Source organism: Escherichia sp. WS568 (assembly GCF_046486085.1).
Classification (GTDB): domain Bacteria; phylum Pseudomonadota; class Gammaproteobacteria; order Enterobacterales; family Enterobacteriaceae; genus Escherichia; species Escherichia coli.
In genome coordinates this window covers 229377-344250 of sequence record NZ_JBJQMC010000002.1, presented here as the reverse complement: position 1 = coordinate 344250, position 114874 = coordinate 229377, and the positions used below count along the sequence as shown (strand labels likewise).

The following is a 114874-nucleotide window of genomic DNA, read 5'->3' as shown; positions in this document are numbered from 1 at the left end:
GCTTGATCGACAGCGGTTGACCGGCAGCGATACGCAGCTGTTCTTTGATCAGGTCAACGCCGGTGATCATTTCAGTAACCGGGTGTTCTACCTGAATACGGGTGTTCATTTCGATGAAATAGAACTCGCCATTTTCGAACAGGAACTCGAAAGTACCTGCACCGCGATAGCCGATATCAACACATGCTTTAGCGCAACGTTCGCCGATGTAGCGACGCAGTTCCGGGGTAATGCCCGGTGCTGGTGCTTCTTCGACCACTTTCTGGTGGCGGCGCTGCATGGAGCAGTCACGTTCCGCCAGATAGATAGCGTTGCCCTGACCGTCAGCCAGTACCTGAATCTCGACGTGGCGAGGATTTTCCAGGTATTTCTCCATGTAAACCATATCGTTGCTGAAAGCAGCTTTCGCTTCCGCACGGGTCATGGAGATGGATTGTGCCAGTTCAGCGTCGCCGCGCACTACGCGCATACCGCGACCGCCGCCGCCGCCGGAGGCTTTGATAATTACCGGATAACCAATGCGTTTAGCAATGGCGCGGTTTTTATCCATATCGTCGCCCAGCGGGCCGTCAGAACCCGGTACGCAAGGAACGCCCGCTTTTTTCATCGCCGCGATTGCGGATACTTTGTCGCCCATCAGGCGAATGGTTTCTGCTTTCGGGCCGATGAAGATAAAGCCGGAGCGCTCAACCTGCTCGGCAAAGTTGGCGTTCTCGGAGAGGAAGCCGTAGCCCGGATGGATTGCTACTGCGCCGGTGATTTCAGCGGCGCTGATGATTGCCGGGATGTTCAGATAACTTTTTACTGACGGAGCAGGGCCGATACAGACCGTTTCATCTGCCAGTAATACGTGTTTTAGATCGCGATCCGCGCTGGAGTGCACAGCGACAGTCTTGATGCCCAGTTCTTTACAGGCACGAAGAATACGCAATGCAATCTCGCCGCGGTTGGCAATAACAATTTTATCCAGCATGTTCGCCTCGTTACTCGATGACGACCAGCGGCTCGTCAAATTCTACCGGTTGTCCACTTTCGACCAGAATTGCTTTCACGGTACCGGATTTGTCCGCTTCGATCTGGTTCATCATTTTCATGGCTTCAACGATGCACAGGGTATCGCCCACGTTGACTTTCTGACCCACTTCGATGAACGCTTTTGCGTCCGGGCTTGGGGTGCGGTAGAAAGTACCAACCATCGGGGAACGTACGATGTGACCACTGATTTCCGCTGCTGCTGGCGCTTCCATGGAAGGAACGGTCGCCGGAGCGGCTGCGTTAGATTGAGCTGGCTGCTGCATCATTGGTGCAGCGTAAGCTTGTTGCATCACAGGGAAACTTGCGGCAGGAGCTGCACGGCTAATGCGTACTGACTCTTCGCCTTCAGAAATTTCCAGTTCGGAGATGCCTGATTCTTCAACCAGCTCGATCAGTTTTTTAATCTTACGAATATCCATGAGTGGGTTCCGTACTCTTTGTTTAGTGTGATTGTGACAGGCGTTTCACCGCCGTCTGTAAAGCGTATGCCCCGACAGCTGTATGCATAGCGATAAATTCCAGCAGGCCGGGACGCCGGTCTATTTTGCCCCAGAGTGTCAATGTTAGACTTGACGGACATTGTGCAGCGATCTGCTGCTATCCTCCGGCAAAAAACAAAATATACCTTCGTTGCGCCAATGTCACCTTTTCCGCAGCGCAAAAACTGCGTCAGGGAGGACGAGGTCGCACATTATAACGATTTCGTAGCAATTGGCAGCTAAATACTGGTCTTATCAGGGAAGATAATCAACAGCTAACATGTAAATAACCTTCAACACCGTGTAATTTGCAACAAGCCGCACAATTCACGAAATTAGCGCCATCATCGACGGAACTTCTTATAACGTAAGGTGAAAAGCTGTAAAGCCAGCCCTGCGAAGATGAGGGGCTGCAATGAGATAATCTTCACAGACCACAAATAATGTAGGGATGCCAGGATCGCGACAAGATAGACGACATTACGCAGCGGTTGCTGGGGATTACCCAATTTTCACTGCATCGTCTGGATAGATGTGAATGCTAAAGCACGCAAAATCAACCGCCTGATAATGCTCAGCATGAAATAGGTTTAAGTGGTTAATTTGTAATCAAATAAAATCAGATTATTCCCCCCATTTTGCAGAAGGTAAACTGTTTTGTCAGGCGGCAGTGCGGCTATGTGATGCATTCAGAATTTGCCGCGTGACAATAAAAAAGCCGATTTGGTGGCAAAATCGGCTTCGGTGAGTTTGCAGCATTCATCACATACTCCGACAAGCTTTTTCAAGCATGACGGAGGTTGCGTTAATGCAAGGTTTCTACCCAGGGATAAAAGTGACCGTTACGGCGGATGAATATCTGTGTTGTCAGAGGATGGTCATCCTCACGGAAGCATTGTTCTGTTAACTGTCGTAATGCGCTGAGATTTGCTGGCTGATCATTGTAGGTGAAAAACAGTTTTCCTCTGGAGGGAACAGTCACTAACAGGTCGCCGCATTCAGGATCGGGTGATTGCACCCAAAGATCGTCAATGAGCATCAGACTGGGCTCATAAGTACCCCCTGCGGAGATAACGGCAACTTTTCCAGCGTTTGCGCCTGTATCAACGATTTCAGCCGAAACTTCCGGCAATATTTGCTTCAAATTATTGATGGCTTGTTCGCGGTCAATGGTCACTTCGTAGCGCATCAGATAGCGCATGGTTTCGCTACCATCTTCAGCAAACAAGATAATTAACTCATCGTTAAAGTCTTCCCAGGCAAAATCCAGCGAGGCGTTGAGGATCTCTGGATCAGATTCATACTGGCTAAGCTGTTGGCGAACGGTATCCAGCCAGGCTTTTTCTTTAATCACCGGAACAATACAGCGCCCGGTCGGCAGCATTTCTGCAAGCTGTTTCAGCATATCTGCAGCCACTTCTTCCAGCGGGTCTGGTGCGGCTTGATAACGTTTGTAGGCATCATCAAGAGTGATTTCCACCGTTTGGTGACCCGTATCAATGCGCATCAATTTATGGTCAGTCGAAATCATGACTTTCCAGTTTGGATGATGTTGTACAACTTCATGACCAAGATGTTCGACGAAAGCTGTCCGGCTAACCGCTTTTCCCGTTAACCGATTGAATAATGATTTCAAAATGAGTTCCCTCTCTTATTAATCCTTGCTAAATGGTTAGTTAACCTTCACCAGCGTGCGCCCCTGGATCTGGTTATTAATGATGGCCTCGGCAAACTTCGGTGCCTCTGCCAGAGATATCTCTTTTGCCGCCTGGGTATAGAATGATTCCGGTAAATCGGCGACCAATCGCTGCCAGGCTTGTGCGCGGCGTGCTGGTGGCGTCATTACTGAATCCACCCCCTGTAAACGGACATTACGCAGAATAAATGGCATGACCGTGGTTGGCAGAGTAAAACCACCCGCCAGACCACAGGCCGCCACGCAGCCGCCGTAATTCATTTGCGCCAGCACTTTTGCCAGCACTTTGTCGCCAACGGTGTCAATTGCCCCAGCCCAGACTTGTTTTTCCAGAGGACGGGATTCGGCAAACTCATCGCGAGGGAGAATACGGCTGGCACCTAAACTTTTCAGATATTCATGGGTACTTTCGCGACCGGAAACGGCAACGACCTGATAACCCAACTTATGCAGCAGCGCCACGGCGGTACTGCCGACGCCACCACTGGCACCCGTCACGACAATCTCCCCATCCTGCGGGCGAACACCGGCATCTTCCAGCGCCATCACACACAACATGGCGGTAAAACCGGCAGTACCGATAATCATTGCTTTACGCGCGTCCAGCCCTTGCGGCATGGCAACCAGCCAGTCACCTTTCACTCGCGCCTGTTCCGCCAGCCCACCCCAGTGGTTTTCACCAACGCCCCAGCCAGTGAGTAACACCTCCTGACCGGCATGAAAACGCGGATCTTCGCTGGTGCGTACAGTTCCGGCAAAATCGATCCCAGGAATCATCGGAAAATTACGGATGATTTTTCCCTTACCGGTAATTGCCAGCGCATCTTTGTAGTTCAGGCTCGACCAGTGAACATCAACCGTGACATCGCCCTCCGGCAGGCGACTTTCGTCCAGAGTCTGTACCGATGCGAGAGTTTTGCCGTCCTGCTGTTCTAAAAGTAACGCCTGCATAAGTGGTCCTCATGTGCATGATGGATTGGAAAATAATTTCTGAAGACTATACTCGCTAATGGAAAAGCAAAGCCGATGAAGCGCAATAAATTGCGAGATAAATCTGATTTGCTAGTATGCCCGCTTCCTCACTATCGGAGTTAACACAAGGATGAGATTAACGACGAAATTTTCGGCCTTTGTTACGCTGCTCACCGGGTTAACAATTTTTGTGACTTTGCTGGGCTGTTCGCTAAGTTTCTACAACGCCATTCAGTATAAGTTTAGTCATCGTGTTCAGGCGGTGGCGACGGCGATCGATACCCACCTGGTGTCGAATGACTTCAGCACATTAAGGCCACAAATTACCGAATTAATGATGTCGGCAGATATCGTTCGTGTAGACCTGCTCCATGGTGATAAGCAGGTTTATACCCTGGCCAGAAATGGTAGTTATCGTCCGGTTGGCACCAACGATCTATTTCGTGAACTGAGCGTTCCGTTGATAAAGCATCCGGGGATGTCGCTGCGTCTGGTTTATCAGGATCCGATGGGCAACTATTTCCATTCGTTGATGACCACCGCGCCGCTCACGGGGGCGATTGGCTTTATCATTCTTATGCTCTTCCTGGCGGTACGCTGGTTACAACGGCAACTTGCCGGGCAAGAATTGCTGGAAACCCGGGCTACTCGTATCTTAAACGGTGAGCGTGGCTCTAATGTGTTGGGAACCATCTATGAATGGCCGCCCAGAACCAGCAGTGCGCTGGATACGCTGCTTCGTGAAATTCAGAACGCACGCGAACAACACAGCCGTCTTGATACGCTGATCCGCTCTTATGCCGCCCAGGACATGAAAACCGGCCTCAATAACCGACTCTTCTTCGATAATCAGTTAGCAACGTTACTGGAAGATCAGGAGAAAGTAGGTACCCACGGGATCGTGATGATGATTCGTCTGCCGGATTTCAATATGTTGAGTGATACCTGGGGGCACAGCCAGGTTGAAGAACAGTTCTTCTCTCTGACGAATCTGCTGTCGACATTTATGATGCGCTACCCTGGCGCACTGCTGGCGCGTTACCACCGCAGTGATTTTGCTGCGCTGTTACCGCACCGAACGTTAAAAGAGGCAGAGAGCATCGCCAGTCAGTTAATCAAAGCCGTCGATACCTTGCCGAACAATAAAATGCTCGATCGCGACGATATGATCCACATTGGTATCTGTGCCTGGCGTAGTGGTCAGGATACCGAGCAGGTAATGGAACATGCAGAGTCTGCCACGCGTAATGCGGGATTGCAGGGCGGCAATAGCTGGGCTATTTACGATGACTCGTTGCCTGAAAAAGGACGCGGTAATGTTCGCTGGCGTACGCTTATCGAGCAAATGCTGAGTCGCGGCGGCCCGCGCCTTTATCAAAAACCGGCGGTTACTCGCGAAGGTCAGGTTCATCATCGCGAACTCATGTGCCGCATCTTCGATGGTAATGAAGAGGTTAGCTCGGCGGAGTATATGCCGATGGTCTTGCAGTTTGGCTTATCGGAAGAGTATGACCGCCTGCAAATCAGCCGTCTGATTCCACTATTGCGTTACTGGCCGGAGGAAAATCTGGCGATTCAGGTTACCGTTGAGTCGCTGATTCGCCCGCGTTTTCAGCGTTGGCTGCGCGATACGTTAATGCAATGTGAAAGATCGCAACGAAAACGCATAATTATTGAACTTGCAGAGGCCGATGTAGGTCAACATATCAGTCGCTTACAACCTGTTATTCGTTTAGTGAATGCTTTAGGGGTACGGGTAGCCGTCAACCAGGCTGGTTTGACGCTGGTAAGCACCAGTTGGATCAAAGAACTTAATGTTGAGTTACTCAAGCTCCATCCGGGGCTGGTCAGAAACATTGAGAAGCGAACGGAGAACCAGCTGCTGGTTCAAAGCCTGGTGGAAGCCTGCTCCGGGACCAGCACCCAGGTTTACGCCACCGGCGTGCGTTCGCGAAGCGAGTGGCAGACCCTGATTCAGCGCGGTGTTACAGGTGGGCAAGGGGATTTTTTCGCGTCCTCACAGCCACTTGATACTAACGTGAAAAAATATTCACAAAGATACTCGGTTTAACCTGCCGTTTAATCCGTTTTCACGTAGAATAACGCGCGCTGCGTCTCATGGGAGTGTGCTTGTCTGCTCGCCAGATTGTTGCAGCACATATGCAGATGAATGACCTTACGCGGTTGCAAACAGGCGAGGAATGCTGCTGATGCATTAAGCCTTTCTGGACTCAGGCAGAGATTTGTAACAAAGGAAACGAACTGCACTAATTTTCACCGTAGCAGATGATTTTTGCGCCTTGTCGCTGCTGCGTGTGGTTGGTAAAGTAAGCGGATTTTCTTTTCCGCCCCAGCTTTCAGGATTATCCCTTAGTATGTTGAAAAAATTTCGTGGCATGTTTTCCAATGACTTGTCCATTGACCTGGGTACTGCGAATACCCTCATTTATGTAAAAGGACAAGGCATCGTATTGAATGAGCCTTCCGTGGTGGCCATTCGTCAGGATCGTGCCGGTTCACCGAAAAGCGTAGCTGCAGTAGGTCATGACGCGAAGCAGATGCTGGGCCGTACGCCGGGCAATATTGCTGCCATTCGCCCAATGAAAGACGGCGTTATCGCCGACTTCTTCGTGACTGAAAAAATGCTCCAGCACTTCATCAAACAAGTGCACAGCAACAGCTTTATGCGTCCAAGCCCGCGCGTTCTGGTTTGTGTGCCGGTTGGCGCGACCCAGGTTGAACGCCGCGCAATTCGTGAATCCGCGCAGGGCGCTGGTGCCCGTGAAGTCTTCCTGATTGAAGAACCGATGGCTGCCGCAATTGGTGCTGGCCTGCCGGTTTCTGAAGCGACCGGTTCTATGGTGGTTGATATCGGTGGTGGTACTACTGAAGTTGCTGTTATCTCCTTGAACGGCGTGGTTTACTCCTCTTCCGTGCGCATTGGTGGTGACCGTTTCGACGAAGCTATCATCAACTATGTACGTCGTAATTACGGTTCTCTGATCGGTGAAGCCACCGCAGAACGTATCAAGCACGAAATCGGTTCGGCTTACCCGGGCGATGAAGTCCGTGAAATCGAAGTTCGTGGCCGTAACCTTGCAGAAGGTGTTCCACGCGGTTTTACCCTGAACTCCAACGAAATCCTCGAAGCACTGCAGGAACCGCTGACCGGTATTGTGAGCGCGGTAATGGTTGCACTGGAACAGTGCCCGCCGGAACTGGCTTCCGACATCTCCGAGCGCGGCATGGTGCTCACCGGTGGTGGCGCACTGCTGCGTAACCTTGACCGTTTGTTAATGGAAGAAACCGGCATTCCAGTCGTTGTTGCTGAAGACCCGCTGACCTGTGTGGCGCGCGGTGGCGGCAAAGCGCTGGAAATGATCGACATGCACGGCGGCGACCTGTTCAGCGAAGAGTAATCGGATGCAGGCAGGGGAAGCGTCTGTTTACCCTGCCTGGTCTGATACGAGAATACGCATAACTTATGAAGCCAATTTTTAGCCGTGGCCCGTCGCTACAGATTCGCCTTATTCTGGCGGTGCTGGTGGCGCTCGGCATTATTATTGCCGACAGCCGCCTGGGGACGTTCAGTCAAATCCGTACTTATATGGATACCGCCGTCAGCCCTTTCTACTTTGTTTCCAATGCTCCTCGTGAATTGCTGGATGGCGTATCGCAGACGCTGGCCTCGCGTGACCAACTAGAACTTGAAAACCGGGCGTTACGTCAGGAACTGTTGCTGAAAAACAGTGAACTGCTGATGCTTGGACAATACAAACAGGAGAACGCGCGTCTGCGCGAACTGCTGGGTTCCCCGCTGCGTCAGGATGAGCAGAAAATGGTGACTCAGGTTATCTCCACGGTTAACGACCCTTATAGCGATCAAGTTGTTATCGATAAAGGTAGCGTTAATGGCGTTTATGAAGGCCAGCCGGTCATCAGCGACAAAGGTGTTGTTGGTCAGGTGGTGGCCGTCGCTAAACTGACCAGTCGCGTGCTGCTGATTTGTGATGCGACCCACGCGCTGCCAATCCAGGTGCTGCGCAACGATATCCGCGTAATTGCAGCCGGTAACGGTTGTACGGATGATTTGCAGCTTGAGCATTTGCCAGCGAATACGGATATTCGTGTTGGTGATGTGCTGGTGACTTCCGGTCTGGGCGGTCGTTTCCCGGAAGGCTATCCGGTCGCGGTTGTCTCTTCCGTAAAACTCGATACCCAGCGCGCTTATACTGTGATTCAGGCGCGTCCGACTGCAGGGCTGCAACGTTTGCGTTATCTGCTGCTGCTGTGGGGCGCGGATCGTAACGGCGCTAACCCGATGACGCCGGAAGAGGTGCATCGTGTTGCTAATGAACGTCTGATGCAGATGATGCCGCAGGTATTGCCTTCACCAGACGCGATGGGGCCAAAGTTACCCGAACCGGCAACGGGGATCGCTCAGCCGACTCCGCAGCAACCGGCGACAGGAAATGCAGCTACTGCGCCTGCTGCGCCGACACAGCCCGCTGCTAATCGCTCTCCACAAAGGGCTACGCCGCCGCAAAGTGGTGCTCAACCGCCTGCGCGTGCGCCGGGAGGGCAATAGTGGCGAGCTATCGTAGCCAGGGACGCTGGGTAATCTGGCTCTCTTTCCTTATTGCGCTTTTGCTGCAAATCATGCCCTGGCCGGACAACCTGATAGTTTTCCGGCCAAACTGGGTGTTACTCATCTTGTTGTATTGGATCCTGGCCTTGCCTCATCGCGTAAATGTGGGCACAGGTTTTGTGATGGGTGCCATACTGGATCTGATCAGCGGCTCGACACTTGGCGTACGCGTATTGGCGATGAGCATCATTGCTTACCTGGTGGCGCTGAAATACCAGCTTTTCCGCAACCTCGCATTATGGCAGCAGGCGCTGGTCGTCATGTTGCTTTCGCTGGTGGTGGATATTATTGTTTTCTGGGCAGAGTTTTTAGTGATTAACGTCTCTTTCAGACCGGAAGTGTTCTGGAGTAGTGTAGTCAATGGAGTGCTCTGGCCGTGGATTTTCTTGCTGATGCGTAAAGTCCGTCAGCAGTTTGCAGTGCAATAAAGGTTTCTATGACTTCTCTGTATTTAGCTTCCGGTTCTCCGCGTCGTCAGGAGTTACTTGCGCAACTTGGCGTAACCTTTGAACGTATTGTTACGGGCATTGAGGAGCAGCGTCAGCCGCAGGAGAGCGCGCAGCAATATGTTGTGCGTCTGGCGCGCGAGAAAGCACAGGCGGGTGTCGCGCAAACGGCGCAGGATCTCCCGGTGCTGGGTGCGGATACTATCGTTATCCTGAATGGAGAAGTGCTGGAGAAACCGCGCGACGCAGAGCATGCGGTGCAGATGTTGCGCAAATTATCGGGTCAGACCCATCAGGTAATGACGGCAGTGGCGTTGGCCGACAGCCAGCACATTCTCGATTGCCTGGTGGTCACCGATGTGACTTTCAGAACGTTAACAGACGAAGACATCGCGGGCTATGTCGCCAGCGGTGAACCGTTAGATAAAGCAGGTGCATACGGTATTCAGGGGCTGGGTGGCTGTTTTGTCAGGAAGATAAATGGCAGCTATCACGCCGTAGTCGGCTTACCGCTGGTTGAAACGTATGAATTATTAAGTAATTTTAACGCACTGCGTGAGAAAAGGGATAAACATGACGGCTGAATTGTTAGTAAACGTAACGCCTTCGGAAACGCGAGTGGCGTATATTGATGGCGGTATTCTGCAGGAAATTCATATTGAACGTGAGGCGCGACGCGGAATAGTAGGCAATATCTACAAGGGTCGTGTAAGTCGTGTACTTCCGGGTATGCAGGCGGCTTTTGTAGATATTGGGCTGGATAAAGCCGCGTTTCTTCATGCATCCGACATCATGCCGCACACCGAATGTGTGGCGGGTGAAGAACAAAAGCAATTCACGGTGCGCGACATCTCGGAGCTGGTCCGTCAGGGGCAAGATCTGATGGTGCAGGTGGTGAAAGATCCGCTTGGCACTAAAGGTGCGCGCCTGACCACCGATATCACGCTGCCTTCTCGCTATCTGGTGTTTATGCCAGGTGCTTCTCACGTTGGGGTATCCCAACGTATTGAAAGCGAATCAGAACGTGAACGCCTGAAAAAAGTGGTCGCAGAGTATTGTGACGAGCAGGGCGGGTTTATCATCCGTACTGCAGCGGAAGGGGTTGGCGAGGCTGAACTGGCCTCCGATGCCGCTTATCTGAAACGCGTCTGGACCAAAGTTATGGAGCGTAAAAAGCGCCCACAGACCCGTTATCAGCTGTACGGCGAACTGGCGCTGGCGCAGCGTGTTCTGCGTGATTTCGCCGACGCCGAACTCGACCGCATTCGCGTTGACTCACGCCTGACTTACGAAGCATTGCTGGAGTTTACCTCGGAGTACATTCCCGAGATGACCAGCAAGCTGGAGCATTACACCGGACGCCAGCCGATTTTCGATCTCTTTGATGTCGAAAACGAAATTCAGCGAGCGCTGGAACGCAAAGTAGAACTGAAATCCGGTGGCTATCTGATTATCGACCAGACCGAAGCGATGACCACCGTGGACATCAATACCGGGGCGTTTGTCGGTCATCGCAATCTGGACGACACCATTTTCAATACCAATATTGAAGCGACGCAGGCTATCGCTCGCCAGTTACGGTTGCGCAATCTGGGCGGGATTATCATTATTGATTTCATCGACATGAATAATGAAGATCACCGTCGCCGCGTGTTGCATTCGCTGGAGCAGGCGTTGAGCAAAGACCGGGTGAAAACCAGCGTTAATGGTTTTTCGGCGCTGGGGCTGGTGGAGATGACGCGTAAACGCACCCGCGAAAGCATTGAGCACGTACTGTGTAACGAATGCCCAACCTGCCACGGTCGCGGAACGGTGAAAACCGTGGAAACGGTATGCTATGAAATCATGCGCGAGATTGTTCGTGTCCACCATGCTTACGACTCCGACCGTTTCCTGGTCTATGCTTCTCCGGCAGTAGCCGAAGCCTTGAAAGGCGAAGAGTCACACTCGCTGGCGGAAGTGGAAATTTTCGTTGGCAAACAGGTTAAAGTACAAATTGAACCGCTCTATAACCAGGAGCAGTTTGACGTCGTAATGATGTAAACAGATGCTGGGCCGCCATCCGGCAAAGGGTTTTTGAGTCACATTTTTAGCAGACAAGGAGTGACGGGTGAGGCGATTGCCGGGGATTTTACTGCTTACTGGAGCTGCGCTCGTTGTGATCGCTGCCCTGCTGGTTAGCGGCCTGCGTATTGCTTTACCGCATCTTGACGCCTGGCGTCCGGAAATCCTCAACAAAATAGAATCCGCGACTGGCATGCCGGTAGAAGCCAGTCAGCTCTCAGCCAGCTGGCAGAATTTTGGTCCGACGCTTGAAGCACACGACATCCGTGCAGAACTAAAAGATGGCGGCGAATTTTCGGTTAAACGCGTTACTCTTGCGCTAGATGTCTGGCAGAGCCTGTTACATATGCGCTGGCAGTTTCGCGACCTCACTTTCTGGCATCTGCGCTTTCGCACCAACACTCCTATCACCAGCGGCGGTGGTAATGATAGCCTGGAAGCCAGTCACATCAGCGATCTGTTTCTTCGTCAATTTGACCATTTCGATCTCCGCGACAGTGAAGTCAGTTTCCTGACGCCATCCGGTCAGCGCGCCGAGCTGGCGATCCCACAGCTCACCTGGCTGAACGATCCACGTCGACACCGTGCGGAAGGCCTGGTAAGCCTCTCCAGCCTTACCGGACAGCACGGCGTGATGCAGGTGCGTATGGATTTGCGCGATGATGAGGGGTTGTTAAGCAATGGTCGCGTCTGGCTCCAGGCGGATGACATCGACCTGAAGCCGTGGCTCGGTAAATGGATGCAGGACAATATTGCGCTGGAAACGGCACAGTTCTCCCTTGAAGGCTGGATGACGATCGACAAAGGCGATGTAACCGGCGGTGACGTCTGGCTGAAACAGGGCGGTGCCAGCTGGTTGGGCGAGAAGGAAACACATACGCTGTCGGTGGATAATCTGACTGCGCATATTACGCGTGAAAATCCGGGATGGCAGTTCTCTATTCCCGATACACGGATCACGATGGACGGCAAACCCTGGCCGAGCGGAGCATTGACGCTGGCCTGGATACCGGAACAGGACGTTGGCGGCAAAGACAATAAACGCAGTGACGAACTCCGGATTCGTGCCAGTAATCTGGAGCTGGCAGGCCTGGAGGGCGTACGCCCGTTGGCCGCGAAACTTTCACCTGCACTGGGTGATGTTTGGCGCTCCACACAACCGAGCGGCAAGATTAACACTCTGGCGCTGGATATCCCGCTTCAGGCGGCAGACAAGACCCGTTTTCAGGCATCGTGGAGCGATCTGGCCTGGAAGCAATGGAAATTATTACCGGGTGCGGAACACTTCTCCGGGACGCTTTCCGGCAGCGTAGAAAATGGTTTGCTTACTGCGTCGATGAAGCAGGCAAAGATGCCTTACGAAACGGTATTCCGCGCGCCACTGGAAATCGCCGACGGCCAGGCAACGATAAGCTGGCTGAACAATGACAAAGGTTTCCAGCTGGATGGACGTAATATTGACGTTAAAGCCAAAGCCGTCCATGCGCGCGGCGGTTTTCGTTACCTGCAACCTGCTAACGATGAACCCTGGCTGGGGATTCTGGCTGGCATCAGTACCGACGATGGTTCACAAGCCTGGCGCTATTTCCCGGAAAACTTGATGGGTAAAGACCTGGTTGATTACTTAAGTGGCGCGATTCAGGGCGGTGAAGCGGATAACGCGACGCTGGTTTATGGTGGCAATCCGCAACTCTTCCCCTATAAACACAACGAAGGTCAGTTTGAAGTGCTGGTGCCGCTGCGCAACGCGAAGTTTGCCTTCCAGCCGGACTGGCCTGCATTAACTAACCTTGATATTGAACTGGACTTTATTAACGACGGTTTATGGATGAAAACCGATGGCGTTAATCTGGGCGGCGTGCGTGCGAGTAATCTCACCGCAGTGATCCCTGACTACTCAAAAGAAAAACTGCTGATTGACGCTGACATTAAAGGCCCGGGTAAAGCCGTTGGCCCTTACTTTGATGAGACACCGCTGAAAGATTCTCTGGGGGCGACCCTGCAAGAACTCCAGCTCGACGGCGATGTGAATGCTCGCTTACATCTCGATATTCCGCTGAACGGCGAACTGGTAACCGCGAAAGGTGAAGTGACGCTGCGTAATAACAGTCTGTTTATCAAACCACTCGACAGCACCCTGAAAAATTTGAGCGGTAAATTCAGCTTTATCAATGGCGATCTGCAAAGTGAACCACTGACAGCAAGCTGGTTTAATCAGCCGTTGAACGTGGATTTTTCCACCAAAGAAGGGGCAAAAGCCTACCAGGTCGCGGTGAATCTCAACGGTAACTGGCAACCAGCGAAAACCGGCGTTCTGCCTGAAGCGGTGAACGAAGCATTAAGTGGCAGCGTGGCGTGGGATGGTAAAGTGGGCATTGAGCTGCCTTATCATGCTGGCGCGACGTATAACGTAGAGCTGAATGGCGATTTGAAGAATGTGAGCAGTCACTTACCTTCACCGTTAGCCAAACCTGCGGGTGAACCACTACCGGTAAACGTTAAGGTTGATGGCAATCTCAACAGCTTTGAATTAACCGGACAGGCTGGTGCGGATAACCATTTCAATAGCCGCTGGTTGCTCGGTCAAAAGCTGACGCTCGATCGTGCTATATGGGCGGCAGACAGTAAAACGCTCCCGCCGTTGCCGGAACAAAGTGGCGTTGAACTCAATATGCCGCCGATGAATGGTGCCGAGTGGCTGGCCCTGTTCCAGAAAGGCGCGGCGGAGAGTGTCGGTGGTGCAGCGAGTTTCCCACAACACATAACGTTACGTACGCCTATGTTGTCGCTGGGAAATCAGCAATGGAATAACCTGAGCATTGTTTCGCAACCGACGGCAAATGGCACCCAGGTTGAGGCGCAAGGGCGTGAAATCAACGCCACGCTGGCGATGCGTAATAACGCGCCGTGGCTGGCGAATATCAAATATCTTTATTACAACCCAAGCGTGCCGAAAACTCATGGTGACTCAACGAATTCATCACCTTTCCTGACAACGGAGCGCATTAGCTTCCGTGGCTGGCCGGACGCACAAATACGATGCGCAGAGTGCTGGTTCTGGGGGCAAAAATTCGGGCGCATTGACAGTGATATCACCATTTCTGGCAATACATTAACGCTGACTAATGGACTGATTGATACTGGTTTTTCGCGGCTCACTGCCGATGGTGAATGGGTTAACAATCCGGGAAATGAACGCACTTCGCTGAAAGGAAAACTGCGTGGGCAGAAAATTGATGCCGCCGCAGAATTTTTTGGTGTCACGACGCCCATACGGCAGTCGTCATTTAATGTGGATTACGATTTACACTGGCGCAAAGCACCCTGGCAACCAGATGAGGCGACGTTGAATGGCATCATTCATACTCAACTGGGCAAAGGCGAAATTACCGAAATCAATACCGGACATGCCGGGCAATTGCTGCGCTTATTGAGCGTTGATGCCCTGATGCGTAAGCTGCGTTTTGATTTCAGAGACACTTTTGGCGAAGGGTTCTATTTTGACTCCATTCGCAGCACCGCGTGGATTAAAGACGGCGTTATGCACACCGACGACACGCTGGTGGATGGCCTGGAAGCGGACATCGCTATGAAAGGGTCGGTAAATCTGGTACGTCGCGACCTGAATATGGAAGCGGTTGTCGCACCAGAGATTTCTGCGACGGTGGGTGTGGCTGCGGCCTTTGCGGTTAACCCCATTGTTGGCGCGGCAGTGTTTGCCGCCAGTAAAGTGCTGGGACCGCTGTGGAGCAAAGTCTCCATTTTGCGCTATCACATTTCGGGTCCGCTGGACGATCCGCAAATCAACGAAGTGTTGCGACAACCGCGTAAAGAAAAAGCGCAATGATTTGACGAGGGCGCGTAATTGCCCCAATCTCATAGGATAATCGTTGCCAAAGGCCAACGAGCCAGAACATAACCGTAGGCCGGATAGGGCGTTCACGCCGCATCCGGCAGCCGTAAAAAATCCTCTACTGCAGTAACTAACGAGTAGCAAAAACGATGAGTCTTAACCTGGTAAGTGAACAATTGCTAGCGGCGAACGGCCTGAAACATCAGGACTTGTTCGCGATCCTCGGTCAACTGGCCGAACGTCGCCTTGATTATGGCGATCTCTATTTTCAGTCGAGCTATCACGAATCCTGGGTTTTAGAAGACCGCATTATTAAAGATGGTTCTTACAACATCGATCAGGGCGTTGGTGTGCGTGCAATCAGCGGTGAAAAAACCGGATTTGCTTACGCTGACCAAATCAGCCTGCTGGCGCTGGAACAAAGTGCGCAAGCGGCGCGCACCATCGTCCGTGATAGTGGTGATGGCAAAGTACAGACGCTGGGCGCGGTAGAGCATAGCCCGTTGTATACCTCGGTAGATCCGCTGCAAAGCATGAGCCGTGAAGAGAAGCTGGATATCCTGCGTCGCGTCGATAAGGTTGCCCGCGAAGCGGACAAGCGCGTACAAGAAGTGACTGCCAGCCTCAGCGGCGTTTATGAATTAATTCTGGTTGCGGCCACCGACGGCACGCTGGCGGCGGATGTTCGTCCGCTGGTGCGTCTTTCCGTGAGCGTTCTGGTCGAAGAAGATGGCAAACGCGAACGCGGTGCCAGTGGCGGCGGCGGTCGTTTTGGTTATGAGTTCTTCCTTGCCGATCTCGACGGTGAAGTCCGTGCGGATGCATGGGCAAAAGAAGCTGTGCGTATGGCGCTGGTCAATCTTTCTGCCGTCGCCGCACCAGCAGGCACCATGCCGGTAGTACTTGGCGCAGGTTGGCCGGGCGTGCTGTTGCATGAAGCGGTGGGTCACGGTCTGGAAGGCGACTTCAACCGCCGTGGCACTTCAGTATTTAGTGGACAGGTCGGGGAGCTGGTGGCTTCAGAACTGTGTACCGTGGTTGATGACGGTACGATGGTCGATCGCCGTGGTTCGGTGGCGATTGATGACGAAGGTACGCCAGGCCAGTACAACGTGCTGATTGAGAACGGCATTCTGAAAGGCTACATGCAGGATAAACTCAACGCGCGTTTGATGGGGATGACGCTGACTGGCAACGGTCGCCGTGAATCCTACGCCCATCTGCCCATGCCGCGTATGACCAACACCTATATGCTGCCGGGTAAATCGACCCCGCAGGAAATTATTGAATCCGTTGAGTACGGTATCTATGCACCGAACTTTGGTGGCGGTCAGGTGGATATCACCTCCGGCAAATTCGTTTTCTCCACTTCAGAAGCGTATCTGATTGAAAACGGTAAAGTAACGAAGCCGGTGAAAGGCGCAACGTTGATTGGTTCCGGTATCGAAACCATGCAGCAGATTTCGATGGTTGGCAACGACCTGAAACTGGATAACGGCGTGGGTGTCTGCGGTAAAGAAGGGCAAAGTTTGCCGGTTGGCGTGGGCCAGCCAACGCTGAAAGTTGATAACCTGACTGTTGGCGGTACTGCGTAATAATTTCAGTATTTTCAGAAGGATAATTAATCCTTCTCCGTGTACGAACGGTCCCCTCGCCCCTCTGGGGTTAGGGTGAGGGGAACCCGTTGGCACAGGTTTGTACTACGTAACAGTACAATATTAATTACTTCTCTTTCCCGCGCCCGTGCATCTCCTGAAACAATTTACCGACCTCAACAAAATAATCCGTCAGCGAGTTGATCACGACCTGTACCTTCAGCGGTAGCTTATCTTTTTCGGTATACAACGCATAAACCGGGCGTGGATCTGACTGGTAACGCGGCAGCAGGATCTCCAGTTCCCCGCGATTGATCTCGTTGATCACCCACATCAGCGGCACGTAGGCGATCCCGGCACCCGCCGTCAGCCAGCGCACCAGCGTCATCGGATCATTAGTCACAAATCTTCCTTGTGGGATCAGGCGAGTCGAGATCCCTTCCGGTGCGATCAGTTCAAATTCATTGTCGGGCCGCACGCTGTATTCAAGCCATGAATGACTACTCAAATCGGCGGGTTTTTCCGGTATGCCGTATTGTGTGAGATAGCTTTTCGCGGCGCACACCACCATCGGCATCGCGCCCAGACGGCGGGAAAACAGGCTGGAATCCTGCAACGCGCCGACGCGGATCACCACATCCAGACCATCGGCAATCAGGTCGGGGGCAGGAATTCCGGTAACCAGATTGACGCTCAAACCTGGGTATTCTTTCAGCATTTTTGCTGTCAGCCCGGCGAGAACATTTTGTGCCATAGTTGAAGAACAGCCAATGCGCAGCGTCCCGATGGGGGTGTTATTGAAGGCATACAGTTGCTCATGAACATCCTGCACTTCATGGAGCATCCGACGGCAGCCCTGGTAGTAAATTCTACCGGCTTCGGTCAGGCCAATGCTGCGTGTGCTACGGTTTAACAGCTTTACCTGTAACTCATCTTCCAGTTTTGACACCGTCTGACTGATGGACGAAACGCTCATCTGTAGCTGTCTGGCGGCGGCGGTAAAAGAGCCAAATTCAACTACTTTGGCAAACACCGACATGCGTTTTAGTCGTTCCATTATTCACTCTGACTTAAAAGTGATTTAGATCACATAATATAGATAACAGCATAACAGTTACGCTAATATATTAAATATCAATCTACAGCAATGTTGCTCTCGCCCGGCTTTCCATGCCCTTCTCTGCGGCGACAGATGCTGAAAATAATAACGCCTGCTCTCTCTATACAACCAAGGTCAACATGAGTCTGTTTCCCGTTATCGTGGTGTTTGGGCTGTCCTTCCCACCGATATTTTTTGAATTGCTTTTATCACTGGCGATTTTCTGGCTGGTGCGCCGGGTACTTGTGCCAACAGGTATCTACGACTTTGTCTGGCATCCGGCGTTGTTCAACACCGCGCTCTATTGCTGCTTGTTTTATTTGATATCGCGACTGTTCGTTTGAGGTTGAAGTGAAAACACTAATAAGAAAATTCTCCCGTACGGCCATCACGGTCGTATTAGTCATTCTGGCCTTCATCGCAATTTTTAATGCCTGGGTCTATTACACCGAATCCCCGTGGACGCGTGACGCGCGCTTTAGCGCTGACGTCGTTGCGATCGCGCCGGACGTTTCTGGACTCATTACCCAGGTGAATGTTCATGATAACCAGCTGGTGAAAAAAGGACAGGTACTGTTCACCATCGACCAGCCGCGTTATCAAAAGGCGCTTGAGGAAGCGCAAGCCGATGTTGCTTATTATCAGGTACTGGCACAGGAGAAACGCCAGGAGGCCGGACGTCGTAACCGTCTCGGTGTGCAGGCGATGTCTCGCGAAGAGATCGACCAGGCCAACAACGTACTACAAACAGTTCTGCATCAGTTAGCGAAAGCGCAGGCGACCCGCGATCTGGCAAAACTGGATCTTGAACGTACAGTCATCCGCGCGCCAGCAGATGGCTGGGTGACCAACCTCAACGTCTATACCGGTGAGTTTATTACCCGTGGATCAACGGCGGTTGCGCTGGTGAAACAGAACTCCTTCTATGTACTGGCCTATATGGAAGAAACTAAGCTGGAAGGGGTGCGCCCTGGGTATCGTGCGGAGATCACGCCGCTTGGCAGTAACAAAGTGCTGAAAGGGACTGTTGATAGTGTTGCCGCTGGGGTCACCAACGCCAGCAGCACGCGTGACGACAAAGGGATGGCGACCATCGACTCTAACCTTGAATGGGTGCGTTTGGCGCAACGTGTTCCGGTTCGTATTCGTCTCGACAACCAGCAAGAGAACATCTGGCCTGCGGGCACCACTGCTACAGTGGTGGTCACTGGCAAACAAGATCGCGACGAAAGCCAGGATTCGTTCTTCCGTAAAATGGCCCATCGCCTGCGTGAGTTTGGTTAATCACGATGGGTATTTTCTCCATTGCTAACCAACATATTCGCTTTGCGGTAAAACTGGCGACCGCCATTGTACTGGCGCTGTTTGTTGGCTTTCACTTCCAGCTGGAAACGCCACGCTGGGCGGTACTGACAGCGGCGATTGTTGCCGCCGGTCCGGCCTTTGCTGCGGGAGGTGAACCGTATTCTGGCGCTATTCGCTATCGTGGCTTTTTGCGCATCATCGGCACATTTATTGGCTGTATTGCCGGACTGGTAATCATCATTGCGATGATCCGCGCACCATTATTGATGATTCTGGTGTGCTGTATCTGGGCCGGTTTTTGTACCTGGATATCCTCGCTGGTACGAATAGAAAACTCGTATGCGTGGGGGCTGGCCGGTTATACCGCGCTGATCATTGTGATCACTATTCAGCCGGAACCATTGCTTACGCCGCAGTTTGCCGTCGAACGTTGTAGCGAGATCGTTATCGGTATTGTGTGTGCAATTATGGCGGATTTGCTCTTTTCTCCGCGATCGATCAAACAAGAAGTGGATCGAGAGCTGGAAAGTTTGCTGGTCGCGCAATATCAATTAATGCAACTCTGTATCAAACATGGCGATGGTGAAGTTGTCGATAAAGCCTGGGGCGATCTGGTGCGACGTACTACGGCGTTACAAGGTATGCGCAGCAACCTGAATATGGAATCTTCCCGCTGGGCGCGGGCCAATCGACGTTTAAAAGCGATCAATACGCTATCGCTGACGCTGATTACACAATCCTGCGAAACTTATCTTATTCAGAATACGCGCCCGGAATTGATCACTGATACTTTCCGCGAATTTTTTGACACGCCGGTAGAAACCGCGCAGGACGTCCACAAGCAGCTCAAACGCCTGCGGAGAGTGATCGCCTGGACCGGGGAACGGGAAACGCCTGTTACCATTTATAGCTGGGTCGCGGCGGCAACGCGTTATCAGCTTCTCAAGCGCGGCGTTATCAGTAACACAAAAATCAACGCCACCGAAGAAGAGATCCTGCAAGGCGAACCGGAAGTCAAAGTAGAGTCAGCCGAACGTCATCATGCGATGGTTAACTTCTGGCGAACCACACTTTCCTGCATTCTGGGGACGCTTTTCTGGCTGTGGACGGGCTGGACTTCCGGCAGTGGTGCAATGGTGATGATTGCGGTAGTGACGTCACTGGCAATGCGTTTGCCAAATCCACGCATGGTGGCGATCGACTTTATCTACGGGACGCTGGCCGCGCTGCCGTTAGGGCTGCTCTACTTTTTGGTGATTATCCCTAATACTCAACAGAGCATGTTGCTGCTGTGTATTAGCCTGGCAGTGCTGGGATTTTTCCTCGGTATAGAAGTACAGAAACGGCGACTGGGCTCGATGGGGGCGCTGGCCAGCACCATAAATATTATCGTGCTGGATAACCCGATGACTTTCCATTTCAGTCAGTTTCTCGACAGCGCATTAGGGCAAATCGTCGGCTGTGTGCTCGCGTTCACCGTTATTTTGCTGGTGCGGGATAAATCGCGCGACAGGACTGGACGTGTACTGCTTAATCAGTTTGTTTCTGCCGCTGTTTCCGCGATGACTACCAATGTGGCACGTCGTAAAGAGAATCACCTCCCGGCACTTTATCAGCAGCTGTTTTTGCTGATGAATAAGTTCCCAGGGGATTTGCCGAAATTTCGCCTGGCGCTGACGATGATTATCGCGCACCAGCGCCTGCGTGATGCGCCGATCCCGGTTAACGAGGATTTATCGGCGTTTCACCGACAAATGCGCCGCACAGCAGACCATGTGATATCTGCCCGTAGCGATGATAAACGTCGTCGGTACTTTGGCCAGTTGCTGGAAGAACTTGAAATCTACCAGGAAAAGCTACGCATCTGGCAAGCGCCACCGCAGGTGACGGAACCAGTACATCGGCTTACGGGTATGCTCCATAAGTATCAACATGCGTTGACCGATAGTTAAGTCAAAACCGACGCCAAAAGCGTCGGTTTTTTCATGGCTATACTTAGCAATGAACGGCAGAACTCGCCGCGAAACGTGACGGTGGCAACAGATGAATATTTATACCTTTGATTTTGATGAGATTGAGAGTCAGGAGGATTTTTATCGCGACTTCAGCCAAGCCTTTGGTCTGGCGAAAGATAAGGTACGCGATCTCGACTCACTATGGGATGTGTTAATGAACGATGTCCTGCCGCTACCACTTGAGATTGAATTTGTTCATCTGGGAGAGAAAACGCGTCGCCGTTTTGGCGCGTTAATATTGCTGTTTGATGAGGCAGAGGAAGAGCTGGAAGGGCATTTGCGTTTTAATGTTCGTCATTAGCGCAAAAAAAAGCCCCCGAACCGGGGGCAATATCGTCGGACAAGACGATGAGGGTTTATTTGTACAGTTCAGCCGTAGCGTGCCAGGTGTCACCGCTACGAGCTTCCGTAATCTGGTAGGCCGTTGCGCCTTTCTCTTCTGCTTTTTTGTTCAGCATTTCACGCATATCCATTGGCGAAGACGCCACACCACTTACGGATACGGTCCCGATTGCTTCACGATTTTGTGCTTGTGCAGCATCAATGGAGTCGGCAGCGAATGCACCGAAAGAGAGAACAGAAAGTACGCTTAATGCAGCAACAGTGGTTTTGATTTTCATGATTTTTACCTCGACATAATCTTTTAGCTGGGCCTTTGTTTCGTGACCCATATCACAAAATCAAGTATACACTAATTATTGAACTAATTAATACCACGCTAACTGTTTCAGTTGATACTAAGTGTTAAAAATGTGAATTTTAATAACAAAAAAGTATTAAAAACACGGTTATTTATTATAAATACCATATTTTTCAATTAGATAATGGATTTTGCATAATGTGCTTTTTTTACCGTATGTATTCATTGTGTGAATGATATGTCGCAGTAAAACGCACTATTCGTTAAATTAATCGCAGGGGAAAGCAGGGGGTTGAGAGGGATAAGCAACATTTTCCCCGCCGCCAGAAGCGACGGGGCAGAGATTAAAGCTCCTGGTCGAACAGCTCTAAAATCGCTTCGTACAGGTCTTTGACGGTGAAACCGTTAGCAGGGGTGGTAAAGATGGTGTCATCGCCAGCGATGGTGCCCAGAATACCTTCTGCTTTGCCCAGTGAATCCAGCAGGCGAGCAATTAACTGCGCCGCGCCAGGGCTGGTATGAATCACGACAACTGCATCGTTGTAGTCGATATCCAGCACCAGATTTTTCAATGGACTGGAGGTGGTTGGTACACCCAGTTCAGCTGGCAGGCAGTAAACCATTTCCATTTTGGCATTGCGTGTACGTACAGCACCAAACTTGGTCAACATCCGCGAGACTTTAGACTGATTAATATTGTCAAAGCCTTGCTCCTGCAACGCGGCGACGATTTCGCCCTGGGAGCTAAATTTCTCTTCTTTAAGTAATGCTTTAAATGCTTTAACTAGTTCTTCTTGCTTAGCCGAGCTTCGCATAAGTCACCCGATATGGTGGTTGATACAACATTATTGTGCATACAGATGAATTTTTATGCAAACAGTCAGCCCTGAAGAAGGCTGAAATAATGTTATGAAAGAGCGGGATTTTATCAAATTTCGTTATTGAGAAACATGCCTGCGTCACGGCATGCAAATTCTGCTTAAAAGTAAATTAATTGTTATCAAATTGATGTTGTTTTGGCTGAACGGTAGGGTATATTGTCACCACCTGTTGGAATGTTGCGCTAATGCATAAGCGACTGTTAATTACGTAAGTTAGGTTCCTGATTACGGCAATTAAATGCATAAACGCTAAACTTGCGTGACTACACATTCTTGAGATGTGGTCATTGTAAACGGCAATTTTGTGGATTAAGGTCGCGGCAGCGGAGCAACATATCTTAGTTTATCAATATAATAAGGAGTTTAGGATGAAAGTCGCAGTCCTCGGCGCTGCTGGCGGTATTGGCCAGGCGCTTGCACTACTGTTAAAAACCCAACTGCCTTCAGGTTCAGAACTCTCTCTGTATGATATCGCTCCAGTGACTCCCGGTGTGGCTGTCGATCTGAGCCATATCCCTACTGCTGTGAAAATCAAAGGTTTTTCTGGTGAAGATGCGACTCCGGCGCTGGAAGGCGCAGATGTCGTTCTTATCTCTGCAGGCGTAGCGCGTAAACCGGGTATGGATCGTTCCGACCTGTTTAACGTTAACGCTGGCATCGTAAAAAACCTGGTACAGCAAGTTGCGAAAACTTGCCCGAAAGCGTGCATTGGTATTATCACTAACCCGGTTAACACTACAGTGGCGATTGCTGCTGAAGTGCTGAAAAAAGCCGGTGTTTATGACAAAAACAAACTGTTCGGCGTTACCACGCTGGATATCATTCGTTCCAACACCTTTGTTGCGGAACTGAAAGGCAAACAGCCAGGCGAAGTTGAAGTGCCGGTTATTGGCGGTCACTCTGGTGTTACCATTCTGCCGCTGCTGTCACAGGTTCCTGGCGTTAGTTTTACCGAGCAGGAAGTGGCTGATCTGACCAAACGTATCCAGAACGCGGGTACTGAGGTGGTTGAAGCGAAAGCCGGTGGCGGGTCTGCAACCCTGTCTATGGGTCAGGCAGCTGCACGTTTTGGTCTGTCTCTGGTACGCGCACTGCAGGGCGAACAAGGCGTTGTCGAATGTGCCTACGTTGAAGGTGACGGTCAGTACGCACGTTTCTTCTCTCAACCGCTGCTGCTGGGTAAAAACGGCGTGGAAGAGCGTAAATCTATCGGCACTCTGAGCGCATTTGAAAAGAACGCGCTGGAAGGTATGCTGGATACGCTGAAGAAAGATATCGCCCTGGGCGAAGAGTTCGTTAATAAGTAATTGATTAGCGGATAATAAAAAACCGGAGCACAGACTCCGGTTTTTTGTTTTGAGCGCACGACTTAATTGGTTGCCGGATATTCCTGAATGGTGACCTGCAGCGTTAACTGCTTATCATCACGCATCACTACAACCGGGATCACCGAGCCAGGGCGAATTTCCGCCACCTGATCCATCGTCTCCAGAGCAGAGATGGCCGGTTTGTTATCCACCGAAATAATCAAATCATTGACCTGAATACCCGCATTCGCCGCCGGGCCGTCAGGTGACACTTCATTAACCACGATCCCTTGCAGTTGATCTATACCACCGCCCTGCGCGTGCAGTGGTGCGATCTCACGTCCGCCGATACCAATGTAGCCGCGGATCACGCGACCATCGCGGATCAGTTTATCCATAATTTTGGTTGCTAACTGGAAAGGAATCGCAAAGCCGATACCTTCCGGCGTTTCGCCATCGTTACTCTTATCAAACGACAGCGTGTTAATGCCCATCAGTTCGCCCAGCGAGTTCACCAGCGCGCCGCCAGAGTTACCGTGGTTAATGGAAGCATCGGTTTGCAGGAAGTTTTGCCGCCCGGTCGGGTTCAGACCGATTCGACCCGTGGCACTAATAATCCCCTGGGTAATGGTCTGCCCGAGGTTGTACGGGTTACCGATCGCCAGTACCACGTCACCAATGTGCGGTACGCGACGTGCATTAATTGGAATGGTAGGTAAACCGCCAGTGGCATTAATTTTAAGTACCGCCAGATCGGTTAGAGAGTCAGATCCCACCAGCAATGCTTCAAATACACGTCCATCTTGTAAGGCGACGATGATCTGATCGGCGTCGTTGATGACGTGTTTATTGGTGATGATATAACCGCGTTGATCCATGATTACACCGGATCCCAGGGTGCGGATCTCAAGCTGGTTGTGAGAGTTGGTGTTCAAACCACGGTTGTAAACGTTAACCACCGCTGGCGCGGCGCGGCGAACCGCCAGATTATAGCTGGCAGGCGTCTCATCGGTACTGTCAAATTGCGGAGTGGAAAGCGGGTTAAGGCTGCGCAGCGAAGGCATGGCAACCAGCAGAATAGCGCCGACAATTAATCCAATCGCAACGGAACGTAAGAGCTTCACAAACATGATGGAGGCATCGTTAAAAAAGGGAACGGCAGCAGCATACCACGAGTTAACCGGACATCACACGTCAGCCTGATGCCCGGTTTACGACATTAACGCATCAGCAGATAGATGCTTTCATTGCCGCGTACAATTTGCAGGGCGATGATGGCCGGTTTTGCCGCCAGCACTTTACGCATTTCAGCAATCGAGTTCACCCGATCGCGGTTGACGCCAATGATCACATCGTCTTTTTGCAAGCCAGCCTGAGCAGCTGGGCTTCCTTTGACAACCTCATCGATCTTAATACCTTTGCCGCCATCTTTTAGCTGACCATCGCTCAACGTTGCACCTTCCAGCGCTGGCGTGATCATTTCAGCGCTGGCCGACGAAGAGGTGCTGGTATCAAGCGTCACTTCTACTTCCAGTGGTTTGCCGTTACGCAGCAGGCCAAGTTTCACTTTTGTGCCCGGCTCGGTGGTCGCGATACGAGAGCGCAACTCAGCAAAGCTATTCAGCGGTTTGCCGTTGAGGCTGGTAATAATATCGCCCGCTTTGATGCCCGCTTTTGCCGAGCCAGAACCTGGCAACACTTCGCTGACAAACGCGCCACGCTGCACGTCAAGGTTGAAGGCTTTGGCGATATCGGCACTCATCTCTGTGCCTTTGATGCCTAACAGACCGCGTTTGATTTCACCGAAGTCGATAAGCTGCTGCGCCAGTGTTCGCGCCATATTACTGGGGATGGCAAATCCAATCCCGACGCTCCCACCGCCAGGCGCAAGGATTGCAGTGTTGATGCCAATTAACTCACCGTTAAGGTTTAACAGTGCACCGCCGGAGTTACCGCGGTTAATGGAAGCATCTGTCTGGATAAAGTTTTCAAGACCTTCAAGATTCAACCCGCTGCGGCCTAATGCGGAAACAATGCCAGAGGTGGCGGTTTGCCCAAGGCCAAATGGGTTACCGACCGCCACGGCAAAATCACCGACGCGCAATTTATCGGAGTCGGCAATAGCGATTTGCGTTAATTTGCTCGGGTTTTGAATTTGCAACAGGGCGATATCGCTCTGGTCATCGCTACCAATCAGTTTTGCATCAAACTCGCGCCCATCATTGAGCTGAATACTGATTTTCTGTGCCTGATTAATCACATGGTTGTTGGTCAGCACATAGCCTTTACTGGCGTTGATGATGACACCGGAGCCTAAACCTTCGAAGGGTTGTGCAGGTTGATCCGGTAAATCATCACCAAAAAACTTTTTGAATTCTTCCGGGATTTTCTGTCCCTGACTGGCCGTTCCTTCCACCCGTACGCTCACCACTGCCGGAAGCACTTTTTCCAGCATTGGGGCCAGACTGGGGAGAGGGGCCTGATCGGCAACCTGGCCTGGAATCGACGCAACGGCCTGAAATGACGCCGAGAGAGTTAACCCGACACTTAACGCTAATGCACTCAACAGCTGGGTTTGTTTTTTCATTATTCCTGCTCTCGTACCTGAATGATAAGAAAAGAGATTCAAAACAGTTTGATGTTATTGAATTTTCAGACGGCTAACAATGAGACACCAGATTAAATGATAGTCGGGGAGGGAGAGAAGAGGAGGGCGCAATGGCTGCGCCCGAAAAATAAATTAGTCGCGCTTCGCGCCAGTACGCAGCAGGCCGGATGCGCCTTCAGAATAGTCGCGAGGCATTTGCACCGGTGCCTGATCGTTGCTGGCTTCAGACTCTGCCAGACGATTACGGAACGGGTTTGCTTCAGCAGACAGTTCCGGCAGCAGGCTGCTGGAGCTTTTCGCCATGTGTTGATACAGCTGGCGATAGTCGTGCGCCATGGTATCCAGTAATTCCGCGCTGCGGGCAAAGTGGCTAACCAGCTCTTCGCGATACTCGTCCAGTTCAGCTTTATTCTTTTCCAGTTCGTACTGCAACGCCTGTTGCTGGCGTAGTTTACGATTACCAAAACGCATGGCCACAGCACCAATAATGATGCCGACGACTAACCCAATTAGCGCATATTCCCAGGTCATGAACATCTCCCGTTGTCTTTTGTTTCCGTAGGGTGTTGGCTTCAGGCTCCATGCCTGCGGCTGATTATGCCACTATAACCGTTAATTCCACAGAAGTGGAATCCCGACTGCATATCGCGTAGTGTAGAACGGCCTTTTTTTCGTCAACCGTGAACAACGGCGCACCGATTATTCAAGGAATAACAATAAGATCATGCAAAGCGTTACCCCAACATCGCAATACCTGAAGGCGCTCAATGAAGGCAGCCATCAACCCGACGACGTTCAAAAAGAGGCCGTCAGCCGCCTGGAAATTATTTATCAGGAACTCATCAATAGCACGCCTCCAGCCCCTAGGACGAGTGGGCTAATGGCGCGGGTCGGTAAGCTGTGGAGTAAACGCGAAGACACAAAGCATACGCCAGTGCGTGGCTTATATATGTGGGGCGGTGTAGGACGCGGGAAAACCTGGCTGATGGACCTTTTCTATCAAAGCCTGCCGGGAGAGCGGAAACAGCGTCTGCACTTTCACCGTTTTATGCTGCGGGTGCACGAAGAGCTGACCGAATTACAAGGCCAAAGCGATCCGCTGGAAATTATTGCCGATCGCTTTAAAGCAGAAACTGACGTGCTCTGTTTTGACGAATTTTTTGTTTCTGATATTACCGATGCCATGCTACTTGGCGGTCTGATGAAAGCCCTGTTCGCCCGAGGTATTACCCTGGTAGCGACGTCAAATATTCCGCCGGACGAACTTTATCGAAATGGCCTACAACGTGCGCGTTTTTTGCCTGCAATCGATGCCATTAAACAGCATTGTGATGTAATGAACGTGGACGCTGGTGTTGATTATCGACTGCGTACACTCACTCAGGCGCATCTGTGGCTTTCGCCCCTCAACGATGAAACCCGGGCGCAAATGGATAAACTATGGTTGGCGCTGGCGGGGGCGAAACGAGAAAATTCACCGACATTAGAAATCAACCATCGGCCATTGGCGACAATGGGCGTCGAGAACCAGACGCTGGCGGTCTCTTTTACTACGCTGTGCGTCGACGCCCGCAGTCAGCATGACTATATTGCGCTCTCACGCCTCTTTCACACGGTCATGTTGTTTGATGTACCAGTTATGACGCGGTTGATGGAGAGCGAAGCGCGGCGCTTTATTGCGCTGGTGGATGAGTTTTACGAGCGCCATGTCAAATTAGTGGTGAGTGCAGAAGTGCCGCTATATGACATTTATCAGGGCGAGCGGCTGAAATTTGAGTTCCAGCGTTGCCTGTCACGTCTGCAAGAGATGCAAAGCGAAGAGTATCTGAAGCGCGAGCATTTAGCGGGTTAAAACCTGCCACAAATCACAAAAAGGGGTCGATCTTTGACCCCGACTTCTCTATAATCCTGCGACCCCACGTTACAAGAAAGTTTTTTTCCCAAAACTTTTTGTGTGCTGGCATAGGCTATTCGAAGGGGTAGGTTTGCCGGACTTTGTCGTGTGAACCTCAACAATTGAAGACGTTTGGGTGTTCACCAACGTGTAACTATTTATTGGGTAAGCTTTTAATGAAAACTTTTACAGCTAAACCAGAAACCGTAAAACGCGACTGGTATGTTGTTGACGCGACCGGTAAAACTCTGGGCCGTCTGGCTACTGAACTGGCTCGTCGCCTGCGCGGTAAGCACAAAGCGGAATACACTCCGCACGTAGATACCGGTGATTACATCATCGTTCTGAACGCTGACAAAGTTGCTGTAACCGGCAACAAGCGTACTGACAAAGTGTACTATCACCACACCGGCCACATCGGTGGTATCAAACAAGCGACCTTTGAAGAGATGATTGCTCGCCGTCCTGAGCGTGTGATTGAAATCGCGGTTAAAGGCATGTTGCCAAAAGGCCCGCTGGGTCGTGCTATGTTCCGTAAACTGAAAGTTTACGCGGGTAACGAGCACAACCACGCGGCACAGCAACCGCAAGTTCTTGACATCTAATCGGGATTATAGGCAATGGCTGAAAATCAATACTACGGCACTGGTCGCCGCAAAAGTTCCGCAGCTCGCGTTTTCATCAAACCGGGCAACGGTAAAATCGTAATCAACCAACGTTCTCTGGAACAGTACTTCGGTCGTGAAACTGCCCGCATGGTAGTTCGTCAGCCGCTGGAACTGGTCGACATGGTTGAGAAACTGGACCTGTACATCACCGTTAAAGGTGGTGGTATCTCTGGTCAGGCTGGTGCGATCCGTCACGGTATCACCCGCGCTCTGATGGAATACGACGAGTCCCTGCGTTCTGAACTGCGTAAAGCTGGCTTCGTTACTCGTGACGCTCGTCAGGTTGAACGTAAGAAAGTCGGTCTGCGTAAAGCACGTCGTCGTCCGCAGTTCTCCAAACGTTAATTGGCTTCTGCTCCGGCAGAAAACAATTTGCGAAAAAACCCGCTTCGGCGGGTTTTTTTATGGCTAAATTCTGAATCAGCGTAAAAAATGGAAAGTTGCTTTTTGCTGCCGTCTGACAACAGGCAAAACAAAAACCACATCGCCAATAAGGGACTAAGTCAACTATTTCAGACTAAAGCGCATCTCTTTTTCCCCATTTCCGGCATCGACTCACCACAAAGGTCGCAAAATCTGGTAAACTATCATCCAATTTTCTGCCCAAATGTCGGGTATTGCTCATTTTTTGTTTGATTTTCGAACAAAGAGAGTCGTTCCTTACTGGGTAACACAACTTCTGACTGGCCACCTGGTGGCTGGTAGCAGTAAAAATTCTGACTATACCTGGAGGTTTTCATGGCTGTCGCTGCCAACAAACGTTCGGTAATGACGCTGTTTTCCGGTCCTACTGACATCTATAGCCATCAGGTCCGCATTGTGCTGGCTGAGAAAGGTGTAAGTTTCGAGATCGAACACGTGGAAAAGGACAATCCGCCTCAGGATCTGATTGACCTCAACCCGAATCAGAGCGTTCCGACCCTGGTGGATCGTGAGCTGACCCTGTGGGAATCTCGCATCATTATGGAATATCTGGATGAGCGTTTCCCGCATCCGCCACTGATGCCTGTTTACCCGGTAGCTCGCGGTGAAAGCCGTCTGTACATGCATCGCATCGAAAAAGACTGGTACACGCTGATGAACACCATCATCAACGGTTCAGCTTCTGAAGCAGATGCCGCACGTAAGCAACTGCGCGAAGAACTGCTGGCGATTGCGCCGGTCTTCGGTCAGAAGCCGTACTTCCTGAGCGATGAGTTCAGCCTGGTCGATTGCTACCTTGCTCCGCTGCTGTGGCGTTTGCCGCAACTGGGCATCGAGTTCAGCGGCCCGGGGGCGAAAGAGCTGAAAGGCTATATGACCCGCGTCTTTGAGCGTGACTCTTTCCTTGCTTCTTTAACTGAAGCTGAACGTGAAATGCGTCTGGGCCGGAGTTAATCTGTATGGATTTGTCACAGCTAACACCACGTCGTCCCTATCTGCTGCGTGCATTCTATGAGTGGTTGCTGGATAACCAGCTCACGCCGCACCTGGTGGTGGATGTGACGCTCCCTGGCGTGCAGGTTCCTATGGAATATGCGCGTGACGGGCAAATCGTACTCAACATTGCGCCGCGAGCTGTCGGCAATCTGGAACTGTCGAATGATGAGGTGCGCTTTAACGCGCGCTTTGGTGGCATTCCGCGTCAGGTTTCTGTGCCGCTGGCTGCCGTGCTGGCTATCTACGCCCGTGAAAATGGCGCAGGCACGATGTTTGAGCCTGAAGCTGCCTACGATGAAGATGCCAGCATCATGAATGATGAAGAGGCATCGGCAGACAACGAAACCGTTATGTCGGTTATTGATGGCGACAAGCCAGATCACGATGATGACACTCATCCTGACGATGAACCACCGCAGCCACCACGCGGTGGTCGACCAGCATTACGCGTTGTGAAGTAATACTAAAACAGGCCCTGGCGGCCTGTTTTGTCTTTTTAATCGCTTAATAAAATAGCGTGATAGTGGCAATCATATTCACCACGAAACCGACTGCCATGGGGATCGCTGTCCGCTTCACTACCGCAAAAGGCGAAACGCCTGCAATTCCTGACGTAACGACCACCACCGCAGTAATCGGCGAAACAGCGCGCGCTAGCGTCGTGGCAAAATGCATTGGCATAATCATTACAACCGCTGGTACATGTAGTCCGGCTGCGATATTCGGAATAAGACTGGCAAATGACATAAACGGCGCATTGCCTGAGCCCATCACAATGGCACAAATGGCAATGACCAGCGCCATAATAATCATCACGCCAATACCGCCCAGACCAGAATGCTCCGCCCCCCTGATAACCGCATCGACAGTGCCAATCGTCGTTAAGCCTTTCGCAAATATTTCACCCGCGACCACCAGCGTTACCACGTTGGCAAACTGCGTACCCATGCCGTCAAAAAACGCCTGCACATCGTCCATTGTTTCGCGCAAGTTATGCTTGCGGAAGAACTCAACAAACATCGTCACCGTCAAACTCAGTAACATCACCACCACCAGATGCAGTTCTGACTGCATCAGCCCGACGTGGGCAAGGAACAGCGAGCCGAGCATCAGGATTAACGGCATCACCGGTAAAATGGCGTAATAGAGCGGCGGGACATTATCGAGAGCTTTTTGCTCTGCCTGTTCGTGATTGATATGTTTATCTTTTTTGTCGAAAGCGCGTTGCACGAAAAAGTGGGAGATCGCCACCGAGATAATGACGCAAGAGGCGACCGGAAGCTGGTAGTGGAAGAAGTAAGTGGCAATTTTCATTCCTGCGACCTGGGCAGCAAAAATGGAGTTCGTTTCCAGAATCCCCCACTCAATGGACATGGTGGTTGCGATAACCGCCACCGCAGAGAGACGACTTACTCCCAGACTCACCAGCGTCGGAAATAAGGTGACCATCAGCAACATACCCAGACCGGAGGCGCTGGTAATAAACTGCGCCATGATTTGGCCGATGACGTAAGTTGCCGACAGAATAATATACGGCGAGCGAATGAGTTTTAACGGGCGGCTTAACAAGCTCACCATCGCGCGACTTGCCCCTATGCGCTCCATATAGCGGGCATAACCGCCCACTGCCATAATCGACAGCCCCAATCCGGCAATGCGGTTGGACAGCATGCGCAGGATTTCATTATAAATATCGACGATCAAGTAGCCGCTGCTTTTGGCGGGATCGAGCACACCACCGAACCCTAACCAGACACCGCACATCATCAGGAAGATACCTGCGGCAGCCAGCACCACCTGAGGTTTGTAGTTTTTCAGGATCAAATAGCCCATCGTAATTAATACGATGACAGATATAATTATGCCGAACATTGTTGAACTCCGTGTCAAAAGAAAACGGTCAATCCCATAAACGGCAGATTGAAAACAATGATGTTATATTTTTTGCAAGGCTATTTATGGTGCGGATGTCGTGTTTTTAATTGTAGATGAGGTGATTTTTCATTAAAAAATATGCGCTTATGATTATTTTGTAAGAACACATTCATAATATTCATAATACTTGTTAATAGTCTTATGAATAATTCAATCGGGATGTTTTTATCTGCGTTACATTAATTTTTCGCAATAGTTAATTATTCAGTTAATTATAGTAATGATGAGGCACAAAGAGAAAACCCCGCCATTTCCCCCTACTTTCAATCCTGTGATAGGATGTCACTGATGATGTTAATCACACTGACCTTACAGAATGGGCCTTATGAACGCATTTGATTCGCAAACCGAAGATTCTTCACCTGTAATTGGCCGCAACTTACGCAGCCGCCCGCTGGCGCGTAAAAAACTCTCCGAAATGGTGGAAGAAGAGCTGGAACAGATGATCCGCCGTCGTGAATTTGGCGAAGGTGAACAATTACCGTCTGAACGCGAACTGATGGCGTTCTTTAACGTCGGGCGTCCTTCGGTGCGTGAAGCGCTGGCAGCGTTAAAACGCAAAGGTCTGGTGCAGATAAACAACGGCGAACGCGCTCGCGTCTCACGTCCTTCTGCGGACACCATCATCGGCGAGCTTTCCGGCATGGCGAAAGATTTCCTTTCTCATCCTGGCGGGATTGCCCATTTCGAACAATTACGTCTGTTCTTTGAATCCAGCCTGGTGCGCTATGCGGCTGAACACGCTACCGATGAGCAAATCGATTTGCTGGCAAAAGCACTGGAAATCAACAGTCAGTCGCTGGATAACAACGCGGCATTCATTCGTTCAGACGTTGATTTCCACCGCGTGCTGGCGGAGATCCCCGGTAACCCAATCTTCATGGCGATCCACGTTGCCCTGCTCGACTGGCTGATCGCCGCACGTCCAACCGTGGCTGATCAGGCTCTGCACGAGCATAACAACGTTAGCTATCAACAGCATATTGCGATCGTTGACGCGATCCGCCGCCACGATCCCGATGAAGCCGATCGCGCGTTGCAATCGCATCTCAACAGCGTCTCTGCTACCTGGCACGCCTTCGGTCAGACCACCAACAAAAAGAAATAATGCCACTTTAGTGAAGCAGATCGCATTATAAGCTTTCTGTATGGGGTGTTGCTTAATTGATCTGGTATAACAGGTATAAAGGTATATCGTTTATCAGACAAGCATCACTTCAGAGGTATTTATGGCAACGAATTTACGTGGCGTAATGGCCGCACTCCTGACTCCTTTTGATCAACAACAAGCACTGGATAAAGCGAGTCTGCGTCGCCTGGTTCAGTTCAATATTCAGCAGGGCATCGACGGTTTATACGTGGGTGGTTCTACCGGCGAAGCCTTTGTACAAAGCCTTTCCGAGCGTGAACAGGTACTGGAAATCGTCGCCGAAGAGGCGAAAGGCAAGATTAAACTCATCGCTCACGTAGGTTGCGTCAGCACCGCCGAAAGCCAACAACTTGCGGCATCGGCTAAACGTTATGGCTTCGATGCCGTCTCCGCCGTCACACCGTTCTACTATCCTTTCAGCTTTGAAGAACACTGCGATCACTATCGGGCAATTATTGATTCAGCGGATGGTTTGCCGATGGTGGTGTACAACATTCCGGCGTTAAGTGGCGTTAAACTGAGCCTGGATCAGATCAACACTCTGGTTACGTTGCCAGGTGTTGGCGCGCTGAAACAGACCTCTGGCGATCTCTATCAGATGGAGCAGATCCGTCGTGAACATCCGGATCTGGTGCTCTATAACGGTTACGACGAAATCTTCGCCTCTGGTCTTCTGGCGGGCGCTGATGGTGGTATCGGTAGTACCTACAACATCATGGGCTGGCGTTATCAGGGCATTGTTAAGGCGCTGAAAGAAGGCGATATCCAGACCGCGCAGAAGCTGCAAACCGAATGTAATAAAGTCATTGATTTACTGATCAAAACGGGCGTATTCCGCGGCCTGAAAACGGTCCTCCATTATATGGATGTCGTTTCTGTGCCGCTGTGCCGCAAACCGTTTGGTCCGGTAGATGAAAAATATCTGCCAGAACTGAAGGCGCTGGCCCAGCAGTTGATGCAAGAGCGCGGGTGAGTTTTTTCCCCTCGCTCGCCCCTACCGGGTGAGGGGAAATAAACGCATCTGTACCCTACAATTTTCATACCAAAGCGTGTGGGCATCGCCCACCGCGGGAGACTCACAATGAGTACTACAACCCAGAATATCCCGTGGTATCGCCATCTTAACCGCGCACAATGGCGGGCATTTTCCGCTGCCTGGTTGGGATATCTGCTTGACGGTTTTGATTTCGTTTTAATCGCCCTGGTACTCACCGAAGTACAGGGTGAATTCGGGCTGACGACGGTGCAGGCGGCAAGTCTGATCTCCGCAGCCTTTATCTCTCGCTGGTTCGGCGGCCTGATGCTCGGCGCTATGGGTGACCGCTACGGGCGTCGTCTGGCAATGGTCACCAGCATCGTTCTCTTCTCGGCCGGGACGCTGGCCTGCGGCTTTGCGCCAGGCTACATCACCATGTTTATCGCTCGTCTGGTCATCGGCATGGGGATGGCGGGTGAATACGGTTCCAGCGCCACCTATGTCATTGAAAGCTGGCCAAAGCATCTGCGTAACAAAGCCAGTGGTTTTCTGATTTCCGGCTTCTCAGTGGGGGCCGTCGTTGCCGCTCAGGTCTATAGCCTGGTGGTTCCGGTCTGGGGCTGGCGTGCGCTGTTCTTTATCGGCATTTTGCCAATCATCTTTGCTCTCTGGCTGCGTAAAAACATCCCGGAAGCGGAAGACTGGAAAGAGAAACACGGGGGTAAAGCACCGGTACGCACGATGGTAGACATTCTTTACCGTGGTGAACATCGCATTGCCAATATCGTAATGACACTGGCGGCGGCTACTGCGCTGTGGTTCTGCTTCGCCGGTAACCTGCAAAATGCCGCGATCGTCGCTGTTCTTGGGCTGTTATGCGCCGCAATCTTTATCAGCTTTATGGTGCAGAGTACGGGCAAACGCTGGCCAACGGGCGTAATGCTGATGGTGGTCGTGTTGTTTGCTTTCCTCTACTCATGGCCGATTCAGGCGCTGCTGCCAACGTATCTGAAAACCGATCTGGCTTATGACCCGCATACTGTCGCCAATGTGCTGTTCTTTAGTGGCTTTGGCGCGGCGGTGGGGTGCTGCGTCGGTGGCTTCCTCGGTGACTGGCTGGGAACCCGCAAAGCGTACGTTTGTAGTCTGCTGGCCTCGCAGCTGCTGATTATTCCGGTATTTGCGATTGGCGGCGCAAACGTCTGGGTGCTCGGTCTGTTACTGTTCTTCCAGCAAATGCTTGGACAAGGGATCGCCGGGATCTTACCGAAACTGATTGGCGGTTATTTCGATACCGACCAGCGTGCAGCGGGCCTGGGCTTTACCTACAACGTTGGCGCATTGGGCGGCGCACTGGCCCCAATCATCGGCGCGTTGATCGCTCAACGTCTGGATCTGGGTACTGCGCTGGCATCGCTCTCGTTCAGTTTGACGTTTGTGGTGATCCTGCTGATTGGTCTGGATATGCCTTCTCGCGTTCAGCGTTGGCTGCGCCCGGAAGCATTGCGTACTCATGACGCTATCGACGGCAAACCATTTAGCGGTGCCGTGCCATTTGGCAGCGCCAAAAACGATTTAGTCAAAACCAAAAGTTAATCCTGTTGCCCGGTCTATGTACCGGGCCTTTCGCTAAGGGAAGATGTATGTCGTTACTTGCACAACTGGATCAAAAAATCGCTGCTAACGGTGGCCTGATTGTCTCCTGCCAGCCGGTTCCTGACAGCCCGCTCGATAAACCCGAAATCGTCGCAGCCATGGCATTAGCGGCAGAGCAGGCGGGCGCGGTTGCCATTCGCATCGAAGGTGTGGCAAATCTGCAAGCCACGCGTGCGGTGGTGAGCGTGCCAATTATCGGGATTGTCAAACGCGATCTGGAGGATTCTCCGGTACGTATCACGGCCTATATTGAAGATGTCGATGCGCTGGCGCAGGCGGGCGCGGACATTATCGCCATTGACGGCACCGACCGCCCGCGTCCGGTGCCTGTTGAAACGCTGCTGGCACGTATCCATCATCACGGTTTACTGGCGATGACCGACTGCTCAACGCCGGAAGACGGCCTGGCATGCCAAAAGCTGGGAGCCGAAATTATTGGCACTACGCTTTCTGGCTATACCACGCCTGAAACGCCAGAAGAGCCGGATCTGGCGCTGGTGAAAACGTTGAGCGACGCCGGATGTCGAGTGATTGCCGAAGGGCGTTACAACACGCCTGCTCAGGCGGCGGATGCGATGCGCCACGGCGCGTGGGCGGTGACGGTCGGTTCTGCCATTACGCGTCTTGAACACATTTGTCAGTGGTACAACACAGCGATGAAAAAGGCGGTGCTATGACCACACTGGCGATTGATATCGGCGGTACTAAACTTGCCGCCGCGCTGATTGGCGCTGATGGGCAGATCCGCGATCGTCGTGAACTTCCTACGCCAGCCAGCCAGACACCAGAAGCCTTGCGTGATGCCTTATCCGCATTAGTCTCTCCGTTGCAAGTTCATGCGCAGCGGGTTGCTATCGCTTCAACCGGAATTATTCGCGACGGCAGCCTGCTGGCGCTGAATCCGCATAATCTCGGTGGATTGCTACACTTTCCGTTAGTCAAAACTTTGGAACAACTTACCGATTTGCCGACCATTGCCATTAACGACGCGCAGGCCGCAGCATGGGCGGAGTATCAGGCGCTGGAAGGCGATATAACCGAGATGGTGTTTATCACCGTTTCCACTGGCGTCGGCGGCGGTGTAGTGAGCGGCGGCAAACTGCTTACCGGCCCTGGCGGTCTGGCGGGGCACATCGGGCATACGCTTGCCGATCCGCATGGTCCAGTCTGCGGCTGTGGACGCACAGGTTGCGTGGAGGCGATTGCTTCTGGTCGCGGCATTGCAGCGGCAGCGCAGGGGGAGTTGGCTGGTGCGAATGCGAAAACTATTTTCACGCACGCTGGGCAGGGCGATGAGCAGGCGCAGCAACTGATTCACCGTTCCGCACGTACGCTTGCAAGGCTGATCGCTGATATTAAAGCCACAACTGATTGCCAGTGCGTAGTGGTCGGTGGCAGCGTTGGTCTGGCAGAAGGGTATCTGGCGCTGGTGGAAACGTATCTGGCGCAGGAGCCAGCGGCATTTCATGTTGATTTACTGGCGGCGCACTACCGTCATGATGCAGGTTTACTTGGGGCTGCGCTGTTGGCCCAGGGAGAAAAATTATGATGATGGGTGAAGTACAGTCATTACCGTCTGCCGGATTACATCCTGCGTTACAGGACGCGTTAACGCTGGCATTAGCTGCCAGACCGCAAGAAAAAGCGCCGGGTCGTTACGAATTACAGGGCGACAATATTTTTATGAATGTCATGACGTTTAACACTCAATCGCCCGTTGAGAAAAAAGCCGAATTGCACGAACAATACATTGATATCCAGCTGTTATTAAACGGTGAGGAACGGATCCTGTTTGGCATGGCAGGCACTGCGCGTCAGTGTGAAGAGTTCCACCATGAAGATGATTACCAGCTTTGCAGCGCCATTGAGAATGAGCAAACCATCATCTTAAAACCGGGAATGTTTGCCGTGTTTATGCCGGGAGAACCGCATAAACCAGGATGCGTTGTCGGCGAACCTGATGAGATTAAAAAGGTTGTGGTGAAGGTTAAGGCTGATTTAATGGCTTAAACGTATTCGCTCAGGCAGGGGGCGCTGGTTGGGAACTCAACGTTGGCATGGTTTCGCTGCTCTTGTGTAGATGTGTTGCAGTTATTTGCGACATTCCGCCGGAGTAGCGGAACTATGGAAAACGGCAATTGGCGCTCTTATCCCTTAGCTTTGTAAGGCTTAATTTTGGTAGAATGGGGAATCGTTTAACGGAAAAAAACAATCAGATGATTTCTTTTCTATCCGATGAATTTGAGGAATTTCCGCAGGGAGATTTTTTAAATCATCTCTATAGGTTTTCGGTAGACCATCATCATTTTATCGTGATATTTAGCCCTATTGATATTAGCGATGCGGAGTACCATCAATACCGTAGCGAGGAAGTTGGATTTGAAATCCCAACTAATTGTTTTGATGTGAAATTTGATAGGCAAGAAAACTTTGATAGTGGTAACTTTTACATGCCCCCCGCCGCAACTGAATGCTCGAGGCGCAGACGCTTTACTGATGAACTCGCAGAGGCGCTAGCAACGATTATTGAAAAGCATTACATCATTTATCATGCCAGGGCTTATCTTGCCATCGCAGAGAATGACAAGTTGAAACGTTACTATGACCGGATTTTACACAATGCCCCGGCTAATGTAGCATATAGAGTAATCAAAGATGTTGGAGAGGAGGAACGAGGTTATGCCATACAAACCGAATGTTTCCGAACTTAAGAAAATGACTGTTGCAGAGCGCAAGAAAGAAGCCATGCGCCAGCTTAAAGCATCCTTTGAGCGCGCCAGCATTGAAGGGACTTTGCATAAACGCTCTGCAAAGTCTGTTGCGTAATGAAAGATTTCAATAACCCGCTGCGGCGGGCCTTTTTTTGCCCTCAGAAAATCCCCTCTGACCTGCCTCAGGGATTATATACAACCTTCAGTTAATTAGCTGCGCACCATACGCGGCCCGAGCCTTATCGCCTTGTTCAAATTCGACAATTCGTCGGCCAATTTCCCCGAACGTCGCGGTGCTAAGTACCGTATCCGTCCGGGCGTATCCGGCCAGAATTTTCAGGCGGTTTCTCTTGCTGTCACTACGCCATTTTGCGCAGCCCACAGATTCACATCTTCCTTACGAATGGCGGCGGCCATCATGCCGGGGAATAAATCTGGGGTACAGGCAAAGGAGGGAATACCCATGGCGGCGAGTTTTCCTGCCAGTGACCGGTCGTAAAACGGCGCACCTTCATCGCTTAAGGCCAGCAGGGTAACCACCTGTACGCCGGACTGAATCAACTCACTGGCGCGTTGCAACAGATTGCGTTCCACCCCGCCTTCGTAGAGGTCGGAAATCAGCACCAGAATGGTATTGCGCGGATCGCGAATCAAAGACTGGCAGTAGCCCACCGCGCGGTTGATGTCGGTGCCGCCACCCAGCTGTACGCCAAACAGCAGCTCTACCGGATCGTCGAGCTTCTCTGTCATATCAACGACTGCGGTGTCGAAAACCACCAGATGCGTTTTTACCGCCGGGAGCGATGCCATTACTGCGCCAAAAATACTGGAATAGACCACCGAGGAGGCCATCGACCCACTCTGGTCGATACATAAAATGATCTCCTTTTGCGTGCGTTGAGACTTGCGCCCGTAGCCGATCAGCGTTTCAGGAACAATACTTTTATACTCTTCCTGCCAGTGGCGCAGGTTGGCGCGAATGGTGCGCTGCCAGTCAATTTCCGCGTGGCGCGGGCGACGATTACGTACCGCACGATTAAGAGCGCCGCTTACCGCGCTACGCATTGGCTCTTCAAGCTGTTTCATCAATTGCTCGACAACTTTACGCACCACAAGCCTGGCGGTTTCTTTGGTTTTGGCCGGAATTACGCCATTCAGCGACATCAGCGTGGAGACCAGATGAACATCAGGCTGGACGTTTGCCAGCATCTCCGGCTCCAGCAACATACTGTGCAAATTAAGACGTTCAAAGGCGTCTTTTTGCATCACCTGAACCACAGAAGAAGGGAAATACTGGCGAATATCACCCAGCCAGCGAGCGACTTTGGGTGACGATCCACCCGTGCCGCCGCGTAATCCATGTTTACCCTCTGGCTGATACAGCGCCGCCAGCGCGGCATCAATCGCGGACTCTCTGGCATCCAGCGCCACGTTACAGGCATTGTCGGCATCTTCTCCAAGGATCAGACGCCAGCGGCGCAGCCGTTCCATTTCGTTACTCGACATGATTTTCCCTTTCGTGTGGTGGCAAAGCCAGAATGCGGCGCAGTAGCGGCAGCATTAACGCGGCACGCTGTTCATCCCATATACCGCTGGTCTCTTCTTGCTGCGCGACACGCTCGCCCTGCGCGGCGCGTTCGCCTAACTGGCGGCGTTCCGGGCTGGAAAAACGGCCGAATGTCCGCCGCAGCATCGGCAGGATCCGGGTGAAGTGATTGTCGTTCAGGCCGCTTAGCCAGGCATCGATCAACTGCCATAATTCGCTATTGTGCAGTAGCACCATCGCGCTGTCGTTGAGGAAACCTTCCGCCCATGCGGCACTTTCCGCCGGGGGATTGGCTGGCGATAGCGCCAGGTTCATCAGCGTGCTGATCCGTTCTGTCGTTAACGTTTGCAGATCAAACAACAGGCGCGTCGCCGTTCCGCGAAGCAGCGCGTGTGCGGTACTGCCCTCTGCCAGCACCATCAACGCCTGCAACCAGCCCGCCAATAGATCTTCGTTATCCAGCAACCGCAGCGCGGCGTGGGCGTCGATAACTTTTTCTCTCATACTGGCGGCGCTGTCGTCGTTGAGCGCCGAACAGGCTCCGGGTAGGGCGATGGCGGCGCGCGGGGCGAGGCTCATCAGTACCTGCATTACCATACCAGAGTCGGTCTGGCGCACGTTGCCGTAGCGGACAATCGCCACCAGTGGTGCCAGGGCTTCCAGCAACTGTTCGATATTGCCCTGAGTGGCAGCCAGTGATTCCAGTGTATTGGCGATGGGGGCAATCGCGGTCTGTAAATCGGCCAGTAGCACCTGTTGGATAAGCTTTGCCAGTTCCGGCAGCGTGCTGGCGTATTGCGCCCTCACAATGGCATAGCGGGAGCTGGCCTGCTCAATGCTGTTACCCCAACGGCTGGCGGTAATGATGTTGATTGCCAGTGCCGGTTCCCAGCGCAGCGACCAGACTTCGTGGAACGTCCCTTTGCTGTTATTTCCTTGTCCAGCCAGACGGCCCCAGGAAATGTCGAGTAAGGTCAGGCGATGCAGTAAATGGCTACGCGCCAGATCGCCGGGTTTGCGCAGATCAAGATCCAGCACTTTTTCGCTGGCTTCTGCCTTCAGGCGCAGCGTTTTTTGCTGTTGCGTAATGTCGCGTTGGAGCGGCACGACGGGCGTATCATCCGGTACGCTTCCCAGCGCGTCGCCGACAATTAACTTCTGGCGAATCATCTGCATTGGCGCGCTTTCGCCCATACACACTACGGTTTGCAGCGCTTCGCAAAGTTCGTCAAGCCCCGGCTGCGGGTGATGGCGCATAATCGCCAGCGTCTGCGCCAGCCGCGCCGCTTCGATAATGTGGGCGCTGGAACAGTCGAGATCGGCTTCGCGAAACAGCCTTGCCGCGCGTGACAGCCAGCCGATATCGCGGTGAGAAGCGCCCTGATAACGCCACAGATGATCGTACCATTCCGGTGACACCACCCCTGCGCCATAACCGCTGGCGCGGCTTAACGCCTCGTAGCTCCAGGGCGTCCAGGCTGCCGCGACCTTGCACTTCGGCAAATTTTTCAGCAGTTCGTTATCATTCTTTGCGGGCGGCAGGTTTTCCAGCGCCGGAACGTGCCACGCACCGCAGACTACCGCGATGCGCGAGAAGCCCTCTTTTTTCGCCTGACGTAGCGTCTTGCGCATATACGCTTCACGCAGTTGATCTCTGGCTGAGTTTCGGGCTTCGGGAGTTGCCTGGCGTAGGGCAATCATCGCCTCGCGAATCGCCTCGAACAGAGACAAATCATCTTCGCGTTCCTCTACTCTGTGGCTCCACCAGCTTTCCCCATCGGTGTAACCGGCGGCGCGGCCCAGCCAGTCCAGCGGATCGCCGTCGGGACTGGCTTCAACGGCATCATCGTCATCGCTCTCTTTTTCGTCATCAAGCGCGAACTGATGACTGATGGGCAAGTCCATAAAGCGCACGGCGATATTTTGCTCAAAACCATAGCGCAGCGCCTGCCATTCCGGGGAGAACGCCGCAAAGGGGTAAAACGCGGCGTGATGTGAGTCGTCCGGGGCATAAATCAGTAGCGCGACCGGCGGTTGCATCTGTTCATGCTGCATAAAAGGCAGGATGGATTCGCCGTCGGGCGGCCCTTCCACCAGCAGGCAGTCGGGCTGTAGCGTCTCCAGCGCCTTTCGCAGGCTGCGCGCGCAGCCAGGGCCATGGTGACGGATGCCAAACAAATGAACGGTTTGTTCAGTCATAGTGGTTGCCTTGCTGATTACACAATTTCGCGGCAGGCGCGATAGAGATCGTTCCAGTCGCTGCGCTCTTTGACTATAGTTTCCAGATATTCACGCCATACCACGTCGTCCTGCACGGGATCTTTTACCACCGCGCCGATAAGGCTTGCGGCGATATCCCGCGGATGTAGCACGCCGTCGCCAAAATGGCCCGCCAGCGCCATACCGTTGTTGATAACGGAGATCGCCTCCGCGGTGCTGAGAGTACTGGTTGGCGACTTAATTTTCGTTTTGCCGTCAACCGTCAGGCCGTTTCGCAGTTCGCGGAAGATTTGCACGACTCGCTGGATCTCTTTAAGCGCTGGCGGTTCGGCAGGAAGTGCCAGCGCCTGACCCAGTTCGGCGACGCGGCGAGTGACAATGTTAATCTCTTCTTCTTCGCTGGCGGGTACGGGCAAAATGACCGTGTTGAAACGACGTTTAAGTGCGGAAGAAAGCTCGTTAACGCCTTTATCCCGGTTGTTGGCGGTGGCGATAACGTTAAAGCCGCGCGTCGCCTGGACCTCTTCATTCAGTTCGGGGATAGGCAGCGTTTTTTCCGACAGGATCGTGATCAGCGTGTCCTGAACATCGGCAGGAATACGCGTCAGCTCTTCTACGCGGGCAATCTGCCCGCGTGCCATCGCCCGCATCAATGGGCTTTCTACCAGCGCCGAACGTGACGGACCTTTAGAGAGCAACTCCGCGTAGTTCCAGCCATAACGCATTTGTTCTTCACCGGTGCCTGCGGTGCCCTGAATAATTAACGTTGAGTCGCCGCTGATGGCAGCCGCCAGATGTTCAGAGACCCAGGATTTCGCAGTGCCGGGTACGCCATACAACAGCAGTGCGCGATCGGTTGCCAGCGTGGCAACGGCGGTTTCGATAATCCGCCTGTTGCCGATATATTTCGGCGTGACCTCAAAACCATTTTCCAGTTGCCCGCCTAACAGATAAGTAGCAACGGACCACGGAGAAATAGCCCAGTTTTCCGGGCGCGGATGAGTATCGTTTTTTTGCAGCTCATCCAGTTCTTCTGCAAATTGTTGTTCGGCATGTCGGCGTAAAACGGCGGCAGTAGCGGTGGAAGTCATAAAGTAGTTTCTCCGACAAAAAACGAATGAAGTTGAATTCGGTGCGCCAGCGTGGCGCTCAGGGCAGTAAAGGCTGCCTCGCAATAAGGCGTTTGTTGTGCGTCATGCGGCCACTTGTCAATGACATCATTGAGGACTTCGGGGGCCAGCAGGCAGGCGAAATCACTCATCACATGGCGCAGGGCGTAGTCAAAGCGCGCGGAATCATGTTTCACCCAACGGTGCAGCTCCGTGACCATTTGCTGGCTCAGGCGCAGGCTAAAGAGCGACGCATCCAGCGGTAACAGGGCGATGTAGCGTTGTAAATGTTCGCCGCCCATTACCGAGAACAGTAACGTCAACACTGGCTCGTGTTCTTCTACGGGCAGGCATTGCAGAAGCTCAAAGGCGTTAATCTTCACGCCAGCAGGGGAATGAATGCTTATTCCGACGGGGAGTAGGGCGAGGAATGCCTGCGCCCACTGTGGATTTTTTTCGCGCAGGACGGCGTGATACCAGGCGCGCAGTAGCGCCTCCTGCCAGTCGGTTTTCCCGGCCCAGCGCAGCAGTTCAACGGGGGTAGCCTGCAGTTGCGTTTGCCACCAGTCGAGCGGAACCGCTGCAACTATCTGATACAGCCACCATGCGCGCTGGCCCAACTTTTCGCCTTTGGGCTTAGTTTCTTCCAGCGCATCGGCCTTCCACTCTGGTAAGAACGCCTCCGGGGCATCAAGGGCGACGCGCAGCATTTTTTCTTTGCCGGATAAGCCTTTTAGCCTTTCAAGTAAGGTCTCAGGAGCGGGGGATGAACTGAGCAACGGCGCTAACCGAGACTTCATGCGCGAGATCCAGGCGCTTTCCGGCAGACAACACAGTAACCGTGCCGCAGTTTGCCGCACCTCTTTGCTGCGATCGGATAATGTCTGTTCCAGAAAGGCTTCGTCGTGTTGGGAGATCCCCACTTCCAGCACAGCCAGCAGCTGTGCGCGTTCGCGGGCATCCAGCGAACTCATCTCCTGCGCCAGCCGATCGCGACCCTGTTCCGGGGCGCGAATGCGCATTTGCGTCAGATATTGCAGACGCTGTTCGGACGTGCCGTGCAGCCACATTTCTTCATCCAGCGGAGCGTCAGTGGAGGCGAGAACATAGCCCCAATCGGCGTTGATTTGCGCCAGCCAGCACCCGCGAGCGCCCAGAACATTGGACAGGATGCCGCGTAGAGATGGCTTTTGCGCTCCATAATTCAGCAATGCTGGTAACAGCAGGGGCGGAGGAAGAAGTTGACGACGGACCAATAGATCAAGCGCCGACCACAGCAACCGCGGCGGTCCTTCTGACAGCAGCAGATGCAGCAGTCCCGCAAAAGCCGGGTTGTTTATTGGCTCGGCATTTTCTTTATCGATTTCCGGCAGCGGTGCGGGGTCAATCGCCTGCGGCACCCAGCCAGCCAGATGGCAGAGCGCCAGAACGCCCGCCGAGCGCAGTAGCTGTTGCTCTGCGGATGTGTTATTCGCCAGTTCAGACAGTAACAGCCCAATCTCACTTTGCGACGCCGACGGTGTAAACGCTTTTTTGTCTGTGCCGAGTAGCGCTGTGCGGGTTAAATTTTGCCATTCGTTCATTGTGCGCCTCCGGTTGCCCAAATGACGCTACCGGCAAGCCAGGCGCTACAGGGCGTCAGCTGCTGACCATCCCATTCCCCCATTAGCATAAACGGCGCGCCGCCGCTGGCCGCCAGTAACCGCCAACCCTCGTCCGACGACAGGTGCGTCGGTAAGTGCTGGCCCTGTGTCGAGACGAATCGCCAGCCGCTCTCGTGCGGGTAAATCAATATTTCGCTTACTCGCAGCGGCAGAGGCCATTGCCAGGGATTCGCGCTAAGCCGCTGCGCCATGTCATGCAGCGCGTCCGGGAGGGGTAATTCTGCAAGCGGGAATCTTTCACCGCGGGTAAACGGCTCCACAACCCGCGCCCGTAGCGGTGATGCGCCAGGGAAAAAGGCAAGCGCGCCCTGGCAGACTTGCCCGGTGATAAAGTGCTGGGGAAAGTTTTTACTACCGTGTGAATAGTCCAGCAGTAGCGCGGTGCGGTGGCTCTTTTCTCCGTACAGCCAGACCCGGCGTCGCCACAGATTATTCCCTTCTTGCGCGCTTTGACCTAAGACCTGCCAGTTATCGAGGCAGGTTAATCCGTCAGTGACGTCGTGTTTATCCGGGGGTATTCCCAATGCCGCATGGAGATCGCTAAGTTGTGCCGGGGATAACATTTGTTGCTGGCGCCAGGCGTCAATAATCAGCTGTAGCTGCCCCAGTTCTTTGCACAGGCTCGATGGCCATACCTCGGCGGTAGTAAAATGAGTGGTCAGATTGTTCAGGCGAGCGGCAATTCCCGGTAGTTGGGCGTCGACCATGCGGGCGGCGATCCCGGCAAAAGGCAACTGTTGTGCAGAGATCTGCGCCAGACCGTGGCGGATCAGGTCGTGCATCCACTGTTCGAGGAAATCCAGCCCCGCCGTCATTTTTTGGTTGCGTGCCGCTTCCCGTTTGGCGGCAGCCTGCGGGTCGGCAGCTTTTGCCTCAGCCTGCTCTTTCTTCTCTTCTTTGCGAACCGCCCGCTGCTGGCGCGAGGTTAGCCACTCGCTTACCCATTCCGGCGGCTCGCCAGCGGTGAAACTTGCGGTGTGTTGCACCTGGAGAAAAAGCAACGCAAGGCTATGTTTACAGGGGAATTTACGGCTGGGGCAGGAACATTTACAGGCCAGATCCTGTCTGTCGATTCGTACCTGATAAGGGCGGGAGCCGCTACCTTTACACTCTCCCCAGAAGGCAGCCTCGCTATATCCGAGCGTCGGCCATTTTGCGGGAGCAACCAGGCCACGAGCCGCTTTAACCGAGGCGTCATCGGGCGCCAGGGCTTGCACTGATTCAACGGTCAGTTCCATTACAATTCTCTATTGGCGTGGGGAAATCGATGGGGTCAAGGAGGCGTTAAGCAAAGCAGGAGGAGACTGTTTTCCGTAACAGCGTATTGCGCGTCCATCGCAAATTTGTAGTGAGTATAGCGGGCGGTAAATTCAGGAAACAATGGCGGATAGCGGAAAGTGTAGTTTTTCGGAAAAAGATAACTTTATCCCGTGTAACCCGTTTTAAGCGGGCTACACGGGAGGCTGCAATTTAAACTTCCAGCCAGTTCATAATGCCGTCTGCCGCTTTGCGACCTTCGGCAATGGCGGTAACGACCAGATCGGAACCACGGACGATATCGCCGCCAGCAAAGATTTTCGGGTTGCTGGTCTGGAAAGCGTTGTCGTTGCCTTCCGGGGCGATAATGCGCCCCTGCGAATCCAGCTCGACGCTGTGTTTTGCCAGCCATTCCATGCTGTGTGGACGGAAACCAAACGCCATGATCACCGCATCTGCCGGAACGATATGTTCTGACCCTGCCACGATCTCTGCGCGGCGACGGCCTTTGGCATCCGGTTCGCCCATTTCTGTGCGCACCATTTTTACGCCGCTGACTTTGCCGTTACCGTTCACTTCTATACCCAGCGGCTGGACGTTGAATTTGAACTCAACACCTTCTTCCCGCGCGTTTTTCACTTCGCGGCGGGAACCCGGCATGTTCTCTTCATCACGACGATAGGCACAGGTAACGTGCTTTGCCCCCTGGCGTACAGACGTGCGCACGCAGTCCATCGCAGTGTCGCCACCGCCAAGGACCACCACGCGTTTGCCTTCCATGCTGACGAACGGTTCGTCGTTGGTTTCGCCAAAGCCCATTAACTGTTTGGTGTTGGCGATAAGGAACGGCAGCGCTGCGTACACGCCATCGGCGTCTTCGTTTTCCAGCCCGCCGCGCATTGACTGATAAGTCCCGACGCCAAGGAACACGGCATCGTAATCACTCAGCAGATCGTCCAGCTGTACGTCGCGGCCCACTTCGGTATTGAGTTTGAATTCAATACCCATGCCCGTGAAGATTTCACGGCGGCGCGTCATTACCTCTTTTTCCAGCTTGAAGGCCGGAATACCGAAGGTCAGCAAGCCGCCGATTTCCGGGTGACGGTCGAAGACGACTGCTTTTACGCCGTTGCGCGTCAGGACATCTGCACACGCCAGACCCGCCGGGCCTGCGCCGATAATCGCCACTTTTTTACCGGTCTGTTTCACGCCGGACATATCCGGACGCCAGCCCATCTCGAACGCTTTATCGTTGATATAGCGCTCAATGTTGCCGATGGTCACTGCGCCGAACTCATCGTTCAGGGTGCAGGAACCTTCGCACAGACGGTCTTGCGGGCAGACACGTCCGCACACTTCCGGCAGGGTATTGGTCTGATGCGACAGTTCCGCCGCTTCAAAAATACGCCCCTCGTTGGCGAGCTTCAGCCAGTTCGGGATGTAGTTGTGTACCGGGCATTTCCACTCGCAGTATGGGTTGCCGCACGACAGGCAGCGGTCAGCCTGCGCTTTGGCCTGGCCTTCGGAAAACGGCTCGTAAATTTCAACAAACTCAATTTTGCGGATCTTCAGCGGTTTCTTTGGCGGATCAACGCGCTGCAGGTCGATAAATTGATAAACATTCTGACTCATTGTTGCTACCCCTTACTGCGCCTGCACGCGCAACTCTGCTGCGCTACGACTACGGTGACCCAGCAGTGCTTTTACATCACTGGACTTCGGTTTAACCAGCGCGAATTTCGTGGCGAAGGTTGACCAGTTCGCCAGAATCTCTTCACCGCGCTGGGAACCGGTATGCTGCACATGCTCGGTGATAAGACCACGCAGATGCTCTTCATGGATCGCCAAATCGTCAACGCTTAAGACCTCGACCAGTTCCGGGTTAACGCGTTTGCGGAAATCGCCGCTTTCATCGAGAACGTAAGCGAAGCCACCGGTCATGCCCGCGCCGAAGTTAACGCCGGTTTTACCCAGAATACAGACAATACCGCCCGTCATATATTCACAGCCGTTGTCGCCAATGCCTTCTACCACGGTGATAGCACCGGAGTTACGTACGCCGAAACGTTCACCCGCGCGGCCTGCGGCATACAGACGACCTCCGGTCGCGCCATACAGGCAGGTGTTGCCGATAATGCTTGCTTCATGGCTGCGGAAGGCTGAGCCAACCGGAGGACGAATGGCAATTAAGCCGCCCGCCATGCCTTTACCGACATAGTCGTTAGCATCGCCGGTCAGATACAGTTCCACGCCGCCCGCGTTCCACACACCGAAGCTCTGGCCTGCGGTGCCGTTGAAGTATGCTTTGATCGGATCGGCAGCCAGCCCCTGATCGCCGTGCGTCTGGGCGATATAGCCTGAAAGCGACGCGCCGACAGAACGATCGGTGTTGCGGATATCGAACCAGAAGGTTTTGCTCTGGCGTTCATCGACAAACGGTTTTGCCTGTTGCAGCAACTGCGCGTTCAGTAGGCCGTTATCAAACGGCGGGTTGTTTTCGGTGCAGTAGAGTGCCTTACCTGCATTTGGCTCGGCAGTTTCCAGCAGCTTCGACAGCGCCAGTTTCTGCTGTTTGGCGGTGAAACCGTCCAGCTCTTTCAGCAGGTCGGTGCGACCAATCAGATCCACCAGACGCGTTACCCCCAGCTGTGCCATCAGCTCGCGGGTTTCACGGGCGATAAACTCAAAGTAATTAGTCACTTTGAACGGCAGGCCGTGATAGTGATTCTTACGCAGTTTGTCATCCTGAGTTGCTACACCCGTGGCGCAGTTGTTCAGGTGGCAAATTCGCAGATATTTACAGCCAAGCGCTACCATCGGGCCAGTGCCGAAGCCGAAGCTTTCTGCGCCGAGAATCGCCGCTTTGATGATATCAACGCCGGTTTTCAGGCCGCCATCAACCTGCAAACGGATCTTGTGACGCAAGCCGTTGGCAACCAGCGCCTGTTGGGTTTCAACAAGCCCCAGCTCCCACGGACAGCCTGCGTATTTCACCGATGAAAGCGGACTTGCGCCGGTGCCGCCGTCATAGCCTGCGATGGTGATTAAATCGGCATAAGCTTTTGCCACGCCAGTCGCGATGGTGCCTACGCCCGGTTCGGAAACCAGCTTCACGGAGATCATCGCTTTTGGATTGACCTGCTTGAGGTCGAAAATCAGCTGCGCTAAATCCTCAATAGAGTAGATATCGTGGTGCGGCGGCGGGGAGATCAGCGTCACGCCCGGCACCGAATAGCGCAGTTTGGCAATGTAAGGAGTGACTTTATCACCCGGTAACTGACCACCTTCACCCGGCTTCGCGCCCTGGGCGACTTTTATCTGAATGACGTCGGCATTGACCAGGTACGCCGGAGTAACGCCGAAGCGACCGGACGCCACCTGCTTGATGCGCGACACTTTGTTAGTGCCATAGCGCGCCGGGTCTTCACCGCCTTCGCCGGAGTTTGAGTTACCGCCGATGCTGTTCATCGCTTCCGCCAGCGCCTCGTGGGCTTCCGGGCTTAACGCGCCGATAGACATCGCGGCGGTATCGAAGCGTTTAAACAGTTCGCTTGCCGGTTCAACATCGGCAATGTTGACTGCGTTTTCACCCGGCGTAATTGCCAGCAGATCGCGCAGCGTGGTTGCCGGACGCTCATTAACCAGCTTCGCGTATTCCTGATAGTCGCTATACTCGCCGCTCTGTACCGCCTGTTGCAGCGTGCGCACCACGTCCGGGTTGTAGGCGTGGTATTCGCCGCCGTGCACGTATTTCAGCAGGCCGCCCTGGCTGATGGGCTTACGCGCCAGCCAGGCACGTTTCGACAGATTCAGCAGATCCTGCTGGAAGTCTTCAAAGCTAGCCCCCCCAATGCGGCTAACCGCCCCCTGGAAGCACAGGCCCACGACATCATCGTGCAGACCGACCGCTTCAAACAGTTTCGAGCAGCGGTAAGAGGCGATGGTGGAGATGCCCATTTTGGACATGATTTTGTACAAGCCTTTGTTGATGCCGTTACGATAGTTGAGCATCACGGTACGATAATCTTTGGCAATCGCGTGGGTGTCTACCAGACGGCCCAGCGTTTCATAGGCAAGGTACGGATAAATAGCCGTCGCGCCGAAACCCAGCAACACGGCGAAGTGGTGCGGATCACGGGCGCTGGCGGTTTCGACGATGATGTTGGCATCGCAACGCAGGCTTTGATCGACCAGACGGGTCTGGATCGCGCCAACCGCCATCGGAGCCGGAACCGGCAGGCGATCTTTAGCGATATTCCGGTCGGAGAGCACCAGCAGTACGGTGCCGCTACGTACCATTTTTTCGGCTTTGTCGCACAGTTCTTTCACCGTCGCTTCGAGCGTGGTTTTAGTGACGTCAAAGGTGATATCCAGCGTATCTGCGCGGTAGTGATCCTCTTTCATCGTCGTGAGCTGTTTGAAATCGGAATAGAGCAGAATCGGCGATTTAAAGCTTAAACGGTGCGCCTGGCCTTCTGCTTCGCAGAAGACGTTCATTTCGCGGCCAATGCTGGTGGCGAGCGACATAACATGCGCTTCACGCAGCGGGTCGATTGGCGGGTTAGTCACCTGGGCAAATTGCTGGCGGAAGTAGTCGTAAATAATGCGCGGCTGACTGGAGAGCACGGCGAATGGGGTGTCGTCGCCCATCGAACCGACCGCTTCCTGACCGTTTTCACCCAGTACGCGGATCACCGAATCCAGCTCTTCCGCGCTGTAGTTAAATTGTTTCTGGTAGCTGGCAAGCGTGTCGTCGTCCAGTTCGCGGCTACCCACTTCTTCATCGGGCAGATCTTCAAACGGTACCAGACGGCGGACGTTTTTCTCCATCCACTCTTTATAAGGGTGGCGGCTTTTCAGATCGTCATCGGTTTCTGCCGAGTGCAGAATACGCCCACTGCGGGTGTCGATCACCATCAGTTCGCCTGGCCCCACGCGGCCTTTTTCGACCACTTCGTCAGGCTGATAATCCCAGATACCGACTTCAGAGGCGCAGGTAATGAGCTTATCTTTGGTGATGACATAGCGTGCCGGACGCAGACCGTTACGGTCGAGGTTACAGGCGGCAAAACGACCGTCAGACATCACGATGCCTGCCGGGCCATCCCACGGCTCCATATGCATGGAGTTAAAGTCAAAGAAGGCACGCAGTTCCGGGTCCATATCCGGGTTGTTCTGCCAGGCGGGTGGCACTAACAGACGCATGGCGCGGATGATATCCATCCCGCCTGCCAGCAGCAGTTCCAGCATGTTATCCATGGAACTGGAGTCAGAGCCGGTTTCGTTGACGAACGGCGCGGCGTCGTGCAGGTCAGGGATCAGCGGCGTCTGGAATTTATAGGTACGCGCACGCGCCCATTGGCGGTTACCAGTGATGGTGTTGATTTCACCGTTATGCGCGAGGTAGCGGAACGGCTGTGCCAGCGGCCAGCGCGGTACGGTGTTAGTGGAAAAGCGCTGGTGGAACAGGCAAATGGCCGATTCCAGACGCAGGTCCGCAAGATCCAGATAAAAGCGCGGCAGATCCGCCGGCATACACAGACCTTTATAGATGTTCACCAGATTCGACAGGCTACAGACGTAGAAGTCTTTGTCGGCTTCGAGACGCTTTTCAATGCGGCGGCGGGCGATAAACAGACGGCGCTCCATATCGCGTGGACGCCAGCCTGCCGGGGCGTTCACAAAAATTTGCTCAATGCGTGGCAGAGAGGAGAGGGCGATTTCACCCAGCACGCCTTCGTTAGTGGGGACATCACGCCAGCCCACAATCGACAATGTTTCGCGTTGCAGCTCTTCTTCAACGATGCGGCGTGCGGCAGCGGCGAGTTCAGGATCTTTATTCAGGAAGAGCATCCCGACAGCGTAGTTTTTTGCTAAACGCCAGCCGCGCTCCTGCGCAACGATGCGAAAAAAGCGATCCGGTTTTTGTAACAGCAAGCCGCAACCGTCACCGGTTTTACCATCGGCGAGAATCGCGCCACGGTGCTGCATGCGGGCCAGTGCGTGTATTGCAGTACGCACTACCTTGTGGCTAGGTTCGCCTTCTATGTGGGCGATCAGGCCGAAACCACAGTTATCCCTCTCAAGGGATTTATCGTACAACATATCGTGAACCTCCCCCAGGCTCTGCGGGAACCCCACTTCCGAACCGCTGCGCACGGGCACAGAAAGAGCGTGGCGACGGGGTTTGCGTGTCATACGCGCACCTCGCATTCGCCCCCTTGTTGTCCTTTTCGCATCGGTTAATACGGTGAAGAGGGGATCTCAATTACTGCATAAATATGATGAGCAGGCTGCTCATCCAGAAAGCTTCCAGCGGATTTCCAACTTATCGGGAAAGCTGATACAGGTCAAATGGCAAGCTTATTGGTACAGAAATGTGCTTTAGCGCAAAATTCTTTATTAATTGTCTGAAATTAAAGTGGATTTTCTATTTAAGGCTAAAAGGGCGTCGTTAGAGAAACAGTCAATTCCTGACTGTCATAAAGGCGTGTTAACCCTTATCCTGCCTTGAACTGACGAGAAAACCAGCATTTTATACTGCCTTAATTGGTAATAACGTTTCATGCTACTGTTTTTGCCTAAAATCCATAAGGAGATAAAAAAATCTGACACAAGATAAGCAAAAGTGATTTATGTGATTGTGCATGAAATTTCGGTAATTTTGATTGATTATGCAGTTGATAAAAGCAGGCCGGGACGATTGATCCAGGTCATCGCCGAATTGAGCTAAAAATGGCAGGCTTTGGCCTCTTTTCAAGGCGCGGTCTATCAGATTATGCAGTTACAGAAATTAGTCAATATGTTTGGTGGTGATCTCACCCGTCGTTATGGGCAAAAGGTGCATAAGCTGACGCTGCACGGCGGTTTTAGCTGCCCTAACCGTGACGGTACCATCGGGCGTGGTGGCTGCACATTCTGTAATGTGGCCTCGTTTGCCGATGAAGCGCAGCAGCATCGTTCCATTGCCGAGCAACTGGCGCACCAGGCGAATTTAGTTAACCGCGCTAAACGCTATCTGGCCTACTTTCAGGCGTATACCAGCACCTTTGCGGAAGTTCAGGTGCTGCGTTCTATGTATCAGCAGGCGGTGAGCCAGGCCAATATTGTCGGTTTGTGTGTTGGTACCCGCCCGGACTGCGTGCCGGATGCGGTGCTGGATCTGCTTTGCGAATATAAGGACCAGGGTTACGAAGTGTGGCTGGAGCTGGGGCTACAAACCGCCCACGACAAAACGCTGCATCGCATCAATCGCGGTCATGATTTTGCCTGTTATCAGCGCACGACGCAGCTGGCGCGTGAGCGTGGGCTGAAGGTGTGTTCTCACTTAATTGTCGGCCTGCCTGGCGAAGGGCAGGCTGAATGTTTGCAAACGCTGGAGCGAGTCGTTGAAACTGGCGTGGACGGCATAAAGCTGCATCCGCTGCATATTGTGAAAGGCAGCATTATGGCGAAAGCCTGGGAAGCGGGGCGTTTGAACGGTATTGAACTGGAAGATTACACGCTCACTGCCGGAGAAATGATTCGCCATACGCCACCGGAAGTGATCTACCACCGCATTTCCGCCAGCGCCCGTCGCCCGACGCTGCTTGCTCCTCTGTGGTGCGAAAATCGCTGGACGGGAATGGTCGAGCTGGATCGTTATCTGAATGAACATGGCGTACAGGGATCGGCGCTGGGACGTCCGTGGCTACCTCCAACGGCGTAGGCCATTGAGGGGAATTCCGCATTTCTCACACAATTTATAACGTAACTGTCAGAATTGGGTATTATTGGGGCAGGTTGTCGTGAAGGAATTCCCTAATGAAGCAAATTCGTCTGCTGGCGCAGTATTATGTTGACCTGATGATGAAGTTAGGTCTGGTGCGCTTCTCAATGTTGCTGGCGCTGGCCCTCGTCGTTCTTGCCATTGTGGTACAAATGGCGGTAACCATGGTGCTGCATGGTCAGGTCGAAAGCATTGATGTTATTCGTTCTATCTTCTTTGGTTTGCTGATTACGCCGTGGGCGGTCTACTTTCTATCGGTGGTCGTCGAGCAACTGGAGGAGTCACGGCAACGTCTGTCACGACTGGTGCAAAAACTGGAGGAGATGCGCGAGCGCGATTTGAGCCTCAACGTTCAGTTAAAAGATAATATTGCCCAGCTAAATCAGGAAATCGCCGTTCGTGAAAAAGCGGAAGCAGAACTGCAGGAAACCTTCGGCCAACTGAAAATTGAAATCAAAGAGCGCGAAGAGACACAAATTCAGCTCGAGCAGCAATCCTCATTCTTACGTTCCTTCCTTGATGCTTCACCCGACCTGGTTTTTTATCGTAACGAAGATAAAGAGTTTTCCGGCTGTAACCGCGCGATGGAGCTGCTGACCGGAAAAAGCGAAAAACAACTGGTTCACCTGAAACCTGCTGATGTTTACTCACCGGAAGCCGCCGCAAAAGTCATTGAAACCGATGAAAAAGTGTTCCGTCATAATGTGTCACTGACCTATGAACAGTGGCTGGATTACCCGGACGGGCGCAAAGCCTGCTTTGAAATCCGTAAAGTGCCGTACTACGACCGCGTGGGTAAACGTCACGGTTTGATGGGCTTTGGTCGCGACATTACCGAGCGTAAGCGGTATCAGGATGCGCTTGAACGGGCCAGCCGCGACAAAACGACGTTTATCTCCACCATCAGTCACGAATTGCGTACGCCGCTGAATGGTATCGTCGGCCTGAGCCGCATTCTGCTGGATACCGAACTCACCGCCGAGCAGGAAAAATATCTCAAAACCATCCATGTTTCGGCCGTCACGCTGGGGAATATCTTCAACGATATTATCGACATGGATAAGATGGAACGGCGCAAGGTCCAGCTTGATAATCAGCCGGTTGATTTCACCAGCTTCCTTGCCGATCTGGAAAATCTCTCCGCCTTGCAGGCGCAACAAAAAGGATTGCGCTTTAACCTGGAGCCTACGCTGCCATTACCGCATCAGGTCATTACCGACGGGACGCGTTTACGGCAGATCCTGTGGAACCTCATCAGTAACGCCGTCAAATTCACCCAGCAAGGCCAGGTTACCGTGCGCGTGCGCTACGATGAAGGCGATATGCTGCATTTTGAAGTGGAAGATTCCGGCATTGGCATTCCGCAGGATGAGCTGGATAAAATTTTCGCCATGTATTACCAGGTGAAAGACAGTCATGGCGGTAAACCTGCCACCGGCACCGGTATTGGTCTGGCCGTTTCTCGTCGTCTGGCGAAAAATATGGGCGGCGATATTACGGTTACCAGCGAACAGGGCAAAGGTTCAACCTTTACGTTGACGATCCACGCACCGTCGGTGGCAGAAGAGGTCGATGATGCGTTTGATGAAGACGATATGCCTTTACCGGCGCTGAATGTACTGCTGGTGGAAGACATTGAACTGAACGTGATTGTCGCGCGTTCTGTGCTGGAAAAATTAGGTAACAGCGTTGATGTCGCCATGACCGGCAAGGCGGCGCTGGAGATGTTTAAACCGGGCGAATACGACCTGGTATTGCTGGATATTCAGTTGCCAGATATGACCGGGCTGGATATCTCTCGTGAACTGACGAAGCGTTATCCGCGCGAGGATTTACCACCGCTGGTGGCCTTAACCGCTAACGTGCTGAAAGACAAACAAGAGTACCTCAATGCTGGAATGGATGATGTGCTGAGTAAGCCGCTTTCTGTTCCGGCGCTAACCGCGATGATCAAGAAATTCTGGGATACCCAGGATGATGAGGAGAGTACGGTGACGACAGAAGAGAACAGTAAATCAGAAGCATTGCTCGATATTCCCATGCTGGAACAGTATCTCGAACTTGTAGGACCGAAGCTGATCACCGACGGGTTAGCGGTATTTGAGAAGATGATGCCGGGATATGTTAGCGTGCTGGAGTCGAATCTGACGGCGCAGGATAAAAAAGGCATTGTTGAGGAAGGACATAAAATTAAAGGTGCGGCGGGGTCAGTGGGGTTACGCCATCTGCAACAGTTGGGTCAGCAAATTCAGTCTCCTGACCTTCCCGCCTGGGAAGATAACGTCGGTGAATGGATTGAAGAGATGAAAGAAGAGTGGCGTCACGACGTAGAAGTACTGAAAGCGTGGGTGGCAAAAGCTACTAAAAAATGACCCCGGCTAGACCGGGGTGCGCGAATACTGCGCCAACACCAGGGAAATCTTGGCTGCGCCGTAAATTATTATGATGAGTTACAAGGGCACAGCACTGTTTTTCAGGCCGCACGCAGTTAAGATAGCAAAACTTAAATGATTTGTTACATGAATCAGTTAAATGTGTGATGCGTAGCATTTTTATTAAAAAAATTAATGTGTTTCAGTCAATTGCGAAAGGATGATCACAATGAAGAAAATTGGCGTAATTCTGAGCGGATGCGGCGTCTATGACGGTTCTGAAATTCATGAAGCGGTGTTGACGTTGTTAGCTATTTCACGCAGCGGTGCGCAGGCGGTCTGCTTTGCACCGGATAAGCAGCAGGTTGATGTAATCAATCATTTAACTGGCGAAGCGATGCCGGAAACGCGCAATGTGCTGATTGAAGCGGCACGAATAACGCGTGGTGAGATCCGCCCTCTGGCCCAGGCCGATGCCGCTGAGCTGGATGCGTTGATTGTGCCGGGGGGGTTTGGTGCGGCGAAGAATTTAAGCAACTTTGCCCGTCTGGGGAGTGAATGCACCGTTGACCGTGAATTAAAGGCGCTGGCACAAGCGATGCATCAGGCCGGAAAACCGCTTGGTTTTATGTGTATTGCCCCGGCGATGCTGCCGAAAATTTTCGATTTCCCGCTGCGTTTGACCATCGGTACTGATATTGATACCGCAGAAGTGCTGGAAGAGATGGGCGCGGAGCATGTGCCGTGTCCTGTCGATGATATCGTGGTTGATGAAGACAATAAGATTGTCACCACCCCTGCATATATGCTGGCGCAGAACATTGCAGAAGCGGCGAGCGGCATTGATAAGCTGGTTTCCCGCGTGCTGGTCCTGGCGGAATGAGTAAAAGCCGCTTAACGGTGTTTAGTTTCGTTCGCCGTTTTCTTCTGCGGTTAATGGTTGTCCTCGCCGTTTTCTGGGGCGGGGGCATCGCGTTGTTTAGCGTTGCGCCTGTTCCCTTCTCAGCGGTAATGGTTGAGCGGCAAGTCAGCGCCTGGCTGCATGGCAATTTTCGTTACGTGGCACATTCTGACTGGGTCAGTATGGATCAAATCTCGCCGTGGATGGGACTGGCGGTGATTGCCGCAGAAGATCAGAAATTTCCTGAGCACTGGGGCTTTGATGTCGCTTCCATTGAGCAAGCCCTGGCGCACAACGAACGCAATGAAAACCGTATTCGCGGTGCGTCAACGATTTCTCAGCAGACAGCCAAAAATCTCTTTTTATGGGATGGGCGCAGCTGGGTTCGAAAAGGGCTGGAAGCCGGATTAACGCTGGGGATAGAAACGGTCTGGAGCAAAAAGCGTATCCTGACGGTTTACCTGAATATCGCCGAATTTGGCGACGGTGTGTTTGGCGTCGAAGCTGCGGCACAACGTTATTTCCACAAACCCGCGAGCAAGCTTACCCGGTCGGAAGCTGCATTACTGGCAGCTGTATTACCTAATCCACTTCGTTTCAAAGTCTCCGCGCCATCGGGCTACGTGCGTAGCCGTCAGGCGTGGATTTTACGGCAGATGTATCAGTTAGGCGGTGAGCCGTTTATGCAACAACACCAGCTTGATTAAGCTTCGCGCGAAGTGAGGGCCAGCGTTTTGCTCTCACGAGGTTGCAGATCTTTCTGCAGGGCAATAGCCAGCGCCGGTTGGGCGATAAATCGTTTCCACAACCGCTCTTGCTTACGCAGACAACACCACTTCGACCAGGTCGCCAGTGGAATCAATGTGCTTTCACCAATGTTGTCGCAGACGACGGGGATAACCTCTGACTCACTGATGCGATGACAAAGGATATTCTGCGGCTTCAGCGACATCGTCACGATACGGTTATCCTGTAAATAACGCTTCAGCTGTTTCAGTAGCTGGCGCAGTTGTGCAATGTCTTCTTCGTAACGGCATTGTTCAGCAAATTCGGTCAGCGTAATGGAGGGCTTGCCGTCAAAATCTGCAATCACATCGTAGACATAACCGGTTCCGCAATCCGTCTCAACGGTACCGTGATAGCGCGGTATTCCACTCCAGTCTTTTAACCGGCGACCAAGATGCGCGTAGTACTTTAACTCACGGCGGATCTCTTTATCGCCACCATCGCCACGATGGTAGACAATCTTGATACAGCGTTGGGCATCTTCCGGATGCGCATAACATTTCCGATGTCTTCCGGTGCCCAGGGGACTTTGTTCAGATAAGCGAATCATGCCATCTCCTGGAAATATTTTCTGACGATCTCCAGTATGGTCGATTAACTTAAACAAAACCTAAACAATGCCTCTTAAGGTTTTCTTAAGGTTCTTCTGAAAGTAAAAAGCGCACAAAATGTACAAATGACGTTGATTGAGAACGATTTCAGTACGTGATTTTCTTATTGTCGGGGGGAGTTTGAAGGGAGTTGTATGTCAAAGTGATGAAGATTAATCTTCATCAAAACCAGAATTAAAGAGGGCGATAACGGCGGCCAGTGCTTCCTCTTCCTGTGGACCGGTCGCTTCAACTTCAATCTGCCGTCCTTTGGCAGAATCCAACATCAGCAGCGCAATAACGCTGTTGGCTTCAGCCTCGGTGCCTTCGTCATTACGTAACAGCACTTCAGCGTCAAAACCTTGCATTAATTCAAACAGCTTCATTGCAGGCCGGGCATGCATGCCCAGCTTGTTTGTGATTTCAACAGTTTGCTTGACGGTCATGGTTTACGTTTTTCCAGCGTACGATGGCGTGACTGGACGTTTTTACCGCGCGAGCGGAAGTAGTCAGCCAGTTGCTCTGCAATATACACCGAACGGTGCTTCCCGCCGGTACAACCAATGGCGACCGTCAGGTAGCTACGGTTGTTGGTTTCCAGCATAGGTAACCATAGCTCAAGATAGCTTCGCGTCTGGTAGATAAAATTGTGTACTTCTGTGTGGCGGTCGAGGAACGCGGCGACAGGCTTATCCAGACCTGTCATTGGACGCAGTTTCGGATCCCAGTGCGGGTTCGGCAAGAAGCGCACGTCAAAGACGTAATCTGCATCGATAGGGATACCGTGTTTGAAGCCGAAAGACTCAAAGACCATGGTCAGTTCGCGTTCACGTTTACCCAGCAGACGGGTACGCAGCATTTCAGCCAGCTCGTGAACGGACATTTCTGAGGTATCGACAATCAGATCCGCTCGCGAACGCAGAGGCTCCAGCAAATCGCTTTCTTTGTCGATAGCACTTTCCAGCGACAGGTTTTTGCTGGAAAGCGGATGCAGTCGGCGCGTGTCACTGTAACGACGAATTAAGGTATTACGGTCGGCATCCAGGAACAGTAGTTGCGGTGAGAAAGCGTCAGGCAGGTTACTCATCGCCTGTTCGAATATTTCTGGTGACTCCGGCATATTACGAACATCAATGCTGACGGCGGCAGAAATCTCGCGATCGGCCAGAGTTCGAGCCAGATCGGGTAACAACACTACGGGAAGGTTATCCACGCAGTAAAAACCCATATCTTCCAGCGCACGCAGGGCGACAGATTTACCTGAACCTGAACGTCCGCTGACGATCATCAGTACCATGTACTGTTTCTCCTCACAACGTCTAAAAGAGACATTACCGAATAACTACGCTTCATCCGGAGTACCTTCGGTATCCGTAATGATTTGATACAGCTCTTCATCGCTCTGGGCTGCGCGTAAACGGCGGCAGATGGTTTTGTCCGCCAGACGTTTCGCCACCAGTGACAGAGTATGCAGGTGCGTTTTAGTTTGGTCTGCCGGCACCAGCAGGGCAAAAAGTAAATCCACCGGTTGGTTGTCGATGGCATCGAAAGCTATAGGCGTTTCGAGCTGAACGAAAACGCCAACGGCGCGCAGAGTATCTTCTTCCAGTTTGCCATGCGGAATGGCAATACCATTGCCGATACCGGTACTGCCCATTTTTTCCCGCGTCAGGATAGCTTCAAAAACCACCTGAGGCGGCAGGCTAAGTTGTTTCGCCGCCAGCTCGCTGATGATTTCCAGGGCGCGTTTTTTGCTCTGACAGTGGACGCGGCTTCGCGTACATTCCCTGTTAAGAACACTGCTAAGCTGTAGAGTTGTATCATTATTTGTCATAATTTCACCTAAGAACCTGCCCACTCAAACAGTGGAACAGGCTCGGAGCATTAACCGTACAAATGGCCCGTTGTGCCGCACAACAGGCCGCCATGCACATGCTAATTGCCCGGACAATTAGTGTTGTTTCAGTTTATCTTTATGTTTGGTCAACTGGCGTGCCAGCTTATCAATTAAGCCATCAATGGCAGCGTACATGTCCTGACCTTCCGCGCTGGCATGAATTTCACCACCGTTTACATGCAGTGTTGCATCTGAGGTGTGGGTGACTTTCTCCACTTTCAGAACAACATAGACCTGGTTGATTCGGTCAAAATATTGCTCAAGTTTGGCAAATTTGGCTGTAACAAATTCGCGCAGTGCCTCGGTGATCTCGACGTTATTTCCGGTAATGTTGAGCTGCATAGTGTCTTCCTTATCGGTTGGGTCAAACGAGCTGTTTACGCTGGTTTGACGGCGGAATGGATAAAGACTCTCGGTACTTCGCAACAGTGCGGCGTGCCACCATGATACCTTGTTCCGACAGCAAAGAGGTTAACTTGCTGTCGCTCAACGGTTTCGCTGGGTTTTCCGCCGCGATTAATTTCTTCACCAGCGCACGAATCGCCGTGGAGGAAGCTTCGCCGCCGCCCTCGGTATTGACGTGACTGGAAAAGAAATACTTCAGTTCAAAAATGCCTCGTGGACTATGCAGGTATTTTTGCGTGGTCACGCGAGATATCGTCGATTCATGCATTTCGACAGCCTGGGCGATATCGGCCAGTACCATCGGTTTCATATATTCTTCACCTTGCTCAAAGAAGGCCTGCTGCTGTTCAACGATACAGCGACTCACGCGCAGTAGCGTATCGTTACGGCTTTCCAGACTCTTGATCAACCATTTGGCATCCTGCAGATTGCTGCGGATAAACTGGCTGTCACCATCGTTGCGCGCGTTATTGCACATCGAGGCGTAGTGCTGGTTGATTTGCAGACGCGGAATGCTGTCACTGTTGAGTTCTACCGTCCAGTGACCGTTATGCTTACGCACCAGCACATCTGGAATGACATACTCAGGTTCGCCAGTCTGGATCGACTGCCCGGGGCGCGGATCGAGCGACTGGATCAGATTGACGGCTTCTTTCAGCACATCTTCTTTCAGACGCGTGACGCGCATTAAAGTGCGGAAGTCGTGATTGGCTAACAGATCGAGATGATCGCTAATAATCAGTCTGGCCTCTTCCAGCCACGGCGTGGTTTTATCGAATTGGGAGAGTTGGATCAGCAGACAGTCACGCAGATCTTTTGCCGCCACACCGACTGGATCAAACCGTTGGATCCGCTTAAGGACGGCTTCAACTTCGTCGATGTCAATCTCTTCATCGCCCATACTTTCGAGAATATCTTCCAGCGGGACAGTCAGATAACCGGTGTCATCAACGGCATCGACGATAGAGGTAGCAATAGCGCGGTCAGTGTCGGAAAACGGTGTCAGCTCGACCTGCCACATCAGGTAATCCTGCAAGGTCTGCGTCGTTTCGCCCTGATAGACCGGCAGCTCGTCGTCAATGTAGTCACCGCTGGTGCCGGATGGTGTACCAGCGGTGTAAATGGTGTCCCAACTGGCATCGAGCGGCAGCTCTTCCGGCATCTCTTTTTGTTCGAGCGCGTCGGCGGTGTCCAGCGTTTCACTGTCTTGCGTTTCGCGGGTGTCGATTTCTTCATGAGTGTCGATTTGCTCAAGCAGCGGATTACTCTCCAGCGCCTGCTGTAGCTCCTGCTGAAGTTCCAGCGTCGACAACTGCAACAGACGAATTGCCTGTTGGAGCTGTGGCGTCATCGCCAGTTGTTGGCTAAGCCTGAGTTGCAAACCTTGCTTCATGTTCAGAATCGTACTCTCCTGCTAAAACGTCGCAAACTTCTACCCTATCAGAGTCTGAAGTCTTCCCCAAGGTATACACGCTTAACGTGTTCGTCTTGTAAGATTTCTGTAGGCGTGCCGTGGGCGATCAAATGCCCCTGACTGACGATATAAGCGCGTTCACAAACCGCCAGTGTTTCACGCACGTTGTGGTCAGTGATCAGTACGCCCAGGCCGCTGTCGCGCAGGTGTTCAATGATGCGTTTAATGTCGATAACCGAGATCGGGTCAACCCCGGCAAACGGTTCGTCGAGCAGAATAAATTTCGGATTCGCAGCCAGTGCGCGGGCAATTTCTACACGGCGACGTTCACCCCCGGAGAGTGACTGCCCCATGCTGTCACGCAGGTGCTCAATGTGAAACTCTTCCATCAGCTCGTTCGCGCGGTCTTCACGTTGTTCAGCAGACAAGTCGTCACGAATTTGCAGTACCGCCATCAGGTTATCGTAAACGCTGAGGCGACGGAAAATGGAGGCTTCCTGTGGCAGATAGCCGATACCGCGGCGCGCGCGTGCATGCAGAGGCAGCAGACTGATATCGTCATCATCAATAATGATGTTGCCCGCATCGCGCGGCACAATGCCTACAACCATGTAGAAAGTGGTGGTCTTACCGGCACCGTTTGGCCCCAGCAGACCGACAATTTCCCCGGAGTTGACGGTCAGGCTGACGTCTTCTACCACGCGACGGCCTTTATAGGCTTTTGCAAGGTTCTTTGCAGTTAATGTTGCCATAACGAATTAATTACCCTTCTTCTGTGCCGGGGTCTGGCCTTTGTTGTTTTTGTCCTGCAGCTGCGACGGCACCAGAACGGTGGTTACGCGCTTACCTTTGTCGCTGAAAGCCTGCATTTTCTGCTCTTTCACCAGGTAAGTGATCTTATCGCCCTTAATGTTGCTATCGACCTGCTGCAGATAAGCATTACCCGTCAGAACGACAAAATCTTTTGCCAGTTCGTAGTGCATCTGGGAAGCGTGACCTTCAACGGGTTTACCATTGTCCTGCATCTGGTAGAACGTTGCCGGTTTACCGTAGCCGTCAATCACTTCTTTACCTTGTTCGCCGCCCGGACGGGTAACGACCACTTTGTCGGCATTAATTTTGATGGTGCCCTGGGTGACGATGACATTACCGGTAAAGGTAACCACGTTGCCTTGCATATCAAGAGATTGCTGGTCCGATTCAATGTGGATCGGCTGATCAGTGTCTCCGGTTACAGCAAATGCCGGAATGCTGGCGGCCAGAAGTGAGCTGGCAAGCACAAGATTAAGGCTGAGTTTGTTTGTTTTGAATTTCATAGGATGTTCTAACCTTTTCAATCAGCTCGGCGTTCTTGCTGCGTAAGTTGCCGCGCATTTTCAGACCGCTGGAGTTAAATGTTGTTCCGTATAACGTGACGAGGTCTTCAGAGGTAACATCCTGCGTCACCAGATTGATCTGCGCGTTATCCGTCGTGATTCTGCGAAGTTGAGAGTCCGGCACAAGTGCGTTGACTTCAACGTGTCCATATAAATAGAGCATCCGGTCATTGGTCAGCTTGGCTTTATCTGCTTTTACTGACCATGTCGGGATTTTATCCTTATCAAACGTGGTAAGTACCGGCTGCGTAAACCACGAAACGGCCTGATCGGAATAATATTCAACATGTTGAGCAATCAATCGATAGCTTAGTGCCCCTTCTGGGTTATAGACGAGCGTGTCCGTATGCTCGCTTTTATAGGTGGGATCATTGTTGTTGACGACCACCTGGGCGGTATCGTCTTTTTCGGCCATATTAATGCCGATCATCACCAGAACCGCCAGTGATAGCACAATGATAACCCAACGTCTGGCTTTACTCATATCGATTGCCCTTTGGCTTCATCCAGTTTGCCCTGCGCCAGGAGTAATAAGTCGCAAACTTCTCGCACTGCGCCACGACCGCCAGCAATGCGCGTCACGTAATCGGCGCGCGGGATCAACAGTGGATGCGCATCGGCCACGGCGACGCTTAACCCCACTTTTTCCATTACCGGCCAGTCGATGAGATCATCGCCGACATAAGCCACATTTTCCGGGGCAATCGCCAGTTTTTCCAGCAGATCGCTAAAGGCGATCAGTTTGTTTGACTGCCCCTGATACAAGTGAGTGATCCCCAATGTGGCACAACGATCTTCTACCAGTTTAGCCTTTCGCCCGGTAATGATAGCGACTTCAATATCAGAGGTGAGCGCACAACGAATGCCATAACCGTCACGAACATTGAACGCTTTCAGCTCTTCGCCATTATTGCCCATATAAATCAGGCCATCTGACAGTACGCCATCGACATCGAGGATCAGCAGACGAATATTCTCTGCTTTTGCCATAACGTCGGCGCTGACAGGGCCGTAACAGGTCGCAAGCGACGCACCTGCTTTGCTCATTGTTGTTTATCCTTGAATCTTTACACTACGCCTGCACGCAGTAAATCATGCATATGTAACACACCGAGTAAATGGTCGCCATCGGCAACCATCACGGAGGTGATATGGCGGGACTGCATTAAGTTCAGTGCCTCAACGGCCAGAATGCCAGGGCGCACACGTATTCCCCCCGGCGTCATCACATCGGCAATACTTAACTGACGAACATCCACGCCCATATCGAAGACACGGCGTAAATCACCGTCGGTAAAGATGCCTTCAATCATCATATTGTCATCGCAAATGACAGTCATACCAAGATTTTTGCGGGTAACTTCCAGCAACGCGTCACGCAGACTGGCCGTTTTCTTAACATGCGGGATCTCATCGCCCGTATGCATAATATCGTTTACGCGCAGCAGAAGTTTACGACCCAGTGCGCCGCCTGGGTGTGAGAGCGCAAAATCTTCAGCAGTAAAGCCGCGTGCTTTTAACAGCGCGACAGCGAGGGCATCGCCCATAACCAGCGTGGCGGTGGTGCTGCTGGTCGGTGCCAGCCCTAACGGACAGGCTTCTTTCGCTACTTTAACACACAGATGCACATCTGCGGCGCGCGCCATGCTGCTCTCCGGGCGACCGGTGATGCAGATTAACGGTACGTGAAGACGCTTAAGCACTGGAATTAAGGCCGTGATTTCGCTGGATTCACCTGAGTTAGAGATAGCAATCACCACATCCTGTGGGGTGACCATGCCTAAATCACCATGCGCGGCTTCACCAGGATGGACGAAAAATGAAGGTGTACCGGTGCTGGCAAACGTTGCCGCCATTTTGCGCCCGATGTGCCCCGATTTCCCCATCCCCATGACGACAACTTTCCCTTTACACCAGAACATCTTTTCACAGGCAAGCGTGAAATTCTGATTGATGTATTGATCAAGCTCCGCCAGGCATTCACGTTCAATCGCCAGGACTTCTTTACCTGCTTGCTGAAAGTCAAAACCCGGTTGTAACTCTACGTGCGACATAATGCGTTTCCAGTTATTCAACGAGTATTGGCGATAACCAGTACAACATCGCCAGCCATACGATAAATCCGCCAGTTAATAATACCCCTACACCACGGCCCGATTGCGGGGAGCGCCGCCAGCACAGCAACGCAAAAATAATGCTCACCAGCAACATCACGCTGTAGTCACGACTGTACGCCAGTGGATCAATCTCTCCTGGCGTTATCAGCGCGGGTAAACCCAACACGATGACAATATTAAAGATGTTTGCGCCAATAATATTTCCGACCGCAATGTCGTTTTCACCTTTGCGAACCCCCGCTATTGCGGTTGCCAGTTCCGGCAGGCTGGTTCCGATAGCAATTGCCGTCAGACCCATCGTCAACTCGCTGATGGCAAAGTAATTCGCCAGCACCGTGGCGTTATCAACCACCATCCGCGTGGCCACTGGCATGATGATAAGCGCAATGCCGAGCCATAAAAACGCGACGGGCAATCCGCCGTCACGCGGCAGCTCTGCAAGCTGCTCTCTGGTCAGGCTGTCAGTCCCCTGACGTTCAGCCTGACGTGCAAGTTTAACAATGAACAGCAGCCATAGCACAGCCAGAAAGAGGAGAAAGATACCATCGCTGCGACTAAGTTGTCCGTCATAGAGTACGGAACCGGCCACCACGCTGACCAACAACATTAAGGGTAATTCACGGCGTAGAACATCGGAATGGACGGTAAAAGGACGAACCAGCGCAGCCAGACCGAGGATCAGCAATATATTGATAATGTTTGAGCCGAGGGCTGTACCAACGGCTAAATCGCGTTGTTCGTGCAGAGACGCGGCAAGCGAGACGATGATTTCTGGTAACGATGTACCAATACTGACCACCGTCATGCCGATGATTAGCGGCGGGATGCCAAAGGTTCGGCAAAGAATAGACGCGGCAAAAACCAGGCGGTCGGCACTGTAAACGACCAAAAGTAAACCAACAATTAACAGTGCCGTAGCTAAAAGCATCTAACGTCCTTTCTTCAGGTATACTCGCCGGTCCGCTGAAGATTTTCAGAAAGCCGTAACGGATTCTTAATTTTGACTTTATGCGGCTAAAAAGTAAAACAAATGCCAGCTTTCGCTAACCACGGCGGGTAATATTCTGTAAATATGTTGGGTTCAAGGTTAAATTGAGCGCCATGCTTAGAAAATCAACGCAAGACGAAGGGTGAATTATGGAGCAGTCTGTGGCGAATTTAGTCGATATGCGCGATGTCAGTTTTACGCGTGGCAATCGCTGCATCTTCGATAATATTTCCCTGACCGTGCCGCGAGGGAAGATCACGGCGATCATGGGGCCATCGGGCATCGGTAAAACGACGCTACTCCGTCTGATTGGCGGGCAAATCGCACCAGATCATGGTGAGATCCTTTTCGATGGTGAGAATATTCCGGCGATGTCTCGTTCGCGCCTGTATACAGTGCGCAAACGGATGAGCATGTTATTTCAGTCCGGGGCGTTGTTCACTGATATGAACGTATTTGACAACGTCGCCTATCCACTGCGGGAACATACCCAACTTCCCGCGCCATTGTTGCATAGTACGGTGATGATGAAGCTGGAGGCAGTGGGGCTGCGTGGAGCGGCTAAACTTATGCCTTCTGAACTTTCCGGTGGGATGGCGCGGCGTGCAGCGCTGGCACGTGCGATTGCGCTGGAGCCGGATCTCATCATGTTTGATGAGCCCTTTGTTGGGCAAGATCCCATCACCATGGGCGTACTGGTGAAGCTGATTTCTGAGCTGAACAGCGCGCTGGGTGTGACTTGTGTGGTGGTTTCTCACGATGTGCCGGAAGTGTTAAGTATTGCCGATCACGCCTGGATCCTGGCGGACAAAAAAATTGTCGCTCATGGCAGTGCCCAGGCGTTGCAGGCGAATCCTGATCCGCGCGTACGTCAGTTTCTGGACGGGATAGCTGACGGGCCTGTTCCGTTCCGCTATCCTGCCGGCGATTATCACGCTGATCTTTTACCAGGGAGTTAAGCCACTCATGCTGTTAAATGCGCTGGCGTCGCTCGGACATAAAGGGATTAAAACCCTGAGAACGTTCGGGCGGGCCGGGTTAATGTTATTCAATGCGCTGGTCGGCAAACCGGAATTTCGCAAACATGCGCCGCTGCTGGTGCGCCAGCTCTATAATGTCGGCGTCCTGTCGATGCTGATTATTGTAGTTTCTGGCGTGTTCATCGGAATGGTGTTGGGGCTGCAAGGTTATCTGGTTCTGACCACTTATAGTGCGGAAACCAGTCTGGGTATGCTGGTGGCGTTATCGCTACTGCGTGAACTGGGGCCGGTGGTTGCCGCGCTGTTGTTTGCCGGGCGTGCCGGTTCGGCGCTAACCGCAGAAATCGGCCTGATGCGCGCTACAGAGCAACTCTCCAGTATGGAGATGATGGCGGTGGATCCGCTGCGTCGGGTTATTTCTCCCCGTTTCTGGGCTGGGGTTATTTCATTACCACTGTTGACGGTTATCTTCGTCGCCGTGGGGATCTGGGGCGGATCGCTGGTCGGCGTCAGTTGGAAAGGCATTGATAGCGGGTTCTTCTGGTCGGCAATGCAAAATGCCGTCGACTGGCGTATGGATCTGGTCAACTGTCTGATTAAGAGCGTGGTGTTTGCCATCACGGTGACGTGGATTTCGTTGTTTAACGGCTACGACGCCATCCCGACGTCTGCCGGGATTAGCCGGGCAACCACTCGCACCGTTGTCCACTCGTCTCTGGCTGTTCTGGGGCTGGATTTTGTGCTGACCGCATTGATGTTTGGGAATTGAGTTCATGCAAACGAAAAAAAATGAAATTTGGGTGGGTATCTTTTTATTAGCAGCACTGCTTGCGGCGCTTTTTGTTTGCCTGAAGGCAGCGAACGTGACGTCTATACGTACTGAACCGACCTATACGCTTTATGCGACGTTCGATAACATTGGCGGCCTGAAAGCGCGCTCTCCGGTCAGCATTGGTGGCGTTGTTGTGGGCCGGGTGGCGGATATTACGCTGGACCCGAAAACCTATCTGCCACGCGTAACGCTGGAAATTGAACAACGTTATAACCACATTCCTGATACCAGTTCGCTGAGCATTCGTACTTCCGGCCTGCTGGGGGAACAATATCTGGCATTAAACGTCGGTTTTGAAGACCCGGAACTGGGGACTGCTATCCTGAAGGATGGCGATACAATTCAGGACACCAAGTCTGCGATGGTGCTGGAAGATCTCATTGGTCAGTTCCTTTACGGTAGTAAAGGCGATGACAATAAGAATAGTGGCGATGCGCCTGCTGCTGCGCCAGGTAATAATGAAACCACTGAACCTGTGGGTACAACGAAATAATTTCAGGAGAACCGACGCATGTTTAAACGTTTAATGATGGTCGCTTTGCTGGTGATTGCACCGCTGAGTGCGGCAACCGCGGCAGACCAGACCAATCCGTATAAGCTGATGGACGAGGCGGCGCAGAAAACGTTCGATCGCCTGAAGAATGAGCAACCGCAAATTCGGGCCAACCCGGATTATCTGCGTACCATTGTTGATCAGGAACTGTTGCCATACGTACAGGTGAAATACGCCGGTGCGCTGGTGCTGGGCCAGTATTACAAGAGTGCGACCCCAGCTCAACGTGATGCTTACTTTGCCGCTTTCCGTGAGTACCTGAAGCAGGCTTACGGTCAGGCGCTGGCGATGTATCACGGTCAAACCTATCAGATTGCGCCAGAACAGCCGCTGGGCGATAAAACCATTGTGCCTATTCGCGTTACCATTATTGACCCAAATGGCCGCCCGCCGGTGCGTCTGGACTTCCAGTGGCGTAAAAACTCCCAGACGGGCAACTGGCAGGCTTACGACATGATTGCTGAAGGCGTCAGTATGATCACCACCAAACAAAACGAGTGGGGAACGCTGCTGCGTACCAAAGGTATCGACGGCCTGACTGCACAACTGAAATCGATTTCTCAACAGAAAATCACTCTGGAAGAGAAAAAATAATGAGCGAGTCACTGAGCTGGATGCAGACGGGTGACACGCTGGCGCTATCCGGAGAGCTGGATCAGGACGTTCTGCTACCGCTTTGGGAAATGCGTGAGGAAGCGGTGAAGGGGATTACCTGCATCGATCTTAGCCGTGTGTCCCGCGTGGATACGGGTGGACTGGCACTGCTGCTCCATCTTATCGATCTGGCGAAAAAGCAGGGCAACAATGTGACGCTTCAGGGGGTAAACGACAAAGTGTATACCCTCGCGAAATTGTATAATTTGCCTGCTGATGTTCTGCCTCGTTAAATTTTTTCAGGCCGGATATGGCGTTAACCGCCTGTCCGGCAAACCTGCCTGCAAGTCGAGCCTTGTCTGATTTATCAGCGAGGCTTTTTGCTTATTTATGCCAGCGCAACTTTGCTCTAAGATGTTTCGCTGATTTATTAACTGATGATTGAAGATCCCATGGAAAATAATGAAATTCAGAGCGTGTTGATGAACGCTCTCTCCCTCCAGGAAGTCCACGTTTCCGGCGATGGCAGCCACTTTCAGGTTATTGCCGTGGGTGAGTTGTTTGACGGCATGAGTCGGGTTAAAAAACAGCAGACGGTCTATGGCCCGCTGATGGAATATATTGCGGATAACCGCATTCATGCTGTGTCGATCAAAGCGTATACCCCTGCGGAGTGGGCGCGCGATCGCAAACTGAACGGCTTTTGAGCTATGGGCGATTCGCCGGTAGCGGATATGAATTGTTAACTGAGAACAAACTAAATGGATAAATTTCGTGTTCAGGGGCCAACGAAGCTCCAGGGCGAAGTCACAATTTCCGGCGCTAAAAATGCTGCTCTGCCTATCCTTTTTGCCGCACTACTGGCGGAAGAACCGGTAGAGATCCAGAACGTCCCGAAACTAAAAGACGTCGATACATCAATGAAGCTGCTAAGCCAGCTGGGTGCGAAAGTAGAACGTAATGGTTCTGTGCATATTGATGCCCGCGACGTTAATGTATTCTGCGCACCTTACGATCTGGTTAAAACCATGCGTGCTTCTATCTGGGCGCTGGGGCCGCTGGTAGCGCGCTTTGGTCAGGGGCAAGTTTCACTGCCTGGCGGTTGTACGATTGGTGCACGTCCGGTTGATCTACACATTTCTGGTCTCGAACAATTAGGCGCGACCATCAAACTGGAAGAAGGTTACGTTAAAGCTTCCGTCGATGGTCGTTTGAAAGGCGCACATATCGTGATGGATAAAGTCAGCGTTGGCGCAACGGTGACCATCATGTGTGCTGCAACCCTGGCCGAAGGCACCACGATTATTGAAAACGCAGCGCGTGAACCGGAAATCGTCGATACCGCGAACTTCCTGATTACGCTGGGTGCGAAAATTAGCGGTCAGGGCACCGATCGTATCGTCATTGAAGGTGTGGAACGTTTAGGCGGCGGTGTCTATCGCGTGCTGCCGGATCGTATCGAAACCGGTACTTTCCTGGTGGCGGCGGCGATCTCTCGCGGCAAAATTATCTGCCGTAACGCGCAGCCAGATACTCTGGACGCCGTGCTGGCGAAACTGCGTGACGCTGGAGCGGACATCGAAGTCGGCGAAGACTGGATTAGCCTGGATATGCATGGCAAACGTCCGAAGGCTGTTAACGTACGTACCGCGCCGCATCCGGCATTCCCGACCGATATGCAGGCCCAGTTCACGCTGTTGAACCTGGTGGCAGAAGGGACCGGATTCATCACCGAAACGGTCTTTGAAAACCGCTTTATGCATGTGCCAGAGCTGAGCCGTATGGGCGCGCACGCCGAAATCGAAAGCAATACCGTTATTTGTCACGGTGTTGAAAAACTTTCTGGCGCACAGGTTATGGCAACCGATCTACGTGCATCAGCAAGCCTGGTGCTGGCTGGCTGTATTGCGGAAGGGACGACGGTAGTTGATCGTATTTATCACATCGATCGTGGCTACGAACGCATTGAAGACAAACTGCGCGCTTTAGGTGCAAATATTGAGCGTGTGAAAGGCGAGTAATTGTCTGAGAGCTGGCAGCCCCGTTCGCGGGGCTACCGCCAGACCACTCATTTTTTCGGTTTAGTGTAGCTACGCATCAACTGCGTTCTGTCGATAAACTCATGGGTCTGCGGATCATGGTAGCGAGATGGCCAGATAATCCAGGGGTCAGTTCCCAGGGCTTTCGCAATAATCATCTCTCCTTTCGGCCAGGGGCGCGATAATGCGTTCGCCAGCGTTGAGGAACTCAAACCATTTCTGCGAGATTCCGCCGCCATTGACGTTCCCTTCTTGCGCAAACCCGCAATGATGTCAGCGGGATGCCAGTCAATGAAATTACTTTCCATCTTTCCTCACTCCTTAAGTTAGTCGCTTTCATTCAGAACACTTCTTCTGTCGAGCATCACTATACTCCTGATGGCCTATTGCTCTAAAAAGTTCCTGTAAAGAGTGTGAATATTCAGAATATATAAAGATACATACACTGGTTTTTCAGGCGTTATTGCGCTGAATAAGTGTTTTTATGGAACTTATTGGAATCATCCCGCGCACTGCGCGGGATGAGGGGGAGGGGATTAACGATCGCGTTGAACAGCGATGTGCGCGAGGCCGATGAGTGCTTCTCGCCACGGGGTGTCCGGGAGCACCTGTAACGCTGCGATGGCTTTGTCTGCTTCTTCCTCGGCACGCTGACGCGTCCATTCAAGAGATCCACAAGCGTTCATTGCTTCCAGAACCGGTTCCAGAAGATGGCGACCGTTACCCTGTTCGATGGCGGTACGAATCATCTGTGCCTGTTCTGGTGTGCCATGATGCATTGCATGCAGCAGCGGCAGCGTCGGTTTACCTTCGTTCAGATCGTCGCCGATGTTTTTACCTAACTGTTCGCCATCGGCATTGTAATCGAGTAAATCGTCGATCAACTGGAAAGCAGTGCCGAGATAGCGCCCATAATCCTGCAGGCCTTTCTCCTCCTCCGGCGTACAGCCAGCCAGAATCCCGGAACACTGCGCGGCAGCCTCAAACAGACGCGCGGTTTTGCTATAGATAACGCGCATGTAGTTTTCTTCAGTGATGTCCGGATCGTTAACGTTCATCAGTTGCAGAACTTCACCTTCTGCGATGACGTTTACGGCTTCTGACATGACTTCCAGCACTTTGAGCGAGCCGAGGCTGGTCATCATCTGGAACGCGCGGGTATAAATAAAATCGCCTACCAGCACGCTGGCGGCATTGCCAAATGCGGCGTTGGCGGTAGCTTTACCCCTGCGCATATCTGATTCATCCACAACGTCGTCGTGCAGCAGAGTCGCCGTGTGGATAAACTCGATCAGGGCAGCAATGGTGACATGCGCATTTCCCTCATAGCCAACAGCTCGTGCAGCCAGTACAGCAATCATCGGACGAATACGTTTACCGCCGCCGCTGACGATGTAATAGCCTAACTGATTGATCAGTTGGACGTCGGAATTAAGCTGCTCAAGGATTGCCGCATTAACACCCGCCATATCTTGCGCGGTTAACTCATTGATTTTTTCTAAATTCATCGCAAAAGCCGGGCTTTTCGCCCCGATTACCTTACTGTGAACAAAGGCAACTTAGGGTTTATGGTTAGGAATATAGGGTGATTGTACTGAAAAAATGGCACAGATAAACGTTACCGTACAAGTTGTGTTTTTTTTCTTCGTGTATTGACTGTAGCACTTGTCAAAGGCGTGCGTTTTGCGTAATATTCGCGCCCTATTGTGAATATTTATAGCGCACTCTGAATCATTGAAAAGGTGTGCGCGGAAGCGGAGTTTTATATGTACGCGGTTTTCCAAAGTGGTGGTAAACAACACCGAGTAAGCGAAGGTCAGACCGTTCGCCTGGAAAAGCTGGACATCGCAACTGGCGAAACTGTTGAGTTCGCTGAAGTGCTGATGATCGCAAACGGTGAAGAAGTCAAAATCGGCGTTCCTTTCGTTGATGGCGGCGTAATCAAAGCTGAAGTTGTTGCTCACGGTCGTGGCGAGAAAGTTAAAATCGTTAAGTTTCGTCGTCGTAAACACTATCGTAAGCAGCAGGGCCATCGTCAGTGGTTCACTGATGTGAAAATTACTGGCATCAGCGCCTAAGACCTGAGGAGAGATTTCAAATGGCACATAAAAAGGCTGGCGGCTCCACACGTAACGGTCGCGATTCAGAAGCTAAACGCCTGGGCGTTAAGCGTTTCGGTGGCGAATCCGTTCTGGCGGGTAGCATCATCGTTCGTCAACGTGGTACCAAATTCCACGCTGGCGCTAACGTAGGTTGCGGTCGTGACCACACTCTGTTTGCTAAAGCAGACGGTAAAGTGAAATTCGAAGTTAAAGGCCCGAAAAACCGTAAATTTATCAGCATCGAAGCTGAATAAGTTTTTCGCGTCCCGGTAACGGATGAAAGCCCCGCAACACGTTGCGGGGCTTTTTACATTCGATAACCGGTAAAAATGCGCATGGTGCGACGTTAATCCGCAAATGCGCTTTGCAGGGAATACGGTATGAAGCAGCAGGCAGGCATTGGCATTCTTTTGGCGCTCACCACAGCAATTTGCTGGGGGGCGTTGCCAATCGCAATGAAGCAGGTGCTGGAGGTGATGGAACCTCCGACAATCGTGTTTTACCGTTTCTTGATGGCGAGTATTGGCCTTGGTGCCATTCTTGCGGTGAAGAAGAGGTTGCCGCCATTACGCGTGTTTCGTAAGCCACGCTGGTTGATTTTGTTGGCAGTGGCGACCGCCGGGCTGTTTGGGAACTTCATCCTGTTCAGCTCATCCTTGCAATACCTGAGTCCGACCGCTTCGCAGGTGATTGGGCAACTCTCGCCAGTTGGCATGATGGTTGCCAGCGTATTTATCCTGAAAGAGAAAATGCGCAGCACTCAGGTTGTAGGGGCATTGATGCTCCTGAGCGGCCTGGTGATGTTTTTTAACACCAGTCTGGTCGAGATATTTACCAAGCTCACCGATTACACCTGGGGAGTAATCTTTGGGGTCGGTGCGGCGACGGTGTGGGTGAGTTATGGCGTGGCGCAAAAGGTTTTATTGCGTCGGCTGGCCTCACCGCAGATCCTGTTTTTACTGTACACTTTATGTACAATTGCGCTCTTCCCTCTGGCAAAGCCTGGAGTGATAGCGCAGCTTAGCCACTGGCAGCTCGCATGTTTAATTTTTTGCGGACTGAATACATTGGTAGGATATGGCGCCCTGGCGGAAGCGATGGCTCGCTGGCAGGCAGCGCAGGTGAGCGCGATCATCACGCTCACCCCACTGTTTACGCTGTTTTTTTCAGATCTTTTATCACTGGCCTGGCCCGATTTCTTCGCCAGACCGATGTTAAACCTTTTAGGTTATCTCGGTGCGTTTGTCGTGGTTGCGGGCGCGATGTATTCCGCCATTGGTCATCGTATTTGGGGCGGATTACGTAAGCATACAACGGTGGTATCGCAACCCCGCGCAGGCGAATGATTTACGGAGAATAAAATGAAGTTTGTTGATGAAGCATCGATTCTGGTCGTTGCAGGTGATGGCGGTAATGGTTGCGTGAGCTTCCGCCGCGAAAAGTATATTCCGAAAGGCGGCCCGGATGGCGGCGACGGCGGTGACGGCGGTGACGTATGGATGGAAGCCGACGAGAACCTGAACACGCTTATCGATTATCGTTTTGAAAAATCTTTCCGCGCAGAGCGTGGTCAGAATGGCGCAAGCCGCGACTGTACCGGTAAGCGCGGTAAAGACGTGACGATTAAAGTGCCGGTAGGTACGCGTGTTATCGACCAGGGTACCGGTGAAACCATGGGCGATATGACCAAACACGGTCAGCGTCTGCTGGTTGCTAAGGGCGGCTGGCACGGTCTGGGCAATACCCGTTTCAAATCGTCAGTTAACCGTACACCACGGCAGAAAACTAACGGTACGCCGGGCGATAAGCGTGAGCTGCTGCTGGAGCTGATGCTGCTGGCTGACGTCGGTATGTTGGGGATGCCAAACGCGGGTAAATCGACCTTTATTCGTGCGGTATCGGCGGCTAAACCGAAAGTGGCGGATTATCCGTTTACCACTCTGGTGCCAAGTCTTGGTGTGGTACGAATGGACAACGAAAAGAGCTTCGTTGTTGCCGATATTCCAGGACTGATTGAAGGCGCTGCGGAAGGCGCTGGCCTGGGCATTCGCTTCCTGAAGCACCTGGAGCGTTGCCGCGTTCTGTTGCACCTCATCGATATCGATCCGATTGACGGCACCGATCCGGTTGAAAACGCGCGTATTATTATCAGCGAGCTGGAAAAATACAGCCAGGATCTGGCGGCGAAACCGCGTTGGTTAGTCTTCAACAAGATCGATCTGCTGGATAAGGCAGAAGCCGAAGAGAAAGCGAAAGCGATCGCTGAAGCGCTGGGCTGGGAAGATAAATATTATCTGATCTCTGCGGCGAGCGGACTGGGCGTGAAAGATCTCTGCTGGGATGTGATGACCTTTATCATTGAAAACCCGGTCGTGCAGGCTGAAGAAGCGAAACAGCCAGAGAAAGTCGAATTCATGTGGGATGATTATCACCGTCAGCAGCTTGAAGAGATTGCTGAAGAGGATGATGAAGACTGGGATGACGACTGGGACGAAGACGACGAAGAAGGCGTTGAGTTCATTTACAAGCGTTAATCAGCAAAACCCCGGCCATGCGCCGGGGTTTCTCTTTAGACTAATTGTTCTGGTAAATATCTTTATACAAACGGCTTTCAAAACGTACCAACGGAATACGGCGATTACGCTGATCCGCCGGTTCTACTGCATAGCCAGAAAGATATTGTACAAACGCCATTCGTTGCCCGCTCGCCGTGGTAATGAATCCCGCCAGGTTATATACCCCCTGCAACGAGCCGGTTTTCGCTGAGACTTTGCCATCCACGCCCGCCTGATGCAGACCTGCACGGTACTGCAAAGAGCCGTCATAGCCCGCCAGCGGCAGCATAGAGATAAAGTTAAGTTCATTGTCGTGTTGGGCTATGTATTGCAGCACCTGCATCATGGTGGCGGGGGCAATCAGGTTATGCCGCGAAAGCCCTGAACCATCGGCAATAATGGTGTTACCAATATCGACACCGGCTTGCTGGCGCAGGATCTGACGCACGGCGTCCGACCCGGCCCGCCATGTTCCAGGCACATTGAAGCGCGCATGGCCGATCATGCGGAAAACCGTATCGGCAATCATGTTGTCCGACTTTTTCAGCATAATCTTAAGCAGATCGTGCAGCGGGGCCGACTGTTTACTGGCAACTACCGTTCCAGGTTCGTTAACTTGAGTCTGGCGCAGCAGTGTTCCGCTCCAGGTGATACCCGCCTGTTTTAACTCATCTTTCAGAATTGCCCCGGCATAGCTGGCACCATCCTGCACGGCAAAAGCCAACGGGAGCGGCTCAGAACGTTGTGGCAGGCATCCGGTCAGCGTAAAGCGGTTCAGGTCGCCTGGCACCACATCCAGCTCGCAGTATTGCGCTTCGGCAGAACCACGGGGGAGGGTGCGTACCTGGCTGAACATCGTAACGGGGTAATAAGATGCCACGCGTATAAAAGCCATATCACCAGGTTTTGGGGCACTATAGAGCGAGACGGAGAAACAGTTGCGGTCAACTATGGCGGCGGCAGGCGGAGCGCTAAAGCATTGTGTCATGTCATTCCATGGCCAGCCGGGGGCTTTATCGTGGCTGGCGAAAATGGAGGTATCTATCAACACATTGCCATCGATTTGGTTGACGCCAGATTTTTTCAAAGTCGCGACCATATTGCGAATATCCTGACGTTTTAACGTCGGATCGGCACCAAATCGCGCTACTAAGTCACCCTTAAGTACACCGTTTTCCACATTACCTTTGGTTTCAAGCGTCGTGGTAAAACGAAAATCGGGGCCGAGTTGAATCAACGCCGCCAGCGCAGTAATCACTTTCTGCGTACTGGCGGGCAGCGCCATCTGCTGACTGTGGTAATCAATAGCGGGGGCCGACGCGCCGACTTTTTGCACCATCAGGGCAAGGTTGGCACCAGCGGGGAGTTGAGTAATGTACTCATCAACATTTGCGGCCTGAACACTGAACGCTATACAGCTGGTCAATCCGATGATAAATCTGGAAAATCGCATAATCTCGCGCTAACAACCTGGAATCGAGCCGTCATACTACGGCGCAACGCCCTATAAAGTAAACGATGACCCTTCGGGAACTTCAGGGTAAAATGACTATCAAAATGTGAATTGTAGCTGACCTGGGACCTGTACCCGGGTCGGTATTTTTTTTGCTTCTGGTCCCGGTGAGGAGTTATGCCGGGCAGGCCGAACAGCCGGGGTGGGTGAAGACTTGCCCCATCAGGAATATTCAAGAGGTATAACAAATGCAAGCTATTCCGATGACCTTACGCGGCGCTGAAAAATTACGCGAAGAGCTGGATTTTCTGAAATCTGTGCGCCGTCCTGAAATCATTGCTGCTATCGCGGAAGCGCGTGAGCATGGCGACCTGAAAGAAAACGCCGAATACCACGCAGCTCGTGAACAGCAGGGCTTTTGCGAAGGCCGTATCAAAGACATCGAAGCCAAGCTGTCGAACGCGCAGGTGATTGATGTCACCAAAATGCCCAACAATGGGCGCGTTATTTTTGGTGCTACCGTAACGGTGCTGAATCTCGATTCTGACGAAGAACAGACTTATCGCATCGTTGGCGATGACGAAGCTGACTTTAAACAAAACCTGATTTCTGTAAACTCGCCTATTGCTCGTGGCCTGATCGGCAAAGAAGAAGATGATGTTGTGGTCATCAAAACGCCGGGCGGCGAAGTAGAATTTGAAGTAATTAAGGTGGAATACCTGTAAGAATTACCCAATACTCAAGATGTTGATGTATTGTAAAGAAAGGAAAAAGGCCGCTATGCGGCCTTTTATCAACGAACAGAGCGTGGCATTTTGCTCTCCTGCCTGCGGAAAAACCCTCGTTTTACACAGCGAATGTGTGTAACTTTAGGATAATCTTAGCGTGGCAGCGAGATTTTACGTTCTTTAGTTGGGCGATAAAGCACCAGCGTTTTACCGATGACCTGTACATTACAGGCGCCGGTTTCGCGCACGATAGCTTCCACGATCAAGGTTTTAGTTTCGCGATCTTCGGTGGCGATTTTCACCTTGATGAGTTCATGGTGCTCTAACGCTTGTTCAATCTCGGCCAGCACCCCTTCGGTCAAACCATTACTGCCAAGCAGAACAACTGGCTTGAGCGGATGTGCCAGACCTTTCAGGTGCTGTTTTTGTTTAGTACTCAGATTCATCGTATTTTTTGCTTACGTTGGGATTGAAAACGGGTCATTCTACCGCCATCTCCCATATATCACCAAATAGGCGCGTAAAAATTTACGCAATTGGTTACGATGAGTTATCCCCATGGGAAAGTTAAATGACAGGTAAGAAGCGTTCTGCCAGCTCCAGCCGCTGGCTTCAGGAACACTTTAGCGATAAATATGTTCAACAGGCACAGAAAAAGGGGTTACGTTCCCGTGCCTGGTTTAAACTTGATGAAATACAGCAAAGTGACAAACTCTTTAAACCGGGAATGACGGTTGTCGACCTTGGTGCTGCGCCAGGTGGTTGGTCACAATATGTGGTCACCCAAATTGGCGGCAAAGGCCGTATCATCGCTTGCGATCTTTTACCTATGGATCCTATCGTTGGTGTGGACTTTCTTCAGGGCGATTTTCGTGATGAACTGGTGATGAAAGCACTGCTGGAGCGCGTAGGCGACAGCAAAGTCCAGGTTGTCATGTCCGATATGGCACCAAACATGAGCGGAACACCGGCGGTGGATATCCCCCGTGCCATGTATCTGGTGGAACTGGCGCTAGAAATGTGTCGTGATGTATTAGCGCCAGGTGGCAGTTTTGTAGTGAAGGTGTTCCAGGGCGAAGGTTTCGATGAGTATCTAAGGGAAATTCGCTCCCTGTTTACGAAGGTCAAAGTTCGTAAGCCGGACTCTTCTCGTGCACGTTCACGGGAAGTGTATATTGTAGCGACCGGGCGTAAACCCTAACCGGGAGATTTCAGACGAAAGTTTGAAAGATGCTGGATATAGAGTATCCTGACGCTGTTTTTAACACAGTTGTAATAAGAGGTTAATCCCTTGAGTGACATGGCGAAAAACCTAATACTCTGGCTGGTCATTGCCGTTGTGCTGATGTCAGTATTCCAGAGCTTTGGGCCCAGCGAGTCTAATGGCCGTAAGGTGGATTACTCTACCTTCCTACAAGAGGTCAATAACGACCAGGTTCGTGAAGCGCGTATCAACGGACGTGAAATCAACGTTACCAAGAAAGATAGTAACCGTTATACCACTTACATTCCGGTTCAGGATCCGAAATTACTGGATAACCTGTTGACCAAGAACGTCAAGGTTGTCGGTGAACCGCCTGAAGAACCAAGCCTGCTGGCTTCTATCTTCATCTCCTGGTTCCCGATGCTGTTGCTGATTGGTGTCTGGATCTTCTTCATGCGTCAAATGCAGGGCGGCGGTGGCAAAGGTGCCATGTCGTTTGGTAAGAGCAAAGCGCGCATGCTGACGGAAGATCAGATCAAAACGACCTTTGCTGACGTTGCGGGCTGCGACGAAGCAAAAGAAGAAGTTGCTGAACTGGTTGAGTATCTGCGCGAGCCGAGCCGCTTCCAGAAACTCGGCGGTAAGATCCCGAAAGGCGTCCTGATGGTCGGTCCTCCGGGTACCGGTAAAACGCTGCTGGCGAAAGCGATTGCAGGCGAAGCGAAAGTTCCGTTCTTTACTATCTCCGGTTCTGACTTCGTAGAAATGTTCGTCGGTGTGGGTGCATCCCGTGTTCGTGACATGTTCGAACAGGCGAAGAAAGCGGCACCGTGCATCATCTTTATCGATGAAATCGACGCCGTAGGCCGCCAGCGTGGCGCAGGTCTGGGCGGTGGTCACGATGAACGTGAACAGACTTTGAACCAGATGCTGGTTGAGATGGATGGCTTCGAAGGTAACGAAGGTATCATCGTTATCGCCGCGACTAACCGTCCGGACGTTCTTGACCCGGCCCTGCTGCGTCCTGGCCGTTTCGACCGTCAGGTTGTGGTTGGCTTGCCAGATGTTCGTGGTCGTGAGCAGATCCTGAAAGTTCACATGCGTCGCGTACCATTGGCACCCGATATCGACGCGGCAATCATTGCCCGTGGTACTCCTGGTTTCTCCGGTGCTGACCTGGCGAACCTGGTGAACGAAGCGGCACTGTTCGCTGCTCGTGGCAACAAACGCGTTGTGTCGATGGTTGAGTTCGAGAAAGCGAAAGACAAAATCATGATGGGTGCGGAACGTCGCTCCATGGTGATGACGGAAGCGCAGAAAGAATCGACGGCTTACCACGAAGCGGGTCACGCGATTATCGGTCGCCTGGTGCCGGAACACGATCCGGTGCACAAAGTAACGATTATCCCGCGCGGTCGTGCGCTGGGTGTGACCTTCTTCTTGCCTGAGGGCGACGCAATCAGCGCCAGCCGTCAGAAACTGGAAAGCCAGATTTCTACGCTGTACGGTGGTCGTCTGGCAGAAGAGATCATCTACGGGCCGGAACATGTTTCTACCGGTGCGTCCAACGATATTAAAGTTGCGACCAACCTGGCACGTAACATGGTGACTCAGTGGGGTTTCTCTGAGAAACTCGGTCCGCTGCTGTATGCGGAAGAAGAAGGTGAAGTGTTCCTCGGCCGTAGCGTAGCGAAAGCGAAACATATGTCCGATGAAACTGCACGTATCATCGACCAGGAAGTGAAAGCACTGATTGAGCGTAACTATAATCGTGCGCGTCAGCTTCTGACCGACAATATGGATATTCTGCATGCGATGAAAGATGCTCTCATGAAATATGAGACTATCGACGCACCGCAGATTGATGACCTGATGGCACGTCGCGATGTACGTCCGCCAGCGGGCTGGGAAGAACCAGTCGCTTCTAACAATTCTGGCGACAATGGTAGTCCAAAGGCTCCACGTCCGGTTGATGAACCGCGTACGCCGAACCCGGGTAACACCATGTCAGAGCAGTTAGGCGACAAGTAAGTTCCCGCATCAGATGACTGTATTTGTACCGAAAACCCCGGGGCGTGCTCCGGGGTTTTTTCTTATCAATTCATACCAGGGATAACACCATGAAACTCTTTGCCCAGGGCACTTCACTGGACCTTAGCCATCCTCACGTAATGGGGATCCTCAACGTCACGCCTGATTCCTTTTCGGATGGCGGCACGCATAACTCGCTGATAGATGCCGTGAAACATGCGAATCTGATGATCAACGCTGGCGCGACGATCATTGACGTTGGTGGCGAGTCCACGCGCCCAGGAGCGGCGGAAGTTAGCGTTGAAGAAGAGTTGCAACGTGTTATTCCTGTGGTTGAGGCAATTGCTCAACGCTTCGAAGTCTGGATCTCGGTAGATACATCCAAACCAGAAGTCATCCGTGAGTCAGCGAAAGTTGGCGCTCACATTATTAACGATATCCGCTCCCTTTCCGAACCTGGCGCTCTGGAGGCGGCTGCAGAAACCGGTTTACCGGTTTGTCTGATGCATATGCAGGGAAATCCAAAAACCATGCAGGAAGCGCCGAAGTATGACGATGTCTTTGCAGAAGTGAATCGCTACTTTATTGAGCAAATAGCACGTTGCGAGCAGGCGGGTATCGCAAAAGAGAAATTGTTGCTCGACCCCGGATTCGGTTTCGGTAAAAATCTCTCCCATAACTATTCATTACTGGCGCGCCTGGCTGAATTTCACCATTTCAACCTGCCGCTGTTGGTGGGTATGTCACGAAAATCGATGATTGGGCAACTGCTGAACGTGGGGCCGTCCGAGCGCCTGAGCGGTAGTCTGGCCTGTGCGGTTATTGCCGCAATGCAAGGCGCGCACATCATTCGTGTTCATGACGTCAAAGAAACCGTAGAAGCGATGCGGGTGGTGGAAGCCACTCTGTCTGCAAAGGAAAACAAACGCTATGAGTAATCGTAAATATTTCGGTACCGATGGGATTCGTGGTCGTGTAGGGGATGCGCCGATCACACCTGATTTTGTGCTTAAGCTGGGTTGGGCAGCGGGTAAAGTGCTGGCGCGCCACGGCTCCCGTAAGATCATTATTGGTAAAGACACGCGTATTTCTGGCTATATGCTGGAGTCAGCACTGGAAGCGGGTCTGGCGGCTGCCGGTCTTTCCGCACTCTTCACTGGCCCGATGCCAACACCGGCCGTGGCTTATCTGACGCGTACCTTCCGCGCAGAGGCCGGAATTGTGATATCTGCATCGCATAACCCGTTCTACGATAATGGCATTAAATTTTTCTCTATCGACGGCACCAAACTACCGGATGCAGTTGAAGAAGCCATCGAAGCGGAAATGGAAAAAGAGATCAGCTGTGTTGATTCGGCAGAACTGGGTAAAGCCAGCCGTATCGTTGATGCTGCGGGTCGCTATATCGAGTTTTGCAAAGCCACGTTCCCGAACGAACTTAGCCTCAGTGAACTGAAGATTGTGGTGGATTGTGCAAACGGTGCGACTTACCACATCGCGCCGAACGTGCTGCGTGAACTGGGGGCGAACGTTATCGCTATCGGTTGTGAGCCGAACGGTGTAAATATCAATGCCGAAGTGGGGGCTACCGACGTTCGCGCGCTCCAGGCTCGTGTGCTGGCTGAAAAAGCGGATCTCGGTATTGCCTTCGACGGCGACGGCGATCGCGTGATTATGGTTGACCATGAAGGCAATAAAGTCGATGGCGATCAGATCATGTATATCATCGCGCGTGAAGGTCTTCGTCAGGGCCAGCTGCGTGGTGGCGCTGTGGGTACATTGATGAGCAACATGGGGCTTGAACTGGCGCTGAAACAGTTAGGAATTCCATTTGCGCGCGCGAAAGTGGGTGACCGCTACGTACTGGAAAAAATGCAGGAGAAAGGCTGGCGTATCGGTGCAGAGAACTCCGGTCATGTGATCCTGCTGGATAAAACCACTACCGGTGACGGCATCGTTGCTGGCTTGCAGGTGCTGGCGGCGATGGCACGTAACCATATGAGCCTGCACGACCTTTGCAGCGGCATGAAAATGTTCCCGCAAATCCTGGTAAACGTGCGTTACACCGCAGGTAGCGGCGATCCGCTGGAGCATGAATCAGTCAAAGCTGTGACCGCAGAAGTTGAAGCGGCGCTGGGTAGCCGTGGACGTGTGCTGTTGCGTAAATCCGGCACCGAACCGTTAATTCGCGTGATGGTGGAAGGCGAAGACGAAGCGCAGGTGACTGAATTTGCACACCGCATCGCCGATGCAGTAAAAGCCGTTTAAAGCGTTAGATAACTGGCTAAAAAGGCGGCGATTGTCGCCTTTTTTCTCAGCGAACACATCGGTTTTGCTGTTTTTTTCCGCAGTTGATACAATGCGATAAAATTGCCCTTGCGAAGGTCATTCGCTTTGGTTAGTATTCACACCCGCTTCAGTGGGAAAGATTAAAAACTCCCGCTTTATTGGTTGAAGCATTGGTACGCGGCAACTCCGCAAGGAACAGGTTGATTATGTACGAAGCTCTTTTAGTAGTTTTCCTTATTGTGGCAATTGGCCTTGTTGGTCTGATCATGCTGCAGCAAGGTAAAGGCGCTGATATGGGAGCCTCCTTCGGAGCAGGCGCTTCCGCTACGCTGTTTGGTTCAAGTGGTTCTGGTAACTTCATGACCCGCATGACGGCGCTGCTGGCAACGTTATTCTTCATCATCAGTCTGGTGCTGGGTAACATCAATAGCAATAAAACCAATAAAGGTAGCGAATGGGAAAACCTGAGTGCGCCGGCGAAAACCGAACAAACTCAGTCAGCTGCTCCGGCTAAGCCGACCAGCGATATCCCGAACTAAAAAGTAGTATCCGTGCCGAGGTGGTGGAATTGGTAGACACGCTACCTTGAGGTGGTAGTGCCCAATAGGGCTTACGGGTTCAAGTCCCGTCCTCGGTACCAAATTCCAGAAAAGAGACGCTGAAAAGCGTCTTTTTTCGTTTTGGTCCTGGTCTGAGGAATGGTTGTCAGGTATCTGTATCTCGTCCAGTTGCTTTACTCGTAGCTGGTACCTTGAAACGATGGTGCCGGTACGCCTTAGTTATAAACTTTTCCCTTCTGCTGACATAATTGGCACTTTATTGTGTCAACTCCAGTTCCGGTACGAATACGGATATGTTTACTTCTCGATAAACCATCCTGCTCCTGTCAGTATAACTACTGATGGCTACGTTCTGCGTAATGTTTAGAGACGCATTGATAATGTTATTTAATTACTGAGAACGCAATGGTCGCATCATTTAAAAAGAAAAAACTAACAGTGTTTCGGTCTGATATGGATCAGAGTTGAAAAACATGTCTGATATAAAATTGAACATTGTTGATAATTGTTTATATTGGTTGTGAACCTGGATTTCTGGATGACAGTATTCAACAAATTTGCTAGAAGTTTTAAATCTCATTGGTTGTTGTATCTTTGTGTTATTGTTTTTGGTATTACGAACTTAGTCGCCTCTTCCGGAGCGCATATGGTTCAGCGATTGCTGTTCTTCGTCCTGACCATCCTGGTTGTTAAACGTATATCATCCCTTCCGCTTCGCCTGCTTGTTGCCGCACCATTTGTGTTACTGACTGCGGCAGACATGAGTATTAGCCTCTATTCATGGTGTACCTTTGGTACAACTTTCAATGATGGATTTGCGATTAGTGTGCTGCAGAGTGATCCGGATGAAGTTGTGAAAATGTTGGGGATGTATATCCCTTATCTATGTGCTTTTGCTTTTTTATCCCTTCTTTTTTTGGCAGTAATAATAAAATATGATGTTTCCTTGCCGACAAAAAAAGTGACAGGAATATTATTGCTGATTGTCATTTCGGGCAGTTTATTTTCAGCTTGTCAATTTGCTTATAAAGATGCAAAAAATAAAAAAGCGTTCAGTCCATATATACTAGCGTCTCGATTTGCTACCTATACACCGTTTTTCAATCTCAATTATTTTGCTTTAGCAGCGAAAGAGCATCAAAGATTACTCTCAATTGCAAACACGGTGCCGTATTTTCAATTATCAGTCAGGGATACAGGTATTGATACCTACGTGTTGATTGTGGGGGAGTCTGTACGTGTCGACAATATGTCTTTGTATGGATACACACGCTCTACGACACCGCAAGTCGAAGCACAAAGAAAACAGATCAAACTGTTTAATCAAGCAATAAGCGGTGCACCTTACACTGCGCTGTCGGTTCCCCTTTCTTTAACTGCTGATTCTGTTTTGAGTCATGACATTCATAATTACCCGGACAACATTATTAATATGGCTAATCAAGCAGGATTTCAGACTTTCTGGCTAAGCTCGCAATCCGCTTTTCGGCAGAATGGTACAGCAGTTACCAGTATCGCCATGCGCGCCATGGAAACAGTCTATGTCAGAGGATTTGATGAATTGTTGTTGCCGCATTTATCGCAAGCGTTACAGCAAAAGACGCAGCAAAAGAAACTGATTGTTCTTCATTTAAATGGAAGCCATGAACCGGCTTGTAGCGCCTATCCGCAATCCAGCGCCGTGTTTCAACCGCAGGACGATCAGGATGCCTGCTATGACAACTCCATTCATTACACAGATAGTTTGCTAGGTCAGGTTTTTGAATTATTAAAAGATCGCCGCGCCTCGGTCATGTATTTTGCCGACCACGGCCTGGAACGCGACCCTACGAAGAAGAACGTCTATTTTCATGGAGGCAGGGAGGCCAGCCAGCAGGCATATCATGTCCCGATGTTTATCTGGTATAGCCCCGTTCTTGGGGATGGCGTGGATCGCACAACGGAAAACGATATCTTTTCCACTGCGTACAATAATTACCTTATTAATGCGTGGATGGGGGTAACAAAGCCGGAACAGCCGCAAACGCTGGAGGAAGTGATTGCACACTATAAAGGAGACTCACGGGTTGTAGATGCAAACCATGATGTTTTCGATTTTGTGATGCTAAGAAAGGAGTTTACTGAGGATAAGCAAGGTAACCCCACCCCTGAAGGGCAGGGTTGATGTCGAATTACTGGCCTTTATTTTCCAGATTCTCCACCTGCGGCACGCCCGAAGCGGCAGAGGAGGAGAGGAGGCCAGTTTTGGCATAACCGAAAAGTTTCTCGCGGGTATCGGTGATATCCAGGTTGCGCATGGTCAGTTGACCGATACGATCATCTGGCGAGAACACCGAGTCGCCTTTTTCCATCGTCAGACGCTCTGGCTTGTAGGTCAGGTTCTCTGAGACGGTATTCAGGATTGAATAATCGTTCCCACGGCGCAGCTCCAGGGTAACCTCACCAGTGATCTGGCTGGCAACCCAGCGTTGCAGAGAGTCCCGCAGCATCAGCGCCTGGGAGTCAAACCAACGTCCCTGGTACAGCAGACGGCCCAACTGACGACCATGCGCGTGATACTGCTCAATGGTGTCTTCGTTGTGAATACCGGTCAAGAGACGTTCATACGCAATGTGCAGCAGTGCCATCCCAGGGGCTTCATAAATGCCGCGGCTTTTTGCTTCGATGATACGGTTTTCAATCTGGTCGCTCATGCCCAGGCCGTGACGACCGCCGATGCGGTTAGCTTCCAGCATCATTTCTACGTCGTCGCTAAAGGTTTTACCGTTCAGCGCCACCGGATGACCTTGCTCAAAGCGTACTGTGACTTCTTCTGCCGGGATTTTCACGCTCTCATCCCAAAACTTCACGCCCATAATTGGATTGACGATTTTGACGCTGGAGTTGAGGTATTCCAGATCCTTCGCTTCATGCGTTGCACCAAGCATGTTGGAGTCCGTGGAGTAGGCTTTTTCGACAGACATTTTGTAGTCGAAACCGCAGGCAATCATAAATTCAGACATCTCATGACGGCCGCCCAGTTCATCAATAAAGTCAGTATCAAGCCACGGTTTGTAAATCTGCAGTTCAGCATTGGTCAGCAGACCGTAACGGTAGAAACGTTCGATATCGTTTCCTTTATAGGTGCTGCCGTCACCCCAGATATTCACGCCATCTTCTTTCATAGCAGCAACCAGCATGGTGCCGGTCACGGCGCGGCCCAGCGGCGTCGTGTTGAAATAGGTCAGGCCGCCGGTGGTGTTATGAAATGCGCCACACTGAATAGCGGCAATACCTTCGGCCACCAGTTGTTTGCGGCAGTCGATCAGACGTGCGTTCTCCGCGCCGTATTCCATGGCACGACGAGGGATCGCATCATAATCCTCTTCGTCTGGCTGGCCCAGGTTTGCAGTATATGCATAAGGAACCGCTCCCTTTTGTCGCATCCACAGCAGTGCGGCACTGGTGTCCAGACCGCCGGAAAAAGCGATACCAATACGTTGACCTACCGGGAGATGCTTGAGAATCGTCGTCATAAAATAACACCCTGCTTAATTAACTGATGATGAGCCTGGATTTCCGCTCTCACTGAATTTTTATGCAAAATAAATGAGTTTTCATTTAATCATCTTTTATCGGAGACAGGAAGAGTTTAGTGTGTTTTTTGTAAAATAATGCGCTTAAGGGAGAGCAGGAGAAGGCAAAAGTATTCAACAAATGAAAGTGAACTGGATATTCATTCACGTGATTAGCAATAAACGTTGACAAAATGTGGCATGGATCACTATAATGCCTGCAGATTTTACGTCCCGTCTCGGTACACCAAATCCCAGCAGTATTTGCATTTTTTACCCAAAACGAGTAGAATTTGCCACGTTTCAGGCGCGGGGTGGAGCAGCCTGGTAGCTCGTCGGGCTCATAACCCGAAGGTCGTCGGTTCAAATCCGGCCCCCGCAACCACTTTCCCTTAGAGTCCTTTTTCAAATATACTGTGAAGACTTCGGCCTTCGTAGTGGGATTTGAAAAAATCCTTCTGGAAAGTGCTCCAGACCGCAGTTGCGGTTATAGGGTTCAGTTATATAAAGCCCCGATTTATCGGGGTTTTTTGTTATCTGACTACAGAATAACTGGGCTTTAGGCCCTTTTTTTATGTCTTGGGGGTGGGCTTGTCCACATTAGAGCAAAAATTAACAGAGATGATTACTGCGCCAGTTGAGGCCCTGGGTTTTGAACTGGTTGGCATCGAATTTATTCGCGGTCGCACATCCACACTGCGCATCTATATTGATAGTGAAGATGGCATCAATGTTGATGATTGTGCTGATGTGAGCCACCAGGTAAGTGCTGTGCTGGATGTTGAAGATCCCATCACCGTTGCTTATAACCTGGAAGTCTCCTCACCGGGTCTCGATCGCCCACTGTTCACGGCTGAACACTACGCCCGTTTCGTCGGAGAAGAGGTGACTCTGGTTCTCCGCATGGCGGTACAAAACCGTCGTAAATGGCAGGGCGTTATCAAAGCGGTAGACGGTGAAATGATCACAGTTACCGTCGAAGGTAAAGATGAAGTGTTCGCGCTGAGTAATATCCAGAAGGCGAACCTGGTTCCCCACTTTTAATAGTCTGGATGAGGTGAAAAGCCCGCGATGAACAAAGAAATTTTGGCTGTAGTTGAAGCCGTATCCAATGAAAAGGCGCTACCTCGCGAGAAGATTTTCGAAGCATTGGAAAGCGCGCTGGCGACAGCAACAAAGAAAAAATATGAACAAGAGATCGACGTCCGCGTACAGATCGATCGCAAAAGCGGTGATTTTGACACCTTCCGTCGCTGGTTAGTTGTTGATGAAGTCACCCAGCCGACCAAGGAAATCACCCTTGAAGCCGCACGTTATGAAGATGAAAGCCTGAACCTGGGCGATTACGTTGAAGATCAGATTGAGTCTGTTACCTTTGACCGTATCACTACCCAGACGGCAAAACAGGTTATCGTGCAGAAAGTGCGTGAAGCCGAACGTGCGATGGTGGTTGATCAGTTCCGTGAACACGAAGGTGAAATCATCACCGGCGTGGTGAAAAAAGTAAACCGCGACAACATCTCTCTGGATCTGGGCAACAACGCTGAAGCCGTGATCCTGCGCGAAGATATGCTGCCGCGTGAAAACTTCCGTCCTGGCGACCGCGTTCGTGGCGTGCTCTATTCCGTTCGCCCGGAAGCGCGTGGCGCGCAACTGTTCGTCACCCGTTCCAAGCCGGAAATGCTGATCGAACTGTTCCGCATTGAAGTGCCGGAAATCGGCGAAGAAGTGATTGAAATTAAAGCAGCGGCTCGCGATCCGGGTTCTCGTGCGAAAATCGCGGTGAAAACCAACGATAAACGTATCGATCCGGTAGGTGCTTGCGTAGGTATGCGTGGCGCGCGTGTTCAGGCGGTTTCTACTGAACTGGGCGGCGAGCGTATCGATATCGTCCTGTGGGATGATAACCCGGCGCAGTTCGTGATTAACGCAATGGCACCGGCAGACGTTGCTTCTATCGTGGTGGATGAAGATAAACACACCATGGATATCGCCGTCGAAGCCGGTAACCTGGCGCAGGCGATTGGCCGTAACGGTCAGAACGTGCGTCTGGCTTCGCAGCTGAGCGGTTGGGAACTCAACGTTATGACCGTTGACGACCTGCAGGCTAAGCATCAGGCGGAAGCGCACGCAGCGATCGACACCTTCACCAAATATCTCGACATCGATGAAGACTTCGCGACTGTTCTGGTAGAAGAAGGCTTCTCGACGCTGGAAGAACTGGCCTATGTGCCGATGAAAGAGCTGTTGGAAATCGAAGGCCTTGATGAGCCGACCGTTGAAGCACTGCGCGAGCGTGCTAAAAATGCACTGGCCACCATTGCACAGGCCCAGGAAGAAAGCCTCGGTGATAACAAACCGGCTGACGATCTGCTGAACCTTGAAGGGATAGATCGTGATTTGGCATTCAAACTGGCCGCCCGTGGCGTTTGTACGCTGGAAGATCTCGCCGAACAGGGCATTGATGATCTGGCTGATATCGAAGGGTTGACCGACGAAAAAGCCGGAGCACTGATTATGGCTGCCCGTAATATTTGCTGGTTCGGTGACGAAGCGTAATAAACTGTAGCAGGAAGGAACAGCATGACAGATGTAACGATTAAAACGCTGGCCGCAGAGCGACAGACCTCCGTGGAACGCCTGGTACAGCAATTTGCTGATGCAGGTATCCGGAAGTCTGCTGACGACTCTGTGTCTGCACAAGAGAAACAGACTTTGATTGACCACCTGAATCAGAAAAATTCAGGCCCGGACAAATTGACGCTGCAACGTAAAACACGCAGCACCCTTAACATTCCTGGTACCGGTGGAAAAAGCAAATCGGTACAAATCGAAGTCCGCAAGAAACGCACCTTTGTGAAACGCGATCCGCAAGAGGCTGAACGCCTTGCTGCGGAAGAGCAAGCGCAGCGTGAAGCGGAAGAGCAAGCCCGTCGTGAGGCAGAAGAATCGGCCAAACGTGAGGCGCAACAAAAAGCTGAACGTGAGGCCGCAGAACAAGCTAAGCGTGAAGCTGCTGAACAAGCGAAACGTGAAGCTGCGGAAAAAGACAAAGTGAGCAATCAACAAGACGATATGACTAAAAACGCCCAGGCTGAAAAAGCCCGCCGTGAGCAGGAAGCTGCAGAGCTCAAGCGTAAAGCCGAAGAAGAAGCGCGTCGTAAACTCGAAGAAGAAGCACGTCGCGTTGCTGAAGAAGCACGTCGTATGGCGGAAGAAAACAAATGGACTGATAACGCGGAACCGACTGAAGATTCCAGCGATTATCACGTCACTACTTCTCAACATGCTCGCCAGGCAGAAGACGAAAGCGATCGTGAAGTCGAAGGCGGCCGTGGCCGTGGTCGTAACGCGAAAGCTGCGCGTCCGAAGAAAGGCAACAAACACGCTGAATCAAAAGCTGATCGTGAAGAAGCACGCGCAGCAGTACGTGGCGGTAAAGGCGGAAAACGTAAAGGTTCTTCGCTGCAGCAAGGCTTCCAGAAGCCTGCTCAGGCCGTTAACCGTGACGTTGTGATCGGTGAAACCATCACCGTTGGCGAACTGGCGAACAAGATGGCGGTTAAAGGCTCTCAGGTCATCAAAGCGATGATGAAACTGGGCGCAATGGCAACCATCAACCAGGTTATCGATCAGGAAACCGCACAGCTGGTTGCTGAAGAGATGGGCCACAAAGTTATCCTGCGTCGTGAAAACGAGCTGGAAGAAGCGGTAATGAGCGACCGTGACACGGGTGCAGCGGCTGAACCGCGCGCGCCGGTTGTGACCATCATGGGTCACGTTGACCACGGTAAAACCTCTCTGCTGGACTACATTCGTTCAACGAAAGTGGCCTCTGGCGAAGCGGGCGGCATTACCCAGCACATTGGTGCATACCACGTTGAAACTGAAAACGGCATGATCACCTTCCTGGACACCCCGGGGCACGCCGCGTTTACTTCAATGCGTGCTCGTGGTGCGCAGGCAACGGACATCGTAGTCCTGGTTGTTGCTGCCGACGACGGCGTAATGCCGCAGACCATCGAAGCAATCCAGCACGCGAAAGCGGCGCAGGTTCCGGTGGTCGTTGCAGTGAACAAGATCGATAAACCAGAAGCCGATCCGGATCGCGTTAAGAACGAACTCTCCCAGTACGGCATCCTGCCGGAAGAGTGGGGCGGTGAAAGCCAGTTCGTACATGTGTCTGCGAAAGCGGGTACTGGTATCGATGAGCTGCTGGACGCTATCCTGCTGCAGGCGGAAGTTCTGGAACTGAAAGCGGTACGTAAAGGCATGGCGAGCGGTGCGGTTATCGAATCCTTCCTCGATAAAGGTCGTGGTCCGGTTGCTACCGTTCTGGTACGTGAAGGTACTCTGCACAAGGGCGATATCGTTCTGTGTGGCTTCGAATACGGTCGTGTTCGTGCTATGCGTAACGAACTGGGTCGGGAAGTGCTGGAAGCGGGTCCGTCCATTCCGGTGGAAATCCTCGGCCTGTCCGGCGTTCCGGCTGCGGGTGATGAAGTTACCGTTGTACGTGACGAGAAGAAAGCGCGTGAAGTTGCACTCTATCGTCAGGGTAAATTCCGCGAAGTTAAACTGGCGCGTCAGCAGAAATCTAAACTCGAGAACATGTTCGCCAACATGACCGAAGGCGAAGTTCACGAAGTGAATATCGTCCTGAAGGCAGACGTACAGGGTTCTGTGGAAGCTATCTCCGACTCCTTGCTGAAACTGTCTACTGACGAAGTTAAAGTGAAGATCATCGGTTCTGGCGTAGGTGGTATCACCGAAACCGACGCTACCCTGGCTGCGGCGTCCAACGCCATCCTGGTTGGCTTCAACGTACGTGCTGATGCCTCTGCACGTAAAGTAATTGAAGCGGAAAGCCTGGATCTGCGTTACTACTCCGTCATCTATAACCTGATCGACGAAGTGAAAGCGGCAATGAGCGGTATGCTGTCTCCGGAACTGAAACAACAGATTATCGGTCTGGCGGAAGTTCGTGACGTATTCAAATCACCGAAATTTGGTGCCATCGCAGGTTGTATGGTTACCGAAGGTGTGGTTAAACGTCACAACCCGATCCGCGTTCTGCGCGACAACGTGGTTATCTACGAAGGCGAGCTGGAGTCCCTGCGCCGCTTCAAAGATGACGTTAACGAAGTCCGTAACGGTATGGAATGTGGTATCGGCGTTAAGAACTACAACGACGTCCGCACTGGCGATGTGATCGAAGTATTCGAAATCATCGAAATCCAACGTACCATCGCTTAAGGTTTTTAGGGTTCCATGCGGGATAAGGCGTTTACGCCGCATCCGGCATGGATTGCCTGATGCGACGCTGGCGCGTCTTATCAGGCCAACGTGAACAGCCCTTCCACCTGAAATTAATTTTAAAAAGGGGCTAACAGCCCCTTTTTTGTCAGGAGAATTTATTATGGCGAAAGAATTTGGTCGCCCGCAGCGCGTAGCGCAGGAAATGCAAAAAGAGATCGCTCTCATCCTGCAGCGTGAAATTAAAGATCCTCGTCTGGGCATGATGACCACCGTTTCCGGTGTCGAAATGTCTCGTGACCTGGCGTATGCCAAAGTATATGTGACGTTCCTCAACGACAAAGATGAAGACGCGGTTAAAGCGGGCATCAAAGCGTTGCAGGAAGCTTCTGGTTTCATCCGCAGCCTGCTGGGGAAAGCGATGCGCCTGCGTATCGTGCCGGAACTGACCTTCTTCTACGACAACTCGCTGGTTGAAGGGATGCGCATGTCAAACCTGGTGACCAGCGTGGTCAAACATGACGAAGAACGTCGTGTTAACCCGGACGACAGCAAGGAGGACTAATGAGTCGTCCTCGTCGTCGCGGTCGCGACATTAACGGCGTTTTGTTGCTGGATAAACCGCAGGGGATGTCCAGCAACGATGCGCTGCAAAAAGTGAAACGGATTTATAACGCCAACCGTGCCGGGCATACCGGTGCGCTGGACCCGCTGGCGACCGGCATGTTGCCGATTTGCCTCGGGGAAGCGACGAAGTTTTCCCAGTATCTGCTGGACTCCGACAAACGCTATCGGGTCATTGCGCGTCTTGGACAGCGTACCGATACGTCTGATGCCGACGGACAAATCGTTGAAGAACGTCCGGTAACCTTTAGTGCAGAGCAACTGGCGGCGGCACTGGATACTTTCCGTGGCGATATCGAACAGATCCCTTCGATGTATTCAGCACTGAAATACCAGGGCAAAAAACTGTACGAATATGCGCGTCAGGGCATTGAAGTTCCGCGTGAAGCGCGCCCGATTACCGTTTATGAATTGCTGTTTATTCGCCACGAAGGCAATGAGCTGGAGCTGGAAATTCACTGCTCAAAAGGCACTTATATCCGCACCATCATTGATGACCTGGGTGAAAAACTCGGTTGTGGCGCGCATGTTATTTACCTGCGTCGTCTGGCGGTAAGTAAATATCCGGTTGAACGGATGGTGACCCTGGAACATCTGCGTGAACTGGTTGAACAAGCCGAACAGCAGGATATTCCAGCCGCGGAGTTACTTGATCCATTACTGATGCCAATGGACAGTCCAGCTTCGGACTACCCGGTGGTGAATCTTCCGTTAACGTCTTCTGTTTACTTCAAAAATGGTAACCCGGTTCGTACATCCGGTGCGCCGCTGGAAGGACTGGTTCGCGTTACAGAAGGTGAGAACGGCAAGTTTATCGGTATGGGCGAAATTGACGATGAAGGCCGCGTCGCGCCTCGTCGCCTGGTGGTTGAATACCCGGCGTAATGTTAACCGTCTTGCGATAACAGGTCGCTACGAGTAGAATACTGCCGCTTAACGTCGCGTAAATTGTTTAACACTTTGCGTAACGTACACTGGGATCGCTGAATTAGAGATCGGCGTCCTTTCATTCTATATACTTTGGAGTTTTAAAATGTCTCTAAGTACTGAAGCAACAGCTAAAATCGTTTCTGAGTTTGGTCGTGACGCAAACGACACCGGTTCTACCGAAGTTCAGGTAGCACTGCTGACTGCACAGATCAACCACCTGCAGGGCCACTTTGCAGAGCACAAAAAAGATCACCACAGCCGTCGTGGTCTGCTGCGCATGGTTTCTCAGCGTCGTAAACTGCTCGACTACCTGAAACGTAAAGACGTAGCACGTTACACCCAGCTCATCGAGCGCCTGGGTCTGCGTCGCTAATTCTTGCGAGTTTCAGAAAAGGGGGCCTGAGTGGCCCCTTTTTTCAAGCTGACGGCAGCAATTCACTGGAAACTAATGTATTGTTGCTATGAATGATCTTCCGTTGCAGAGGTTCGCGCGGCTAATGAGAGGCTTTACCCACATTGGGCTGGGTTAGGGTTGTCATTAGTCGCGAGGATGCGCAGAAGATCGGGTATTAACACCAGTGCCGTAAGGTACTGTCTAAGAAAGAGAAAGGATATTACATTGCTTAATCCGATCGTTCGTAAATTCCAGTACGGCCAACACACCGTGACTCTGGAAACCGGCATGATGGCTCGTCAGGCTACTGCCGCTGTTATGGTTAGCATGGATGACACCGCGGTATTCGTTACCGTTGTTGGCCAGAAAAAAGCCAAACCAGGTCAGGACTTCTTCCCACTGACCGTTAACTATCAGGAGCGTACCTACGCTGCTGGTCGTATCCCGGGTAGCTTCTTCCGTCGTGAAGGCCGCCCAAGCGAAGGCGAAACCCTGATCGCGCGTCTGATTGACCGCCCGATTCGCCCGCTGTTCCCGGAAGGCTTCGTCAACGAAGTTCAGGTTATCGCCACCGTGGTTTCTGTTAACCCGCAAGTTAACCCGGATATCGTCGCGATGATTGGTGCTTCCGCAGCACTGTCTCTGTCTGGTATTCCGTTCAATGGTCCGATTGGTGCTGCCCGCGTAGGTTACATCAATGACCAGTACGTACTGAACCCGACTCAGGACGAGCTGAAAGAGAGCAAACTGGATCTGGTTGTTGCGGGTACTGAAGCCGCTGTACTGATGGTTGAATCTGAAGCTGAACTGCTGAGCGAAGACCAGATGTTGGGCGCAGTAGTGTTTGGTCATGAACAACAGCAGGTTGTCATTCAGAACATCAATGAACTGGTGAAAGAAGCCGGTAAACCGCGTTGGGACTGGCAGCCGGAGCCGGTAAACGAAGCGCTGAACGCGCGCGTTGCTGCACTGGCTGAAGCTCGTCTGAGCGATGCTTACCGCATCACCGACAAACAAGAGCGTTATGCGCAGGTTGATGTCATCAAATCTGAAACCATCGCGACGCTGCTTGCTGAAGATGAAACCCTGGACGAAAACGAACTGGGTGAAATTCTGCACGCTATCGAGAAAAACGTTGTTCGTAGCCGCGTACTGGCAGGCGAACCGCGTATCGACGGTCGTGAAAAAGATATGATTCGTGGTCTGGATGTGCGTACTGGCGTGCTGCCGCGTACTCACGGTTCTGCGCTGTTCACCCGTGGTGAAACTCAGGCGCTGGTTACCGCAACGCTGGGTACTGCACGTGACGCGCAGGTTCTTGATGAACTGATGGGCGAACGTACTGACACCTTCCTGTTCCACTACAACTTCCCTCCGTACTCCGTAGGCGAAACCGGCATGGTCGGTTCTCCGAAGCGTCGTGAAATTGGTCACGGTCGTCTGGCGAAGCGCGGCGTGCTGGCAGTCATGCCGGATATGGACAAATTCCCGTACACCGTACGTGTGGTGTCTGAAATCACCGAATCCAACGGTTCTTCTTCTATGGCTTCCGTGTGCGGCGCGTCTCTGGCGCTGATGGACGCAGGTGTGCCAATCAAAGCTGCCGTTGCGGGTATCGCAATGGGTCTGGTGAAAGAAGGCGACAACTACGTTGTACTGTCTGACATTTTGGGCGACGAAGATCACCTGGGCGATATGGACTTCAAAGTTGCGGGTTCCCGCGACGGTATCTCTGCATTGCAGATGGATATCAAAATTGAAGGTATCACCAAAGAGATCATGCAGGTTGCACTGAACCAAGCTAAAGGTGCGCGTCTGCATATCCTGGGCGTAATGGAACAGGCGATCAACGCGCCGCGCGGCGATATCTCTGAGTTCGCTCCGCGTATCCATACCATCAAGATCAACCCGGACAAGATCAAAGACGTTATCGGTAAAGGCGGTTCTGTTATCCGTGCTCTGACCGAAGAAACTGGCACCACCATCGAAATCGAAGATGACGGTACTGTGAAAATCGCAGCGACCGACGGCGAGAAAGCGAAACATGCTATTCGTCGTATCGAAGAGATCACAGCAGAAATCGAAGTGGGCCGCGTCTACAATGGTAAAGTGACCCGTATCGTTGACTTTGGCGCATTTGTTGCCATCGGCGGCGGTAAAGAAGGTCTGGTACACATCTCTCAGATCGCTGACAAACGCGTTGAGAAAGTGACCGATTACCTGCAGATGGGTCAGGAAGTACCGGTGAAAGTTCTGGAAGTTGATCGCCAGGGCCGTATCCGTCTGAGCATTAAAGAAGCGACTGAGCAGTCTCAACCTGCTGCAGCACCGGAAGCTCCGGCTGCTGAACAGGGCGAGTAAGGTTGCCATTTGCCCTCCGCTGCGGCGGGGGGCTTTTAACCGGGCAGGACGCCTTGTTAGCAACCGGGAACAGGACGTTCATTCAACCGTGGTCTTCGGGAGTGGGAAATGAAGCCTTTTTTGCGCTGGTGTTTCGTTGCGACAGCACTTACGCTTGCAGGATGCAGTAATACTTCCTGGCGTAAAAGTGAAGTCCTCGCGGTACCATTGCAACCGACTTTACAGCAGGAAGTGATTCTGGCACGTATGGAACAAATCCTTGCCAGTCGGGCTTTAACCGATGACGAACGCGCACAGCTTTTATATGAGCGCGGAGTGTTGTATGATAGTCTCGGTCTGAGGGCATTAGCGCGTAACGATTTTTCGCAAGCGCTGGCAATCCGACCGGATATGCCTGAAGTATTCAATTACTTAGGCATATATTTAACGCAGGCAGGCAATTTTGATGCTGCCTATGAAGCGTTTGATTCTGTACTTGAGCTTGATCCAACTTACAACTACGCGCACTTGAATCGCGGGATCGCATTATATTACGGCGGTCGTGACAAGTTAGCGCAAGATGATCTGCTGGCGTTTTATCAAGACGATCCTAATGATCCTTTCCGTAGTCTGTGGCTTTATCTCGCCGAGCAGAAGCTCGATGAGAAGCAGGCTAAAGAAGTGTTGAAACAGCACTTCGAAAAATCGGATAAGGAACAGTGGGGATGGAACATTGTCGAGTTCTACCTGGGCAACATTAGCGAACAAACGTTAATGGAAAGGCTCAAGGCGGACGCAACGGATAACACCTCGCTCGCTGAGCATCTCAGTGAAACCAACTTCTATTTAGGTAAGTACTACCTAAGTCTGGGGGATTTGGACAGCGCCACGGCACTGTTCAAACTGGCGGTTGCCAACAACGTTCATAACTTTGTTGAGCACCGATACGCATTGTTGGAATTATCGCTCCTGGGCCAGGACCAAGATGACCTGGCAGAATCGGACCAGCAATAGCTGACGTACACATCAGCCCGTAATCTTTTTTGATTGCCATCACCTTAACGGGTGAGGGCGTTGTTGTTCGTTAATACACCTACTTTGAGCCGGTTCACACTTTTCAATGAAAATTGCTGATCAATTTCATGATGAGTTATGTAGACTGGCCGCCATTAATTTTGAGGCACACGTACTACATGGCTGAATTCGAAACCACTTTTGCAGATCTGGGCCTGAAGGCTCCTATCCTTGAAGCCCTTAACGATCTGGGTTACGAAAAACCATCTCCAATTCAGGCAGAGTGTATTCCACATCTGCTGAATGGCCGCGACGTTCTGGGTATGGCCCAGACGGGGAGCGGAAAAACTGCAGCATTCTCTTTACCTCTGCTGCAGAATCTTGATCCTGAGCTGAAAGCACCACAGATTCTGGTGCTGGCACCGACCCGCGAACTGGCGGTACAGGTTGCTGAGGCAATGACGGATTTCTCTAAACACATGCGCGGCGTAAACGTGGTTGCCCTGTACGGCGGCCAGCGTTATGACGTGCAATTACGTGCCCTGCGTCAGGGGCCGCAGATCGTTGTCGGTACTCCGGGCCGTCTGCTGGATCACCTGAAACGTGGCACTCTGGACCTTTCTAAACTGAGCGGTCTGGTTCTGGATGAAGCTGACGAAATGCTGCGCATGGGCTTCATCGAAGACGTTGAAACTATTATGGCGCAGATCCCGGAAGGTCATCAGACCGCTCTGTTCTCTGCAACCATGCCGGAAGCGATTCGTCGCATTACCCGCCGCTTTATGAAAGAGCCGCAGGAAGTGCGCATTCAGTCCAGCGTGACTACCCGTCCTGACATCAGCCAGAGCTACTGGACTGTCTGGGGTATGCGTAAAAACGAAGCACTGGTACGTTTCCTGGAAGCGGAAGATTTTGATGCGGCGATTATCTTCGTTCGTACCAAAAACGCGACTCTGGAAGTGGCAGAAGCCCTTGAGCGTAACGGCTACAACAGCGCCGCGCTGAACGGTGACATGAACCAGGCGCTGCGTGAGCAGACACTGGAACGACTGAAAGATGGTCGTCTGGACATCCTGATTGCGACCGACGTTGCGGCCCGTGGCCTGGACGTTGAGCGTATCAGCCTGGTAGTTAACTACGATATCCCGATGGATTCTGAGTCTTACGTTCACCGTATCGGTCGTACTGGTCGTGCGGGCCGTGCTGGCCGTGCGCTGCTGTTCGTTGAGAACCGTGAGCGTCGTCTGCTGCGTAACATTGAACGCACCATGAAGCTGACCATTCCGGAAGTTGAACTGCCGAACGCAGAACTGCTGGGCAAACGTCGTCTGGAAAAATTCGCCGCTAAAGTACAGCAGCAGCTGGAAAGCAGCGATCTGGATCAATACCGTGCACTGCTGAGCAAAATTCAGCCGACGGCAGAAGGTGAAGAGCTGGATCTCGAAACTCTGGCCGCCGCACTGCTGAAAATGGCACAGGGTGAACGTACTCTGATTGTTCCGCCAGATGCGCCGATGCGTCCGAAACGTGAATTCCGTGACCGTGATGACCGTGGTCCGCGCGATCGTAACGACCGTGGCCCGCGTGGTGACCGTGAAGATCGTCCGCGTCGTGAACGTCGTGATGTTGGCGATATGCAGCTGTACCGCATTGAAGTGGGCCGCGATGATGGTGTTGAAGTTCGTCATATCGTTGGTGCGATTGCTAACGAAGGCGACATCAGCAGCCGTTACATCGGTAACATCAAGCTGTTTGCTTCTCACTCCACCATCGAACTGCCGAAAGGTATGCCGGGTGAAGTGCTGCAACACTTTACGCGTACTCGCATTCTCAACAAGCCGATGAATATGCAGTTACTGGGCGATGCACAGCCGCATACTGGCGGTGAGCGTCGTGGCGGTGGTCGTGGTTTCGGTGGCGAACGTCGTGAAGGCGGTCGTAACTTCAGCGGTGAACGCCGTGAAGGTGGCCGTGGTGATGGTCGTCGTTTTAGCGGCGAACGTCGTGAAGGCCGCGCACCGCGTCGTGATGACTCTACCGGTCGTCGTCGTTTCGGTGGCGATGCGTAATCATCGCTGAACAGCGAATACAGTCTGTAAAATAATATATACAGCCCCGATTTTAATAATCGGGGCTTTTTTTCTGTCTTTTGTACTCATGTACTGGTACAGTGCAATGCATAACAACGCAGTCGCACTATTTTTCACTGGAGAGAAGCCCTCATGGCAACACTAACCACCACCCAAACGTCACCGTCGCTGCTTGGCGGCGTGGTGATTATCGGCGGCACCATTATTGGCGCAGGGATGTTTTCTCTGCCAGTGGTCATGTCCGGGGCGTGGTTCTTCTGGTCAATGGCGGCGCTGATCTTTACCTGGTTCTGTATGCTGCATTCCGGCTTGATGATTCTGGAAGCTAACCTGAATTATCGAATCGGTTCGAGCTTTGACACCATCACCAAAGACCTGCTCGGCAAAGGCTGGAACGTAGTCAACGGCATTTCCATTGCCTTTGTGCTCTATATCCTGACTTACGCCTATATTTCTGCCAGCGGTTCGATTCTGCATCACACCTTCGCGGAGATGTCGCTGAACGTCCCTGCACGGGCAGCTGGATTTGGTTTTGCACTACTGGTGGCGTTTGTGGTGTGGTTGAGCACCAAAGCGGTCAGCCGGATGACGGCGATTGTGCTGGGGGCGAAAGTCATTACGTTTTTCCTCACCTTCGGTAGCCTGCTGGGACATGTGCAGCCAACGACCTTGTTCAACGTTGCCGAAAGCAATGCGTCTTATGCGCCGTATCTGCTGATGACACTGCCATTCTGTCTGGCATCTTTTGGTTATCACGGTAACGTGCCGAGCCTGATGAAGTATTACGGCAAAGATCCGAAAACCATCGTGAAATGCCTGGTGTACGGTACGCTGATGGCGCTGGCGCTGTATACCATCTGGTTGCTGGCGACGATGGGCAACATCCCTCGTCCGGAGTTTATCGGCATCGCCGAGAAGGGCGGTAATATTGATGTGCTGGTACAGGCGTTAAGCGGCGTGCTGAACAGCCGTAGCCTGGATCTGCTGCTGGTTGTGTTCTCAAACTTTGCGGTAGCGAGTTCGTTCCTCGGCGTTACGCTGGGTTTGTTTGACTATCTGGCAGATCTGTTTGGTTTCGATGACTCGGCTATGGGCCGCTTGAAAACAGCGTTGCTGACCTTTGCCCCGCCTGTTGTGGGTGGCCTGCTGTTTCCTAACGGATTCCTGTACGCCATTGGTTATGCTGGCTTAGCGGCTACCATCTGGGCGGCAATTGTTCCGGCGCTGTTGGCCCGCGCATCGCGTAAACGCTTTGGTAGCCCGAAATTCCGCGTCTGGGGCGGCAAGCCGATGATTATGCTGATTCTGGTATTTGGCGTTGGCAACGCACTGGTCCATATCTTATCGAGCTTTAATTTGCTGCCGGTGTATCAGTAATCAGCGGTGCCTTATCCGACATTTCTGCTGCCTACACAATGCCTGATGCGCTTCGCTTATCAGGAATTGTGTAGGACAGCGTTGCCATCTCGGATAAGGCTTCCTACGTTAAAACACACTACCCCAATAATTCTTCCTTCACATCCATCACCAGCTCAAACGAATGCAGGCGCGCCTGGTGGTCGAAAATCTGCCCGTTAACCATAATTTCATCGGCGTCGGTTTCGCGCAGGATCGACTGCAAGCCATGACGCACTTTCGCTTTATCGCCCACCAGCGACATACTCAGCGCCTGCTGCACACCATACTGTTCGGACGGCGACCAGAACTGATCCATATTTTGAATCGGTGGCGGCAGTTGCCCGGTTTCGCCGCGGCGCAGCTTCACAAAGGCTTGCTGCATTGAGGTAAACAGGAATTCGGCATCGCGGTTGCTGTCGGCGGCGATAATATTGATGCACACCATCGCATACGGTTTCTCCAACCGTGCCGACGGTTTGAAGTTGCTGCGATAAAGATGCAGCGCCTGGAACAACATATCCGGCGCGAAGTGTGAGGCAAACGCAAACGGCAGACCAAGCTGCGCCGCCAGTTGCGCGCTGTAAAGGCTGGAGCCTAACAACCACACGGGGATTTTCTCGCCATAGCCTGGTACCGGGCGCACATGCGGATTGGGATCGCGGGCGTCAAACCAGTCCACCAGTTCCGCGACATCGCGGGGGAAATTATCAATATCGCCGCTCATATGACGACGCAGCGCCATCATGGTTCGCTGATCGCTACCCGGCGCGCGGCCCAGCCCCAAATCGATTCGCCCCGGATAGAGCGTATTGAGCGTGCCGAATTGTTCGGCGATCACCAACGGTGAGTGGTTAGGCAACATCACGCCGCCAGACCCCAGATGCAGCGTGGTGGTATTCGCCGCCAGATAGCCAATTAACACCGACGTTGCAGCACTGGCAATACCGGTCATATTGTGGTGTTCTGCCAGCCAGTAGCGATGATAGCCGTGCTTTTCAGCCAGACGGGCGAGATCGAGAGAGTGGGAGAACGCTTCTCGCGCTGAAGAGCCTTCGGGGATGGGGGCCAGATCGAGTAGCGAAAACGCAATGGTTTTATCAGTCATAACAGCTCACTTTGTTACCGATTAATCTTTAATACTGCATTAAAGAGTAGTTAAAGTTGTTAACAAAGTGAGCTATATACTTACGCTTGCAGCTCCAGCCCGGCCAGCCGCCGCCAGTAGCCGTTACAATCGCTGTTTGCCGTCAACGGCAGTGGTGCAGCGCCATTTTCATTGGCGCGGAAGGCGTCGAGCATTGCGAAAGTGTCAGTACCCTGCGGTGACAGGCGGACCACATCGACCAGCCCCTGCATGGATGTCAGCTCGTTACCGAGGTTGTAAACGTAGCCGCTCATGGTCTGAATGCCATTGAGTACAAACACTTGTTGGTTTTCCTGCGATAGCACGTTGCGCCCGTTCGGATACTTAATGCAGCAGGTTTCACACTCATCTTTCGGGCGGTCTTCCGAACGCGCGGTAAAGCAGCGGGCGGAGTAGGCCAGCGGCAGATGACCGTAGCTCAGGACTTCCACTTCAAACTGGTTGCGAATGCCCAGCTCATCGCACTGATTAAGCAGATTCACCAACCAGTCGCGGGAAAGCTCCACCGGCATACACCAGCGCATCATGCCCTGTTTGAGCAATATTTTCAGCGTCACCGCGTTGTAGCAGTTCAGCGCGTGCCCGGCGACGAACGGCAGTTTGCGTTCAGCGCACATATTCACCACGCCGAGATCGCTGGCTTCAATCAGAAACTCACCGTTCTCAACATAGCGTTTCAGTTCGCCCAGTTCGGAGGATGCCTGCACCAGTGCCAGCGTGGAGAGCACAATCTGCTTGCCACTTCCGGCGAGCGATTTTGCCATCTCCAGCCAGTCGCCAACTTTGGTTGCCCGGCGTTTGCTACAGACCGCTTCACCAAGATAAATCACGTCGGCGCTGCTGGCGGCGGCCTGCTGATAAAATTCTTCCAGCGTCTCTTTTGGCCAGTACCACAGCACTGGCCCTAAGGAATATTTCATTGCTTTTCTCACTGCCATTTACGGTGATACGCGCCAAGGGTGGTCTGCGTGCCTTCGGACATCGACCCGAGCGTCTCCATCCACGCGCTTTGCGGTATGAAGTTTTGCGGATCGGCCTTACAACGGTCGATAGCCTGACGCCAGACTTTCGCCACCTGGCTGACATACGCCGGGCTACGCTGGCGGCCTTCAATTTTCACCGAAGCAATATTCGCTGCCATTAACTCCGGCAGCAGTTCCAGGGTATTGAGACTGGTGGGTTCTTCCAGCGCGTGATAGCGCTCGCCGTCCACCAGATAACGCCCTTTACACAGCGTCGGATAACCTGCGTTTTCGCCGTCCTGATAACGGTCGATCAGCACTTCGTTCAGGCGGGATTCCAGCCCCTGCGGCGTTTGTTGCCAGCGCACGAAACGGGCCGGAGAACACGCACCCACAGTGTTGGGCGACTCACCCGTCAGATACGACGACAGATAGCAACGACCTTCCGACATAATGCACAGGCTGCCGAAAGCAAAGACTTCCAGTGGTACAGGTGTGACCCGTGCCAGTTGTTTCACCTGATGAATCGACAACACGCGCGGCAGCACCACGCGGGCAACGTCAAAATGGCGATGATAAAAGTTAATCGCCTCTTCATTGGTCGCCGAAGCCTGCACTGACACATGACGCTCAATATGCGGGTAACGCTCGGCGGCGTACTCCAGCATGGCGAGGTCGGCGAGGATCAGCGCGTCGGCACCCAGCTGCGCCGCCATATCCACGGCGCGCTGCCAGCGGGCGTAACCGTCCGGATGCGCAAAAGTGTTAATCGCGATGTGAAGTTTGCGGCGATGTTGATGGACAAAACTCACCGCTTCCTGCAATTTTTTCTCGGTAAAGTTAAGGCCGGCGAAGTGACGGGCATTGGTATCATCTTTTAGCCCGATATAAACAGCATCTGCGCCGTTTTCGATGGCCGCCTTAAGCGCCGGGAGATTTCCGGCAGGGCAGAGCAGCTCCATAATTTTTCCTGAAGGTTGCGCTATCAAAGCGCAAAAATGTTAACGAACTGGGATTTTAGTTAACCTTGCTGCGACAATTTTTGATTTAAGGCAGTTAAAGTTGTATTGGTGGTAGCAGCAATTTCATATGGAATTGTTGATTTATACCGCTATGTTATTTTTCTGATATGGCAAAATAGGATGATTGTTGAAACAGGGAGTAAAACTCGTGTTGGATAAACTGCGTTCCCGTATTGTGCATTTGGGGCCATCTCTGTTGAGTGTACCGGTAAAACTGACGCCATTTGCGCTAAAACGCCAGGTTCTTGAGCAGGTCTTAAGCTGGCAATTCCGCCAGGCGTTGGATGATGGCGAGCTGGAGTTTCTTGAAGGCCGCTGGTTAAGTATTCATGTGCGTGATATTGACCTGCAATGGTTTACCTCGGTGGTGAATGGCAAACTGGTCGTTAGCCAGAACGCGCAAGCTGATGTGAGTTTTAGTGCCGACGCCAGCGATCTGCTGATGATTGCGGCGCGTAAACAAGATCCGGATACGCTCTTCTTCCAACGTCGGCTGGTGATTGAAGGCGATACGGAGCTGGGGTTATATGTGAAAAACCTGATGGACGCCATTGAACTGGAGCAAATGCCGAAAGCCTTACGCATGATGCTGCTGCAACTGGCGGATTTTGTTGAGGCGGGAATGAAAACCGCGCCTGAAACCAAACAGACATCGGTAGGTGAACCATGCTAATTCGAGTAGAAATTCCCATTGATGCGCCGGGTATTGATGCCCTGCTGCGTCGTTCATTCGAAAGTGATGCGGAAGCGAAGCTGGTTCACGATCTGCGTGAAGATGGCTTTCTGACGCTGGGGCTGGTGGCGACAGATGACGAAGGTCAGGTCATTGGCTATGTGGCATTTAGTCCGGTTGATGTGCAGGGCGAAGACCTGCAATGGGTCGGCATGGCACCGCTGGCGGTAGATGAAAAATACCGTGGACAGGGGCTGGCACGCCAACTGGTCTATGAAGGACTCGATTCGCTTAATGAGTTCGGCTATGCCGCAGTGGTGACGCTGGGCGATCCGGCGCTGTACAGCCGTTTCGGCTTTGAACTGGCGGCACATCACGATCTGCGTTGCCGCTGGCCGGGCACTGAAAGTGCCTTCCAGGTACATCGTTTAGCGGATGACGCGCTGAACGGTGTAACTGGTCTGGTTGAGTATCACGAGCACTTCAATCGCTTTTAATCTTTGGGGTTTGCAGGCTGCTCAACAGTTCTGCAAACCCTGCGCCTTCCGCTACCAGACGCTCTTTTTGCCGTTTGGTCAGTTGCTTAACGCGATATTCCGCCCGTAGTGCCAGCGAACGATCGCCCACTGGCGCGGAAAACGCCAGCGTCAGTTCTCCTTTCCCGCGCAGTGCTTTCGCCCCTTTGCCGCTTTGGTGCTGCTGATAGCGGCGTTCGACATCTGTGGTGATCCCGGTATAAAGCTTATTGTCGGCGGTACGGATCAAGTAAAGAAACCAGGGTGTCATCGTCTGCGTCGCATGTTAAGGTCAGGCCCACAGTATAAAAGAGAACAGCAATGGAAACACTCACCGCCATCAGCCGTTGGCTGGCAAAACAACATGTTGTCACCTGGTGTGTGCAGCAGGAAGGGGAACTGTGGTGCGCTAATGCCTTTTATCTTTTTGATGCGCAGAAAGTCGCCTTCTACATTTTGACGGAAGAAAAAACGCGCCACGCGCAGATGAGTGGGCCGCAGGCGGCAGTTGCCGGAACGGTAAACGGTCAGCCGAAAACGGTAGCGTTAATTCGCGGCGTGCAATTTAAAGGCGAGATCCGCAGGCTTGAAGGTGAGGAAAGCGAGCGTGCGCGCCAGGCGTACAATCGTCGCTTTCCGGTTGCCAGAATGCTGTCGGCACCGGTGTGGGAAATCCGGCTTGATGAAATCAAATTCACCGACAACACGCTGGGCTTTGGTAAAAAAATGATCTGGCTACGTAACTCAGGCACCGAGCAGGCGTAATGCCTCGCGGTTAAACGCTGGCAGATCGTCCGGTGTACGGCTGGTAACCAGCTGATCTTTATCGACCACCACTTCCTGATCGTAAAATTCCGCGCCCGCGTTTTTAACATCAATAATGATCGGTTTAACGGCAGTCAGTTTGCGCCCCCGAATCACATCGGCGCTGATCAGCAGCTGCGGACCGTGACAGATGGCGAAAACAGGTTTGCCGCTATTCACAAAATCGCGGGTGAAGGTGACAAAACGGTTGTCGCCACGCAGATAATCCGGTGAATGGCCGCCCGGTAGCAGCAGGGCATCGAACTCTGCGGGCGTCACTTCATCGATGGATTTATCGATGGCCACGCTGGCTTCTCCTTTTTTGCCTTTCACCGTTTTACCCGCTTGTTTTTCAATGGTAATCACTTCGTGTCCGGCTTTACGGAACTCGTCTGCGGGTGAAGTAAATTCTGAATCCTCAAATTCATCACTGATTAAAACGGCAATTTTCTTACTCATGCTTCCTCCGCGATGTTGCATTGGATGAGGCGAATTTCCCACAATCGGGGATAATTACCTCATGGTCTATTAAGCCTGGTGCATGAGCCGTGGAGCGCAAGGCAGACAATTCTGTAAAGGAGCGAAGATGAGTCAGGTACTGATTACAGGCGCAACGGGGCTGGTGGGCGGTCACCTGCTGCGGATGTTGATTAACGAACCGAAAGTTAACGCCATAGCCGCGCCGACGCGACGTCCGTTGGGCGATATGCCAGGGGTGTTTAATCCCCATGATCCGCAACTGACCGACGCGCTGGCGCAGGTCACCGATCCCATCGACATTGTGTTTTGTTGTCTCGGCACCACGCGGCGAGAAGCGGGGAGCAAAGAGGCGTTTATTCATGCCGATTACACGCTGGTGGTGGATACCGCATTAACCGGGCGGCGCCTCGGTGCGCAGCATATGTTGGTAGTCAGTGCGATGGGTGCCAATGCCCACTCGCCGTTTTTCTATAACCGCGTCAAAGGGGAGATGGAAGAAGCATTAATCGCCCAGAACTGGCCGAAATTGACCATTGCTCGCCCGTCGATGTTACTGGGCGATCGTAGCAAACAGCGGATGAACGAAACGCTTTTTGCGCCGCTGTTCCGTTTGTTACCAGGTAACTGGAAATCCATTGATGCGAGAGACGTGGCGCGGGTCATGTTGGCAGAGGCGATGCGGCCTGAGCATGAAGGCGTGACGATTTTAAGCTCTTCAGAATTACGCAAAAGAGCTGAATAATTATTCCCAAGAAATGATAGTGAGCGTAATATTCACGCGCTCAATTATCATATCTTATTCCTGGGGAATGCTATGACTGGTCAGTCTTCATCTCAGGCGGCAACGCCCATTCAGTGGTGGAAACCCGCGCTTTTCTTTCTCGTTGTCATTGCTGGTCTCTGGTATGTGAAATGGCAACCTTACTACGGCAAAGCGTTTACTGCTGCCGAAACCCACAGTATCGGTAAATCTATCCTTGCGCAGGCGGATGCTAATCCGTGGCAGGCGGCGTTGGATTACGCGATGATCTATTTCCTCGCGGTATGGAAAGCGGCGGTGCTGGGCGTACTGCTCGGGTCGTTGATTCAGGTGCTGATCCCGCGTGACTGGTTATTGCGTACGCTTGGGCAATCGCGCTTTCGCGGCACGCTGCTGGGAACGCTGTTTTCGCTGCCGGGCATGATGTGTACCTGCTGTGCGGCTCCGGTCGCGGCGGGAATGCGTCGCCAACAGGTGTCGATGGGCGGTGCGCTGGCATTCTGGATGGGGAATCCGTTGTTAAACCCGGCGACGCTGGTGTTTATGGGGTTCGTCCTCGGCTGGGGTTTTGCGGCGATTCGTCTGGTGGCGGGGCTGGTGATGGTGTTGCTGATTGCGACGCTGGTGCAAAAATGGGTGCGTGAAACACCGCAAACGCAGGCACCGGTCGAAATTGACATACCGGAAGCACAGGGAGGATTTTTTAGCCGCTGGGGCAGGGCGCTATGGACGCTTTTCTGGAGTACAATCCCGGTTTACATCCTTGCAGTACTGGTGTTGGGTGCCGCTCGCGTCTGGCTATTCCCCCATGCCGATGGTGCTGTCGATAACAGCCTGATGTGGGTGGTGGCGATGGCGGTGGCAGGATGCTTGTTTGTCATTCCCACGGCAGCAGAAATTCCGATTGTACAAACGATGATACTGGCAGGCATGGGAACCGCTCCGGCGCTGGCATTGTTGATGACGCTCCCGGCGGTGAGTTTGCCGTCACTGATTATGTTGCGTAAAGCGTTCCCGGCGAAAGCCTTATGGCTGACGGGGGCGATGGTGGCAGTGTCTGGTGTGATTGTCGGCGGGTTGGCGCTGTTGGCTTGATTTGAGGGAAAACATGTCGGATGCGGCGTAAACGCCTTATCCGACCTACGGTTTGCATCGTTGTAGGCCTGATAAGACGCTGCAAGCGTCGCATCAGGCATTACAAGGGCTGCTATTTAATAAACGTAAACGCCGTAGTTACACGCTTTACGCCGCTCACCCGGCTGGCAATATCTGCCGCCGCTTTCGCTTCACGTTCAGTCACCAGCCCCATCAGGAACACTTCACCGTTTTCGGTGGTCACTTTCACGTTGGACGATTTCACCAGGTCGCTGGTTAACAGCTGCGAACGCACTTTGGTGGTGATCCACGTATCGTTAGACGCTTCGCCCAGACCAATCGGCTGGCCCTGACGAATCTCGTTATACACTTCGTTGGCACCGTCTACGCCCATCGCAATTTGTTTAGCGCGAGCCGAAAGTTCAGCGTTTGGTGACTGCCCAACCAACAGCACTTTGCCCTGATACGCCGTGACATTAATACGGGTTTCTTTCTTAATCTGTTCGTCTTTCGACAATGCGCTGTTCACGCGCACTTCCAGGGTACCATCGTCCACCTGGGTGCCGACACTGCGTGGGTCAGTTGCGGCTTTGGTACCTACAGCAGCGGTACCCACTACGGCAGCGGCAACACAACCTTGCAACAGCAGCGCGGAAAGAAGGACTGCGATTGGCGATAATGCCTTCATGTATTCTCCTTAAACATCCTGGTGAGGGAAAAGCGTGTTATCGATCAGATCGCACAGGCAATTTACCGTCAGCATATGCATTTCCTGAATGCGAGCACTACGATGCGAAGGAATGCGGATCTCCACATCCTGTGGCCCTAACAAACCTGCAAGTTCACCGCCGTCATAGCCGGTTAATGCCACAATGGTCATATCACGCGTAACGGCAGCTTCTACCGCTTTTACAATATCGCGGCTGTTGCCACGGGTGGAAATGGCTAACAATACATCTCCCGCATGACCCAGCGCCCGCACCTGTTTTGCATACACTTCATCATGTAAGCGATCGTTGGCAATCGCCGTTAAGACAACATTATCAGTATTTAGTGCAATGGCAGGTAAGCTGGGCCGCTCCGTTTCGAAACGGTTGATCATGCTGGCAGCAAAATGCTGTGCATTGGCAGCGGAAGTTCCATTACCACAACAGAGGATTTTGTTGCCATTGAGCAGAGACTGAACCAGCGTCATAGCTGCACGCGAGATGGCATCCGGAAGCGCCTCTGCCGCCGCAATTTGAGTTTGAATGCTTTCAGTGAAGCAAGCTTTAATTCTTTCTTGCACGCTAATCCTTAAACCTTAATTATGAGTGGTCATTAAAGGCATCCTTAATCCACTCAACCTCATTCCCGGTGAAGGCTACCACATCGAACCGGCAATCCACAGTATCAAAACTCCCATTATGACGCGCGAGCCACAAGCGGGCAGTCTGTAATAATTTGTGTTGTTTGCTGCGGGTCACACTGGCTGCCGCGCCGCCATAAAGCGCAGAGCGGCGGTAACGCACCTCGACAAAAACGGTGGTCCTGCCTTCACGCATTATCAGATCGATCTCGCCGCCACGCTCGTTCACGTTAGCGGCGATAAACCGCAGTCCTTTGCCTTCCAGCCAGCGACGCGCTTGTGCTTCCCACGCATCGCCGGTCTGTTTGGTGGTTAACTGGCGGGGACTACCTGACCTTGTTGGTACTGTAGCCATGATAACTTCCTGTTAATCACGCAATCCGGGTTAGCCGTCAGACTTCCGGTATTACCGTTGATTTCAAAACCCTGAACCTGGCGCATTTGTGAGAAATGATTTGCCAACGACCAGGCATCGACGCCCATCGCATACATGCGAGCCAGCGAATAATCGTTGTTCACCGCGCTGAGCGCCTGCTGCATTAACGGCAGATTACCGCCTGCCAGCATCGGGATTTCGCTGTACTGCAAGCCTTCCATCTCCAGGCGGAAATCCGGGCCAGCGGTCCCTTGCGCACTGCGGGAGCTGGCGTACAGCGTTGCACCGCTCTGGCTACCGTTACGCATGGCGATCATTGGTTTGATAAAAGCGATTTCACCCGGCGTTGCCACAATGTACACCGCATCGACACGACCGCCATTATTGGTGAACTGGTCATCGGTTGGCGTGGTTTGCAGCGTTGGATTGTTGGTCGTCATGCCGGAGTCGGTTGTTTCTCTGGGAGTAATCGGGCTACCCGTTAAAGCAATACCAGAACCGCCGTTAACACCCGCGCGTAATTCGCTGGTGGAACCAAATTTTTGTTGCAGAACGGTGCCGCCACCCAGTTTCTGCCACTCTTGCGCAAACGCATTGGCTACGCGATCGCCCAATGAACTGCGTGGGATCAGCACCAGCGGCGCTTGTTTACCCTGGTCACGAATATGACGCGCTGCATCGCGCGCTTCGTCTTCCGGTGAAAGCGCGAAGTAACAAATATTGACGCGGTTTTCGATATTCTCCGGCTGGTTCAGTGCCAGCACGTTCAGCGGGGTGTTGCTCTTCAGCAACTCTTCAACGTTATTTTTCAGCAACGGACCGACCACAATACTCGCACCATCCTGCTGAACCTGGCTTAAGATCTGGCTAAGTGGTTGTGATGAGGTATCGTAGATTTTTAGCTCTGCGGATGGATTTGCGGGTGCGCTTACCGCTGCGGTGCTTGTCGCCGGGGCGCTTACAGGCACCGGCTGGGCCGCAGGCTGCTCACCGGTCAGATCGCTAACCGAGGCTTGTGCCGGGCTGGCAACGCCATCCACGGTTTGCGGCTGAGGTTGTTCTGCTACGTCTGCGGCAGGTGCGGCAGCTACCTGGGCCGCCACTGGCTGAGTGCCGATATTTTTCGCCGCTTCAAAGCCTTGCTGAATAGTGCGACCAAATACCGCTGCCTGGCCATTCAGTGGCAACAGCAGGGCGATTTTGTTGGTCGATGCGGGTTTAAACGCTTTTACGTTAACCAACTGCGTTGGCAGCATTTTCGCGCCCGGGTTGTTCGGATAACGTTTCTGCCAGTCGGCGATCCCGGCTTTCATCATGTCGGGATCGTTACGGTTATCAAACCAGATGCGCTGCAGATCCAACCAGCCTTGCAGAATATTTTCGTCGGCATTGATCACGAGCGTATTCGCCTGTTCCTGAGTCATGGAGGAGAGCGCCTGCCAGGTGGCGTCAATATTCTGCTGCTTTTCTTTCGCGCCGAGCAGCGGTTCCTGAGCAATTAACGCGCGCAGTAAATCAATGGAAGGACGCCCCTGGCTGGCATCGATTTTTGCCTGCCAGTAACGCGCTTGCTGGTTTTGTTCTAAATCGGCAGGTGTGATTTTCGCCAGCAAGTTTTGCGCGCCAGCAAAATCTTTCTGCGCCAGTTTAATCTCTGCCGCCAGCAGTGTTTTCTCGCGACGCTGAGAATCGTTCAGTTCTTGCGGTAGTTGGTTAAACAACTCCACCGCCTGTCCGGTTTTACCTTCTTTCACCAGTGCATGAATGGCGAGTAATTGCCAGTTGATCCTGGTATCATCAGAACTTTGCTGCATCTGTTGCAGGTAAAAGGCAGAATCAGCCTGCGCCGTGCCCTGCATATAAGCAGTGGACTGATCGGGAGTATGGGTGCCACAACCGGCGAAAATCAGGGCTGCCAGAACAACAGGCAGACAACGCGCGGCTTTCAAACGAGAAAATGTTGAGGGTACCATAATGTATCCAGTGATATTTTTTTTACGCAATGCTCAATATTAAATCGGCAATACGGACGACACAATGAAACAACACCAATCGGCGGATAATTCTCAGGGCCAGCTTTACATTGTACCGACGCCAATCGGCAATCTGGCGGATATCACCCAGCGTGCGTTGGAGGTATTACAGGCCGTTGATCTGATTGCCGCCGAGGATACGCGTCACACCGGTTTATTGCTGCAACATTTTGGGATTAATGCTCGGTTGTTTGCGCTGCACGACCATAACGAACAACAAAAAGCCGAAACGCTGCTGGCGAAGCTGCAAGAGGGGCAAAACATTGCGCTGGTTTCCGATGCCGGAACGCCGCTAATTAACGATCCTGGCTACCATCTGGTGCGTACCTGCCGTGAAGCGGGGATTCGCGTGGTGCCGCTACCCGGGCCGTGTGCTGCTATCACTGCGTTAAGCGCCGCGGGTTTACCATCCGATCGTTTTTGTTATGAAGGCTTTTTACCTGCCAAATCAAAAGGCCGCCGTGATGCGCTAAAAGCCATTGAAGCGGAGCCGCGCACGCTGATTTTTTATGAATCTACCCACCGCCTGTTAGATAGCCTGGAAGATATCGTTGCGGTATTAGGCGAATCCCGCTACGTCGTTCTGGCGCGTGAGCTGACCAAAACCTGGGAAACCATTCACGGCGCGCCCGTTGGCGAGCTGCTGGCGTGGGTCAAAGAAGATGAAAACCGTCGCAAAG

The 114874-nt window shown here is 52.3% G+C and carries 109 protein-coding genes, 2 tRNA genes and 1 pseudogene (2 of these 112 only partly in view); 67 read left to right on the top strand and 45 right to left on the bottom strand.

Annotated elements, in window-relative coordinates:
- From accC to ACJHWR_RS04040, 4 genes are all read right to left on the bottom strand, one after another.
- Positions 1 to 973: the 5' portion of an acetyl-CoA carboxylase biotin carboxylase subunit gene (gene accC, locus ACJHWR_RS04055; RefSeq protein WP_000884639.1), read on the bottom strand. 377 nt of this gene lie to the left of the window's left edge; only the first 973 of its 1350 coding nucleotides appear in the window; the start codon lies at positions 971 to 973; its stop codon lies off the left edge, out of view.
- Between the two features lie 10 nt (positions 974 to 983).
- Positions 984 to 1454, bottom strand: coding sequence for an acetyl-CoA carboxylase biotin carboxyl carrier protein (gene accB, locus ACJHWR_RS04050; RefSeq protein WP_000354622.1), 471 nt, complete (start codon positions 1452 to 1454; stop codon positions 984 to 986).
- Positions 1455 to 2319: 865 nt separating this feature from the next.
- Positions 2320 to 3150, bottom strand: coding sequence for a hypothetical protein (locus tag ACJHWR_RS04045; protein ID WP_000838294.1), 831 nt, complete (start codon positions 3148 to 3150; stop codon positions 2320 to 2322).
- Positions 3151 to 3186: 36 nt separating this feature from the next.
- Positions 3187 to 4161, bottom strand: coding sequence for an MDR family oxidoreductase (locus ACJHWR_RS04040; RefSeq protein WP_001148472.1), 975 nt, complete (start codon positions 4159 to 4161; stop codon positions 3187 to 3189).
- 151 nt (positions 4162 to 4312) lie between these two features.
- Here ACJHWR_RS04040 and csrD point away from each other — a divergent pair, with 151 nt between their 5' ends.
- The 8 genes from csrD (at position 4313) to tldD (ending at position 16788) form a co-directional block, all read left to right on the top strand.
- The gene (csrD, locus tag ACJHWR_RS04035; RefSeq protein WP_001241451.1) at positions 4313 to 6253 is read left to right on the top strand and encodes an RNase E specificity factor CsrD; all 1941 of its coding nucleotides are present in this window, start codon (positions 4313 to 4315) and stop codon (positions 6251 to 6253) included.
- A gap of 304 nt (positions 6254 to 6557) precedes the next feature.
- On the top strand, positions 6558 to 7601 hold the full coding sequence (gene mreB / locus ACJHWR_RS04030) for a rod shape-determining protein MreB (RefSeq protein WP_000913396.1): 1044 nt from the start codon (positions 6558 to 6560) through the stop codon (positions 7599 to 7601).
- Positions 7602 to 7666: 65 nt separating this feature from the next.
- Positions 7667 to 8770 (top strand): rod shape-determining protein MreC, encoded by a 1104-nt coding sequence (mreC, locus tag ACJHWR_RS04025; RefSeq protein WP_000802511.1) that lies wholly within the window; start codon positions 7667 to 7669, stop codon positions 8768 to 8770.
- Positions 8770 to 9258 carry a rod shape-determining protein MreD gene (gene mreD / locus ACJHWR_RS04020; RefSeq protein WP_000179409.1) on the top strand — a complete coding sequence of 163 codons (489 nt, stop codon included), beginning with the start codon at positions 8770 to 8772 and terminating at the stop codon, positions 9256 to 9258. Before mreC ends, mreD begins: the two co-directional genes overlap by 1 nt.
- Positions 9259 to 9266: 8 nt before the next feature.
- The gene (gene yhdE / locus ACJHWR_RS04015) at positions 9267 to 9860 is read left to right on the top strand and encodes a nucleoside triphosphate pyrophosphatase YhdE (RefSeq protein WP_000203099.1); all 594 of its coding nucleotides are present in this window, start codon (positions 9267 to 9269) and stop codon (positions 9858 to 9860) included.
- A complete protein-coding gene (gene rng / locus ACJHWR_RS04010) occupies positions 9850 to 11319 on the top strand; it encodes a ribonuclease G (RefSeq protein WP_000123197.1) in 1470 nt (489 codons plus the stop codon). Before yhdE ends, rng begins: the two co-directional genes overlap by 11 nt.
- Positions 11320 to 11386: 67 nt before the next feature.
- Positions 11387 to 15187, top strand: coding sequence for an AsmA2 domain-containing protein YhdP (yhdP, locus tag ACJHWR_RS04005; protein ID WP_001253526.1), 3801 nt, complete (start codon positions 11387 to 11389; stop codon positions 15185 to 15187).
- 155 nt (positions 15188 to 15342) lie between these two features.
- Positions 15343 to 16788, top strand: a complete 1446-nt coding sequence (gene tldD, locus ACJHWR_RS04000) for a metalloprotease TldD (RefSeq protein WP_233336608.1) — start codon at positions 15343 to 15345, stop codon at positions 16786 to 16788.
- A 127-nt stretch (positions 16789 to 16915) separates the two neighbouring features.
- Here the strand turns inward: tldD and aaeR are convergent, their stop codons facing one another.
- The gene (aaeR, locus tag ACJHWR_RS03995; protein WP_000440317.1) at positions 16916 to 17845 is read right to left on the bottom strand and encodes an HTH-type transcriptional activator AaeR; all 930 of its coding nucleotides are present in this window, start codon (positions 17843 to 17845) and stop codon (positions 16916 to 16918) included.
- Positions 17846 to 18027: 182 nt separating this feature from the next.
- Here aaeR and aaeX point away from each other — a divergent pair, with 182 nt between their 5' ends.
- From aaeX to ACJHWR_RS03975, 4 genes are all read left to right on the top strand, one after another.
- On the top strand, positions 18028 to 18231 hold the full coding sequence (gene aaeX, locus ACJHWR_RS03990) for a p-hydroxybenzoic acid efflux pump operon protein AaeX (RefSeq protein WP_000051841.1): 204 nt from the start codon (positions 18028 to 18030) through the stop codon (positions 18229 to 18231).
- Between the two features lie 7 nt (positions 18232 to 18238).
- Positions 18239 to 19171, top strand: a complete 933-nt coding sequence (gene aaeA, locus ACJHWR_RS03985; RefSeq protein WP_000854033.1) for a p-hydroxybenzoic acid efflux pump subunit AaeA — start codon at positions 18239 to 18241, stop codon at positions 19169 to 19171.
- Between the two features lie 5 nt (positions 19172 to 19176).
- Positions 19177 to 21144, top strand: a complete 1968-nt coding sequence (aaeB, locus tag ACJHWR_RS03980) for a p-hydroxybenzoic acid efflux pump subunit AaeB (RefSeq protein ID WP_000510964.1) — start codon at positions 19177 to 19179, stop codon at positions 21142 to 21144.
- A 91-nt stretch (positions 21145 to 21235) separates the two neighbouring features.
- Positions 21236 to 21508, top strand: a complete 273-nt coding sequence (locus ACJHWR_RS03975; RefSeq protein WP_001029005.1) for a barstar family protein — start codon at positions 21236 to 21238, stop codon at positions 21506 to 21508.
- A gap of 55 nt (positions 21509 to 21563) precedes the next feature.
- Here ACJHWR_RS03975 and yhcN read toward each other — a convergent pair whose 3' ends face one another.
- Positions 21564 to 21827, bottom strand: a complete 264-nt coding sequence (yhcN, locus tag ACJHWR_RS03970) for a peroxide/acid stress response protein YhcN (RefSeq protein WP_000695690.1) — start codon at positions 21825 to 21827, stop codon at positions 21564 to 21566.
- Positions 21828 to 22191: 364 nt separating this feature from the next.
- A complete protein-coding gene (gene argR / locus ACJHWR_RS03965; protein WP_001257846.1) occupies positions 22192 to 22662 on the bottom strand; it encodes a transcriptional regulator ArgR in 471 nt (156 codons plus the stop codon).
- Positions 22663 to 23096: 434 nt separating this feature from the next.
- On the opposite strand from argR, the gene mdh reads away from it, so the two are divergent.
- The gene (gene mdh, locus ACJHWR_RS03960) at positions 23097 to 24035 is read left to right on the top strand and encodes a malate dehydrogenase (RefSeq protein ID WP_001315036.1); all 939 of its coding nucleotides are present in this window, start codon (positions 23097 to 23099) and stop codon (positions 24033 to 24035) included.
- 62 nt (positions 24036 to 24097) lie between these two features.
- Here mdh and degS read toward each other — a convergent pair whose 3' ends face one another.
- The 3 genes from degS to zapG form a co-directional block, all read right to left on the bottom strand.
- Entirely contained in the window at positions 24098 to 25165 is a 1068-nt protein-coding gene (degS, locus tag ACJHWR_RS03955) for an outer membrane-stress sensor serine endopeptidase DegS (RefSeq protein WP_000497723.1), read from the bottom strand.
- Positions 25166 to 25254: 89 nt separating this feature from the next.
- Positions 25255 to 26622: a serine endoprotease DegQ gene (gene degQ, locus ACJHWR_RS03950; RefSeq protein WP_001316675.1), complete on the bottom strand. Its 1368-nt coding sequence runs from the start codon at positions 26620 to 26622 to the stop codon at positions 25255 to 25257.
- A gap of 153 nt (positions 26623 to 26775) precedes the next feature.
- Positions 26776 to 27174: a Z-ring associated protein ZapG gene (gene zapG, locus ACJHWR_RS03945; RefSeq protein WP_001295270.1), complete on the bottom strand. Its 399-nt coding sequence runs from the start codon at positions 27172 to 27174 to the stop codon at positions 26776 to 26778.
- A 193-nt stretch (positions 27175 to 27367) separates the two neighbouring features.
- On the opposite strand from zapG, the gene zapE reads away from it, so the two are divergent.
- The 5 genes from zapE to sspB all read left to right on the top strand — a co-directional run bounded on the left by zapE (position 27368) and on the right by sspB (position 31085).
- A complete protein-coding gene (gene zapE / locus ACJHWR_RS03940) occupies positions 27368 to 28495 on the top strand; it encodes a cell division protein ZapE (protein ID WP_001192356.1) in 1128 nt (375 codons plus the stop codon).
- Between the two features lie 218 nt (positions 28496 to 28713).
- Positions 28714 to 29142 carry a 50S ribosomal protein L13 gene (rplM, locus tag ACJHWR_RS03935; RefSeq protein ID WP_000847559.1) on the top strand — a complete coding sequence of 143 codons (429 nt, stop codon included), beginning with the start codon at positions 28714 to 28716 and terminating at the stop codon, positions 29140 to 29142.
- 15 nt (positions 29143 to 29157) lie between these two features.
- On the top strand, positions 29158 to 29550 hold the full coding sequence (rpsI, locus tag ACJHWR_RS03930) for a 30S ribosomal protein S9 (protein WP_000829818.1): 393 nt from the start codon (positions 29158 to 29160) through the stop codon (positions 29548 to 29550).
- A gap of 393 nt (positions 29551 to 29943) precedes the next feature.
- Positions 29944 to 30582, top strand: coding sequence for a stringent starvation protein SspA (gene sspA / locus ACJHWR_RS03925; RefSeq protein ID WP_000257293.1), 639 nt, complete (start codon positions 29944 to 29946; stop codon positions 30580 to 30582).
- Between the two features lie 5 nt (positions 30583 to 30587).
- Complete coding sequence (gene sspB, locus ACJHWR_RS03920) at positions 30588 to 31085, top strand: ClpXP protease specificity-enhancing factor (protein ID WP_000366134.1); 498 nt, start codon at positions 30588 to 30590, stop codon at positions 31083 to 31085.
- Positions 31086 to 31128: 43 nt separating this feature from the next.
- Here the strand turns inward: sspB and dcuC are convergent, their stop codons facing one another.
- The gene (gene dcuC / locus ACJHWR_RS03915; protein ID WP_000466983.1) at positions 31129 to 32496 is read right to left on the bottom strand and encodes an anaerobic C4-dicarboxylate transporter DcuC; all 1368 of its coding nucleotides are present in this window, start codon (positions 32494 to 32496) and stop codon (positions 31129 to 31131) included.
- Positions 32497 to 32875: 379 nt separating this feature from the next.
- Here dcuC and nanR point away from each other — a divergent pair, with 379 nt between their 5' ends.
- The 8 genes from nanR to ACJHWR_RS03875 all read left to right on the top strand — a co-directional run bounded on the left by nanR (position 32876) and on the right by ACJHWR_RS03875 (position 39167).
- Positions 32876 to 33667 (top strand): transcriptional regulator NanR, encoded by a 792-nt coding sequence (gene nanR, locus ACJHWR_RS03910; protein ID WP_000523850.1) that lies wholly within the window; start codon positions 32876 to 32878, stop codon positions 33665 to 33667.
- A 121-nt stretch (positions 33668 to 33788) separates the two neighbouring features.
- Positions 33789 to 34682: an N-acetylneuraminate lyase gene (nanA, locus tag ACJHWR_RS03905; protein ID WP_000224706.1), complete on the top strand. Its 894-nt coding sequence runs from the start codon at positions 33789 to 33791 to the stop codon at positions 34680 to 34682.
- 108 nt (positions 34683 to 34790) lie between these two features.
- Entirely contained in the window at positions 34791 to 36281 is a 1491-nt protein-coding gene (gene nanT, locus ACJHWR_RS03900) for a sialic acid transporter NanT (RefSeq protein WP_000108473.1), read from the top strand.
- Positions 36282 to 36328: 47 nt separating this feature from the next.
- Positions 36329 to 37018 (top strand): N-acetylmannosamine-6-phosphate 2-epimerase, encoded by a 690-nt coding sequence (locus ACJHWR_RS03895; RefSeq protein ID WP_000054239.1) that lies wholly within the window; start codon positions 36329 to 36331, stop codon positions 37016 to 37018.
- Positions 37015 to 37890, top strand: coding sequence for an N-acetylmannosamine kinase (gene nanK / locus ACJHWR_RS03890; protein ID WP_000209036.1), 876 nt, complete (start codon positions 37015 to 37017; stop codon positions 37888 to 37890). The genes ACJHWR_RS03895 and nanK overlap by 4 nt, the downstream gene beginning before the upstream one ends.
- Positions 37887 to 38351, top strand: coding sequence for an N-acetylneuraminate anomerase (gene nanQ / locus ACJHWR_RS03885; RefSeq protein ID WP_000979879.1), 465 nt, complete (start codon positions 37887 to 37889; stop codon positions 38349 to 38351). The genes nanK and nanQ overlap by 4 nt, the downstream gene beginning before the upstream one ends.
- A gap of 128 nt (positions 38352 to 38479) precedes the next feature.
- Positions 38480 to 39052, top strand: coding sequence for a hypothetical protein (locus ACJHWR_RS03880; RefSeq protein WP_001196760.1), 573 nt, complete (start codon positions 38480 to 38482; stop codon positions 39050 to 39052).
- Positions 39021 to 39167, top strand: coding sequence for a hypothetical protein (locus ACJHWR_RS03875; RefSeq protein ID WP_012311706.1), 147 nt, complete (start codon positions 39021 to 39023; stop codon positions 39165 to 39167). Before ACJHWR_RS03880 ends, ACJHWR_RS03875 begins: the two co-directional genes overlap by 32 nt.
- A 93-nt stretch (positions 39168 to 39260) precedes the next feature.
- Here the strand turns inward: ACJHWR_RS03875 and ACJHWR_RS03870 are convergent.
- From ACJHWR_RS03870 to gltB, 8 genes and pseudogenes are all read right to left on the bottom strand, one after another.
- Positions 39261 to 39383 (bottom strand): annotated as a pseudogene (locus tag ACJHWR_RS03870) (hypothetical protein); the annotation flags it as partial.
- Between the two features lie 5 nt (positions 39384 to 39388).
- Positions 39389 to 40558, bottom strand: coding sequence for a VWA domain-containing protein (locus tag ACJHWR_RS03865; RefSeq protein WP_000097506.1), 1170 nt, complete (start codon positions 40556 to 40558; stop codon positions 39389 to 39391).
- Positions 40548 to 42797, bottom strand: coding sequence for a DUF5682 family protein (locus ACJHWR_RS03860; protein ID WP_000139765.1), 2250 nt, complete (start codon positions 42795 to 42797; stop codon positions 40548 to 40550). The genes ACJHWR_RS03865 and ACJHWR_RS03860 overlap by 11 nt, the downstream gene beginning before the upstream one ends.
- A gap of 17 nt (positions 42798 to 42814) precedes the next feature.
- Positions 42815 to 43909: an ATP-binding protein gene (locus tag ACJHWR_RS03855; protein ID WP_000204707.1), complete on the bottom strand. Its 1095-nt coding sequence runs from the start codon at positions 43907 to 43909 to the stop codon at positions 42815 to 42817.
- On the bottom strand, positions 43906 to 45510 hold the full coding sequence (locus ACJHWR_RS03850; RefSeq protein ID WP_001007101.1) for a DUF5691 domain-containing protein: 1605 nt from the start codon (positions 45508 to 45510) through the stop codon (positions 43906 to 43908). Before ACJHWR_RS03850 ends, ACJHWR_RS03855 begins: the two co-directional genes overlap by 4 nt.
- Positions 45507 to 46829 carry an SWIM zinc finger domain-containing protein gene (locus tag ACJHWR_RS03845; RefSeq protein ID WP_000424192.1) on the bottom strand — a complete coding sequence of 441 codons (1323 nt, stop codon included), beginning with the start codon at positions 46827 to 46829 and terminating at the stop codon, positions 45507 to 45509. Before ACJHWR_RS03845 ends, ACJHWR_RS03850 begins: the two co-directional genes overlap by 4 nt.
- Before the next feature lie 232 nt (positions 46830 to 47061).
- Positions 47062 to 48480, bottom strand: a complete 1419-nt coding sequence (gene gltD / locus ACJHWR_RS03840; protein WP_000081667.1) for a glutamate synthase subunit GltD — start codon at positions 48478 to 48480, stop codon at positions 47062 to 47064.
- 12 nt (positions 48481 to 48492) lie between these two features.
- Complete coding sequence (gene gltB, locus ACJHWR_RS03835; protein WP_032189059.1) at positions 48493 to 52953, bottom strand: glutamate synthase large subunit; 4461 nt, start codon at positions 52951 to 52953, stop codon at positions 48493 to 48495.
- Between the two features lie 673 nt (positions 52954 to 53626).
- Here gltB and ACJHWR_RS03830 point away from each other — a divergent pair.
- The 4 genes from ACJHWR_RS03830 to mtgA all read left to right on the top strand — a co-directional run bounded on the left by ACJHWR_RS03830 (position 53627) and on the right by mtgA (position 58596).
- Positions 53627 to 54556, top strand: a complete 930-nt coding sequence (locus ACJHWR_RS03830; RefSeq protein ID WP_001296449.1) for a TIGR01212 family radical SAM protein — start codon at positions 53627 to 53629, stop codon at positions 54554 to 54556.
- 95 nt (positions 54557 to 54651) lie between these two features.
- Positions 54652 to 56988 (top strand): aerobic respiration two-component sensor histidine kinase ArcB, encoded by a 2337-nt coding sequence (gene arcB, locus ACJHWR_RS03825; protein ID WP_000809774.1) that lies wholly within the window; start codon positions 54652 to 54654, stop codon positions 56986 to 56988.
- Between the two features lie 229 nt (positions 56989 to 57217).
- Positions 57218 to 57871: an isoprenoid biosynthesis glyoxalase ElbB gene (gene elbB, locus ACJHWR_RS03820; RefSeq protein WP_012311953.1), complete on the top strand. Its 654-nt coding sequence runs from the start codon at positions 57218 to 57220 to the stop codon at positions 57869 to 57871.
- Entirely contained in the window at positions 57868 to 58596 is a 729-nt protein-coding gene (gene mtgA, locus ACJHWR_RS03815; protein ID WP_000047096.1) for a monofunctional biosynthetic peptidoglycan transglycosylase, read from the top strand. The genes elbB and mtgA overlap by 4 nt, the downstream gene beginning before the upstream one ends.
- Here mtgA and yrbL read toward each other — a convergent pair.
- The 12 genes from yrbL to ACJHWR_RS03755 all read right to left on the bottom strand — a co-directional run bounded on the left by yrbL (position 58593) and on the right by ACJHWR_RS03755 (position 67402).
- Positions 58593 to 59225, bottom strand: coding sequence for a PhoP regulatory network protein YrbL (gene yrbL, locus ACJHWR_RS03810; RefSeq protein WP_000620405.1), 633 nt, complete (start codon positions 59223 to 59225; stop codon positions 58593 to 58595). The genes mtgA and yrbL overlap by 4 nt on opposite strands.
- Positions 59226 to 59438: 213 nt before the next feature.
- Positions 59439 to 59711, bottom strand: a complete 273-nt coding sequence (gene npr / locus ACJHWR_RS03805; RefSeq protein WP_000216791.1) for a PTS phosphocarrier protein NPr — start codon at positions 59709 to 59711, stop codon at positions 59439 to 59441.
- Complete coding sequence (rapZ, locus tag ACJHWR_RS03800) at positions 59708 to 60562, bottom strand: RNase adapter RapZ (protein WP_000243741.1); 855 nt, start codon at positions 60560 to 60562, stop codon at positions 59708 to 59710. Before rapZ ends, npr begins: the two co-directional genes overlap by 4 nt.
- Before the next feature lie 45 nt (positions 60563 to 60607).
- Entirely contained in the window at positions 60608 to 61099 is a 492-nt protein-coding gene (gene ptsN / locus ACJHWR_RS03795) for a PTS IIA-like nitrogen regulatory protein PtsN (protein ID WP_000183676.1), read from the bottom strand.
- Positions 61100 to 61216: 117 nt separating this feature from the next.
- On the bottom strand, positions 61217 to 61504 hold the full coding sequence (hpf, locus tag ACJHWR_RS03790) for a ribosome hibernation promoting factor (protein WP_001176599.1): 288 nt from the start codon (positions 61502 to 61504) through the stop codon (positions 61217 to 61219).
- Between the two features lie 22 nt (positions 61505 to 61526).
- Positions 61527 to 62960, bottom strand: a complete 1434-nt coding sequence (gene rpoN, locus ACJHWR_RS03785; RefSeq protein WP_000809051.1) for an RNA polymerase factor sigma-54 — start codon at positions 62958 to 62960, stop codon at positions 61527 to 61529.
- Positions 62961 to 63007: 47 nt separating this feature from the next.
- A complete protein-coding gene (gene lptB / locus ACJHWR_RS03780) occupies positions 63008 to 63733 on the bottom strand; it encodes an LPS export ABC transporter ATP-binding protein (RefSeq protein ID WP_000224099.1) in 726 nt (241 codons plus the stop codon).
- Positions 63734 to 63739: 6 nt separating this feature from the next.
- On the bottom strand, positions 63740 to 64297 hold the full coding sequence (gene lptA / locus ACJHWR_RS03775; RefSeq protein WP_000669785.1) for a lipopolysaccharide ABC transporter substrate-binding protein LptA: 558 nt from the start codon (positions 64295 to 64297) through the stop codon (positions 63740 to 63742).
- On the bottom strand, positions 64266 to 64841 hold the full coding sequence (lptC, locus tag ACJHWR_RS03770; RefSeq protein ID WP_000030537.1) for an LPS export ABC transporter periplasmic protein LptC: 576 nt from the start codon (positions 64839 to 64841) through the stop codon (positions 64266 to 64268). The genes lptA and lptC overlap by 32 nt, the downstream gene beginning before the upstream one ends.
- Positions 64838 to 65404 (bottom strand): 3-deoxy-manno-octulosonate-8-phosphatase KdsC, encoded by a 567-nt coding sequence (gene kdsC, locus ACJHWR_RS03765; protein WP_000030016.1) that lies wholly within the window; start codon positions 65402 to 65404, stop codon positions 64838 to 64840. Before kdsC ends, lptC begins: the two co-directional genes overlap by 4 nt.
- A gap of 20 nt (positions 65405 to 65424) precedes the next feature.
- Positions 65425 to 66411, bottom strand: coding sequence for an arabinose-5-phosphate isomerase KdsD (gene kdsD / locus ACJHWR_RS03760; protein ID WP_001295557.1), 987 nt, complete (start codon positions 66409 to 66411; stop codon positions 65425 to 65427).
- Positions 66412 to 66424: 13 nt separating this feature from the next.
- Positions 66425 to 67402 carry a calcium/sodium antiporter gene (locus ACJHWR_RS03755; RefSeq protein ID WP_000922873.1) on the bottom strand — a complete coding sequence of 326 codons (978 nt, stop codon included), beginning with the start codon at positions 67400 to 67402 and terminating at the stop codon, positions 66425 to 66427.
- Positions 67403 to 67611: 209 nt separating this feature from the next.
- Between ACJHWR_RS03755 and mlaF the strand changes: the two genes are divergently transcribed.
- From mlaF to murA, 7 genes are all read left to right on the top strand, one after another.
- Entirely contained in the window at positions 67612 to 68421 is an 810-nt protein-coding gene (gene mlaF / locus ACJHWR_RS03750) for a phospholipid ABC transporter ATP-binding protein MlaF (protein WP_000438245.1), read from the top strand.
- A 7-nt stretch (positions 68422 to 68428) separates the two neighbouring features.
- On the top strand, positions 68429 to 69211 hold the full coding sequence (gene mlaE / locus ACJHWR_RS03745; RefSeq protein WP_000925795.1) for a lipid asymmetry maintenance ABC transporter permease subunit MlaE: 783 nt from the start codon (positions 68429 to 68431) through the stop codon (positions 69209 to 69211).
- Positions 69212 to 69215: 4 nt separating this feature from the next.
- Complete coding sequence (gene mlaD, locus ACJHWR_RS03740) at positions 69216 to 69767, top strand: outer membrane lipid asymmetry maintenance protein MlaD (RefSeq protein WP_001296448.1); 552 nt, start codon at positions 69216 to 69218, stop codon at positions 69765 to 69767.
- Positions 69768 to 69785: 18 nt separating this feature from the next.
- Positions 69786 to 70421 (top strand): phospholipid-binding protein MlaC, encoded by a 636-nt coding sequence (gene mlaC, locus ACJHWR_RS03735; protein WP_000476484.1) that lies wholly within the window; start codon positions 69786 to 69788, stop codon positions 70419 to 70421.
- A complete protein-coding gene (mlaB, locus tag ACJHWR_RS03730; protein WP_000004488.1) occupies positions 70421 to 70714 on the top strand; it encodes a lipid asymmetry maintenance protein MlaB in 294 nt (97 codons plus the stop codon). The genes mlaC and mlaB overlap by 1 nt, the downstream gene beginning before the upstream one ends.
- 159 nt (positions 70715 to 70873) lie before the next feature.
- Entirely contained in the window at positions 70874 to 71128 is a 255-nt protein-coding gene (ibaG, locus tag ACJHWR_RS03725; protein WP_000429656.1) for a BolA family iron metabolism protein IbaG, read from the top strand.
- Between the two features lie 54 nt (positions 71129 to 71182).
- Positions 71183 to 72442, top strand: a complete 1260-nt coding sequence (murA, locus tag ACJHWR_RS03720) for a UDP-N-acetylglucosamine 1-carboxyvinyltransferase (RefSeq protein ID WP_000357259.1) — start codon at positions 71183 to 71185, stop codon at positions 72440 to 72442.
- Positions 72443 to 72489: 47 nt separating this feature from the next.
- Here murA and sfsB read toward each other — a convergent pair whose 3' ends face one another.
- Complete coding sequence (sfsB, locus tag ACJHWR_RS03715; protein ID WP_000445407.1) at positions 72490 to 72768, bottom strand: DNA-binding transcriptional regulator SfsB; 279 nt, start codon at positions 72766 to 72768, stop codon at positions 72490 to 72492.
- Between the two features lie 228 nt (positions 72769 to 72996).
- A complete protein-coding gene (gene ispB, locus ACJHWR_RS03710) occupies positions 72997 to 73968 on the bottom strand; it encodes an octaprenyl diphosphate synthase (RefSeq protein ID WP_001047333.1) in 972 nt (323 codons plus the stop codon).
- Positions 73969 to 74226: 258 nt separating this feature from the next.
- On the opposite strand from ispB, the gene rplU reads away from it, so the two are divergent.
- The 4 genes from rplU (at position 74227) to cgtA (ending at position 77096) form a co-directional block, all read left to right on the top strand.
- On the top strand, positions 74227 to 74538 hold the full coding sequence (rplU, locus tag ACJHWR_RS03705) for a 50S ribosomal protein L21 (RefSeq protein WP_000271401.1): 312 nt from the start codon (positions 74227 to 74229) through the stop codon (positions 74536 to 74538).
- 20 nt (positions 74539 to 74558) lie between these two features.
- The gene (gene rpmA / locus ACJHWR_RS03700) at positions 74559 to 74816 is read left to right on the top strand and encodes a 50S ribosomal protein L27 (RefSeq protein WP_000940595.1); all 258 of its coding nucleotides are present in this window, start codon (positions 74559 to 74561) and stop codon (positions 74814 to 74816) included.
- Positions 74817 to 74942: 126 nt separating this feature from the next.
- On the top strand, positions 74943 to 75908 hold the full coding sequence (locus ACJHWR_RS03695) for a DMT family transporter (protein ID WP_000813037.1): 966 nt from the start codon (positions 74943 to 74945) through the stop codon (positions 75906 to 75908).
- Between the two features lie 15 nt (positions 75909 to 75923).
- The gene (gene cgtA / locus ACJHWR_RS03690) at positions 75924 to 77096 is read left to right on the top strand and encodes an Obg family GTPase CgtA (protein ID WP_000673561.1); all 1173 of its coding nucleotides are present in this window, start codon (positions 75924 to 75926) and stop codon (positions 77094 to 77096) included.
- A gap of 40 nt (positions 77097 to 77136) precedes the next feature.
- Here cgtA and dacB read toward each other — a convergent pair whose 3' ends face one another.
- Positions 77137 to 78570, bottom strand: a complete 1434-nt coding sequence (gene dacB / locus ACJHWR_RS03685; protein WP_001212619.1) for a serine-type D-Ala-D-Ala carboxypeptidase — start codon at positions 78568 to 78570, stop codon at positions 77137 to 77139.
- A gap of 248 nt (positions 78571 to 78818) precedes the next feature.
- On the opposite strand from dacB, the gene greA reads away from it, so the two are divergent.
- Positions 78819 to 79295 (top strand): transcription elongation factor GreA, encoded by a 477-nt coding sequence (greA, locus tag ACJHWR_RS03680; RefSeq protein ID WP_001148001.1) that lies wholly within the window; start codon positions 78819 to 78821, stop codon positions 79293 to 79295.
- Between the two features lie 155 nt (positions 79296 to 79450).
- Here greA and yhbY read toward each other — a convergent pair whose 3' ends face one another.
- Positions 79451 to 79744 carry a ribosome assembly RNA-binding protein YhbY gene (gene yhbY / locus ACJHWR_RS03675; protein WP_001054420.1) on the bottom strand — a complete coding sequence of 98 codons (294 nt, stop codon included), beginning with the start codon at positions 79742 to 79744 and terminating at the stop codon, positions 79451 to 79453.
- 125 nt (positions 79745 to 79869) lie between these two features.
- Between yhbY and rlmE the strand changes: the two genes are divergently transcribed.
- The 7 genes from rlmE (at position 79870) to ACJHWR_RS03640 (ending at position 87546) form a co-directional block, all read left to right on the top strand.
- A complete protein-coding gene (gene rlmE / locus ACJHWR_RS03670) occupies positions 79870 to 80499 on the top strand; it encodes a 23S rRNA (uridine(2552)-2'-O)-methyltransferase RlmE (RefSeq protein ID WP_000145975.1) in 630 nt (209 codons plus the stop codon).
- A 99-nt stretch (positions 80500 to 80598) separates the two neighbouring features.
- Entirely contained in the window at positions 80599 to 82533 is a 1935-nt protein-coding gene (gene ftsH, locus ACJHWR_RS03665; protein WP_001107472.1) for an ATP-dependent zinc metalloprotease FtsH, read from the top strand.
- 89 nt (positions 82534 to 82622) lie between these two features.
- The gene (folP, locus tag ACJHWR_RS03660; RefSeq protein WP_000764731.1) at positions 82623 to 83471 is read left to right on the top strand and encodes a dihydropteroate synthase; all 849 of its coding nucleotides are present in this window, start codon (positions 82623 to 82625) and stop codon (positions 83469 to 83471) included.
- On the top strand, positions 83464 to 84801 hold the full coding sequence (gene glmM / locus ACJHWR_RS03655; RefSeq protein ID WP_000071137.1) for a phosphoglucosamine mutase: 1338 nt from the start codon (positions 83464 to 83466) through the stop codon (positions 84799 to 84801). The genes folP and glmM overlap by 8 nt, the downstream gene beginning before the upstream one ends.
- 227 nt (positions 84802 to 85028) lie before the next feature.
- Positions 85029 to 85361, top strand: a complete 333-nt coding sequence (secG, locus tag ACJHWR_RS03650; RefSeq protein WP_012311652.1) for a preprotein translocase subunit SecG — start codon at positions 85029 to 85031, stop codon at positions 85359 to 85361.
- Between the two features lie 14 nt (positions 85362 to 85375).
- Positions 85376 to 85462: transfer RNA gene (locus ACJHWR_RS03645), tRNA-Leu, on the top strand.
- Between the two features lie 458 nt (positions 85463 to 85920).
- Entirely contained in the window at positions 85921 to 87546 is a 1626-nt protein-coding gene (locus tag ACJHWR_RS03640; RefSeq protein ID WP_023141629.1) for a phosphoethanolamine transferase, read from the top strand.
- A gap of 7 nt (positions 87547 to 87553) precedes the next feature.
- Here the strand turns inward: ACJHWR_RS03640 and argG are convergent, their stop codons facing one another.
- The gene (gene argG, locus ACJHWR_RS03635) at positions 87554 to 88897 is read right to left on the bottom strand and encodes an argininosuccinate synthase (protein ID WP_000207680.1); all 1344 of its coding nucleotides are present in this window, start codon (positions 88895 to 88897) and stop codon (positions 87554 to 87556) included.
- A gap of 347 nt (positions 88898 to 89244) precedes the next feature.
- On the opposite strand from argG, the gene ACJHWR_RS03630 reads away from it, so the two are divergent.
- The 12 genes from ACJHWR_RS03630 to mtr all read left to right on the top strand — a co-directional run bounded on the left by ACJHWR_RS03630 (position 89245) and on the right by mtr (position 102961).
- A tRNA-Met gene (locus ACJHWR_RS03630) sits at positions 89245 to 89321 on the top strand.
- Between the two features lie 206 nt (positions 89322 to 89527).
- Positions 89528 to 89980, top strand: a complete 453-nt coding sequence (gene rimP, locus ACJHWR_RS03625) for a ribosome maturation factor RimP (protein WP_001300397.1) — start codon at positions 89528 to 89530, stop codon at positions 89978 to 89980.
- Positions 89981 to 90007: 27 nt separating this feature from the next.
- A complete protein-coding gene (gene nusA / locus ACJHWR_RS03620) occupies positions 90008 to 91495 on the top strand; it encodes a transcription termination factor NusA (RefSeq protein ID WP_001031055.1) in 1488 nt (495 codons plus the stop codon).
- Positions 91496 to 91519: 24 nt separating this feature from the next.
- A complete protein-coding gene (gene infB, locus ACJHWR_RS03615) occupies positions 91520 to 94192 on the top strand; it encodes a translation initiation factor IF-2 (protein ID WP_000133046.1) in 2673 nt (890 codons plus the stop codon).
- A 163-nt stretch (positions 94193 to 94355) separates the two neighbouring features.
- Positions 94356 to 94757, top strand: coding sequence for a 30S ribosome-binding factor RbfA (gene rbfA, locus ACJHWR_RS03610; RefSeq protein WP_001040205.1), 402 nt, complete (start codon positions 94356 to 94358; stop codon positions 94755 to 94757).
- Positions 94757 to 95701, top strand: coding sequence for a tRNA pseudouridine(55) synthase TruB (gene truB, locus ACJHWR_RS03605; protein ID WP_000089698.1), 945 nt, complete (start codon positions 94757 to 94759; stop codon positions 95699 to 95701). Before rbfA ends, truB begins: the two co-directional genes overlap by 1 nt.
- A gap of 148 nt (positions 95702 to 95849) precedes the next feature.
- Positions 95850 to 96119, top strand: a complete 270-nt coding sequence (gene rpsO, locus ACJHWR_RS03600; RefSeq protein WP_000059466.1) for a 30S ribosomal protein S15 — start codon at positions 95850 to 95852, stop codon at positions 96117 to 96119.
- 246 nt (positions 96120 to 96365) lie between these two features.
- A complete protein-coding gene (pnp, locus tag ACJHWR_RS03595; RefSeq protein WP_001298330.1) occupies positions 96366 to 98501 on the top strand; it encodes a polyribonucleotide nucleotidyltransferase in 2136 nt (711 codons plus the stop codon).
- Positions 98502 to 98609: 108 nt separating this feature from the next.
- The gene (nlpI, locus tag ACJHWR_RS03590) at positions 98610 to 99494 is read left to right on the top strand and encodes a lipoprotein NlpI (protein ID WP_000802080.1); all 885 of its coding nucleotides are present in this window, start codon (positions 98610 to 98612) and stop codon (positions 99492 to 99494) included.
- A 106-nt stretch (positions 99495 to 99600) separates the two neighbouring features.
- Positions 99601 to 99681 (top strand): protein YrbN, encoded by an 81-nt coding sequence (gene yrbN, locus ACJHWR_RS03585; protein WP_010723222.1) that lies wholly within the window; start codon positions 99601 to 99603, stop codon positions 99679 to 99681.
- Positions 99674 to 101563: an ATP-dependent RNA helicase DeaD gene (gene deaD, locus ACJHWR_RS03580; protein WP_001295553.1), complete on the top strand. Its 1890-nt coding sequence runs from the start codon at positions 99674 to 99676 to the stop codon at positions 101561 to 101563. The genes yrbN and deaD overlap by 8 nt, the downstream gene beginning before the upstream one ends.
- A 153-nt stretch (positions 101564 to 101716) precedes the next feature.
- Entirely contained in the window at positions 101717 to 102961 is a 1245-nt protein-coding gene (gene mtr, locus ACJHWR_RS03575; protein WP_000224361.1) for a tryptophan permease, read from the top strand.
- A 118-nt stretch (positions 102962 to 103079) separates the two neighbouring features.
- On the opposite strand, the gene ACJHWR_RS03570 is transcribed toward mtr, so the two are convergent.
- The 3 genes from ACJHWR_RS03570 to ACJHWR_RS03560 form a co-directional block, all read right to left on the bottom strand.
- Positions 103080 to 104087 carry a luciferase-like monooxygenase gene (locus ACJHWR_RS03570; protein WP_000130367.1) on the bottom strand — a complete coding sequence of 336 codons (1008 nt, stop codon included), beginning with the start codon at positions 104085 to 104087 and terminating at the stop codon, positions 103080 to 103082.
- A gap of 80 nt (positions 104088 to 104167) precedes the next feature.
- Complete coding sequence (locus ACJHWR_RS03565; protein WP_001361201.1) at positions 104168 to 105046, bottom strand: U32 family peptidase; 879 nt, start codon at positions 105044 to 105046, stop codon at positions 104168 to 104170.
- An 8-nt stretch (positions 105047 to 105054) separates the two neighbouring features.
- Entirely contained in the window at positions 105055 to 106050 is a 996-nt protein-coding gene (locus ACJHWR_RS03560; RefSeq protein ID WP_001298771.1) for a peptidase U32 family protein, read from the bottom strand.
- Positions 106051 to 106258: 208 nt separating this feature from the next.
- Between ACJHWR_RS03560 and ACJHWR_RS03555 the strand changes: the two genes are divergently transcribed.
- Both ACJHWR_RS03555 and ACJHWR_RS03550 read left to right on the top strand, forming a co-directional pair.
- Positions 106259 to 106783, top strand: coding sequence for an SCP2 domain-containing protein (locus ACJHWR_RS03555; RefSeq protein WP_001295552.1), 525 nt, complete (start codon positions 106259 to 106261; stop codon positions 106781 to 106783).
- Positions 106777 to 107280 carry a GNAT family N-acetyltransferase gene (locus ACJHWR_RS03550; RefSeq protein ID WP_000908554.1) on the top strand — a complete coding sequence of 168 codons (504 nt, stop codon included), beginning with the start codon at positions 106777 to 106779 and terminating at the stop codon, positions 107278 to 107280. The genes ACJHWR_RS03555 and ACJHWR_RS03550 overlap by 7 nt, the downstream gene beginning before the upstream one ends.
- On the opposite strand, the gene yhbQ is transcribed toward ACJHWR_RS03550, so the two are convergent.
- Positions 107267 to 107569: a DNA damage response exodeoxyribonuclease YhbQ gene (gene yhbQ, locus ACJHWR_RS03545; RefSeq protein ID WP_000189315.1), complete on the bottom strand. Its 303-nt coding sequence runs from the start codon at positions 107567 to 107569 to the stop codon at positions 107267 to 107269. The genes ACJHWR_RS03550 and yhbQ overlap by 14 nt on opposite strands.
- Before the next feature lie 50 nt (positions 107570 to 107619).
- On the opposite strand from yhbQ, the gene ACJHWR_RS03540 reads away from it, so the two are divergent.
- Positions 107620 to 108063, top strand: a complete 444-nt coding sequence (locus ACJHWR_RS03540; protein ID WP_000449459.1) for a YhbP family protein — start codon at positions 107620 to 107622, stop codon at positions 108061 to 108063.
- Here the strand turns inward: ACJHWR_RS03540 and yhbO are convergent.
- The gene (yhbO, locus tag ACJHWR_RS03535) at positions 108043 to 108561 is read right to left on the bottom strand and encodes a protein/nucleic acid deglycase (RefSeq protein WP_000037592.1); all 519 of its coding nucleotides are present in this window, start codon (positions 108559 to 108561) and stop codon (positions 108043 to 108045) included. The genes ACJHWR_RS03540 and yhbO overlap by 21 nt on opposite strands.
- 127 nt (positions 108562 to 108688) lie before the next feature.
- Between yhbO and ACJHWR_RS03530 the strand changes: the two genes are divergently transcribed.
- Both ACJHWR_RS03530 and ACJHWR_RS03525 read left to right on the top strand, forming a co-directional pair.
- The gene (locus ACJHWR_RS03530; RefSeq protein ID WP_000084526.1) at positions 108689 to 109324 is read left to right on the top strand and encodes an NAD(P)H-binding protein; all 636 of its coding nucleotides are present in this window, start codon (positions 108689 to 108691) and stop codon (positions 109322 to 109324) included.
- A 72-nt stretch (positions 109325 to 109396) separates the two neighbouring features.
- Positions 109397 to 110437, top strand: coding sequence for a permease (locus ACJHWR_RS03525; RefSeq protein WP_000147631.1), 1041 nt, complete (start codon positions 109397 to 109399; stop codon positions 110435 to 110437).
- 112 nt (positions 110438 to 110549) lie between these two features.
- Here ACJHWR_RS03525 and dolP read toward each other — a convergent pair whose 3' ends face one another.
- From dolP to lpoA, 4 genes are read right to left on the bottom strand one after another with little or no spacing between them, the layout of a single operon-like run.
- Positions 110550 to 111125 (bottom strand): division/outer membrane stress-associated lipid-binding lipoprotein, encoded by a 576-nt coding sequence (dolP, locus tag ACJHWR_RS03520; protein WP_000646049.1) that lies wholly within the window; start codon positions 111123 to 111125, stop codon positions 110550 to 110552.
- 9 nt (positions 111126 to 111134) lie between these two features.
- Entirely contained in the window at positions 111135 to 111725 is a 591-nt protein-coding gene (diaA, locus tag ACJHWR_RS03515) for a DnaA initiator-associating protein DiaA (protein WP_001158035.1), read from the bottom strand.
- 19 nt (positions 111726 to 111744) lie between these two features.
- On the bottom strand, positions 111745 to 112140 hold the full coding sequence (locus ACJHWR_RS03510; protein WP_000246837.1) for a YraN family protein: 396 nt from the start codon (positions 112138 to 112140) through the stop codon (positions 111745 to 111747).
- Entirely contained in the window at positions 112098 to 114134 is a 2037-nt protein-coding gene (lpoA, locus tag ACJHWR_RS03505; protein WP_000249093.1) for a penicillin-binding protein activator LpoA, read from the bottom strand. Before lpoA ends, ACJHWR_RS03510 begins: the two co-directional genes overlap by 43 nt.
- 64 nt (positions 114135 to 114198) lie before the next feature.
- Between lpoA and rsmI the strand changes: the two genes are divergently transcribed.
- Positions 114199 to 114874, top strand: the 5' portion of a protein-coding gene (gene rsmI / locus ACJHWR_RS03500; protein ID WP_000809263.1) for a 16S rRNA (cytidine(1402)-2'-O)-methyltransferase. Its footprint extends 188 nt past the window's final position; only the first 676 of its 864 coding nucleotides appear in the window; the start codon lies at positions 114199 to 114201; its stop codon lies off the right edge, out of view.

What these genes read in the sequence shown, in the direction of transcription:
- accB (WP_000354622.1), bottom strand. Translation starts at nt 1,454, where the DNA reads ATGGATATTCGTAAGATTAAAAAACTGATCGAGCTGGTTGAAGAATCA.
- ACJHWR_RS04040 (WP_001148472.1), bottom strand. Translation starts at nt 4,161, where the DNA reads ATGCAGGCGTTACTTTTAGAACAGCAGGACGGCAAAACTCTCGCATCG.
- csrD (WP_001241451.1), top strand. Translation starts at nt 4,313, where the DNA reads ATGAGATTAACGACGAAATTTTCGGCCTTTGTTACGCTGCTCACCGGG.
- mreB (WP_000913396.1), top strand. Translation starts at nt 6,558, where the DNA reads ATGTTGAAAAAATTTCGTGGCATGTTTTCCAATGACTTGTCCATTGAC.
- mreC (WP_000802511.1), top strand. Translation starts at nt 7,667, where the DNA reads ATGAAGCCAATTTTTAGCCGTGGCCCGTCGCTACAGATTCGCCTTATT.
- yhdE (WP_000203099.1), top strand. Translation starts at nt 9,267, where the DNA reads ATGACTTCTCTGTATTTAGCTTCCGGTTCTCCGCGTCGTCAGGAGTTA.
- rng (WP_000123197.1), top strand. Translation starts at nt 9,850, where the DNA reads ATGACGGCTGAATTGTTAGTAAACGTAACGCCTTCGGAAACGCGAGTG.
- tldD (WP_233336608.1), top strand. Translation starts at nt 15,343, where the DNA reads ATGAGTCTTAACCTGGTAAGTGAACAATTGCTAGCGGCGAACGGCCTG.
- aaeR (WP_000440317.1), bottom strand. Translation starts at nt 17,845, where the DNA reads ATGGAACGACTAAAACGCATGTCGGTGTTTGCCAAAGTAGTTGAATTT.
- aaeX (WP_000051841.1), top strand. Translation starts at nt 18,028, where the DNA reads ATGAGTCTGTTTCCCGTTATCGTGGTGTTTGGGCTGTCCTTCCCACCG.
- aaeB (WP_000510964.1), top strand. Translation starts at nt 19,177, where the DNA reads ATGGGTATTTTCTCCATTGCTAACCAACATATTCGCTTTGCGGTAAAA.
- ACJHWR_RS03975 (WP_001029005.1), top strand. Translation starts at nt 21,236, where the DNA reads ATGAATATTTATACCTTTGATTTTGATGAGATTGAGAGTCAGGAGGAT.
- yhcN (WP_000695690.1), bottom strand. Translation starts at nt 21,827, where the DNA reads ATGAAAATCAAAACCACTGTTGCTGCATTAAGCGTACTTTCTGTTCTC.
- argR (WP_001257846.1), bottom strand. Translation starts at nt 22,662, where the DNA reads ATGCGAAGCTCGGCTAAGCAAGAAGAACTAGTTAAAGCATTTAAAGCA.
- mdh (WP_001315036.1), top strand. Translation starts at nt 23,097, where the DNA reads ATGAAAGTCGCAGTCCTCGGCGCTGCTGGCGGTATTGGCCAGGCGCTT.
- degS (WP_000497723.1), bottom strand. Translation starts at nt 25,165, where the DNA reads ATGTTTGTGAAGCTCTTACGTTCCGTTGCGATTGGATTAATTGTCGGC.
- degQ (WP_001316675.1), bottom strand. Translation starts at nt 26,622, where the DNA reads ATGAAAAAACAAACCCAGCTGTTGAGTGCATTAGCGTTAAGTGTCGGG.
- zapG (WP_001295270.1), bottom strand. Translation starts at nt 27,174, where the DNA reads ATGACCTGGGAATATGCGCTAATTGGGTTAGTCGTCGGCATCATTATT.
- zapE (WP_001192356.1), top strand. Translation starts at nt 27,368, where the DNA reads ATGCAAAGCGTTACCCCAACATCGCAATACCTGAAGGCGCTCAATGAA.
- rplM (WP_000847559.1), top strand. Translation starts at nt 28,714, where the DNA reads ATGAAAACTTTTACAGCTAAACCAGAAACCGTAAAACGCGACTGGTAT.
- rpsI (WP_000829818.1), top strand. Translation starts at nt 29,158, where the DNA reads ATGGCTGAAAATCAATACTACGGCACTGGTCGCCGCAAAAGTTCCGCA.
- sspA (WP_000257293.1), top strand. Translation starts at nt 29,944, where the DNA reads ATGGCTGTCGCTGCCAACAAACGTTCGGTAATGACGCTGTTTTCCGGT.
- sspB (WP_000366134.1), top strand. Translation starts at nt 30,588, where the DNA reads ATGGATTTGTCACAGCTAACACCACGTCGTCCCTATCTGCTGCGTGCA.
- dcuC (WP_000466983.1), bottom strand. Translation starts at nt 32,496, where the DNA reads ATGTTCGGCATAATTATATCTGTCATCGTATTAATTACGATGGGCTAT.
- nanR (WP_000523850.1), top strand. Translation starts at nt 32,876, where the DNA reads ATGGGCCTTATGAACGCATTTGATTCGCAAACCGAAGATTCTTCACCT.
- nanA (WP_000224706.1), top strand. Translation starts at nt 33,789, where the DNA reads ATGGCAACGAATTTACGTGGCGTAATGGCCGCACTCCTGACTCCTTTT.
- nanT (WP_000108473.1), top strand. Translation starts at nt 34,791, where the DNA reads ATGAGTACTACAACCCAGAATATCCCGTGGTATCGCCATCTTAACCGC.
- ACJHWR_RS03895 (WP_000054239.1), top strand. Translation starts at nt 36,329, where the DNA reads ATGTCGTTACTTGCACAACTGGATCAAAAAATCGCTGCTAACGGTGGC.
- nanK (WP_000209036.1), top strand. Translation starts at nt 37,015, where the DNA reads ATGACCACACTGGCGATTGATATCGGCGGTACTAAACTTGCCGCCGCG.
- nanQ (WP_000979879.1), top strand. Translation starts at nt 37,887, where the DNA reads ATGATGATGGGTGAAGTACAGTCATTACCGTCTGCCGGATTACATCCT.
- ACJHWR_RS03875 (WP_012311706.1), top strand. Translation starts at nt 39,021, where the DNA reads ATGCCATACAAACCGAATGTTTCCGAACTTAAGAAAATGACTGTTGCA.
- ACJHWR_RS03865 (WP_000097506.1), bottom strand. Translation starts at nt 40,558, where the DNA reads ATGTCGAGTAACGAAATGGAACGGCTGCGCCGCTGGCGTCTGATCCTT.
- ACJHWR_RS03860 (WP_000139765.1), bottom strand. Translation starts at nt 42,797, where the DNA reads ATGACTGAACAAACCGTTCATTTGTTTGGCATCCGTCACCATGGCCCT.
- ACJHWR_RS03855 (WP_000204707.1), bottom strand. Translation starts at nt 43,909, where the DNA reads ATGACTTCCACCGCTACTGCCGCCGTTTTACGCCGACATGCCGAACAA.
- ACJHWR_RS03850 (WP_001007101.1), bottom strand. Translation starts at nt 45,510, where the DNA reads ATGAACGAATGGCAAAATTTAACCCGCACAGCGCTACTCGGCACAGAC.
- ACJHWR_RS03845 (WP_000424192.1), bottom strand. Translation starts at nt 46,829, where the DNA reads ATGGAACTGACCGTTGAATCAGTGCAAGCCCTGGCGCCCGATGACGCC.
- gltD (WP_000081667.1), bottom strand. Translation starts at nt 48,480, where the DNA reads ATGAGTCAGAATGTTTATCAATTTATCGACCTGCAGCGCGTTGATCCG.
- gltB (WP_032189059.1), bottom strand. Translation starts at nt 52,953, where the DNA reads ATGTTGTACGATAAATCCCTTGAGAGGGATAACTGTGGTTTCGGCCTG.
- ACJHWR_RS03830 (WP_001296449.1), top strand. Translation starts at nt 53,627, where the DNA reads ATGCAGTTACAGAAATTAGTCAATATGTTTGGTGGTGATCTCACCCGT.
- arcB (WP_000809774.1), top strand. Translation starts at nt 54,652, where the DNA reads ATGAAGCAAATTCGTCTGCTGGCGCAGTATTATGTTGACCTGATGATG.
- elbB (WP_012311953.1), top strand. Translation starts at nt 57,218, where the DNA reads ATGAAGAAAATTGGCGTAATTCTGAGCGGATGCGGCGTCTATGACGGT.
- mtgA (WP_000047096.1), top strand. Translation starts at nt 57,868, where the DNA reads ATGAGTAAAAGCCGCTTAACGGTGTTTAGTTTCGTTCGCCGTTTTCTT.
- yrbL (WP_000620405.1), bottom strand. Translation starts at nt 59,225, where the DNA reads ATGATTCGCTTATCTGAACAAAGTCCCCTGGGCACCGGAAGACATCGG.
- npr (WP_000216791.1), bottom strand. Translation starts at nt 59,711, where the DNA reads ATGACCGTCAAGCAAACTGTTGAAATCACAAACAAGCTGGGCATGCAT.
- rapZ (WP_000243741.1), bottom strand. Translation starts at nt 60,562, where the DNA reads ATGGTACTGATGATCGTCAGCGGACGTTCAGGTTCAGGTAAATCTGTC.
- ptsN (WP_000183676.1), bottom strand. Translation starts at nt 61,099, where the DNA reads ATGACAAATAATGATACAACTCTACAGCTTAGCAGTGTTCTTAACAGG.
- hpf (WP_001176599.1), bottom strand. Translation starts at nt 61,504, where the DNA reads ATGCAGCTCAACATTACCGGAAATAACGTCGAGATCACCGAGGCACTG.
- rpoN (WP_000809051.1), bottom strand. Translation starts at nt 62,960, where the DNA reads ATGAAGCAAGGTTTGCAACTCAGGCTTAGCCAACAACTGGCGATGACG.
- lptB (WP_000224099.1), bottom strand. Translation starts at nt 63,733, where the DNA reads ATGGCAACATTAACTGCAAAGAACCTTGCAAAAGCCTATAAAGGCCGT.
- lptA (WP_000669785.1), bottom strand. Translation starts at nt 64,297, where the DNA reads ATGAAATTCAAAACAAACAAACTCAGCCTTAATCTTGTGCTTGCCAGC.
- lptC (WP_000030537.1), bottom strand. Translation starts at nt 64,841, where the DNA reads ATGAGTAAAGCCAGACGTTGGGTTATCATTGTGCTATCACTGGCGGTT.
- kdsC (WP_000030016.1), bottom strand. Translation starts at nt 65,404, where the DNA reads ATGAGCAAAGCAGGTGCGTCGCTTGCGACCTGTTACGGCCCTGTCAGC.
- kdsD (WP_001295557.1), bottom strand. Translation starts at nt 66,411, where the DNA reads ATGTCGCACGTAGAGTTACAACCGGGTTTTGACTTTCAGCAAGCAGGT.
- ACJHWR_RS03755 (WP_000922873.1), bottom strand. Translation starts at nt 67,402, where the DNA reads ATGCTTTTAGCTACGGCACTGTTAATTGTTGGTTTACTTTTGGTCGTT.
- mlaF (WP_000438245.1), top strand. Translation starts at nt 67,612, where the DNA reads ATGGAGCAGTCTGTGGCGAATTTAGTCGATATGCGCGATGTCAGTTTT.
- mlaE (WP_000925795.1), top strand. Translation starts at nt 68,429, where the DNA reads ATGCTGTTAAATGCGCTGGCGTCGCTCGGACATAAAGGGATTAAAACC.
- mlaD (WP_001296448.1), top strand. Translation starts at nt 69,216, where the DNA reads ATGCAAACGAAAAAAAATGAAATTTGGGTGGGTATCTTTTTATTAGCA.
- mlaC (WP_000476484.1), top strand. Translation starts at nt 69,786, where the DNA reads ATGTTTAAACGTTTAATGATGGTCGCTTTGCTGGTGATTGCACCGCTG.
- mlaB (WP_000004488.1), top strand. Translation starts at nt 70,421, where the DNA reads ATGAGCGAGTCACTGAGCTGGATGCAGACGGGTGACACGCTGGCGCTA.
- ibaG (WP_000429656.1), top strand. Translation starts at nt 70,874, where the DNA reads ATGGAAAATAATGAAATTCAGAGCGTGTTGATGAACGCTCTCTCCCTC.
- murA (WP_000357259.1), top strand. Translation starts at nt 71,183, where the DNA reads ATGGATAAATTTCGTGTTCAGGGGCCAACGAAGCTCCAGGGCGAAGTC.
- sfsB (WP_000445407.1), bottom strand. Translation starts at nt 72,768, where the DNA reads ATGGAAAGTAATTTCATTGACTGGCATCCCGCTGACATCATTGCGGGT.
- ispB (WP_001047333.1), bottom strand. Translation starts at nt 73,968, where the DNA reads ATGAATTTAGAAAAAATCAATGAGTTAACCGCGCAAGATATGGCGGGT.
- rplU (WP_000271401.1), top strand. Translation starts at nt 74,227, where the DNA reads ATGTACGCGGTTTTCCAAAGTGGTGGTAAACAACACCGAGTAAGCGAA.
- rpmA (WP_000940595.1), top strand. Translation starts at nt 74,559, where the DNA reads ATGGCACATAAAAAGGCTGGCGGCTCCACACGTAACGGTCGCGATTCA.
- ACJHWR_RS03695 (WP_000813037.1), top strand. Translation starts at nt 74,943, where the DNA reads ATGAAGCAGCAGGCAGGCATTGGCATTCTTTTGGCGCTCACCACAGCA.
- cgtA (WP_000673561.1), top strand. Translation starts at nt 75,924, where the DNA reads ATGAAGTTTGTTGATGAAGCATCGATTCTGGTCGTTGCAGGTGATGGC.
- dacB (WP_001212619.1), bottom strand. Translation starts at nt 78,570, where the DNA reads ATGCGATTTTCCAGATTTATCATCGGATTGACCAGCTGTATAGCGTTC.
- greA (WP_001148001.1), top strand. Translation starts at nt 78,819, where the DNA reads ATGCAAGCTATTCCGATGACCTTACGCGGCGCTGAAAAATTACGCGAA.
- yhbY (WP_001054420.1), bottom strand. Translation starts at nt 79,744, where the DNA reads ATGAATCTGAGTACTAAACAAAAACAGCACCTGAAAGGTCTGGCACAT.
- rlmE (WP_000145975.1), top strand. Translation starts at nt 79,870, where the DNA reads ATGACAGGTAAGAAGCGTTCTGCCAGCTCCAGCCGCTGGCTTCAGGAA.
- ftsH (WP_001107472.1), top strand. Translation starts at nt 80,599, where the DNA reads ATGGCGAAAAACCTAATACTCTGGCTGGTCATTGCCGTTGTGCTGATG.
- folP (WP_000764731.1), top strand. Translation starts at nt 82,623, where the DNA reads ATGAAACTCTTTGCCCAGGGCACTTCACTGGACCTTAGCCATCCTCAC.
- glmM (WP_000071137.1), top strand. Translation starts at nt 83,464, where the DNA reads ATGAGTAATCGTAAATATTTCGGTACCGATGGGATTCGTGGTCGTGTA.
- secG (WP_012311652.1), top strand. Translation starts at nt 85,029, where the DNA reads ATGTACGAAGCTCTTTTAGTAGTTTTCCTTATTGTGGCAATTGGCCTT.
- ACJHWR_RS03640 (WP_023141629.1), top strand. Translation starts at nt 85,921, where the DNA reads ATGACAGTATTCAACAAATTTGCTAGAAGTTTTAAATCTCATTGGTTG.
- argG (WP_000207680.1), bottom strand. Translation starts at nt 88,897, where the DNA reads ATGACGACGATTCTCAAGCATCTCCCGGTAGGTCAACGTATTGGTATC.
- nusA (WP_001031055.1), top strand. Translation starts at nt 90,008, where the DNA reads ATGAACAAAGAAATTTTGGCTGTAGTTGAAGCCGTATCCAATGAAAAG.
- infB (WP_000133046.1), top strand. Translation starts at nt 91,520, where the DNA reads ATGACAGATGTAACGATTAAAACGCTGGCCGCAGAGCGACAGACCTCC.
- rbfA (WP_001040205.1), top strand. Translation starts at nt 94,356, where the DNA reads ATGGCGAAAGAATTTGGTCGCCCGCAGCGCGTAGCGCAGGAAATGCAA.
- truB (WP_000089698.1), top strand. Translation starts at nt 94,757, where the DNA reads ATGAGTCGTCCTCGTCGTCGCGGTCGCGACATTAACGGCGTTTTGTTG.
- rpsO (WP_000059466.1), top strand. Translation starts at nt 95,850, where the DNA reads ATGTCTCTAAGTACTGAAGCAACAGCTAAAATCGTTTCTGAGTTTGGT.
- nlpI (WP_000802080.1), top strand. Translation starts at nt 98,610, where the DNA reads ATGAAGCCTTTTTTGCGCTGGTGTTTCGTTGCGACAGCACTTACGCTT.
- yrbN (WP_010723222.1), top strand. Translation starts at nt 99,601, where the DNA reads ATGAAAATTGCTGATCAATTTCATGATGAGTTATGTAGACTGGCCGCC.
- deaD (WP_001295553.1), top strand. Translation starts at nt 99,674, where the DNA reads ATGGCTGAATTCGAAACCACTTTTGCAGATCTGGGCCTGAAGGCTCCT.
- mtr (WP_000224361.1), top strand. Translation starts at nt 101,717, where the DNA reads ATGGCAACACTAACCACCACCCAAACGTCACCGTCGCTGCTTGGCGGC.
- ACJHWR_RS03570 (WP_000130367.1), bottom strand. Translation starts at nt 104,087, where the DNA reads ATGACTGATAAAACCATTGCGTTTTCGCTACTCGATCTGGCCCCCATC.
- ACJHWR_RS03565 (WP_001361201.1), bottom strand. Translation starts at nt 105,046, where the DNA reads ATGAAATATTCCTTAGGGCCAGTGCTGTGGTACTGGCCAAAAGAGACG.
- ACJHWR_RS03560 (WP_001298771.1), bottom strand. Translation starts at nt 106,050, where the DNA reads ATGGAGCTGCTCTGCCCTGCCGGAAATCTCCCGGCGCTTAAGGCGGCC.
- ACJHWR_RS03550 (WP_000908554.1), top strand. Translation starts at nt 106,777, where the DNA reads ATGCTAATTCGAGTAGAAATTCCCATTGATGCGCCGGGTATTGATGCC.
- yhbQ (WP_000189315.1), bottom strand. Translation starts at nt 107,569, where the DNA reads ATGACACCCTGGTTTCTTTACTTGATCCGTACCGCCGACAATAAGCTT.
- ACJHWR_RS03540 (WP_000449459.1), top strand. Translation starts at nt 107,620, where the DNA reads ATGGAAACACTCACCGCCATCAGCCGTTGGCTGGCAAAACAACATGTT.
- yhbO (WP_000037592.1), bottom strand. Translation starts at nt 108,561, where the DNA reads ATGAGTAAGAAAATTGCCGTTTTAATCAGTGATGAATTTGAGGATTCA.
- ACJHWR_RS03530 (WP_000084526.1), top strand. Translation starts at nt 108,689, where the DNA reads ATGAGTCAGGTACTGATTACAGGCGCAACGGGGCTGGTGGGCGGTCAC.
- ACJHWR_RS03525 (WP_000147631.1), top strand. Translation starts at nt 109,397, where the DNA reads ATGACTGGTCAGTCTTCATCTCAGGCGGCAACGCCCATTCAGTGGTGG.
- dolP (WP_000646049.1), bottom strand. Translation starts at nt 111,125, where the DNA reads ATGAAGGCATTATCGCCAATCGCAGTCCTTCTTTCCGCGCTGCTGTTG.
- ACJHWR_RS03510 (WP_000246837.1), bottom strand. Translation starts at nt 112,140, where the DNA reads ATGGCTACAGTACCAACAAGGTCAGGTAGTCCCCGCCAGTTAACCACC.
- lpoA (WP_000249093.1), bottom strand. Translation starts at nt 114,134, where the DNA reads ATGGTACCCTCAACATTTTCTCGTTTGAAAGCCGCGCGTTGTCTGCCT.